Raw genomic sequence first — 115,343 nt, forward strand, 5'->3', positions numbered from 1 at the left:
TCTCAACCTACCGTTATTCCCCCGCTGGAGTCTCACACCTTGCACTTCAGTCTACAAGGGAAAGTCTATGGTAATTAAAGGTATTAATTTCCATATTAATTCATCAACCACTTTGATTGGAGTGGAAGGCGCGCAGACTTCCGCGGGAGGAAGGGACAGGGGATACCCCACAGGCTTGCCGAGGAGGCTCCCTGACCGCCCGCAGAAAAGCGAAGTGCCTGGAAAGGAAATCAACAGTTCAGAGTATCTACTAAACTACTTTCTCATACAAATCTTTCTTCTAATTATACCAGAAAAGCATGCCTGCGATGAGACATGCTTTTCGAAAATAGTGATTATTTTAGGTTATCCCATGTAGTTTGGAAGCGCTCAAGAACTGTGTCGTAGTCGATTCTTCCAGCAGCGTATTCTTGGATGGTTGCTGCAAACTCTTTGTTTGCTCCGTCCGGCCACATGAACCAAGTCCAAGGAACCGTTTTTTCCGCTGTAGAGTACTCAAGGATAGATTGACCAAGGTCACCAAGTCCAGCTGGCTCGATGTTATCGAATGCCGGGATGAACGCGAACTCTTCTGTGATGTAGCGTTGACCAGTTTCAGAGGACACCATCCAGTTTAAGAATGTTTTAGCCTCTTCGATATTTTCAGAGTTTTTGTTGATAGCCCAGTTGTTAGGAACCCCAACAGGTAGGCTGTCTGCACTTGCATCATCATTGATCGGGATCGGAAGGAAGCCCATGTTCATGTCTGGATCTATTTCATAGATCATGTTTTCCGTCCAGTTACCTTGTTGAAGCATGGCCGTTTTGCCGCTCGCAAATTGCGTAACTTGTGTGTTGTAGTCTGTTGTTAGTGGATTTTCGTTACCAAAGTTGATTTCTGCATCAAGAACTTCTTTGAAGTCTTCGAAATGTTTGTTGCCTACGATTTTCTCTGTTCCGTCATATAAACCAGCGATGAACGCTTCAGGGTCTTCTTGTTGAGCAAATGGAATGTTAAGTAAATGCTGCCCGATTACCCACCACTCTGCATATCCAGCAGAGAAAGGTGTGATGCCTGCCGCTTCTAATTTTTCAGCAGCAGCTTTCAATTCTGTAATATTAGTAGGAGGTTCTGTGATCCCAGCTTCCTCGAAAAGGTCTTTGTTATAGATGAATCCATATCCTTCAAGGTTTACAGGCATACCGTAAAGCTTGCCGTCTGCAGGATCTGTCATTGGTACTTTCCCGATTGGAAGAACGTGCTCTGCCCAAGGCTCTTCAGAAAGATCAGCTAAATGCTCTTTCCAAAGCTCAAGCTCTTTGAAACCACCGTTGTTAAAGATGTCTGGTTGTTCACCAGATGCGAATTTTGCTTTTAGTGCTGCACCGTAATCTGCTCCACCACCAACTGTTTCTAGTTTCACTTTGATGTTAGGATGTTCAGCTTCGAATTCTTTAATCATTTCCGCTAACTGGTCAGCGATTTCTACTTTAAATTGGAAAAGATTAAGTGTAACTTGGTCTCCATCCCCGGAGTTGTTGTTACTGTTGCCTGATGAATTATCGCTAGAGCAGCCTGCAAAAATACCTACAACCAACGACAATGATAATAAAAGAAGTACTAAGCGTTTCATTGAATTGCCCCCCTTGTTTTAAATGAAAAATTTTATAGTAACTTGGCAAAGGCCACATAAAGGATGCGGCCCATGCTAAGTTTACTTAACAGAACCTGCGGCAATCCCCTTGATGATGTGCCTTTGTAAAAATAAGAAGAAAATGATGATTGGCGCGATACCCAGCATTAACGCTGCAAGCCCCATATCCCACTGCTTTGTGTACTGCGCAAAGAACGAGCTTGTTGCAAGCGGAATCGTTCTAAGCTCTGCTGTCTGCAGAACAAGTAGCGGAAGAAGATAATCGTTCCAAATCCATAGTGTGTTCAGGATAACCACTGTAACTGTAATTGGCTTGAGTAGCGGGAATACAATCCTCCAAAATACCCCAAACTGACTGCAACCATCGATTCGCGCTGCTTCCTCAATTTCAACCGGTACAGTTTTCACAAATCCGTGGTAAAGGAAAAGTGAAAGCGGTACGCCGAAACCGAAATACATGATGACGATACCCGGGATGCTATTAATAAGATTGAGTGCGCCACCTAGTTTCATCAATGGGATCATAACCGTTTGGAACGGAATGACCATCGCAGAAACAATGATGACAAATAATATTTTACTAAACTTTCCGGGAGTGCGGACCATTTTCCACGCAGCCATCGAACTGATGACTACAATTCCGATGTTGCTAAGAACCGTGATGATCAGGGAGTTCCAGAAGGCCCGCGGGAATTGAATAATTTCCCACACTTTTGCATAGTTGCTAAAAAGAATTTCTGTCGGCAATGCTGCCGCGTCAATCAGTATCTCACTAAAACTTTTCACTGAATTTATGATGACAAAGTAAAAGGGAATGAGGAAGATAATCGCTATTAAGATGCCGATAATTTCAAGCACAAAGGTTCTTTTTGTATACTTTTGATCCATTATGCTTCAACCTCCCTTTTCTTTGTTGCCATTACTTGGAATGTCGTGAAGATCGCGACGACTACAAAGAAGATGATTGCTTTTGCCGTTCCAAGGCCGTATCGGTTATTCTGGAACGCTTCTTGATAAATATTGATGGCCACTGATTGTGTGGAGTTGAATGGCCCACCGCCCGTTAAGCTCAGGTTCAGGTCGAATATTTTGAATGCCATCGCGATTGTCAGGAAGAAACAAATCGTGAAGGCCGGTAAAATTAATGGAATAATGATTTTGGTGATGAGGGTGAAGTTGTTCGCCCCATCAATCCTTGCCGCTTCTAATAAAGAATTGTCAACCCCTTGTAAGGCTGCAATATAGATGATCATCATGTATCCGCTGATCTGCCAAGCGAACACGATGACGATTCCCCAAAATGCGGTGGTTTCATCTCCAAGCCATGGTAGCTTGAAGAAGGATAGACCCGTAAGTTCTCCAACTGAAGCAAATCCTCTGACGAAGATAAACTGCCAGATGAAACCGAGCAACAGTCCCCCGATAACGTTCGGGATGAAGAAGACCGTCCTAAGTATGTTTTTCGTTTTTAATGCTGCATTTAGTAACAGAGCAAGGCCGAAGCCTATCAAATTACTGATGATAACTGCCGCAAACATAAATTTCGTCGTGAACATGAAAGAGTTGAAGAATACTTCGTCATTCGTGAAAATCCGCTTGTAGTTTTCTAGCCCGACCCATTCAATGGCGGAACTGACACCATTCCAGGAAGTAAAAGAATAATAGATTCCCATGAGGAACGGGATGATTTGGATAACAAAGAAAAAGATAAGTGCAGGGCCAACAAACGCCGTGTACGTTAAAATACTCTTGAGTTTAGCTTTCCTTCTCGGATCGCCTTTCACATCATGCAACTTCGTTCTCCCTGAAGTGTTCGGCACAACAGGATCCACCTTAGATTCCGTTTTAGTCTCCATCGTTACAACTCACCGCCTATTTTGTAAACGCTTTCCTACATTATAAAACGCTCTCATTCTATTTCAGGATCACTCAATTGACAACATAGGGGTACTGGATTGACACATCCACGAGAGTTTATGTATGCACTTTTGAAATATAAGACCTATGGACTTTTCCCTTAATAAGAAATTAAATACAAAAATATCAAGTTTTTATTTTATACCTCTAGTAAAATATTTCATTTATATTACAATTAATAAGGATATGTTTTTTATTTTCATAAAATTTAAATTCTTGTAATTTTATATGTCATATGTAAATTAAATCCTTTAAGAATAGTAGGAATATCATGAGTATAAAAAAACAATTTTCATTATTTTTTGACCAAATGGACGATATGGTCTTTTTAGTAGAGTGGAAAAATAACCAATTATGGTACAAAAGCGTAAATCCATCTGCCCAACAGAAGCTTGGAATAGATATGGTAGGCAGAAGATTGGTCGATGTTCTTCCCGCTTCTGTCTATACCACACTCGACAAACATTATTTAAAGTGCATAGAGTCAAAACGCCCTGTTACCTATTCAGACTTAAACTTATTTGTAAGCGAACTTCCCGCCTCAGAAACAAATCTTACATATATAGAAGAGGATGGAAGGACATATGTGCTTGCGATTACCAAAAATATAAATGCGTTGAAAAAGAAAGCGGAGGATTACATTTTCCTAGAATCATTAGTGGCAAATACTGTGGATTCCATGCTTGTGATTGACACAGATGGCATAGTCTTGAAAGTAAATGAAGCCTTTGTCCAACAATTCGGCTGGAATGCTTCCGAACTAATTGGACAACCGTGGGAATCATTCTCCATTACCCCAAAAGAATTGAAAACGCAAACATTGGATACGTTAGCCCTTCTATTGAAAGGTCAATCCGTTCCTTCCCAAGAAACTGTCCGGCTTGCAAAAGAAGGGAATGCCATTCATACTTCCGTCAGCTATTCTCCCATCTTGAATGAAGAAAACCAAGTGGTTGCCATTTCCATGATTTATCGCAATATCCAGCATTTAAAAGAACTCGAGGAAAAGTTGGAAGAAAGCCATGATGCTTATAAATCATTATTCTCCTATCACAAAAATGCCGTTTGTATGGTAAATGAAGATGGGATTATTGAAAATATAAATGAGGCATGTATGACAATTACTGGCTTTCCTAGCGAAGTCCTCATCGGATTTAATATCTTGGAGTATGCAAAAGAGATTGTTCCAAATTTAGACCTTAATAAGACAAAACGCGGTGAGATCGCAAATTATGAGTTATTGATCCCAGATTCTAAGGGCCGTGACTTGTGCTTGTCCGTAACAAATGTACCTATAATTGTCAAAGGAGTCGTAAAAGGGACATATATTATTGCACAAGACATTACGGAAAAACGAATCATTGAAAAAGAAAGGGAAAAACTACAGGAACAGCTTACCTTTCAAGCCTATCATGATAGCCTGACAGAGCTCCCAAACAGAAGGCTACTAGAAGTAAAGCTAGAAGAATCGTTGGTAAACGTTCAAAAAAATGAAAGCATGCTTGCGTTGTTCTTCTTAGATTGTGATCATTTAAAGGAAGTGAACGACACTTTCGGACACGAAATAGGGGACGAGCTGCTCATTGCGTTCTCGAAAAGATTGGTGATGTCTGTTCGAGAAGGCGATATCGTTGCACGCTTAGGCGGAGATGAATTTGTCATCTTACTTCATGAAATAGAAGACATGACACAGGTGGATAAAGTTGCCTCTCGAATCCTCACAACTTTGGGGAGCCCATACAACATCCATGGTCACGAGATTCATGCCACCTCCTCCATCGGCATCTCCACCTACCCTGCCAACGGAACAACCGTCAAACAACTCTTCCGCCAAGCCGACCAAGCCCTCTACACCGTCAAAAACGCCGGCCGCAACGGCTACAGTATAAGCGGGTTTTAATAGAGTGTCGTGGTGAAGAGATAAAGAGGGGTCTGACCCGCCGTCTAGTAAAGCGCTAACGCAATAAAGAGCTCCCCGCTCCTTTCTTGTTCCCCCGAGTGAAGCCTTCTCGGGGGTTCTTCTTTTTGTTGTATGTTATACTTTTCAAATATACTGATAAATAGGAGTGGTAGTTATGGCTAGTCAGACGAGGAAGATTGTACAGGAGTCTTTGGATGCGTTGCTGGAGGATGCTGCTTTTTTGCCGGAGCTTGATGGGGTTTCCAGGAAGCAGGCTTTTACCTCCCTTGGTGCGATTCTTTCTACACCGAACCATCTACATAAATCATTTCTGCGAATTGCGCTCGAAAATGGAAGCGTTGTCAGAATTCCCGCGTTCCGGGTACAGCACAACAATGCTTTAGGGCCTTATAAAGGCGGGATACGCTTCCATGAAACCGTCAACGAGGAGGAAGTAATTAACCTTGCCTCCTTGATGACATTGAAAAACGCCTTACATGACGTGCCTTATGGTGGCGGTAAGGGTGGTATCGTGCTAGATCCCCGTTCTTTTTCGGTGAAGGAACTCCATCTGATTTGCAAAAAGTATGTTCAGTATTTTAGCGATATTCTCGGGCCGGATAAGGACATTCCAGCTCCGGACATGGGTTCGGGTGAACGAGAGATGGACTGGATGATGGCAGAGTACAAAAGCATTCGCCCGGGTCAACCGTATAAAGGTAGTTTTACAGGTAAAAGTGTAATAAACGGCGGGTCCCTTGGCCGCCGCGAAGCAACAGGGAAAGGCGTTTACTTTTCCTTCCGTTACCTACTGCATGATTTCCTAAAAGAACAACGTAAATTCCTTACCAACAACGAGAATGTTTTTGCAAAAACGGCATTAGAGTATGACGGAAGCCCGTTGACCATTGCGGTTCAAGGGTTCGGGAACGTTGGATCTGTAGCAGCACTCGAAGCTTATCAATGTCAGCATTTACAAAATAAAGTGGTAGCTGTGAGCGATCGGAATGTCACTTTGTACAACTCAGACGGTCTTGATATTCCTTCATTAGTGAAATTCGTCGCACTCAACGGTGGAGATCTTCCTACAACCGAGAGTCAATTAGAGGATGCTCAGATTAAGGCAACCATTCGCGACCGCGGGGACATCTTATATTTTGATGTGGACGTCTTGATTTTAGCTGCACTTGAAGACCAAATACATGATGACAAATAAAGAAAAGATAAAAGCGCGGATCATTGTCGAAGGCGCCAATGCGCCAGTAACAAGCGAAGCTGATGAATATTTAAGTGATAAAGGAGTCATTATTATACCAGATATCCTGGCTAATGCAGGCGGGGTCATCGTGTCATATTTTGAGTGGATGCAAGGTCGGGAAACCCAATTCTACACCGAAGAACAAGTCTTCAACCTCCTACTCGAAAAAATGAAAAACACCATGAACACCATACTGCCAGCCTTCTTCGGCGACCCCTCACCCACTCAGACAAAACTGCTACATCCACTCCGTCATGAAACTCTCCACCGTCCTTTACAGACAGGGGAAGCTTTATTGAGGTAGAGATGTAAAGAGGTGAAGAGGGGTCTGACCCGCTGTGCGTTAAACCCCCTAAAGAAAACACCAAAAAAGCCGAAAAGAGTTAGGGTTTTCCCTTGCTGTTTCGGCTTTTGGTTTTCCGCTTTAGTTTGCTTTGTTTTTCGTTTTTTAGTTTTGGTTTCTTGCCTGACCTATGGCTTATCCCAGCATACAGGACAATCCCTACCCAAAGCACCGATGCTATCCAGCAGCACATCACTTACCTGGCCGCTTCTGCCTGGAAACGAAAAGTTGATGAACCTCATCAGAGATGGCGTAAAGGACAGAAATAACAAATGCTAATCCCATGCTCAACCAGCCACGCCAACCACTTTCTTCTCACTGCATTCAATGTAAGAATCGCGAGCAGCATATAAGCAAAAAAGTGCGCATTTTTTCTGACGAAGAAACTGATCTCGTCCATCTTAAATTCTGCCTCTGGTGCTACTTGTTCTACAATCTGATTAACTAACTCTGTTATTCCCCCGCTCAAGTCTGCTGATTGCTCTCCTTGTTGAGCGGAAAGAAAGAATATCAAAGCCATCCAACCCGCAACAAGCCCCCAAGATATGACAGCCACTATTTTTTTCTGAAATTGCATCCTACTACTCCCTCAAAACTGTTAATATTTTACTAGTCATTAAGCTAGTATAGCACATCCCACCACCCTACTACACTAAGGAACGATACAGAAAAAAGAAGCAAAAAATGTAGATACCCTCTCTACATTTTCCGCTTCTATTGTATACTAGGCGGGTACTTGTCCACCTGATAATTTTTCTTTAGGTTTTGGTGTTTTTCTAATCTGCCCCACAATAAATTTGCCAAAAGGAGTCAGATTAAATATTCGAGCGATTAATACCGGTATAACTATTCCTGCAATGAACAAGATGATAATATACAGTCCCATGTTAATCTTCGGCAAGACGGAATGAATCAAGTCAAAACCTAGATAGTGCAACAGGTAGATTGGAAAAGAATATTTGCTGATAAGCATAACAATTTTCGGTACTTTTTTTGCAAAAGAGAAAAGATAATAAAACAAGAAAAATAGTGCGACTGTGTAGAACATGATGTCAAATCTAACAGATGTGAGCTGATCTAATTTGCCAGTCGTATAGTTATCCAGTAAATATACAAGACTGGCTAAAGATGCGATAATCGCAACAGGAAAGCCCCATTTTCTATGATCTCTCACTTGTTTTAAATATCTACCTACATAATACGCAACCGTAAAGTAAAATATCCAACCTAGAAATGGTACACGTACCAACGAATACCATTCATGCATAATTGGTGGCATCATATCAAAGTTGAAGTTGGCGGTATGCAGATATCTTGCATTAATAAAAAACGTTACTGTAAGCATAATCCACGCAGGCACATTTTTGAATACTTTTACAAAAAGCGCATGGATAATCACAAATTGCAAAATGATAATAATAAAATAACCATGCCAATACGCATATTGGATATTGGTTAAGGTACTATCCAATACTGTCATTGCACTTGAACTTGTAGTAGCAATTTCATAAAGTGCATAGATAAAAGGGATCGTTAAATATGGGAAAAATAAATATAGGAACCTTTTTTGAAAAAACTTTTTAGGTAATCGGTCCCAATACGTATGACCAAGTATAACTTCAAATATCAAAATAAACATTGGTGTAGCAAACAACAATGTAATTTGGACAATCTTCATTATATCTATTGTAGACTTCGGTAAGTCATTGTTTACATAAGTTCTAGTAACAGCATGTATGAATACAACACTCAAGCAAGCAAGGGCACGAATCCAATATAATTCGTTTATATGCTTCTTCATATGCCCCCTCCTTTTTATGACAATCTACTATAGGTTAACACGAATTCTGTCGAAAGCTAAAGGTAATAATTGTTTGTAATAGGATAGTAATAGTACAGACTTTTCATTTTTGCAGAAAAATTGTTTAAGTAATCATTTTCAATAAATTAACCCAAAAAATGAAACTACCTTAAAGATATGTTAAAATTGAAAAAAAATCTGTTTCTTAATGGGGGATCTTCAGATGGCAATTTTAGTTACCGGTGGGGCTGGATATATCGGAAGCCACACTTGTGTAGAATTATTAGATGCAGGGCATGAAATTGTAGTAATAGATAACTTTATGAATAGCAATATGGAGTCTCTACGTAGAGTAAAGGAGATTACAGGTAAAGATTTTACTTTTTATGAAATAAATCTTTTAGATAAAGATAGGGTAGCGCGTGTTTTTCAAGAGCACAACATAGAGGCTGTTATTCACTTCGCTGGTTTAAAAGCTGTAGGTGAATCGGTAGAAAAACCATTATTTTATTATCATAACAACATTTCAGGTACTCTTTTATTACTTGAAGTTATGCACCAATTTGGTGTCAAAAATATTGTTTTCAGTTCATCTGCCACTGTTTATGGCTTACCAGAAAGTGTACCAATTTCAGAAAGCTTTCCATTAAGTGCTACCAATCCATATGGGCAAACGAAATTGATGATTGAACAAATTTTGCGGGACTTGTTTGTCTCTGATCAGGAGTGGAGCATCTCCCTTTTACGTTACTTCAATCCAATTGGTGCTCATGAAAGTGGGCGTATTGGTGAAGACCCAAATGGTATTCCAAACAACTTGATGCCATTTATAACTCAAGTTGCTGTAGGAAAACTTCCACAATTGCAAGTGTTTGGTGATGATTACGATACAATTGACGGTACAGGCGTGCGTGATTATATCCATGTAGTGGACCTTGCAAGAGGGCATTTGAAGGCATTGGAAAACATCTTGGAAACTAGAGGTGTAGAAGCATATAATCTTGGTACAGGAACCGGCTACAGTGTTCTGCAAATGGTACAAGCTTTTGAGAAAGCGTCTGAGAAAGAAGTTCCTTACAAAGTAGTTGCAAGACGACCTGGTGATATTGGGGAGTGCTTTGCAGATCCTACTAAAGCAAAAGAGGATTTAGGCTGGGTAGCAGAAAAAGACTTGGGGCAAATGTGCCTTGATTCTTGGAGATGGCAAAAGAATAATCCAAACGGATACGAAGCTTAAAATAAATTTTAAATTGTCCAAAGGCATTGCAGCACCTTCTGCAGTGCCTTTTATCTTTTAACACCTCTAACTTTATACCAAATCTAAACAATTTATTACAAATTATCACAATTTTTTTAAAAAACACTAGGAAATATTACCCATAAACCTATATAATAAAACTTGTAGCGCTTATTACAAATTTTAGGCGTATGGGAGGGATCTAGGGAGCTATGGGTAAACAAATGAATGTGATTCAACAGTACCAAATTAGCCTTACGACGATGGCATTGCTGTCGAATAGGCATCCTCAGTATCAGACAAAGATAATAGATATTGAGGGAGATTTTTTAACAGATGAAACAGCGAGAGAAATCCTACACAGAGGCTGTTTGAATGATTGTTGTACGTATGAGGGGCGAAGGGTTGCTACCATATACTTCACCAATTATATTCAAAAAACTCCTATCCTTATTGATGAAGCTGAAGGGATAATAGCTATTCCAACGCACTCACCAGATCAGGATGCCTGCTGTTGGTTGTTCCTGCAACATTTAAAACATGTGGAAGCTGTTTCTCCAACAAAATGTATCGTGGTGTTCAACAACCTAGAAGAGTTGGTACTGGATGTATCTGCATCAACCATTTATGAACAAGTAAAAAAAGCTTCTGTAATCCTGACCCGATTTTGCTCAAGTAAACAGTTTAACTTTTCACTTAACCCTAAAGTTAAGCGTTCACGCAATAAAAGATAATGATAAGTTTACATCATGAATTAGTAAGATATTGCTGCAACCTATTGGGGAGTATGGTTACAACAATCTGTTACTAATATACTTGGAGCTGGACTCTCCTCCGCTATATTATGACGGAGAGTCCTGGTTAACAATTTAAAAGCTCTTTAACGTTAAAAGATCAGGAGGACTTGCCCCCCTGATCTTAACTGCTTAATTGCCGAAATAAACTTTCTTCCAACCATTTTCCTCATATTTGTCTATTGTCGTTATATGTACATGTACATCACCTGATGCTGCCCTGATGTTTCCATTGTATTTTTGCTTCAACCAAGTGTAAAAATTCACCATAGTTTTGTCGTGGAGTAATCGATCGGATTCGGCAATTAAATAGAAAGTATTAACCCCTTGGTTGCTTAGTAGCTCAAGGGTAGATTGCAACTCGCTTACTGTTCCACTATTTATTACCAGAACATGCCTTACTTCTTTCCCGAATTTAGCACCGTCAGCATTCATATACTGTTTTACAAAGAAATACTGATTATCCATCTCTACCTCTTGTATGTCTTTTGCAATTAAATCACGTACGGATAAAAGGAATTGGCTATTGTCTGATTGCTCCTCTTCTGTCTTTATTGCATTCGGGAGGATTATATCTCTTTCTTTAAGACTAATTTGCAATGTTTGTTCAAGTTCTTCCAAAGAAACGGTACTCATTCTTTGTTCACCAAGGTCTGTTAGCCTGTATATCACCTTATTTTTGTTTAAAACCCTTGTTTTTACCGTAAACGTTAAGGCTTTCTTTTTGAGGATATACAAGAACTTGTTGACCTTGGCTTGAGAAAGGTTCATACCAACCAGTTCAAGCGCTTCTATAATCCCTTTAAAAACAGTATCCTTCTTTGTTTGTATGATATATAAGAGCAATTTTTCGGTTGGAGATATAGTATAGTAGTCCATCGTGTCTTCATCATCTTGAAAAGGCTCAGTCATATCAATCCAACCCAGGATTTTATTTTCCGAAAGTGTTGCATGCTCGTAATTCCGAGCGTTTTCAAGACTTTCAGAAATCTCTTTGCTTTTTCTGTATAAAGCCAAAGCTTTTTCGTAGTCCCGCTTGCCCGCATATATGGAAGCACGTTCATAAATGACCTGGTTGTATTCTTCCTTCATATTGTTTTTAACTGATATTTCTTCCATCAACTTATTTAAGGCAAGAGATTCCTCTACTTTCCCGAAACGCAGTAGCATATAGGATTGAAAGCGATAGCTGTAGTACAGTCCTGTTTCATTTTGTATTTCTTTGCAGATTTCTGCCTGCTCTTTAGCGCATTCCAAAGCCTCTAGAACCTTGCCTTCTCTTTGGAGTAAATCGGATTTGTTTCCAAGTGCAATCTGAAGCCCCAATTTGTACTCGTGCCTTCTGCAGATTTTTTCTTGTTCTAATAGCAACTCTTTCGCTTTTTCAATTTTGTATTTATTTTTATAGATGGATACTTGTCTACCTAAGCATTCTTGCAAGGCAAGATTATTGTTAAGATCGCGACAAATGGATTCCTGACTTTTCAATTTGTTCAGCGCACTATCAAATTTTCTTCCTGACAGTAAGATTCTGGCATGAAGGGCGTAATTCATCTGTAATCCATCCCTGTGATTCAAACTTGTACAAATAACTTCCTGTTCCTTAAGCTTGGCAATCACAATATCGATGTTGTTGGTATTGTATTCATAAAGACATGCTGCTTGGTAGTTTAAGCACGACTGTAGACTATTCAGCTTTCCGATATTTCTACAGATTTCTTCTTGCAGGTTGAACATTTCTAATGCATTAACTAGCGATCCTTGCGATTTATAGATGCGTCCTTTTATGCCAAGACAATCCTGAAGACCAACTTTATCTCCTATTTCTGTGCAGATGCGCTCTTTTTCTCTTAATAGGTCCATTGCTTCGTCAATGCGATGCTTTCGTTGAAGAATAATAGCCTGATTTCCGTAGGACTGATGAAGCCCACCTTCTAAGCCAATGTTGTCAAGGCAAATAGACTCCTGCTGTTTCAACAGGATCATAGAATCCTCATACCTACCCCAATAGCTGAGCACTTCGGCCTGTATCCCAATAATCTCCTGAAGCATTGCCAGATCAGTAGTTCGAAGTTCTTGCTCCTTCAATAAAGACAGAGCTTCGTCCATTTCTCCTTTATTTTTCAGATGAATAGCCATGCGAATAATGCACTTATGCAGCCACTCAAATTCTTCTTTTTGTTCGAAGTGCTTTTTCATATACATTTGAAGCTTCAGTGCCTCATCTGGATGTTTCCCTTCTAATAAAGTGGCGATTAACTCCACATCTTTTATCTTATACGCTTCAGGGGTAGATATAATAGATTGATAACCTTTTAACATAGTTAAGTCTTTTGTTTTTGTTTTTTTCCACGGCTTTGTATTTTCCTCAATTTGCTCCCAATAATTCTGCGCTTCAAAGCGGTCATATTCCCATAACTTGTTTAGAAGATTAAGGTTTTGAAGAAGGCTATAGAGTCTCTCCCAATTTTTAGCTTTCATTAACTGCCAAGGGATTTCAGTAAAGTGACTGTCCATATCCGCCTTGGAGAAATGATCTACTATGCGCTGATGCACTTTCTCTTTTTTTCCTTTTTCCATAAAATACTTTTTTTCAACAGCATCCCGCAAATACTGGTGGAACAAGTAGATATGAGAGCCATTGTTGACAATATTTGATTCAATCGCAAGGAAAAGAGGAGACCAGACATGACTATAGAGCTTTTCCTCTCCTTTCCCTAAGATATCCTGAATGACTGATTCAGAAAACCCTGAACGGGAGCACCAAAGTATTGTCAGAAGGTCTTCCACCAAGTTCTCCTGCTCAGCAGTATTATAATCGCGTTCCAAACGATTAAGCTTCTTGATGAACAGATCGATTACCGTCTCGGCACCTAAATAAGAACGCAGTTCCCCTAAAGGATCCAATTCTCCATAAACTCGAATCTCATCTAATAACGTCCTTAGGAATATGGGGTTATTGCTCTGAGGATGCTCTGATATGAGCGAGACCCCTTCACTTTCTAGCGTTTTTCCATATGCGGATAAATAATTGACGATGACTTTCTCTTTTTCTTCATCTTTTAAAAGATCCACATGGACGATGTTCCATTCCCTATCCTTGAACTCCTTAATATGTTAATTATTAGTTGTGGAAAGAATCAACCTCATGTTGAATGGAATGCGATTTGGAAACCAAAATAAGCTGTTAACTTCCGACAACTCCCCAAGCTGGTCCAAGGCGTCTATAAGTAATATAACATCGTTTTTTTTAGCAGCTAGTTCCAAGCTTGTTGTAAATGATTCAATCAGCTCATTCAGATTGTTAGAAAGTGGCACCTTAATATCAAAGGTCCTGGAAAGTTCCAGAATTATTTTTTTCATTAACGTTACCGTGTCCACCATCTCTCGCCCTGAACCGACAAAATGCATGACAAGTGGCATTTTCTGTACTTCCTGCTTTTTATATTCTGTTGCCCAGTGGGACAAGATGGCCGATTTTCCAGAGCCCGACTGGCCACTTAAAACCATTGGCGCTCCACCATTTTGTATATAAGCGTCCAATTCTTTAAGGTAATCTTCTCTTCCCACGAAGTATTTAGCCCGATTCATTGCGAAAATCTCTTGGTCGTATTTGTTCTTCTCCACTTCGTCTTCTAGTTCATTTAGTGGAAAATATAGGTCGATCGCTCTCTTGAAATCTTGGAATACTAATTCTCCAAGCTGTTTGTAGTCATGATAGTTTTCATAGAGGGGAAATCCACTTTTCTTGATGCGACCCTTTAATTCTCTCAGTTTTTGCTTATCGGTTTCCTCTTGCGGGTCCTCATCATGATATACATAAGAGTTAGAATCTCGGAAATAAAAGAACGCGTTTACATCCTCTTTCCCTTTCATTAATGCTCCTTTAAGAATTTCAAGTTCAGTAACGGACCTGCCCTGGTAGTCTAAAAGCCAAGGCTCTCTCTTTACCATCTGTTCGTCCACATTCGGAACCCAGCCGTAACGATCACCCAATATCCCAATGAAGAATGGAAAGCAATTTTCAATTTCCGTCATACATATTGGTAAAACTTTCCCATCCGCGTTTTGTTCAGATGTAACACCCCAGCGTAAATCCACTTCACTCCACCTTACACCACGTTCTTCACATAACTTCCGAAGTTTAGGGAAAATATACTTGATTAGTTCTTCTCGTTCTCTCTGCATATCTTTAAACGTGGAGGAAACAAATACACGAATCTGTCGATGTTTTTTTATACTATATAGAATATCTTTTTTCTGATCCACACCTTGAATGTAATTCAACAAACTAATTCCCCCTTGGCGCAATGTTGGAGATGGATATCTCTCTTGTCGTCATGGTCTTCATTTTAGTCATTCTTTTTACAAGTCCAGATTTAGTTATTTTTCTTACTTTCATCTCTTTTGAATAGTCGCGACTCTGTAGCCTTCCTACGAGTTCTACATATTCATGAACTCTAACAGTAGAAGATTTAGGCTGAGATTCATCCTCCCACAAAAAAGCATTATTATGAAAAGCCCTTCCTTTTAAAATCTCGCTTTTAGTTTTAATCGAAAAGGTGGTTTTTACTTTATTAAAAGCACCGGAACTCACATTTTCATTTGTACTGCTTGATTTCTTTGTCACCCAACCTTCAAAATAAACTTTATTGATGTCCCCTTTTCTCTCATCTAACTTGCCTATCAATCTCTCATAATTTCCATCTACAATGACTTCATAGGTTGTATGTTGGGATTCCTTATAGACAATCTGATCCTTGTCAATACGATACGCATACTTATTTCTTCTGTCTTTGACTTTTTGGACCCCATCAATCAATAAGGAGTCTGCTGGGACGTCTGCAACTAATCCTACATTTACCATGCTAGAAAAATCTATGTACTCCTTACCTTTTACAGGTTTGTTCTTACATGGAAACTCCTCAAAAAGTTCCATATAGTTACTAACAGCCCGCTCAATTGCGGGTTCGACTTGAAAATTATCGATGATATAGTTTCTGCTTTGTAGTTCCCCTGTCAGCTTAACACGATCTCCGTTCTTATATTCTTTATGAAAGTTCTCATTATTTAATATGACTACACGGATAAGGTCATACTTAATTTCCCCATTAAATTTCTTCGGCTTCCTTCTTACTAATAAGTCAAAATGAATGGCTGGTATCGGGATATACTTACAGAAATTCGCCATATTGGTTATTTCACCTGTTAACACCACTTCATTACGATTAATCATTCCTTTCATCTCCCTTATTGCTTTTTAACTGAGGATCTTCACCTTTACAGATCACATATCCACATATCCTTAATACCTTATACATTTCTTTTACAGTGTTTCTATTATTCCATTTATAGATAACATCAACTTTATCTAGTTCTTCCCAATCTACCAGTGCCTCATGAAGTCGTTTTTTAGCAACTTTTTTCTTGCCATTCCTAACTACTTTCCACCCACGTAGCAGTAAGAACGCCTTCCAACGATTATGCTCAGATTTAGCGAGCTTCTCTAAATTAGGAGCCAGAATCTCCAGAAATTCTTCATTGTCTCTAACAGGTTGATCAGCCTCTGTGACCTCATCTTCTAGCACCTTGTATAGTCCTAAAGTATGTAACTTTATATCAAGATGGGCTGCTTGAGCACGATTTGATTCTTGCAAGAAATTAGGTAATTCTTCCCAAGATTTGACTGTCTTGTCACCTCTCTTATAGAAATCATGAAGCTTTTTGGCTATGACATCCAGGTCCTCTTTAATGATAACTTTCTCATTAGAAATATCCTCAAGTTTCCCGAAACTGAATAATTTTTCAAATCTCGAACCATTCTGATTTAACCAATATGCAAGTGATTTATCCTCCCTAATGTAGACGTATATAGGGGTATCATCCATCATTTCATTCAGTTGAATACCATTGATAATATCAAGATGATCGGTAGGCAAACAAATGACCGCAGTCGTAAAACAATTTTTCTGTGTATCAATCACGTTCTTCAATTTATTTTGTTGTTCCACTTTAAAAGCTTTGAATGTAATATCCACTAATTCTTCAAGCGCGGGATACCTGCCAAGAAACTCTTCTTTTTTTAGAACAGCGTCCTCATCCACAACAGTAACTTTCAATTTTACGCCTGTAATAAAATGTGATGTCTTGATTGCTTGAAGCAGAATATTCTGTCCTGTGTCACCAAAACCTATAATTAGAAGATTAGGTACAACGTTGTCATTATGTAAAATTTCTCTATTATATTTATAGATTGGGTTATTCTTGAAGAAAACGATAGAATTATTTTCGTATAGATTAAATGTTCTATAGGTTACTTTTTTAAGTTCAACGGAATCTTCACTTGAGGTGTTACATGTATCTTTAGTTTCGAGGTATGGCTGCAATTCGATTTCTTCAAAAACGGGGGTATACTTATTATCAGAAATATTTATCAGGCATTCTACTCGGTCAATATTCTTGCTTTTATTAATCAATTTTCTAATTTTCATGAAGAGATCAATATTATAGGATTCATCTGAGCGCATCAGAATGAAATATTTACAGTTATGAATGCATGCCTTTTTAAGGGTTGCCTCTGCCAGACTACTCCCAAAAATGAACACGACTCCTCTTTCTCTCAACTCGTCCACTACAGACTCATCGCGGTCTTCTTTATCTGCAATGATCACAACCATTTCTTTTTTCTGACGTATACGGAGGTCTAACGCTAAAACTTTCGAGGAGTCATTCAATCCACAAATGATATGATGGTTACCTCTAAATTTTATAATTAATAGTTTAATAAAGTCCGTCGATGTCTTGGACAAGTAGACAAAGACCGCTGAAATGATAAAAAAGATAGCAGACCAACGAGCAAATTCAATGGCGTGTGGATATAAGAAATGAGGGGATACATTCGCTCCGAATATTGGTTCAATAGTAAAAGAAAAGAGTTTTATCGTAAAATAAAGACTGTTAAGGAAATTATATTCTTCCATCTCCATAGTAAAGCCGAAAACACCGGAAACAATGGCAATAGAAAAAAACGTCCATTGCAGTGTAATAAAATTACTTAATGAAAGGAAATTTATAATATAATATGTAAAAATCACCAATGATATGTATAAAAAAGCAACTGACAGAACGTGCACCACAGTATCATACCCTTCAACGTATAAGAGTAAATATCCACCGATTAGCGCACATATTGTCATAATAAAAAAAGATATAGTCTTCATTCTTCCCTTTTTATCCCCTATCATTTTTTATTTATTTCATAACCCAGTGCCATTATTATTTTCAGGGATTCCATTGCTGTAGCACGGTCATAATCTTTCTCTGTTTCTGTTAGCTCGTTATAAGGAACAAGACCTGGATGTTCTTTTTTTATATCATTTCTCTCGGGACCATAAGTCCAACCCTCTTCCATTCTTCTCATTGCCCAAAGGTCATGAGTATTCTCTGCTAACACTTCCGTTAGGTCTTCCAAGTCTTCCGCTAATTTAATGCTAGAAGTGTCAATAGGTTTTGGTATATAAGTCATGATAAAACTCCTTTTCAACAGATTATATAATGTTAATTATATCCTTATGGACCAAGGTTTAGCAACAGGGATAAATGCAAGTTATATGGTGAGTAGCTTTGGTATTCCAATAGTTAATTTCGAGCCTTCTAGTACTAGAAAAAATAGAAAGCCAATATCCCTCATCACAATTGATCAGAGAATATTGGCTATGGTATTACTGTAACAAGTGGCTTTTTCTTTTGTCGGATTTATCTCCACCTTTTCCAGGCGGTGTTTTTCCATTCCCTTTTCCTTTACCAGGATTTTCTCCACCTTTTCCAGGAGGTGTTTTCCCATTGCCTTTCCCTTTGCCAGGGTTTTCTCCACCTTTACCAGGCGGTGTCCCAGGCTTATTACCGTTTCCGTCGTCAGGATCGCCGTCCCCATCACCAGGGTCCGTACCTTCCTGCTCGCCGACTCTCACAACAACCGTCGTCAGCGGCTCAAGCGTAATGCCTCCTGCAGTTAATTCAAAACCCCTCGGCTCCGAAACCTCAACCACTCCAGCCTCATCAGCATCAACCACTACCACACCTTCTGTTAAATCTTGCTCCAACGTTAGTGTTCTAGCAGAGGTGTCCGCATTAATGAATGTGTAGTACTCAACACCTGCAGTGGACACGCTCTTGAACGCAACAACTAAGTCTTGCTCCTTGATTTCAGGTGCTGTAACCATCGTTACATTGGAGTCTACCAACTCACGCTCGCCTAAACGGAATGCATCGGAAGATCGACGCAATTCGATTAATCCTGTTGTGAATTCACGTGTTACATTATTTACTGGATATTTCTCAGCATCTGTTGCCTTTTCCCAATCGATTCGGTTAATGATATCCGAAGAATCATAGGAATCGTGGATAAAATATGGATAGGTAAACGGGTTACCTTCAGCGTCTGTCATATAAGTAGACTTATATGGCGCTTCCGTTGCCTCCGCTCTCCATTGCTTTGTACGGCCAAACTCTTGTCCTGCATGCAAGAACGCTGTCCCTTGAGACGTCAGTACCATTGCATTACCAATACGAATTCGTTTATGAATTTCTAAACTGTTTTCCGGTTCTTCCGGGTCTTTTTTGATAGATTGCGCAATTACATCATGCAACGTTAAATTGTCATGTGCGGCAATGTATTGAACCACATCACCTGGGTCATCCGCTTCAAAGTTATACGGCTGGCCTTTGATGTTATCGAAAATTTGCTGCACGTTACGCGCGCCGCCTGTGATGAAGCGCGGCTGTCCTTCGCTTCCAAAACCGGATTTCAGCTCGTTACGGAATTCATCAGAGAAACTTCCAACTGCTTCCGTATCTTTCATCCATTGCTGGTCAGCCGCTTGAACCGGCTCCCCCTCGTCTCCGGCAAAAGTTACCCAACCTTCTCCGATCATCACGATATTCGGGTTCAATTTTTTCGCTTCATCAAAAGCAATCTGAATGCTTTCTGCATCATGGTCGCCCATCATATCAAAGCGGAATCCGTCCACTTTGTACTCGTCCACCCAATGCTTGATGGAATCCACCAACACACGGCGGGACATTTCATGTGTCGTACCAAGACGTCCGCCACCAAAACTTGTTCTAGGCGTTCCGTCCGCATCCATGAAGTGATAGTAGTTTGGTACTAGGTCTTCAAAAATGTGAACCTGTGCCGTATGGTTAAACACGACATCCAAAACCACACCCATGTCGCGCTTATGAATCTCGTTAATTAGATTCTTGAATTCTTTAATTCTCAGTTCCGGATCTTCCGGGTTCTCCGAATACATGCCGGATAAGGAGAAATAACCGTGAGGGTCGTACCCCCAGTTGTAGTTCGTATCAGTGGAAGCATAGTCTAGCATGCGTTCCGCCGACTCAAACTCGTTACTAAAATAGTAGCTCATGACAGGAAGCAGTTGAATGTGCGTCACACCAAGTTCCTGAATATAATCCAATTTTTCTACAAAAGAAGCAAATGTACCGAATTGTGCTTTTAAATCTTCCCCAATATTCGGGTCGGATGTGAAGTCACGGACATGCACTTCGTAGATGATGGTATCTTCGCGTTTTTCAAAGCCAGGGATGTCGGCATAATCAAGCTCAGGTCCGATGGAACCAACATCAACAATCGCCGCTTTGCCTACCTTCTCTCCTGCTTCATTGTTCCAAGCAGCCATAGATTTCGCATAAGGGTCCAGGGCAAGATTCGTTACATCACCATGTGTAATTTCATAGTGGTAATAGTAACCTCTCAAACTATCCAGACCTGTATTAACCTTAGATAGTTTTACAGACCAGACACCACGGTCCCCTTTAACCATTTCAACGGTATCAACAACTTCATTTTGATCATCCTTGTCATAAAGAACCACAGACACGTTGTCTGCTTTTGGCGACCACACTTTTAACGTGGCCGTTCCGTCCTCATGCAATTCCGCTCCTAGCTTGCCGTCATAAGCATACATTTCATCTATCAGTTTCCAGCCTGATTTGGCAGAAACCGTCACATCACCATAAGTGACATCATATGGAATCTTCTCTAAGTCAAATTCTCCGTGAACATGGACAGTTTTTTCGTCCTCAACTGTTACATCTGTAAATGAAACATCATTTCCATCTACATCCACAATTTTCAACTGTTCTTTCAGTTCTGCTAAGTCTAAGTCCTCAGTTTTTGAAAAAGTTAGAGTGATTAGTTTATCGGACAAAACCTCTCCGGACACAAGCGCTAATGGTACTGTTCCATATGGATTCGTGTAAACCTTGTCCTCGCCTTCTTTTACAAAAAGTTGGTTGTATTGTTGTAACATTTCAAACGTCATATCTCCTGTTTGTGCTCCTGATTGTTTGTTCACAAAAAGGAAGCCGATTTTATTTGCATCTTCTTTAAGCTTGATGTCATAGTAGGCACCGTATTTTCCAATGCCTGTAGCATCTGCGGCACCATTCGGCCAGCCGTCAGAGGGAGCCTCAACATCCTCCCAATTCCATAAACCCCAACCATCATAGTCGGCGTTTGTTCTTTCATAATGAATGCGGACTGTATTTTCAGGCAGGTCAGCCGGTTCATATAAAAATACTTCGTCAGAGCCTTGCTTGATCCAAACCTCATTCATGTCCGGACTAAAGAGTTCTACCCCTTTGTCGCCGCCGTCTTTATCACCATTTGTCGTGTTCAAGACAAGGAAGTTAACATTTTGTGCGCCTTCTGCAAGCTCAACATCAACATATGCACCATAGTCTGTTACATTTTCAGCTTCAAACGGTGTACCGCCTGATGGCCAGTTTTCAGAAGGTGCTGCCACATCTCCCCACAGCCATAGGCCAAGGTTTTCGTAGCTGTTGTCTGTGCGTTGGTAGTGAATGCGAAGCGTGTTTTCGCCGATTTCACCTGGTTCTGTTGGTTCTTCTTCCACTGGTGGTGCTTCGTTTTCCACTTCAAGCAGGACCGTTCCCCCGTCTTCCATCGCTGGAATCGTGAAAGTCACTTGTCCTTCTTCATTCGCTTCGTATTCCTGACCAGAGTAATGGTCCGTCACCATTGCTTCTGAGGAGCCGAAGTTCAAGGTTACGTCTTTAGAAGCTACTGCCGTGTTCAACCCTACATATACGGAGTTCTCCCCATATGTACGGGAGAATACCAAGTATTTGTCACTGTCAGATCCCGCTACCTTCTTGCGGTCTCCTTTCGCAAATGTGTTCGGATTTTCATTACGGAATGCCAGTACTTTTTGGTAATGCTCTAAAATTTCATTGCCTTCCACGTCATCCCATGGCATGTTTTGGCGGTTCGTATAATACGGATAATCGTTCTTGCCAGGCAACCCCAGCTCTTCTCCGTAATAGATAACAGGCTGACCTTTTGCCGTCAGCTGAAGGGATGCTGCTACTTGATACTTGCCAAGGTCTCCCCCAACAAGCTCATAGAAGCGGTCCTCATCATGGCTTCCTAAAAATTGACCGAGTGTTGCTGTGTTGTTCAGTGTGCTATTGCGGTCTTCAAGCTTATGCTGAACCGCATCTAGCTGTCCATTTGCAAAGTCTTTTGCATAATTTTTAAAATCAAAATCCAGTAAAGAGTCCATCATTCCACTGTTCAGGTAGCCTTGGTCGTCATTAACATTTGCTCCCCAGGCTTCCCCAATTAGCTTGTGCTCCGGCATCTCTTTCGTTAACGCATTTTTAAACGCCATCCAAGTGGTGTTTTCCACATGTTTAACCGTGTCGACACGGAAATAGTCGATGGTGTTGCCATTTGCCGTTCTGGGACTTTTCGATCCAGTCTGTCTGCCATTTTACAATTTGTTCACGTACTTCTGCGTTTTCAGTAAGAAAATCTGGAAGACCAGCAAGTTCCCCCCGAACTGTATCTGTTCCGCCGTCACGCAGCATTCCCTCAAAACGTGCACGGTCCTCATCTGTCGGGAAATTCGCCACACTGTTGCTGTCACCTGGTTTCAGTCCATAACCAGTGTGATTCACTACCACATCGACCATGATCTTAATTCCACGTTCATGGGCTTGATCAATTAGGTTGTGGAAATCCGCCACGGTGCCGAAATGTGGGTTCAATTCCCCAAAATCATCAGCCCAATAGCCGTGGTAAGCATAATATGGAGTTTCTCCGTCTTCGTTGTGTCTCACATCATATTTAATGTTATCAACAACCGGACTAATCCAGATTGTGTTGATTCCAAGCTCGTCCAAGTAATCAAGTTTTTGCGTAATTCCTTTAAAATCACCGCCCTGGTATGTACCAGACTTGCTTGTGTCATAGCCAATTCCATGCGGATCATTGTTAGATGAATCTCCATCAAAGAATCGATCTGTCAGCATAAAATAAACCACAGACTGATCCCAATCGAAATCTGCCTCTTCACCTGTAAAGGTACGCACCTGAACTTCTAATGTTGCAGACCCCTCGTGACGATTTCCAAACTCATCAATCGCAGTGATAGGCAGAGTTTTCACACCTGCTGTCACACTTTGCTTGACCGCAACTGTCAATTCATTCAGTGCAGGATCGATGGTTACTTTCTCGCTGCCACCAATTTCTGATAGATTAATAGACATTTCACGGATTTTCGTCTCCGTTTCTGATTCGATATCTACTTTCACCACAGCGTTCTGGTTATAATTAACCTTTGCCGGTGTAACTGACCCAGTTACTTTTAAATCAGACGCCAAGTACTCCACAACGGATTTCCCATCAGCTGTGTTGTAAGGGTCTGTTACTTCCTTTGTTTCTCCATCCACCGTTACCAAATAAGTATATTCATGCTCGCCTGTTGGAAGCTCTTTCACTGTAAAAGTAAAACGCTCATTTTCCGGCTCAGCATTCATTTCATATTTTTCACCTAAAATGGATAACTCAACTTTCTCGACCTTGTCCATTTCGTCTGCTGCATACAGGTCTTTATCGCGGAAAAAGAAGTCTGCGCTGCCATCCGCGACAACTGGTGCACTGCCGTCAGGGATCTGCGCGAATTCTTCTTGCTGACTAACTACATTTACCTTGGTGATGTCATCGATTTTATTGACCGGAATATAGCGGTCCTGTTCAAAATCTTTTTGATCCCAACCGTCACCCTTGCGAATAACAAATCCAACTCTTTCTGCTGTATCACTTACTGCGATATGAGCATACGCCTTTCCATTTTCGAATTCCGTAAAGTCTATCTGGTCATCTTTCACACCAGTCCCCCAGACCCACAGATTCCAGCCTTCATACTCCCCATCAGGCCTTTCATAGCTGAACACAATCCGTTTGTCCCCTGTTTCGGCTACCGCTTTAGTTGGTAGGTAACCTGCAAACATGGAAACAACAAGAAGAACGGAAAGTAATACAGCCATACCCCTTTGAAACCTTCTTTTCATATTCCCTGCCCCTTTCTATCTCAATCTCGACATCACTTACAATGATGACTGACTTGCTAATTTGTGGAAGCGTTTGCACATTTAGGTAAGTTTAACAGAGTTGAGAAACCGTTTGCACAATGTTGCACAAAAAGCAGCCTCCCAACTATAAACCTACACAATTATGCAAACGCTACCAATATTCTACTTATAAGATACTATGAATTCTGAAAATTTTCAATGTGTTTTTGGGGTGGGTTTTGGGTGGGTTTTGGGGACAGGCACGGCGATCCAGCTGGGTCACCGTGCTTGTGCCTCAGCCCTTCTCCGACAAAAAGCGACAAAACACTCCAAAAGTCCTATGTCATTACACCGTCTAAAAGACTACAATAGGAATGTACTTTTCATAAATCATGGAAAAAGGCAAAACTAGTGAAAGCTAGTGACGCAAAACTAAAGGGACTTAAGTTTGCTTTCAATCGAGCAGACCAGTTAGCCAGTTACCCGCACCAACCTCCGTTGATTTATGAGTGAAAAGGAGGTCCTGCTATGAAGTCGGTAAAAAACTTACAGTACTACTGGCACAATATGAGATCCCACTACTACACTCTTATTGCTGAAGATTGTCTGGACAAAGACATGAAAAAGCAATTGGTGGAAAAAGCGGATTCCCATAGGCTAGAAGCAATTCAATGCAGAACAAAAATTCAAGATTTAACTTATTAAATCTTGATAGACAGCTAGATAAACAAACAGACGAAAAGAAGAGGCCTCCAGTTGGGGGCCTCTTTGGTATTGAGGGGACAGGCACGGCGCCCCAAATGGGTCACGGTGCCTGTCCCTTCTGCTCTTTAAATATGTTGTTCTGTTACTTTTGGCTTTCTTGCAAATGCCATGATTCCTGCGATTAGGTAAAGGATTGCCGGAATGAATCCGAATCCGATTGTTCCGATTCCGATGACAAGTGCTGCTAGAATCAGCATGATTCCTGCAAGTACAGGTTTTTTGTTACCTTTAATGGCTATGATTCCGATTACTCCTAGAACTAGAGAAACAAGTCCGACAGTTATCATAGTCGGTCCTGCTAAAGCTATTATATCCATGAATGCTGTCATATCCATCTCACCCACCGCTGGGTCTGCTGCCATTTCTTCTTCCATAACCTCTGCAAATTCAGGATCGGACATCCCTAAATTCATCAATACCCCAAAAAGTGCTGTCAATCCGCTAATAATCACTGCGATGACTGTCATTACTATCTCTGCTGTACGTTTCATTTTCTTTTCCTCCTCTTTTATGTAACTAACTGTTGTCGCTTTTCCTTATATGAGTAATACGTAGATTAACTCCATAAGGTTTCAAACTTCACCAATTAATTTTATCACGACAAAATAAAGGATAAAATAGTAAAATATTATATTATTTTTCCATACCATACATTTCGGTCTGTCTCCTCATGCAAAAATTCGCTAAAAACCCCCTCAAACCGCGCATTCTCATGCGGAAAATGTAGGAATTTTTGTTGTTTATATCAAGTTAAAAAAAGGTATTTTTAGAGTATACAAGTATAGAAGAAAAAATACGAAAGCGGGGAAAATACAATGAAAATTAAAGTGAAAAGCTGGAGAATGTTAACTGCCCAAGATAAATTGTTCATACTTAAAGCGGTAAGCCGCCAATCGCAATCAAAGGTTAGCGCAATAAAAAAAGAGAACAGGTCTCTTCCCATTCCCTCATAATAAACATCAGAAAAAAATCAACTTTTACTTCTACAAGCAAAGCCTGCAATTTATAAATCGTGACCTGTTCTCATTTATGTAATAAAAGGACAGTTTTACCTGTCCTATTAATTAAAATTCCGCTGCCTCAAATCGTGTACTGAAAGAAGGAGCATTTTCAGTCAAGCGTCCAGGAGTCGTTGATGTAAACAAAAACCTCTACAAGGTCGCCAGCTTCTAATTGCAGAATAGTGTTTACGTTGACCGCATTTACGAACGGGCTGAATTCACCCCAATAATCGTTGTCGGCAGCAACGGATACGCCATTCACCCTGATTTCCACGCGAACACGGTATGCCAATTCCTGTGCATCTGGCACAAACGTAACCGTCCCTGCAACATAATAAACACCGCTGCGGCGAGGAACAAATGTGGAGTTATTGGCATTATAGATGTTGCCAAAATCAAACTGTTCTTCTTGAAACAAGACCTTATAAAAGGTATCTGCCTCATCAATACGCTGAATCTCGCTACTTACTGCGCGAAAGGCAGCTGTCTCTCGCTCTGGGCGTTCGCCACCACAATTTATTTTGATGGTTTTATTATCATCATGATGTTTATGGGAGTGTTGATCGGAGCTCATATCTTCACCTGCATAATAGTAGTGTTTCATCTTTTTTACCTCCTTCTATGATTGGCACTTCGCGTCTTAACAATGACCCTTTCCCCCAATGTTGATACTGATTCCGAAAATGTTCAGGTTAAAGTTGTTTCCGCACTTATTACAATGATGCTTCTCTTTGTGCTTTTTGGGTTTGCATTCTGCTTTGTGATCATGTTTTGAGCTAAGGTAGTAATAGCATTTCATATGTTGTCGCACCTCCTTTAAAAGGCTGGTATTGACGGACTCCAGATACTCTACCTTTTCTATCATTCTATGTAATTTATTGAACGATGCATGGACGAATGCCGTTAAGATGGAGTGGAATTTGATAGATTTAACTCGCCATGCTCGAACTATTTTTGGAGGTAAAAAGCAGAGAGAATCCCCCTCTGCTTTTATAAGATTACCTGAATCTTGCAGCTTCAAAGCGAGTGCTCAGTTCTGGGGTATTTGCTTCGATCGTACCTGGAGTAGTGCTTGTGATGAAAACCTCTACTAGATCGCCAGCTTCTAGTTCGAGAATGGTATTAACGTTAATTGCATTCACGTACAAGAATTGGTCATCGATCTCTGCCCAGTAATCGTTATCCGCTGCAACAGGAACACCATTAACACGAATCTCTACACGGACGCGGTAAGGGACAGTGCCATCGTTTGCAAGAAACGTTACCGTACCTGCCACATAATAGACACCTGATCTGCGAGGAACAAATGTGGAATTAGTAGAATTGTAGATACCGCCAATGTCAAACTGCTCATCTTGGAAAAAAACTTTAAAGAACGTGTTCACTTCTTCGATTGGCTGTGGCTCCGAGTTTACTGCACGAAAAGCATCTGTTTCACGGTTGCCATCATTGCCATCATGACAGTTCACTTTAATGTTGATATCCGTTTTACACTTTTGGACCTGGGTTGTTTGCTGGTTGGGACTGTATTTGTAATAGCATGCCATACATATTTCACCTCCTTTTAAACTGAAGGAAGGAAGACTAACCCTATTCCGTGACAGGGCATCTTGTCCTCTATTTTCTCTATTATTCTATGAGAAAAAGAAAGAATTGATTGGGTGGATGGAGGGAGGAAATCATATTTTTTTATTCATATTTTTTTTTGAATCACCATATATGTAGTCGTGAACTTTTTTACACGGAGGCTCTTATGTGGGTAATATTACTTGGGATACTATATTTATATTTTGTTTTTCAGGGGAATTTGTGGGGGATAATTGTGGTCATTTTGGCTACCGCAGTAATACTTCCTGGCTTTCGTAGGGGAACGCCAACTTCCGCAGAAACAGTTACGGCACCTCAGCTTCTTGAAAAATATAAACAAGGGGACATCTATGGCCATTACTCCCATCCCCTTGCCCTGCTTGAACAGAAAAAAGAACGTGAAAAACTAGAGTCAGAGGGGAGGAAGAGGATTTAGATTCATCACTTATTAAATCCCTATCATTACTACGATTTTCCCCTCTACCACCACATAGCTTTTTATTTTACCAACAGGGATCTTACGGACAATGTCCCAACCATTAAAATCAATCCTGATATGACCGCTCTTATAGGTAAGGTGCGGCGGCTTGTCGAAGATACGTTTATTGAGAATGCTGAGATTCAAAGGTTTCAGTTTCACAATCTTAAAGATTAGCTCTCTTCCTTCCATTTGTATTGGCTGCAACGTGATGGAAAAGGCGACATCCTTTTTCGCCAACTTGAGGTCCGCTTCCACTTTCCCGGAGACGATAAGTTCACCTTGTTTAATTTCCACCTTAACGTCTTGCAGTTTTTCGTTTCTTCGAAGGAGCTCTTGCAGCATGTAGGCTGTGATTGGGACCGGGATGCCTTTGCTGTCTTTAAGTTGATTGACGCCACTCTTTAATTTCTCATAAAAATCCATGGGGGATCTCCTGCTTTCTTGGTATTTTACCAGTGACTAATAAAGTTCTTTATTCGTCATCCCAGAATATTAGAAGACCCCATGCTCATTCGATGATTCTTCTGGAATTACCTGGCCAACATCCCACAATTCCACAATTTTCTCTCCCTCAAACCGGAAAATGTGTATGACTGCGGCTCCTAAGTCCTCAGGATTCTGTTTAATATGAGAGTGAACAGCAACGGTGTTTCCATCTTCTAATGCATGCTTCACTTCAAGCGTTTTGTTCGTACTTTGAACCGCATTATCTTCCATTGCCAGCATAAGTGATTCGGCATCACCGCGAAAATATGGATTGTGGTGACGAAAACCAGGGGCAATGTGACGTTCGAATGCCTCACGGATTTTTCCGGAAGCTACCATTTGGAGAAATGAGATGGCAGATTCTTTATTTTCGTTTTGGTTCATTACTATCATCCTTTCGAGTTTTTGATGAGGTGTTCAAGCTTTAACTTAAGTGAAAAATTTCCCCATCGAACACCTGAATCCACTAAACCTGTATTTATAAAGTCATTTCTCAGGTAATCTACTGTATCAATTTCCAAAGGTAGTTTATAGTTATTTCCAATAGAAAGAGTTCTACAAAAAAACTATTAAACCTTCTTTTTAACGGATTCTGCACTTCCTGTTGCTAGTTGAGCAACCGATTAAGACCTATGATTGTTTGGACTCCTATGGCCGTGGTCTTTATCACGCTAAAGACCTTCCAAACAGCTATCCTCCACCTTTGAGGTCTTTATTGCAAAAAACCAACCATCAAATCCCCTTACCAACCACAACCGCACGCTTCAACTTCCAACCCCTCATCAAGGTAAACGTATAAATCCCAAGCGCCCCCCATATACAAACAAACGCAACCAAATGCGCATTAGTAAACGGCTCATGGAACAAATAAACACCCATAATCAGCTTGATGGTTGGTGCAAAATACTGCAGTAAACCAACCATCGATAGCGGAATTCTCTTCGTGCCGCTTGCAAAAAGCAGCAATGGAACAGCCGTAACTACACCAGCAAGCAACAGAAGGAAAGTCACACCGAGATCGCCACCAAACGCTCCACCGCCACCGGAACCACCAGCGTGCACATACCCCAAAAACAGCAACGCAAATGGCGTAATAAGCAGAGTTTCAATCGCAAGACCTACCAGTGCACCTACCTGCACCATCTTTTTAATCAATCCGTAAAAGGCAAAACTCAGAGCAAGCATGATCGCAACCCACGGAAAGGTCCCGAAACTGAAAGTCAGCACGAGCACACCAGCACCTGCTAGAATAATAGAAATCGTCTGAAGAAAAGACAATTTTTCTTTTAACACAATGACGGCAAGTAGGATACTTACCAACGGATTAATATAGTAACCGAGGCTCGCTTCAATAATCCGGTCGGCGTTTACCGCCCAAATATAAAGCCCCCAATTGATGCTGATAAAAATGGAAGCCAGGCTGATTCCGATTAGCCGTTTCCGATTCCTCACAAGGGCCTTTAACTCTGAAGTAAAGGAGGAAATTTTCCGTAGACACGCTAAAATGACCAGCATAAATACGAGTGACCAGACAATTCGGTGTGCCAGTATCTCTCCTGCAGGTACCTCATCTACTAACTTCCAAAATAAGGGCAGAATTCCCCATAATATGTATGACAAGCCCGCAGAGACAATCCCAACGGCGAATTCTTTGTTTCCTGTTGTTTGGTTCATCGCAGTTCCTCATTTTCTGATTGTTTTTAATCAGTTTAGGGCCGTTCAGAAAAAATTGCAATACTAATATTTCGGGATTCGAATAAAACTCCAATCTGGTTTGCAACCCATTTTTGATTGTTTGTGTTTAACCAATACCCATTAAAGGTATTGCCAAATAAGTAGTTTTCCTCCTCTATTTTCACCTACTAATCAAGTACTTAATACCTAGCGATATTGCTTATTTCTTACTTAATTTTGTGATATAATCTATTAGGTTCTCAGATTACAAATAAAAGGAAGCTATTGAAAATGATACTATTGGAGAAAAACCTTGAAATTTTCATTTGTTGTTTGTAGGAGGAAAAGCTTTGCGTTTTGATATTATACATTTTCTCGAAAAAATTATTTATGTAATATATTTTGCTGTTATAGCTTTGCTTGTAGGCATCAACGTTTTTGTGAGTAAAGGGCATCAATCAATTGGTCAATTTACTCCCAGCTATTATGAAGCAGTTACGTTTATTATTGCTTTAATGTTCCTAGTGGGTATTTTTCGTTTTCGGTACCCTATTTTAAAGACTATTGCTAAAATGCCCGCTCCCATTTGGGTCGGCGGATTTTTAATAGGAAGTCTACTTTTACAGCTTACAATGTCAAAGCTCTTTGTGGTGCACCCTACTTGGGATTTCGGTTCATTGGTTAATGCAGCGAAAAAGTTTATTGATAGCGGTGAGGTTAGTAATTATTTTTCGATTTACCCGAATAATGTATTTTTGTTTTGCATACTTGTGATTGTTGGGAAGATATTTACTCCTGATCTCATAACTTATATGCTTTTTAATAGTTTCATTATTTTAGTTAGTCAATACTTAATTTACCGCATCGCATCAAAAGTAGCCGGGAAAACAGTTGGAATGATTAGTTTAGCTGTAAGTGTATTGTTTTTCCCATATATCTTTTTTGCGCCTATTGTTTATACAGATACTATTTCCCTTATTTTTTTATTACTTCCTTTAAATCTACTAATTGACCAGAATGGTAGATTTAAAAATAATATCTATATTATATTTGCATCATCAGTAGTATTTGCTTTTGGTATGCTACTTAAAGGTTCTCTAATTATTTTCGTTATTGCATTTGGAATTACTTTGTTACTTTCTATGAAAGGTTGGAAAAAGGTATATTTTATAATTCCTTTCATTGTTCTTTTCGTGGTTAAAATACTTTTTAATGCCTCTCTTTATCAGATGGATATTCTTGATAAGGAACAACAGAAGAAGACCAGTTTTCCTGTTTCTCATTGGCTTGTCATGGCTCAAAATGGGGATAGATTAGGAAAATTCTCAGAAAATGACGTAAACTGGACGCTGGGATTATTGGAGGAACACCCCCGGAGTGAAGTTTCAGCAGTTCATTTTGAAGAGTTAAAACAGCGTGTTGCTGAAAAAGGTGTCTATGGAAATTTAATATTTAATTTAGAGAAGATCAAGCATACATGGACAGATGGAACTTATTATTCTTTAAACAAATTAAGAAGACATCCACTTGAACCTGAGAATTTTCAGAGATTGGTTGATTATAAGTCTGGCGAATTGCTGCAAGGGTTTGCTAGGGTGCAGCACTTGATTCTTTTAATGGGGTTGCTCTTTGTTTTTCCTTTATTGAAGGAAAAACAGACATTCGTGACATTTTGTATGTTGGCGATTATCGGATACTTCTTTTTCTTTCTGTTATGGGAGACAAGATCTCGATACCTTGTAAGTGTCACTCCTCTAATAATTTTACTAAACAGTATGGCGTATTTCAGAGTAAAAGGGGATTCAATAGATGAAAAGACTCCTTAAATTTGGAACTGTTGGGGTATTCAATACCCTTATTACATTTGTCAGCTTCACCATCCTTTATTTCTTAGGATTTAATTATTTGGTGGCTAATGTTATTGGATATTGTTTGGGTGTCATGAACAGTTATTATTGGAATAAAAAATGGGTGTTTCAAGATAATAGGAAAACGGTCAGCATATTTTATAAATTTATTGCGGTAAATTTGCTGACCCTTGGAATTCAGACCTTATTTCTTTTCTTATTAGTTAATACAATGGGACTTCAACCCGTCTTGGCAAATTTAGGTGCTATTGGAGCAAGCTTATTTATTAATTACTTTTTAAATGCAAAATGGACGTTCTTTCAAGAACAGAAAGTCAGATAGTGGAGGTTACTATGCGAGAATTAAATTTCAATTGTTGTACCTATGTATTTTGAAGAAGAGGTAGCACAGGAGTGTTATAACAGGCTAAAAGGCGTTATGGATGCTGAAAATATTCGTTATGAATTCATTTTTCATCAATGATGGAAGCACAGATCGGACGCTAGACATATTAAGTGACATTGCGAGTAAGGATCCTCAGGCGAAAGTAGTCAATTTCGCGCGTAATTTCGGACATCAAACAGCGGTAACCGCGGGAATCGATTATGCAAATGGTGATGCTATCGTAATCATCGATGCTGATTTGCAGGATCCCCCTGAGGTTATCCCAACTCTTATTGAAAAATGGCGTGAAGGATTCGATGTTGTATATGCCAAACGGAAAAAACGTACTGGAGAAACGAAATTTAAACTACTAACAGCAAAATACTTCTATAAATTCTTGAATTATATGTCAGATATTGATATCCCTAAGGATACTGGAGACTTTCGGTTAATCGACCGAAAAGTTGCGGATGTATTTAAGCAGATGACCGAGAGAAATAGGTTCGTGCGTGGAATGTTTTCCTGGATTGGTTTTAAGCAAACATTTATCGAATATGAACGTGACGAGAGATTTGCCGGTGAAACAAAGTACCCATTAAAGAAGATGATCAAATTTGCGTCTGATGGGATCATTGCCTTCTCCACCAAGCCTTTGAAAATAGTCATGTCACTTGGCTTCTTTTCTGTCCTCGTATCCTTCGGGGTATTGGTATATGCCATTTTAGTTAAGCTTTTTGGTCAAGAGGTAGAATCAGGTTGGGCTTCCATCATGGTCGCAATCACCTTTTTTAGTGGCATTCAGCTTCTAGGCATGGGAATAGTGGGCGAATATATTGCAAGAATTTATGACGAAAGCAAAAATAGACCTATCTATATTGTTAGAGATACCGTGAATATCCTAGAAAATGATGCATCTAAAGTTAAACAAAGTTTTGAACTAGAATAAATGCAGAAGATAGCATTCGGAGTAGCCACTCCAAATGCTGTTTTTTTGCTCTAGAAAGTGAACTTTAAAAAAATTGCGTAATTATGGGTTGGTTTAACCATTAACTCTATATTTATAGCCGATATACCCCTTGCCAAAATACTATAAAACCCTCATATTTAAATGTAGGAGGTGCGATATGCGAAACGATATACAACCTAATGAACGGGCATATTCGACCAAGGAAGTTGCGGAAGAAGTGGGGATTGCCACCCCTACTGTACGGAAATATGGACAGATACTAGAGCGGAATGGATACGAGTTTTTAAAGGATGGGGACAGACGAATTTTTGTGGAATCGGATGTTAAAGCGCTTGTAGCGCTGCGCGATACGGACAAGCCTCTCGACAGCACGGCACGCGATATAGTAGAGCAACAAAAAGATCGCTTGGAAAACACATCGCAAACAGACATAGCGCTACCCGATACGAGCGAAACTTTACCAACCGATCCAAACCAGATTAAAGAAGCCTTTAAATACTTAGTGAATGAACTCGCTGCAGCACGGGAGATGAATATCCAGCTTAAGAATGATATGTCACATATCAAAACAACGGTCTCTCAGCTTCAACAGGATCATCATTTCATTAGTTCTAGCATTGGAAATACGGCACAAAAAACGAATAACAAGATTGAGAAATTAACAGAACAACAAAGAGAACATTATGAAACTCTTTTAGAGCAGGAAAGAAAAAGAACAGAACTCTTACAAGAAGAAATACAAAAAATGCGCGACGAACAGAAAAGAGAATGGGTATCTCAGAATGATTTTAATAAGCGTTTACAAGAAGAGATGCAAAAGCGGGATGGCGGCAACTGGGCTTGGCTGTTTTCTCTTTTTAAGAAATAAACACTCCAATAGAACGTTTGGTATCCTTTATAGCAGCGTATCGGTGGGCGATATGCCAGTAGTAGGAGTGACAAAGTTTTTACATATTGAACAAATTTTTCATATCGGTGCACGATACGATATGAAAATCCAATAAAAAAACCCGCCTATGACACAGTAAATGTTATCATAGGCGGTTTTTTTGATATTTTAGTATTTTTATGTCAAACCGTGATCTTTCCCGCTATTATAATTCTACAATTTCCCGAGAAATATCTTTAATTTTCGTATTTTCAACACCGTTTATCGACATTATTTCCTTTAGCACCCTTCTATTTCAGAGCATCAGGACAAACATGTCACCACAACATAATCTCCTTCTCCTTTTCAAACCATTTTGTAACACTTGTGATATCTAGTTGATAGTTAGTTATGCTATTAGGCATGTTTGTCTGAATAATGAAGGTCCCTTCATTGGTGACCGTTGTATTGATAACTTCTTTGGTAACCCATTCCTTATCGGTATTAACTTCCACTATAAAGCTTTCTAGATTACTAATGGTTGTTTTACCTATAATGGAAACCAACTTGGAGTTAGCGGTATCCTCCTCTATTGTTACTGATTCAACGGTCCACCCATTTTCATTCGTTTCCTCCATCCCCTCAGTCAAAGCAAACTGAGTATTTTCCGGTTCTTCTATTCGAAAACCTTTTAATTTTAAAGTCAATGCTTCACTTCGAGGCAGATTTTCCGTAACATTCATACCTTTTACTCGATTTGCAAACTCATACTCAAAGGTAAAAGACTCTCCCATATGGGATGCTACATTTACACCATCGATCAATAATTCCTCACCAGCACTATTCACAATGCTAAGCTCAGGCATAATCATGGGTGTTAACTCTTCATTATCTCGCGCTTTCATTATTTCTTTAAGCTGATCCCTTTTGTCCTTTGTATACTTCGCATAAAATTGCAATTTGTGCGCATTGGTGGAAAGCTCCCACTCTATTGGACCTGCATTAAAATCATCATACATAAAATCAATATTATATGAGTTGCTTTTAGTAAGTTTCTTTGCCTCTGTAACATCAATTGGAATTTCTAGCTTCCACTCTCCTTCTTGCATGAATAAATCTTTGAATTCAATCTGAGCTCGAAACGTATCAGGAAGAGGAAGTTCATCATTTTTAGCAGGCTTGATCACGACTGAGTTTTGCGTCCAACCATTGCTACCTAAAGAAACTTCACTTTGAGGCAACTCCTGTCCATTTAAATCCACTATCTTCCCGCTCGGCGGCAAGCTCTCATAGTCATCCCCTACCTGACTTAAATGATTGACATTAAGTTTCTTTAAAAAATCTTCTAACACCGCTTCCTTGGGTTTTAATCTATAAAAAACTTCTATTTTCAGTGGACTTGCTCTTACATCCGTCACTTCCAGCAGTACTCCTTCATCCTCTACTGAATACAGCTCTTCCTTTTCTTCTTGTACTACAGGAGTCTCCGAATTTCCTGTATCGCTTTTCTCCATGTCACTTAAAAAGGATGCACCTAAACCAAATGCGAGGACAATACTTGCCGCAGTCAGCAATTGATAGGGCCAGTTCCATTTTTTCTTTTTTGGCTGATAAGGTTCAAGTTTGCTTAACACTTCGTCGTCAAATTCAGAGGGCAGCACAGTTGATTGAATGGCTGCTTGTAAAAAAGCATCCTCTTTCTGGAGTGCGGTCACCACTTCGCGACACGATGGGCAAAACTCCAAGTGTTTTTCCACATGCTTCTTTTCCTCCTGAGACAGCACATCATCCACATAAGCAGCCAGCTGATTAAATTCGAAACATTTCATGAAAATAGCCACCTTCCTCGCGTTTCAACTTTTCCCTCAAGCGATTTTTTGCCCGGTGAATTCTGTTGGCAACTGTGTGTACGGGTATGTCCAGCACTTCTCCAATTTCCTCATAAATCAAGTCGTTCGTATATTTCAGAAGGACAATGAGGCGATCCTTCTTTTTTTAATGTGGCCAATAGGTTTTCCAACTGCCTGTATTTTTCTTTTTGAAGATAAACGACTTCCGGGGTTAGACTCCCGCCACCAGTTTCATCCGAGTACTCCACCGTTTCTACTTTCTTTTTGCGAAAAGTATCCATGCAATGATTGACCGAAACCCGGTACAGCCAGCTTGCAAAGGTCCCCCTTTCGGTCATATTTATCAAGCTGCCCATACACTTTGATAAAGCACTCCTGTACAAGATCCTTCGCGTCCTCCGGATTTTTTACCATCCGAAGCACTATCGCAAAAATCCTATTCTTATATCGATTTATAAATAAATGCAAACGCCTGCTTATTCCCGGCAAGCACCTGCTCCAACAAAATAAAGATCATCTTGTTGTTCCACAAGCTCATCCCCCTTACCTACTCAGTATAACGTAATGGAAGACGAGAAAATTTCAGGAAAAAGAAAAAGAATTCTGGGTTGTAGGGACAAAGATGCAACAAAAAAAGTAGCACGCGGTTAACTTGTTTAACCTCGGGCTACCTAAATCTACTATTTCTTTTCCATTATGTTCGTTAATGTATTCTTAAAACTATCATATACGTAGGTCCAAAGGATTTCCTCGCTCATATATCTCTCCCTTAAAGTAGCAATGATTTCCTTCTGCTTTTCTGCAAAAGTAGGATCTTCCTTTGGTGGCAACGCACCGCGGAGTTCATCCACGATTTGTTGTACTTCAGGGGCACGCGGTCCCCATTTCCCTAGAAGCTCTCCTTGTTCGTTCAAGATCAAAATCATCGGTATTGCTCGTCCTCCATTTGTTAGATGACGGTCAATCAGGGTCGTATCAGCATCTCTTAAAGCAACACGGAATTGAATATCTGCAGCCTCAGCCAGCTTACGAATCACTGGATTGATCATCATGGCCTCGCCGCACCAGTCTTCCGTAATGGTTAGGAAGTGCAGAGACTGAGTTTCCAGCTTTTCTACCAATCCATCATTGGGCAATCGGAAGTTTTCGTAAACAGTAAAGCTTTCTTCTTTTAATGTACTCATTTCATTCATGTATGTTTGAATGGATTTTCCTTCTTGGAAAAATTGTTGTTCGGTTTTCATAGTGAAACCCTCCTCAATATAAAGTAAGCTTCATATATATCATAATTAAAGTAAGTGGTAGTCCATTATAAATATTTTACTGCATTTGCTGTCATTCTTCTAATCTTCCGGTTCCCAAAAGGCAATATCATCCCCTGGCATGGCAACCACTAACCATCCTTCTCCATCATCATCTCCAGCTTGCCAGCACTCGTAATGATCATGATGTCCGTTAACGTACAAGGTTTTTTCGTCTTCAAAATGAATAAGAAGGTGTGGTTCCCTTTCCCCTAAGGACACATTGACCACTTTTTTTCTCCTCAGTTCGATAATATATTGGTACATTTCTTCTTCTGAAATTGTCGGGATATCCTGGTTGTACACCGGTTCCACTGTAAACACCGCCCACTTACTTTCCATATTTACCCAAAGAGTAAATGGTTGTTGTCCTAAAGGCTGTAGATGAATAAAGCGAATCTTTATTGATCCAGGGCCAATTCCAAATTCTAATCCATATAAACGACTACCAACACTGGTGATGAGTATTTTTGAAAAAACATTCTGCATTTGTTGCAAAGAAAGCGGGAAGCAAGAATGAAAAAGGATAGCCATATTGAGAATCATTTTGTGCAAGGGAGCTTTTGATTAGATAGTTGAGGGGAATTTTTAAGCGGAAATCGAACCTTTTTGTATACTTCAGAGGTTTTTGGTGTAGTTTCAGCGACCTTTTTGGATAATTCTCCTCACTACTTGATCACTTACTCCTTCCTTCATATATTTGGTTTCCTTCCTTTAAGGAAGGAGAATCATCAGAGTACGGGAACATTTATTCGGTTCGCTAAATACTTGAAGGGATACCTAGGTATCCCTTCATTCTCAGTGTTTCTTCCAAAATATATTCTCTTAACGAGACGAAACATGCTCTTCCAAACGATCCCAAGTTTCTTTAATGCCATGCTCCATTCCCATTTCCAACACCGTTTTCAAAGCTTCTGGAGATTCATACTCTGCGCGATTTACAAGCTTTGTCTTGCCGCCATGCTCCTCAAACGACAATGTGGATAATGTTGCAGGCATTTCCGAAGACTCATTGCCTTCTGCATCTGAAAAATAATCGATGTATTCGATTTTTTCATTTGGAACAATTTTTTTGTAAACTGCTTTTCCCCAAGATTCAAATCCAAAAAAGTCGCCTTGGCTCTCATCCACACATTTCATGCAATAATGCCAAACGCCACCTTCTCTAAAGTCCAAATCGCAAACTGTCAGCTCCCAGCCACGTGGTCCCCACCATTGCCTTAGATACTCTGCTTCTGAAAAAGCTTTAAATAATACGTCTTTAGGGACATTGAATTCACGCTCTAAAACAAGTACGTTTCCTTCCACTTTTGAGATCATTTTGGTTGTCATATAACGGTCCTCCATCAATTTTGGCATAACGCTACATGAAGAACGGCATATAAGAGGTGGTTTGTCCAAACCTTTCCCCCTCATATCGGCATTTCTTCTCCCTAACTATTCGGCACCGCTCTTTAATATCCTTCTTTTTCAAATGCATCCAAAAGCCAAATGGCAAGATCATAGCAATTCCCGGTCACACCAAACCGCTCTCTATCCTCCTTCATCTGAGATACAGAACGCTGTTTTGGCTTGTTTACTTGAGCATGATACACCCACAATTTCATCAAAGTTTCCATCTGAAAAGTCGAAAATTTGTCCCAGATGGAACGGATATAGATTGGTGGCTGCATAGGCTGTACACCTGTCCTTTCTTAAATCAGCTAAGTTCCATTACAATTAATTTAACAAAAACAAGCGCTCGAGGTAAATTATAGGAATAAGAAAAAAAACAGCCCAAAGTTTTGAACTGTTTTCTTCTGATCAATTTATTACTTCTTCTTCCTGTCTCTTTGAGAAAAACCAGCCTCCTGCTGCGATCAGAAGCAAGACAACGTAGAACGTTACTTTCCACTCTGTGGATTTTGGGAACGTTTCAGGTAAGATGCCTAATTGAGGATGCGCTAAAGTATACACTAGCAGCTTTACCCCAACCCAACCGACAATGAGGAATGCTGCAATTTCAAGACCTGGTCTAGACTTCAGTAAGGCAACGAATAAGTTAGCTGCAAAACGCATGATGATTAGTCCAATCAATCCTCCTGCAAATATCACCAGAAATTTTCCGCCGTCCAACCCACCAATGGCAGGAAGCGGGGTATCCGGAAGTGTTACAGCTAGTGCAACGGCGGCTAGAATCGAGTCTACAGCAAAAGCGATGTCTGCTAACTCCACCTTAATGACCGTCCCCCAGAAACCAGCCTTCTTTTCCTTTTCTTTTCTTACCTTTTGTTTCTTAAAGACATATTTTCGAAGGATATGGTTCAGTGAAATGAAAAGGAGATAAATGGCACCGATTGCCTGTACTTGCCAAACATCCACCAAAAATGAAATAGCAAACAAAGAACCAAATCGAAAAACAAACGCACCTGCTAGTCCGTAGAACAATGCTTTTTTGCGCTCTTTTTCCGGTAAGTGCTTTACCATGATTGCTAATACTAGTGCATTATCTGCTGCTAAAAGCCCTTCAAGTGCTATAAGCAACAGCAAAACCCATGTGTATTCTAATAAAATGGATACGTCCATCATTAATCCTCCTAAAAGCTGTTGGCTTATCACTAGCGTTTGCAACATGAGTAACTTTTAGTGATGGATGATATAGGTATCCGGCTATCCAACTAAAAAAATGGCGTTAACCTTCTCACTACTACTTACCAACAGCATTAGGAAAACCATGCTTACCGTTGTTTATTTTTTCTAACCTGCCTCTAAAAAAAGTATCTTTGAATTCCTCTATACGAAAAGGGATAATTGGTGTCAAGTATGGTACGCCAACGGAGCGAAGGAAGACCATATATAAAATTAAGATAGTCGTCCCAATAACTATTCCAGTAATTCCAATGAAATTTCCAATCCATAAAAATGCAAAACGCAGTGTATTTGTAGGGGCTGCCATCTGTTTAGAGGCAAGTAAAAGGCTGGTTAAGTATGTAATAGCCACTAGTATAAGGCTAAAAGGGTGTATTATTTTCGCAGATACTGCGGTTTCTCCAATTGCTATAGTAGCTAACAAAGAAACAAAAATAATCGCACTCTGAGGGATTCGAAAGATAGCATCAGCTAATACGGTTAGTAAAAAAAATAACACAATCATACTCCAAAATGGGGATAGTAGCTCATCCCCCTTAAATAAAGTTTCAGCTACATTCTTGGGTACTTGATCTGAATAGAATTTAGACACTACAACATAAGCACTTGGTATGTATATCGTCAAAATAAAGCTAATCAACCTTATTAAACGAATACTAAAACGTCCAAACTTTTGATTGTATTCATCTGGAGCTTGAAGGGATGATACAAACAAGCCTGGCAAAATGATTCCATATGGGGTCCCATCTACTAACAACACTACTTTGCTATCATATAAAGAGGAGACAACCACATCAGGACGTTCTGTGGTTTCAGACATATTAAACAAAAAATCCTTGGAAGGGTCCTCCATAGCTTCTTCAATCAATCTTGCCTCTAATACATAATTAACTTCCAGCTTATCTATGCGCCTTCTAACTTCCTTTAATACGTCTTGGTCCACGACACCTTGAATATAAAGGATCGATATCGCAGTTTTGGAAAGGCTCCCGATATTCTTCGTGTCTGTACATAAATTAGAAGTCTTTATCATCCCACGCAGTAAGCCAATATTAGTATCAAGTTTTTCTGTTAAACCTACCATAGCCCCCTTCGGAGAGCGTTCACTCACTACTTGTTCCAAACTTCTTTCTTTCATCTGAGGTGTTTTGGCAATGATACCACTAGCATAGCCATCTGTTAATAAGATGGTATGTCCATCTAGAATACCATCTGCTAATTCTTCTAATGTGCTGGCGACACTGATGCCTGCTATTTTAATGACTTTTTGAGCAATATTTTCCATGCAAAAATTTTCCCACTCTATTTTTCCCTCAATTTCTAAAAGAGGTTCAATTATCTGGGTCTCAATTTTATCCGTATTCACCATTTCATCTAAATACACAAGCGCCATATATAATGTATGTTCAGTACCAACTTGTAACTTTCGAATGGAAAGAGAAGTTGTTTGATTAAAACAATTTTGGAGAACTTTGATATTATTCTCGAGAGTAGAATGAATGGGCTTTTTCATATAGCAATCACCTTACAAATATTAGTATGTTGTGGGGGGTCGTTCCTAATATGCTCGTAGGAAGTGAAACTATACTAACTAAAGAAATTTGTTACTTTAAGTTAATTAACTAGCAGCCAGTAAGTTTTTTACTTTTCAGCCCTTTTCCCTTTCTCTTCTCAAAAAAGAAGCACATTCATATATATAGAAATAAAACGATTTTTGAGGAGCGAGGTATATGGCTATTAAACCACTTGCGCTTCAAAGGGGAGATACGATTGGTTTAGTTACTTTGGGGAGTCCCCTTGATGCGACGACGATAAATACGAGGGTGCAATACTTTAGGAACATGGGGTTTAACGTTGTTTTTGGAAAGTACGTGTATTCCATTGATGGGATTGTGTCCGCTCCTGCTGACAAAAGGGCTGAGGACCTCATGGAGATGTTCAAGAATCCGAATGTAAAGATGATCCTAGCGACTCGCGGCGGAACAGGTGTACAAGGGATTCTTCCCTATCTTGATTATGATTTCATCAGAGAAAATCCTAAGTTAGTTTCTGGTTACAGTGATATCACCGTCCTGTTGAACAGTCTGAATCAGTTTAGTGATCTCATTACTTTTCACAGTCTGATGCTTATTGATTTCCGGCCAGAAACTCCCGCTTATAATTTCAGTCAATTTTTTGCAGCTACCTCTACGTTTACCTCTCCGCGTGCTATTATTAATCCTCCGGAAGTTGTGCGAATGGGAATAAACCCTGGAAACGTGACCGGGCCGATTGTTGGAGGAAATATTACTTCCATTGTTAACACACTTGGCACGCCGTATGAAATCGATACAAAAGATAAAATTCTTTTCCTAGAGGACACGCATACACCAGCCAATATGATCCTTCGCTACTTCACCCAATTGTCGATGGCAGGCAAATTCAACGATTGCCTCGGCATCATCATGGGGGAATGCACCAATTGCCCAGTGGCATATAACACGTCCTATGCTGATTTAATAAATTCGGTTCTCGTTCCTACCGGAAAGCCATTGATCACCAACTTCGCCACCGGACATGGCAGATTTAAGGCAGCCATTCCTGTTGGGGCTAGGGTGAATATGAATGCTACGAATAATACGATAACGGTGATGGAGCCTGTGGTGTCGTGGGGACAGGCACCGTGATTGAGTTTCGGGTAGGCGTCGTGGGGACAGGCACGGTGACCCTGCTAGGACATTCAATAGAACTCAAGGATTTCATTGTAAATATATGGATTTTCGTTAATTTGAATCGTTTTATTGAATAATTGGGCGGTTTTATTGTATACTTTGAGTCTTTTATTGAATAATTCGACTCGTTTATTGTATAATTCAGTTCGGCTCATCTCGCCTGGAAATCCTAACCAACAAATTATTGCAACTCCTCTGTAAACTCACCATTATTTCAATATACCATGCCAAAATAGTCGATATTTGTCCCCTCTCCCCCATCCCTTGCCAGAAAAAGATAAAAATAAATTTATTCAAACGTTTGTTTTAATTTTTCTATTTTAAAATAGTGGCATCGTAGGGACAGGCACCGTAACCCACCCTTTATATTTCCTTACATAAACTAAAATCCTTACCTTTTGGACACGATAAGTGCTAACTGGAGGGATTATCGATGAAAAAAATTACCATTTTTTCATGTGTGGCATGTATCTCAGCCCTATTAATAGGGAATCAACCTATTCAAACAGCTGAGGCCATACAACTTTCAACTCAACAAGTCCCAAGTTACGCAAAGTGGGGACAGCTCGCAATGAAGCGAACGAAGGAAGCCTATCCAAAAGCGGAGATTGTGGACTATTCTCATCTGGGCAGACAGGAAGGACCGATATTAACAACGGAAAAGTTTAGATTGTGGTTAAAAGGTGCGGATAAAGAGTTCGGGGTCAATGTGACGATTAGTTTTTATAAAGAGACGGAGGTGGTTAAAGAAGTTAAGTTGGAAGAAATAAAGCGGAAAGCAAAGAGTAAAAGGCCTTAGATAGAGAAGCATTCAGAAGGCTTCGTTGAAAAAGGAATGCTTACAAAACAGCCTACTCACTTTTATAGGTGAAAAGGCTGTTTATTTAAGCTCAAACGTAATTAAAGGTAAAAACGGGTCGACTTGCCTGTCCCCTCATCACCCATTCGATACCTCCCCAACAAAATGCCATCTCTTAAAGATCTTTTGCTGAAGTGGAAATATGGAGCTTGGGTTATTTGAGTTATGGCAGCGATTGTTTCGATACCTGGAAGGATGATGTCTTTTCTTTTTTTTGAGAGTCCTGCTACTTTGGTTCGCTCATTATGTGATAGTAGGGCGAGCTCTCTGGCGATAGAGTTAATTTCTTCCACTTTCATCTCTTGCTCCAAGGTGCTGTATTTGGCTTGATACATTTTCCCTAAGTTACGAGCGGTTCCTCCAATTCCGATCACTGGATGCTTAGCATCTGTAATCCAAGATAGCGATTGGAAATTAGAAAAGAGAAATGCGCGAAGCTTCTTTAACTGTTTACTAGATACTTGTTTTGTCGAGGTAAATTCATTGTTTAATGATACAGCACCAAAGGAGAAGCTATGATATTGCACCATTTCTCGATTGTGAAACAAGGTGACTTCCGTGCTTCCCCCACCTATATCAATTGTCATCCCGTCCTTTATTGCAATGGAATCAATCACTCCCAGAAATCCGTAATACGCTTCCTCGTACTCACTCAGGACACTAAAAGAGTAACCTGTACTCATTTTAATGATCGATAAGATTTCTTCCTGATTGACTGCTTTTCGAATCACAGCTGTTGCAAACCCAATGACTTCTGAAACTCTTAAAGAATCTATTACCTGTTGAAATTGTTTCAGTGTGTTGATAATAATGTCAACACCCTCACTGTTTAAATGTGCATCCGTAGTTAAATGATTCATGAGCCGTGCCGCAACTTTATCTTTTTTTATTTCTTCATAATTTCCATCAGGATGTACTTTATAGATGGCTAACCTAATTGAGTTAGAGCCTAAGTCAATTAGTGCTACAATTTTTTCTTTCACTTCTGTTTGACACCGTCCTTATTGGGTAGGGATTTCACTATTATACAGAACTAATAGAATATATTAGAAAATTTTACATGAATTTCATACAACTTTAACATTGATATGATAGTTTAATTGGTAGCTGGAGAGAGAAGGAGATGCAGATTACGTGCAAACATCCACTGATAACTCAGAAACGATTCAATTAGACAATCCATCCTTTTACAATAATAGAGAGTTAAGTTGGCTTGACTTTAACTATCGGGTGTTACAAGAAGCAATGGATGATCGAAATGCATTATTGGAACGGTTTAAATTTCTGTCTATTTTCAGTTCTAATTTGGACGAGTTCTTTATGGTGCGTGTGGCTGGTTTACTTGATCAAGTGAAGGCGGGTTATAATAAACCAGAAAATAAGGCAGGTTTAACTCCAAAAGAACAATTACAAGCCGTTTCTAAAGTCACTCATGAACTTGTACAAGAGCAGGACCTTGTTTTTCTAGAACAATTAACCCCCTATTTACTAAAAGAAGATGTAAAGTTTGTGTCTTTAGAAGAGCTTTCTCCTAAACTATTATCCTTTTTAGAGAATTTCTTCGATGAACAAGTTTTCCCTGTACTAACTCCTATGGCGGTGGATGCCTACCGTCCTTTCCCTATGTTATTAAATAAATCCCTTAATCTAGCAGTGGTAATTGATGAAAATGTTAAAGATAAAAAGAGGCTTTTCCCATTTGAAGGTCATTTAGTAATTGTTCAGGTTCCATCTGTCATTGATCGCTTTATCGAATTACCGCAAGAAGGAAATCAACGGGTTTTCGTTCTATTAGAAGAAATAATATCCTCTTTCATCAGTAAACTTCTAGTAGGATACCGTGTAAAATCTGTCACTCCTTTTCGGATTACACGCAATGCAGATTTGAATTTCCATGAGGACGAAGCAGATGATCTGTTGTTTGAGATTGAAGAAGAGTTAAAAAAACGAAAAAGGGGTGCAGCTGTCCGGTTAGAAGTACAACATCAACAAAGTGATGAAGATGTGATTGCATATTTGAAGTCAGAACTAGAAATCCATAATAAAGACGTTTATAAAGTTAGGGCTCCACTAGATTTAACATTTTTATTTTCATTCTGTAAAACAATCCAAAAAACTCATGAACACATTGGGACAACAAACCATGTTCCTCACTTTCCTGTTGATTTGGAAGGGGAAGGAGACATTTTTGAAAGAATTCGTAGAAAAGATGTACTTTTGCATCATCCTTATGATTCCTTTGAACCAATCATTGACTTTATTTCACGCGCAGCAGATGACAAAGATGTATTAGCCATTAAACAAACCCTTTATAGAGTAAGCGGAGATTCTCCCGTTATTGGAAGCCTAAAGCGTGCTGCGGCAAATGGAAAACAAGTTACAGTACTTGTGGAATTGAAAGCTCGTTTTGATGAAGAAAACAATGTTCAGTGGGCAAAAGAGCTTGAAAGAGAAGGTTGTCATGTTATTTACGGTATGACTCATTTAAAAACACATAGTAAAATCACCCTGGTGGTACGACGTGAAGAAATGCGAATCCAAAGATATGTACATCTAGGGACCGGGAACTATAATGATGCAACAGCCAAGATCTATACTGACATGGGGCTTTTGACGGTTGATAAGAAAATTGGCATTGATGCGACTAACTTTTTCAATTATCTAAGTGGGTACATGGGAAAACCGACTTACCATCACTTTTCCGTATCACCATTTGGGATTAGAGATAGCTTTATTCGACTTATTAATGATGAGATTCGTTTTCAAAAGCAGTCGGGTAATGGACGGATTATATTAAAGATGAATTCATTGACCGACAAATCCATCATCAAAAAGCTATATGAGGCATCCATTGCAGGGGTCAAGATTGACTTAATAGTAAGGGGAATTTGCTGCTTACGACCAGGCATAAAAGGAGTAAGCGAAAATATAACTGTACGGAGCATCGTAGGTAGATTTTTAGAACACACAAGAATCTATTGTTTTCACCACAATGGCGAAGATAAAATTTTCCTATCATCCGCTGATTTGATGACCCGCAATATGGAAAATCGCGTGGAGATTTTATTTCCCATATTAAGAGTCCATCTAAAAAAACGAATTCATGAATCCCTGAACCTCATGCTAAAAGATAATTGTAAAGCACGAGAACAGGGAAGTAACGGAAAGTACCAATATGTTAAAAGAACAGAGGACGAAATAAAAATAGACAGTCAACAATATTTAAGTGGGGCACCGTGCCTTCCAACCACATAAAAAAGAGGCGCCCACCCCCGGACGCCTCTTTCCTCTATCTAATTCTCCTGCACTTCCCTACGATTCTTCTTAAACATCTTCGACAACACTTCATACACAATCGGCACAATAATCAGCGTCAACAGGGTTGAACTGGTCAGTCCACCTATAACAGTAACACCGAGTCCTTTGGAAATCAGGCCTCCGCCACCGTCGATTGCTAGTGGAATCAGTGCTCCAATGGTTGCGATAGCTGTCATCAAGATTGGGCGTAAACGGGTTGCGCCTGCTTCTAGGATCGCTTCGCGCATCGTCAATCCGTCACGTTCCATGTGGATGATCCGGTCAACAAGTACGATCGCGTTCGTTACGACGATACCAATGAGCATGAGTAGGCCCATCATAACTGGAACCGAAATTGTCTCCCCTGCCAGCAACAGGCCGACAAAGGCACCGATTACGGCAAATGGTAAGGAGAATAGGATCGCAAATGGTGCGACTCCTTCACCAAATGTCACAACTAAGATGAAGTAAACGATCGCAATCGCTGCAAGCATCGCAAGTCCGAGCTGTGTGAACGTTTCTTGCATGTCTGCTGTCACGCCGGCAACTTCCATTGTGACGCCGTTTGGAAGTTCCACGTCACTGATGGCGTCATCCACTTCTGCCGTAGCTTTGGAAACGTCATCGCCAATGACCGTTCCGCTGACAGACGCATAGTATTCACCTTTTGATCGAGCCAAGGTATTCAGCGTAGTACCTTCTTCTACTTCCACAAGCTCTGATAAAGGCATCGTTGTTCCCATGGCTGTCGGAACTTCTGTTTCTACTAACTCTTCAATTGATTTTGGCTGCTCTTGTTGTTCTTGTTTTACAATGACATCAAGGGTTTTGCCGTCTTTTTCGACATTCGTCAGTACTTCTTCAAATTGCGGGCTGAGCATCATCACGATTTGACCTGCTGTCAGACCGTATTGAAGCAACTCATCTTGACTTACTTTCAACGTATGCTCGACATAGGCTTCTTCAGCAGTGGACGAAACATTTTCGAGTGAATCTGTTCCGCTCATCGCGTCTTCTACCTTTTTCACGGCTTCATTCAAGTTTTCAAGGTTTTCACTTGAGAACGTATAACTGATCTCGTTAGATGCCATCGCTCCTCCAGTTGCGAAGTTTTGGCTTTTCCATTCTCCGGATTGACCGATATTGAACACATAGTCTTCCACTTCCGTTCTTGCTTCAGGGAAGTTTTCCATGTCTTTGTCAAAAATAAGGTACATCAACACACCATCAGAGCCGCCGCCCATCATCGCCATCTGCTCATTGGCTCCGTCTGTGACAGAAAGCTGGACAATATCAATATCGTCCCGTTCCATCATCGCTTTTTCGACTTCTTCTACATTTTCCAGGGTCTCTTCTTGAAGCTCCCCTGCTTCTGGTGTGTACGTTAAGTACATTACTTTTTCTTCTTCGCTTCCTAAAAAGCTGAATCCGATAAGCGGTGTCAGTCCAAGACTTCCTACCAATAAAACAACCGCAATGATAGAGGTAATGATTTTATGGTTCAAGGACCAGTTCAAGGCACCTTTGTACCAGTTTGCAAGCTTGCCAACTTCCTTATGGCCGCTTTCTGTCTTTTCGCTATAAAGCTTTTTCTTGAAAAGGAAGTGCGACATCGCAGGCACGATGGTTACTGCCACAATCAGGGAAGCACCAAGCGCGAAGGTCATCGTCAAGGCGAACGGCATAAATAGCTCTCCAACCATTCCGCCAACGAAAATTAACGGAGCAAATACAGCAACCGTAACAAGCGTCGACGAAAGAATAGGCTTGAACATTTCAAGCGTTGCTTCCCGAACTAGTTCGCGTCCAGTTAATTTTTCTTCCTTCAGATGCAATCTGCGGTATATATTTTCCACAACTACAATGGAGTCATCGATAACACGACCGATTGCGACCGTCACGGCTCCAAGTGTCATGATATTCAACGTAATATCCATCCAGTTTAAAAGTAAAAATGCCATGAAAATCGACACCGGAATGGACACGATGGAAATTAGGGTGGATTTGATATCCCTTAAGAATAGAAGGATGATCAATATTGCAATCGCACCACCAAACAAGGCTTTTTCTACCATCGTTGTAACGGATTTCTCGATCGGTTCCCCTTGATCAAGCGTTACATCGACCACTAAACCGTCAATACGTTTTTCTTCTTCTTCCATTAACGACTTAACATCGTTCACGACATCCACTGTGTTTGCTTGTGGATGCTTTAAAACTTGGATTGCGATAGCGTCTGCTCCGTTCGTTCTGGAGACAGATTCCACCTTCCCAATTACTTCGATTTCAGCTATATCACTTAATTTTACAAAAGGAACTTGAACCGTTTCGGACGGAGTAACAGGAATCAGCATTTCCTCCAGTTCCGCTGCGGTCATGAATTTGCCGTCAACAGAAACCGCTTCCTCTCCCTCTTCAAATTCGTAAAGGCCCAAGGAAACATCCATGTTGCTTGCTTGGATCATCTGTTTGACGTCGTCTTCTGTTAACCCAAATTCTGTCATGCTCTCTGTGTCATACCGAAGCTCGACTTCTTCTATATGCTGTCCAGCAATGGTCGCGGACGCAACGCCTTCAAGCTTTTGGATTTTCGGAAGCAAGGACTCTTCTACAGTTGCCGAAAGTTCCACGATATCCTCTGTTTCACTGCTTGCACTTAAGGCAACAACAGGCATCATATTCATGCTGATCGAGTTTACCATTGGTTCTTGGGCACCCTCAGGAAGTTCCACATCATCCAATGCTGAAGCTAACGCTCGCTTCGCCTCATCCATATCTGTTCCATATTCATATTCAATCTGTAAGTTTGCCATGTTGGAATACGAGTTGGAATAAACCGCTTTTACATTGTCTAATCCTTCCGCCACCTGTTCAAGCGGAATAGAGACATCCTCCATCACGGTTTCTGGTGTAGCTCCAGGATAAACATCCATCACCATCAAAAATGGGATTGAGATATCTGGAATCGTTTCCGTTTTCATCTTTGTACCGGAATAGATCCCTGCTACGGTAATAATAATAGTCAGTAACCATACTGCCAGCTTATTTCTAATTACAAAATTGACTAACCCTCTCACGGTTGCACCTACCCTTTTATTGACTTTATATACTCCATTTCATATACTAATGACTATCCGGTCATATGTCAACGAATTAGATAGGAGAAAACACATGTCTAAAAAACAGCAAATCATGGAGAAAGCCACAGAACTTTTTGCAAAACAGGGATTTGAAGCCACTTCCATTCAACAAATAACAGAGCAATGCGGCATATCCAAAGGGTCTTTCTACCTGTCTTTTAAATCAAAAGACGAATTGATCATGGAGATGCTTGACCACTTTTTTATGGAGGTCACAGCGGAAACTGACCAGTTAGTCAATTCCAGCAAAAATGATGCCAATCTACTTTTCAAATTCTATAAATTGATGTTTCATTTTTTCGCAAAACACGCCGATTTCGCAAAAGTTCTCATAAAAGAAATGCCCCACTCTTTGAACCAGGAATTACTGATAAAATCTCGGACCTATGATATTCAGACGTCGAAGAACATTTTGGACATGGTGGAGAGTATCTATGGGGACAAGGTTCAGGCAACCAAATTTGACCTTGTCTACTGTATAAAGGGATTTCTTCGAATTTATTCGGAGCTGTTTCTTTTTTACGAGGTGGAGTTGGACATGGATTTACTATGTCAGTCGCTCGTGGAAAAAACGGACAGTTTGGCGAAGCATTCTAACATTCCTTTTATTACGGAAGACCTGGAGTATTATTTGAAAAATGCTGATAAGATTGGGGATTCTGATTCTAAGGAGGACGTGCTTGCTTTGATGGATCGGTTTGCCGGGGATATGGAAGATGTGGTGGTTCGCGAATCGTTGCAAATGCTGCGGGAAGACATTATGGAACCTTCACTGCCGCTTGCAGTTCGAAAAGGCTTGATTGAGAATGTGCGGGTCCGCGCTGACGGGAAGTGGCTGGCGTTGGTGTTGGATCGGTGGTTCGAGGGTGGTTTTTAGAGACTAGGCACCGCGACCCGCTGGGGGTCGGTGTGCCCGTCCCCTTAGCCCAAAAGGAAATAGTTGTAAACTTACTTTTTCTTTTCTTTTATAATAAGTGATTTTTGGCCATCCTTATTGCAAGGAGGTGTATGGATGAAAAGGGAGGATAATCAACACATGCCAAACCAATCTCCACCCATTGATTCAGAAAAGGAACTTCCATTTGAGGAGCAACTTAAACTGTTATCAAAATCCATCAGTAATAATAATGCTATCACCAACTCAGACCAAATTTGTCGTGAAGTTAGAGGTAAAGAATAATGACATTCCACTATCTTGAGGATTATTGCATCTTTGGTAAAGATTATTCTGAGGATGCTTTTTTCTTAGACACTAATTATCTTCTAGCATTTACTACCCCTGCTCACCCACACCATCTGTCTACGATTATACATACAACTTTTTTACTCCAGCAAAAAGCCAAACTTTTTATCAACGAAACAGTTCTTTCAGAGGCATTAGATGTTTTAGCTCGAGGATATTATACTGAGGAACAATTTGAGCTTTGGAAAAGCAGCGAGGAGCACGCAAATTGGTTAAGACAGCATCGAGGTACTAAAAAGGAGTACAAAGATAAAAAAGATGAAATTCGAAGCACATTTATTGAAAAAATAGTGAAGAATCACGAGAATCCAGAACTTCTAAAGTATTATAATTGAAAATCTACTGAACACTTAGAAGGACTTATTCAGTCAAGGTTGTTCCATATCTCCAAAACTACTGTCTCCAAAATTGAGACCAGTTTTAAATTCGCTCAAACCATCCCATTACAGTCTAACGACGCTTTTATTGCTGCTGCCTACCACTCTGCTAATCTGCTAACTTTTGATAACGATTTTAAAAAAGTCACGTTAAGTGACAATACAAACGGGAAAGAGATAAAAGTATTCACTTTAAAGATGACAAATAACTTTTTGTACGGAAAGCGATCTCATAGACTAATGAATACGCTAGACCCTAGTCTCAAAGAGGTGGTTGTACAAGCCGTAGGAGGCCACGACCAATTTTCAAAAAAGTTTGGCTGGTCCAAAGGGACAGGCACCGCGACCCATTGACGAGTCGGCGTGCCTGTCCCGTCAGCCCCCAATCCCCTATCTCTTCCACTTTCTCACCCGATACACATACCCCAAATAAGGCAGGCCAGTAAATATTAGGCCGATTAGAGCTAGTATTTCTATAATCGTAAAGGTCAGCTTGATTGGTGTTTCATAGGTTTGATAGAAGGATGCTGAGGTGAATAGATAGAACAAGGCTGCAAGGGCAATATTCACAAACAGCATCAAGAGGGCCGCCTTCCCCATCGACTTTTTCTCGATTTGGTACTTTTCTAGAATGGAAGATTGATCGGTATAGATTGGCGCAATGTCCTTTGGCGCACTGAACAGATGAATGTATCCGCCTGATGTTCCTTCATGCTTCCATCCAGCCTCTTCAAAGTATGCAAAGTAATCTTCGTCTGCTTCCTTTCGATAATCCAATGCATACTGCAATTCCACAGGGGAAGTCTTTCTCAACTTATATCCCAGAAATGAAAACTTCTCAAAGACCCAGCCTTTTCTAGCAAGACCTGCCAGCTTTTTCATGTCTTTTTCTTCATCAAATGCCAACCCACCACTTGCTACATATTTCGTTTGTGTCATTACTCCTTCACTTCCCCGTTTAAAATTTGCTTTGCGTGACGAATCATCATTTCTCGCCTTTGGATGTCTTTTTTCAATAAATCCAAGCCTTGTTTCGTAGCAATATAGGTTTTGCGTTTGTCCGCTTCCTCCGCCAATTGCTCAATCATCCCTGCAGCCAAAAGCTTCTTTATTGTCGTGTACATAGATGCCGGACCAATGGAAAATTCGTTGTTTGTCAGCTCTTCAATGTTCTTCATGATCAAATAACCATGCCTCGCCTCCACTAAGGAAAGCAAGATATAAAAGGAAGTATCAGTCAACTCCCCTGTCTCCAATGCATCATTTCTCGCCATCATTTCACCCCTTTGTATCATTTAATGATATATCATTAAAAATAATATATCGTTTAATGATATAGTGTGTCAACTACTTTTTGAACTGAGGGGACAGGCAAGCCCACCCTTAAAAATATTTCTCTTGCAAAATAATTCAGAACATAATATTATAATCTTAATAGCACATGAGTTAGTGCTACGCTCAATTTGAGCCTATATACTCCAAAGGGGAGTAGCTGACAGTTATGTCGACAATACGTGGTAGCAATATCACCGGCTTAACTGGCAACGTTAATGTTGTTTGCGAGACCTTTGCCATTATGGTAAAGGGATATATTTGTGTATATTCAAACCTTTACCATTTAGTTGGTAAAGGTTTTTTTGTATTTTCTTAGGAGGGATTAGCGATCTAAACTACACGATCGATAGCAAAGACAATCAAGATAAAAAAATCATTTAAAAGGAGAAAAGCGAACTTAATTGAAACACCTTTCTGAAAAAAATCTATTAGTCTGGTTAACTTTTATTGTTACCTTGAAATTGTATGCAGTATCGATTTTAACCTTGGACCTTCACAACCCGCCAAGATCATTGGCATTACCGTCATCACCAGCCATTTAAATGAACCTTGTTTTACATGATGGACAAAAATAATAGATTAATGGAGCGGAGGAAGATTATAGTTGGATATTGGATTATTGCTTGAATATGGTTGGGTGTTGCTCATTCTGATTGGACTGGAAGGAATTCTTGCGGCGGATAATGCGCTTGTTATTGCAACAATGGTAAGGCATTTACCGGAAAATCAACGAAAAAAGGCTTTATTTTACGGATTAGCAGGGGCATTTGTGTTCCGATTCGGATCCTTGTTCCTTATCTCCTACCTTGTACACATATGGCAGGTTCAGGCTGTAGGGGCGTTATATTTGCTGGGGATCGCTGTATATCATCTTTTGAAAAAGCATGTATTAAAGCCTAAGCTCCTAAAGCATGCGGAGGAAAAGAAAGGCTCCGGCTTTTGGATGACTGTTATAAAAGTAGAGCTGGCTGATATCGCCTTTGCTGTTGATGCAATCCTTGCTGCAGTTGCACTTGCAGTCATGCTTCCGACAACAAACCTTCCAACAATCGGTGGGTTGGACGGTGGACATTTCGCCGTCATCTTAGCAGGCGGAATAATCGGATTGGTCATCATGCGCTTTGCAGCTGGTTACTTTGTTACCTTGCTTGAAAAACGTCCTGGACTAGAATCTGCTGCATTCTTCGTCGTCGGCTGGGTAGGGGTAAAACTTGGAGTGTACGCACTTTCCCACCCTGAACTGGCAATCCTTTCAGAAGGATTTGCTAAAGGGGCTCCTTGGAAAATTACATTCTGGACTGTACTTGTGCTAATTGGGGTGTTTGGGTGGATTCTTTCCAAAGAGAAACCAAAGGTACAACAGGCGGAAATTTAATGTGGTGGGTTGCAGGGACACAGAGTCCTGCAACCCTTTTCTTCTTCCCAAAAAACTATTTCACCATACTATGCGTAAATAGTCGATATTCCCCGATGCACTGTCACTCCATATTTACCAACATCAAGAACGAAATTAATCAAACGTTTGTTTGAAAATTATTTTACAACAAAAACATACTGAAAAAGGTCTGAGGAAATTCTCCTCAGACCTTACTTTTTCGCATTAAAGTATAAACGGGGCGTCGTGCCTGTCCCCTCAACCCTCCAGTTCTATATAATCAATCAAGTAGTTTCTCAGTAATGCATAGTAAATGCTATAGTCATTGTCCAGAATTCGTGCTGTGAAAACGACGATTAAATCTTCTTCTGGAACGATGAATATGGTTTGCCCTTTATCTCCTGCTCCAAAGAAATATTCCTTGCCTCCTTCATATTTTCCTATCCACCACTGGTATCCGTAGCCGTCTGTGTATAAATACCTGCCATCAGAATAGATTTCGGTACTTTCCTCCACCCAACCTTCTGGCAATACTCTTTCTTCCTTCCAAATGCCATCGTGTTGCATAAGATAACCTATTTTAGCCAAATCATATGGGGGAATATGGAGACCTCTACCACCTTCATAGTGTTCTCCGTGCATTTCCCACTGGTAATTACTTATTTTTAATCGACTAAATAGATTTTCCTCTGCAAAGTCCAGCAATGTTTGACCAGTTGCCCTTTCTAAAATAATGGCTATTATGTCCGTCGTCCCCGAGTTATAAGTGAATAATGTGTCAGGTTCTTGCACGAATGGTTTATTTAGGACATAATCAATTATGTCTTTTTGTCCAAACCTAGCAATTTCAAAATCTTTATTCCATCGAAGCCCCGATCTCATCGTCAATAAATCTTTTATGGTGAGTGTTTTTAGTGTTTCATAATTTTCCATATTACTAATTTCAGGTATAAAATCTTCAATAGGCTGATTAGCACTTTCAATATGTCCGTTATGTATGGCCATCCCCATAAGGATAGAAATAACACTTTTTGTTACCGAATTGACCGAATAAATAGTGTCATTTGAATTTAATCCATGCCCATAATCTACTACGACCTTTCCTTCTTTTATGACAAGCATGGTGTGGATTTCAGGGCGTTTTTCAAGCGCATGATACAGCCCATTTTCCCTCTCGGGTGGGAAAACCACTACTTCCTCATTTGCAACCTCCCATGTTTCTTCCGGATACGAGATTTCTTCGGTGGAGGATGCTTTATTAGCGAAAGAATAATAACTTACAATTAATATTAGACCGAGCAACAGGACGACTCCAAGCGCTTTTTTCATCGCTTAACTCCTAACAAATAAATTTGTGTAAATTATTTTAAAAAGAAGAACAATGACTTATTCTCCTTTTTTCTAGTTATTTTATGGGGTTGGTTCTGCCACCACCAGAACCTCCTCCGGTACCTGGATCAATATGTACAGGTGTTCCTTGTGGGGTTACCACTAAATCACTTGTAACTAATTCCATGTTTATCACCTTTCTTAACTTAATTATATTGAATATTCTTCCTTTTTTGTATTGAGAAAATAATAAACTTTTGTACTATTAATCACACCGAATCTTTTGCTTTTTTTCAAATTTTGAAATAGTTTGTGGGGTAATTTTACTAGATCCGCCTTTTATTTTGGTTTTTCCCAAATAATAAAGCAAATGGCTTGAAGATTTTAATCCTCAAGCCTTAAACACTCTACCAGTTACCAATCGCTTCTTGAAAGCTGTCCTCTAATTACTCATCAAAGGAATTATACCTATCAATTTCTTTTAGCTAAATTCACCCTCTTTTGCGTCCAATAACCTTGTGAGAAGAACTCATAGAAATTTTTTGTTGTGTAGCCTCCTACTCTGTTCCATGCGATAATCGGGCATTCACGATTCTCCATTTTTATTCCGTATGCTTCCCAATTCCAATCCCCACCTATAAGTAAATGTTAGGTTTATAATTAAGTGCTCTGTTAACAATCTCTTCTGCACTTAATTCCTCCTCATTCCAAAATATCAGGTCACTTACATTGGGATGAGGCACACTTGCTTCTACCTTATCTATCAAATTGTCTAATTCTTCTTCTGATCCATCAGCATTTAAAATTTTCTCTACGATACTAACTAATTCTTCTTTAGTTAATTTCAATTAAGTTCCACTCCATTCTTATCTATTTATTCCCAAAATGATAACTCTTACTTAGTATATCTTGATGGAGGCGGGGTGAAACAATTAATAAATTGTCTATATCATATACTCCTCCCCCATGATTAATCGGAGTAAGATGATGTAAAACATAGCTTTTCTGCTTCCCATAATGTTGGGATTTCGGGGCAATTGGCGCAAAGCCCTTTTCCATTCTCTTAATATTGGCACTACTAAATTCACCTGCGTATGAAGAAGTTGAAACTGTTTTCCAAAATTCACTTCTAAACGCATCAAAATTTTTAAAACTTTTTCCTTTTAATCTATCAGCAACTTCTTTAGGTACCACACCTGCATTCCCATCTGTACCCCTCATTATAACTTTTGCATTGGAAACTTTGTTAGTTGTAGCAACACCTGGTGTATGTCTTATATTTATATTATCAGCATTTTTTTCAACTTTGGATAAGGTTAAGTGATTCTGCGCTTCCACTCTATCACGTATTACCATACTATCCATCACATTGTGCGGCACTCCAGCAAACCCTGGTTGCAAATGATGAGCAGGCATTATTTGCCCCATCAACTCACGCACCCGCTCCAACCCAGCCACAGATGAACCCTTCACAGAACTCGTCACTTTCTCCCGCTGATTCTTCAGCTTAATATCAAGGTCTGTCTCCACCTTGGTACCTAGCTTCCCAGCAATACCACCTACTTTGGAAAGCCCTTTATCACCCACAACGGAAGTTCCGATGATGGTTGTCGCATAACCTAGCCATTCGCCTCGGCTAGTCGCATCGCCGTGGATGACAGATTCGTTGAAGGAGTTGTAGAGCTCGTGGCCGATTTCTAGCACCAGGCCCGGGTCAGATACTACTGCGTCTAAGAATTCTATTGTTTCTTTTAGCACTTGGTCCGGCTCTGTCGCTAAGCGTTTAATGCCATCCCAGGTGTCGGAAGCAGCGCTGATGATTCCTGCTCCAAAGCCATTGGTGAAGTCCCAGAATGCTTCCCCGGTGGTTTTCTTCTTCGGCTCCGGTCGTGCACAACTCGGATTTGCCCATTGATCAAACGATGCCGCATACCCTATCGGAAAAAACACGCCAAGCTCTGGAAAATGTTCGCTGTTCCATCGCTGCATGACAGTTTGGTTATACAGCTTTGTCTCCAGCTTTCCGTAATCCTCGAGATCCTGAAGTATGGCCGGTGAGAAGCTAGTTAACTTTATCTTACCAGAAGCGAACTGTTGGCTCATTTCTTCTATGTAATTCTGGAGGAGAGATAGGTCCTCGATTAACGCTGTGAACGACTGGGTTTGTTGGTGGTCAAACTGGTGCAGCTTGTCCACAGTTTGGTTTGACGATTGCTTGGCTTGTTGGATGCCCTCGTGGAATTGGTGATCCTGCAGCCTTGGGAGGTACATGATGTCACTAACCCGGCTCAGCTCGGAATTCGTCTCCCCTGTTAGTTCAGTCACCATTCGGTTAAGTTGATTCAATCTGTCCTCCAGCTCACTTGTCAGGAAACCCTCGTCAATAAACCCGCGCGAGTTGCTCTCCAACCCATCTAATTCATATTGCAGCTGTTGAAGCTTAGATTGTAAGTTTGCCAGGAACGTTTGAAAGAATTGTAAGAATGGGAGGTGCGCATATTCATAGAATCGCCTGATCGCACTGGCACCCTTGCCTCGGAAGGAATCCTTTGAGGAAACAAAAGAGCGAATTCCTCTCTCTACATGATTTAGTTGCTTATCGAGTTCCGACAGTTGCTGGCTCATTCCTTTGATTCCATCGTGCAGGGAGGATACGTCTAGAACTTTCATGGTTCGCCTCCTTTTTTCATGTTTTTACAGAAACTGTATATGTGTAAGTATGAGGGTTCGACATTAGGGGGGAGATTCCTGCATGGGATTAGTAATTAGGAAATTTTAACTATCAGAAATAGAAATAATGAGGCGAGCAGCGGCCGCCTCTAATTCTTATACTTAATTTTGTTAAATCATTAAGAAAACAAGCTAAATTATCTAAAGTGTAGACGGGTCAACATCACTGCCCCCTATAAATGTTAGAGGCGGCTAAATCTAGTTCTCTAAAACTAAAAATTAAACTTTAATTCCTCATAGGCAAATTTTTCTTTTAACAATAATTCCCTCATTTCAAGGGTGTAAACATAGTTTAGGTTTTTACTAGACAATTTATTTTTGGATATATATTCATTCTTAATTGCTATACTTTTTAGTATATGATTATTAGCTTCTTCTCTTTTGTCTAATAGAGCAAATGTTAATGCCATATTATGCATAATTTTCGATAATTCAAGGGAATCCTCACCTAAGTTCATTTTGAAAAGTTCATAGGAATCAATAAATAAGGCCATAGATTTCTCGAAATTACCTATGGAGGTTTCTACAATTGCTTCAACATTTTTTGCTCTAGCAATAATCACCTGATTAAGATCAATCTCTTTTTGTAACATATCATTAAGAGTAGCTGTTAAATTCTTAGCATTATCATATTCTTTTAATTCATGGTAACAGCTAATTAAATTCATAATTGTTATTGAAAGGTTTAAATTATCAGGATAATGGATATCATTATATACTTTTAATGATATCGCATAATATTTCTTTGCTTTTTTGTATTTCCTTAAATCTTGATAAAGTTTTCCTAACCCATTTGATGAAAAGGCTAGCGGAAGGCTTTCAGAAGAGTTTAAATGTTGTTTTCTTAACTCAAAAGACTTTAGATAAAGTTTCTCCGCCTCTATTAATTGACCTAATTGGTGATATAACGTGGCTAATCCAAAATATGACTTTGCTATATTCAACTTATCATCAGGTAAAAATTGTTCTCGTATTCTCAATGACTCCATTAATACTATTTCTGTATTTACAAAATCTCTAGATTCCATCATATATATAAATCCAATATCATAAAGGATTATCCCCAAATATTTTTTGTATTCCAAATCTGCATGTAATCTCAAGTGTCTTTCTAACTGCTTGAGTAAAGGCAGAGTTAGATGATTTTTTTTGATGTTGAAAAACTCTCTATCTAACTCCCTAAACCAATCTATAAAGTTGCAAACAGAAATTGCTTTATTCTCCATCAATAAAAATCCATGGAAGAAAGCTTGGTCAACCAATACAATAGCTGATTGAGGATTAACTTTTATGTAGTCTTTTGTAATTTGCGAACTGAAATACTTAAAGAGAAAGCTACGTCCAATTATAACTTTTTCAGGATATTGATAGTCAATTAGGGATTTTTTCATTAACTGATGCATTTCCCATTTACCATCTTCCAGCTCTGATATAAAGGAAAAACGAGTAAGTTTTATATAATCATCAATAGTCATTTGAATGTTGAAATGTTTTGTAAGCGCATTAAATGTTTCTAAATCCCAAGTGTTTGTCAAAGCCAATAACTCTAATGTTTCTTTCTCTTTGCTTAAAAGGTATTTTATAAAACGTTGAAATAAACGTATATCTGTTTTTTCCCAAATGAAATCATTTGCAACAGGGATACGGTCTTTTTTAATTTCCTTAAATAAATCTATTCCTAACCTAATAGAATACGGGTGACCATCAGAATTTAGAAATATCTCATCTTGAATAAGAACATCATTCACATCATTTTTAACTAATAGCTCACGAGTTTCACTCAATGAAAGTGCACCTAGTTCAACTTGCACTAATCTATTCTCCCACTCTTTATCATAGTATTCCCAACCGACCTTCTCCCGTCCAAAAATTACCCACAGTGCGTTAGGAAGTTGTGCTACTAAATCTCGAATCCACTGATCAACAAAATATTCGTAGGCATTCATTCGCTGATTTGTCCATAAAGCTTCATAAGTATCTATAAAAAATACGAAGACATTTATGGAATTAGAAATATGTTTATCTAATTCTTCCGCAAAAATTATCGGCAACATCTCTAACAGGTCATTTACTTCCATTTGTTCAAATGCTGCTATTTTTTCCTTGTCTTCTTGTGAGAAAAAACCTTTTGAACGGCTAGTTATTATATCAATCATCTTTGGTACTAAAGATAAATAGGGGATTTCCTCTGATATTGATATGAAGTCGGCAATCCAACTTCCTTCTGCTATAAAAGGAATTGTTTTTTTATTAAAACTTAGAGATGGATTAACCTTTCGCATATACAAAATATATGCGACATCGAACAATGTAAAGGGTATTCTATATTGGCTTCCAATTGCATTTCGCATGTGAACTAGTGCATTTTCAATGTGTTGATACTCTTTCGTTTCAAAATTTATATAAGTAAACTCTGCTGATGTATGTTTCTCAACTCTTCTCATCAATTCCTTTCTAAGTTCTGTTTTACCAATGCCACCGATTCCTGAAAATGATACTACTTTATATTGACTTCCTTTATTTAATTCTTCGAAAAATAAATCGATCTCCTTCTGTCTACCTGTGTACGTGTTAAGATGTTTACTTCTAATTAACTCTAACATGTTCTTCTTACGCATATAATCCTCTTTCCTTTTTTATTCTCCCTTTTACTAGGTCAAGTTCTCGATGGTTGTGGGGAAAAAACACGACCACATTTCATATTTTTGCATTTAAAAAAAGGGAAGAAAGAGATCTCCCTCTCCCTCTCCCTCTATTACATTTTCCCCTTAATTTCCTCCAATCGCTCTTTACCAAGCTTTAATAGTTCGACTGATTTTTGGGTAATTGCGCCGTCTTCGTCGAGTATTGGAGTGTCAATAATTCCTTTTAGCAGCTGGGCTGTCAGGAATGTTAGGTGAATGGATTTCTTCATCTCTACATCAAATACATTCCAATCTGTTCCGTTTTTAGTAATGATTTCTTGCATGGAATGAATACCTTTTATAAATACATCATTGATATTTGTTAGTAATTCTGTCACTTGTCTAGAGCGGTCTCGCACAGATTCTAGCACTACTTGTGCGCTTTTCATTTGATTTGCTACAACTCGTGCTTCACTTAGGTTTGCATAGGAGTTTTCCAATTTCTTTTTGGCTTGCGCTGACATGATAAGGCCGCCTACTGCGAGGGCAGGTCCAGCTACAATACCGCCTAGTACCATCGTGCCACCTGCCATGCCAAATCCACCTGCAGAAAGTGATCCTCCTCCAAGCCAGGCAAGTGTGGCGTTGGTGCCCGCAACGCCGCTTAGTCCACTAATGGCAGCACCAGTTGAGGCCGTTCCGAGTGCCATTGTTCCTGCGTACGCTCCATAGGCAGCTGCAACTCCCGCTCCTAATGACGCCATGCCCCCACTTGCTAGTTTGACAGCTTCATAGGAGTCTGTCTTTAATTCTCCCAGCAGGTTGTCGGTCGCTCCGAGAGCCTTTAACTCCTCGATACCAGCCGTACTGTCGTCGAATTCCACCTTTTTTAACAGCTCAAAATAGCGAAGGAAATCGCGTACGGAGGTGGATAACATATAAAGCTTTTCTTTCCCTAATTCCTCCAGGTTTTCGTTTGTATCTTGGCGTGCTCCATCTAATCTGATTTCTGCACTATTAATCAGCGACCGTGCCTCTGAGTTATTTCTGTTTGCCTCTTTTGTATTTTTCACAGCTTTAACACCACTACCTACTCCTGTTAGAGCAGATGCCACTACAATTCCAGCGGCGATGAATGGAATGGGCATGCTAGATTCTCCTATCTTTTTCTAAAATTTAAATGTCATTGTGTCATCTTGCATAAAGTCATCAAATTCCTCAAAATCTAAAAATTGTAGCGTAGTCCCGAAAGTGATAGCAATATTATTTAAGTTTTCCTTAAAAACAGAGTGGTCTCCGCTTATGATTGCTTCGTTTATCCCTTCAAAACAGACTTCAAAGGTTGTTTGTCGCTCAGCCAAATGCTCGTGAATAAGTCCCTGTAGCTCCTGTCGTTCTTTTTCCATGACAGCAATCGCATCTTTGGCCAATTGCTCGACTAGAATTCTTTTTTCAGCAGCTAATCGTTGTTCTTGTAATAAGTCCATTGCTGAAGCGTAAATGGCTGATCCAGTCATATAGCCTACCATTCCCCCAACCATGACCAAGCCACTAACCACAACTGCACCCGCTGTTCCTGCTGCTACTACCGGAAGTACAGCTGTTGCCAATGCTGCGCCAATACTGCCCGCGAGCATTCCCGTCCCTTTTTCTCCAAGTTCCTCTAGCAATTGTAGTTCATCAAAATCTTCCTCATTTAAGTACCTGCGAATAGATTTTGTTGTTTCTAACGTGGCAGTGGCAATCATAGCTGGCATGTTGGATTTGGACAGGTTTTGGAAAATAACTTTTCCGCTTCTCTCCATTAATGCTTTTATCGCTGCTCCAGAATAACCTGTGGCATAGCTCAACGCTGCGGCTTGTCCGGTATCTTTTAAAACATTTACAGTAGCATCTTTCAGGTTCGTCTCTTCCCCTTTTGCTACCATAACGATTTGCCGGGATAAACTAATGGCTCCACCAAGGATGGCACCTATTTTTGCCTGTTGCATTCCTGCTTGGTGTGAAACTTTGTGCACTTCTTTCACGGTGTATTTTAGTGAGTCCATTCGGGCATTCATGGCCTCTTTACTACTGACCGATTTACGCAGGCGTTTTTCTACAGATCTTACACGATTTAGTTCTTCCTGCTTTTGCACGACTTTGCTGTTGTCACCGTTTTCCTTAAGATGAGTAATCTGCTTCTTGAGCTCTTTTTGTTGTTCTTGCAGATATTTTCTGGCAGGTTCATATTGCTCTGTGGGAATGTCTAGATTGTTGGCATTCTTGAACTTTTCAAATTCCCCATTTACTAATTTTTTCACATTTTTAATAGAGCTGATTTCAATCAGCTTTTGTTGTGTCAAATCTTTTGGCGGTTCCCAATTAGGGTCTTTGAGCTTTCTCCGCTTTATGTATTCCTCAAGGTCATACTCCCCGCGAAGCTTCATCTGAGAAGTGCCTGTGTAGTTGCCGTTCTTATCCAAGATCGGGTTGCCATTGGCATCTGTTTTCACATGATCAAACTCTTGGTGGTTTTTTTTGCCTAGCGAATCTGTGCGCGATACTCGTTCTGTTTTTTGTTGGATAATATTCTCCGCATTCGTTTTACTTTCTAAAATCACCTCGCCTGCAAAGCCTGCTTGCTGCTTCGCATTGGCATAGGAATTATTTTTAGAACCTGCAATATCCCGCAGCCCTTTTACATAAATGCCAGATTTGATTTGATAGCCTGTGTATGCCTTGATATGCTGTGCATTTGCTGAGCCAAAGCGATTAACTACCTCTGAAGCTGCACCAGCTAGGCCAACATTGATCGCTGTCTTTTTCTTCTTGTCAGACACCGCTATTCCTCCATACCGGAAGGAAGGACAGGTCCCTCGTTCCACTTTATTTCGCTTTCAGTCCAGCCATCTTCCCTTTGAAGCTGTTGGCATGCTTTTATATTTATTTCATAATATTCTTCTTTAGAAAACTGTTCATAAAAAGCCTGCTCATACATTTCATCAATCCTACAAATCAGAGGTCTAGTATCATAGATTGTGCACATATTGTTTTCTAGATACATGCACGTTCCATCTCCACTATCAAAGGTCTTCAATTCCGCAATGTGACCAATGTTTTTACAGCATAAACCGCAACTATTGCACGGAAACGATGCTTTACACACCAACCATCTCGTTCGCTTGAATATGTAGCGCATTGACTTTGATAATCCAAGTCTTGAAATTCTCATAGTCTTCGAGGCTAATATCAAAAGCTTGACGCAGTTCAGCAATGAGGTTTTTCTGCTCCTCATGATAGATTCCATCTGCAAACGCAACTGAAATAGATTCAAGAAACGCAATTCGCTTGGAGCGATTATGGATAAAGCATTGAACTATCTCTTCTAGTTGTAAGTCCTTAAGCTCATACGAATCCCCTAGACCCATTTCTTTCTTATATGTATCTAGCATTATCTTCTCTTTCTCATCTATGATGCCATTCGACATCGCAACCAAATGGGCAAGCTCCAAAAAAGCAATTTTTTCACATTTGTTCAACTCGTGTAGTAGCATGTTAATTCCTCCTATTTGGACATTAGGATAGGTCCCTCGTCCCTCTTTTAAGTATAATTTTAACATTAGTGGATTTTAATAGATATATAAATCTGTATTTTCAGGGGACAATGTCAATCGGGGTTTTAGGGGATAGGTAAGCAGACCCGGAGTGCCTTTAGATTGCTAAAATATAGCTTATGCTAATAATTTTGCCATATCTACGTTCTCCATAACTATCTCACAATAACCTGCAAAAATAGTCGATAGAACTCGCATAATTTATCAAGACCAAATATAGGATTAAACAAATGCTTGAAAATAATTATTGTTGAACAACATAATATAAATAGGTCTGAGGAATACTCCTCAGACCTTACTTTTGTTCTTTAAAGGGAAGGTGGGTCAGCGTACCTGTCCCCTCTAACCGATTATGCTCGCACCAATATGTCTTCTAAAAGAATTTCGTTCAACAGGTTCTCATGTCTATTTTCTTTTGGTATTCTTGCAATTCGGAAGTCGGCATTTTTTATTGCTTTATTTACGATGTTTCTAACAAAACCAGCATTTCCGAATGTATGGTTGCGACGGCTATAGCATTCCTTGTAATAGTCGTGTAATTCTTCTTCTACTCCATCTGCTAAGGAATATCCTTTTTCACTAAGAATAAGTTTAGTTATTTTCATTAATTCCGATGGTGTGTAGTCTTCAAAAGTCAGTTGGTTGGCAAACCTTCTTCTTAATCCTGGGTTGCTATCTAAGAACTTTTCCATTTCCCGTTCGTAACCAGCTACAAGAACTAAGAACTTGCCTCGATCATCTTCCATTCTTTTAAGAAGAATTTCAATAACCTTGTGCCCGGGGTCCTCGGCACCGTACTGTGTTAACTGATAGGCTTCATCAATAAAGAGGGTCCCACCCATTGCTTGGTCGATATATTGAGTAATGAGTTTTTCACTTTCCCCAACATGGGTCCCAATTAATTTATCTCTATTAACTTCAATGAGGCTTCCACGCTCTAATACTCCAAGTGCTTTATAGATGTTGGAAATGATTCGGCTCACTTCCGTTTTACCCGTACCCGGATTACCGCGTAACACGGTATGAAGTGCAAGCTCTTGAATGTTTTTGTTCTCCTCTTTATAGTAACGAACAAGAGTAACGAGCTGTTCAATTTCCTCTTTGACGTTTGATAAACCAATCATTCTATTTAATTCCCCAAGAGCTTGGGACAACAATTCTTCATTAATTGGTACTTGAAACTGCTTGTTTTCGACTCGCTTTGTTGCAGCGAATACATCTTGTTCGTTTAACGTTTCTAGCAACTCTTTTGTCCACTGATCCCGTGGAATGCTTGAACATCGATTAGATTGTTTTTGTATAGTTTTATCAACTATATTTCGTACTGTCCTTCCATTAGAGAAGAAGCGGTCTCTCTTTCTCCATAAAAGGGTAAATTCATCAAATAGTGCTTTTTCACCTAGTTCGCTCAGGCAATGGTTTTTTTCCTGGATCATCTTTTTAGCTATCTCTACCATTTCTTCAGGCGTGTAGTCCTCCAGGTACTCTTTTTTCGTAATTCTACTATCTAATCCTGGATTTGATTCTAAAAATTGTTGCATTTCTTTCTCATAACCTGCAACAATAACCATAAATTCACCACGTCGGTTTTCCATCTCTTCTAATAAGACAGCTATAGCCTCTAAACCAAAGTCCTTACTTCCGCCTTTATTTGTTAGTTCATATGCTTCATCAATAAAAAGTACTCCACCGATAGCCTCGTCAATTTTCCCCTTTGTTTTAGGAGCAGTATGACCAATAAATTCTCCAACCAGTTTTTCTCGGTTTACCTGTACAACATGGCCCTTCTCCAACAGGCCCATTGCTTTATATAGCTTTCCAAACAACTTTGCTACGGTTGTTTTTCCAGTCCCCGGGTTCCCGTAGAGTACAGTATGCGGGGCAGCCGGCATTACTTGTTCCGGGCTACCGACTCCTAGAGATGCTTTTAGTTTATTTACCTCGATCAGGGTAATCATTTCTCTAATATCTTGCTTTAATGGTTCCATCCCTATTAGAGAATCTATTTCATCTAGAATAGTTTGTAATTCTGGGTTTGTTACGGAAGCAGATGGAGTGTGTTTAGTTGTCTCTTTACTAATTGAGTTTTCAGAAGAAGAAGGCTCCAACTCCAGTTCGTGCATCCCAATGTTGTAGAAAACTTTAATGTTATCTGTCTCTTCTATACTAAAATGTTCACTGAATGTTCCGAACATATCTATCTCGTCTTTACTGTGAAAATAGCCTTTCACTTGCTTTTCCTTTAACAGTTCTTTTACGTCGTAATTTGTCACTCTGCTGTGTTTTTCTAAAATAAACATATCAAAAGAATTATCCAACATTCCATCATTTGATGAAGGTATTTTGCAATCTCCCAAGAAGTAATCAATTTTTTTTATTTGACTAAATAGTTGTTGAAATTGAGTAACATCCATTGGAGATCCATTTCTTCCGAACCCTGCAAAAGTTACCCCTTCAATATGTAATATCTTACCATTCATATCAATAATATTAGTTTCCGAAAATAGTTCTTTATCTTCTTTTTCAAAATAATGGGTAATAGCTAATTTAGGAACGGTGTAATAATGATCTATTCTCCTAATGGCCTTTTTATCTAAACCACCTAATAGAATAACAAGGTCTGGTTGCTCAACCGGAAAGCGTATATCGCTGAACCCCAAGTTACTATACATAACAATTTTCAGCTTGCTTTCTCTACCATCCTTTCCATTACTTGCTGAAGTTACTTTTTCAGTCTTTTCATTTAAATTTAGATTACTTTGCTCACAGACATTATTATTTTTTACGTTATTACTTATAGAACACCCAAAAAAGGCACCTGTGCTTTTGGTAAGTGATACGCCAAAACCTGGACTATTTACAATTGTACAGTTACGGAATAAAGGGTTTTTCCCTTCTATAATCTCTATATTACAGTTTAAGTTATTGGAAATTTGACATTCATTAAAATACCCTATCCCATCCTTGTCGATGAATACGCCTGAATTGGCACAATCAATAATTTTGCATTGAATGAATTCAGGATAAGAATATTTTGAAATAACAACTCCATAACCAACTTCATTTGAGATGTGACAATCCTGAATTTTACCTTCTCCAAAATTATCGTTTCGAAAAAAGCCGTACAACTTACTGCTTCTTATAATGGGATTTCCACCATCAATACATATCGAGTGCGATTTATTGGTATGGACATGGCAATCTTCCATTACACCGTCTCCCAAAAATGTTACTCCACCCTCATCAGAGTTATGAATAGTACATTCTCTTATCAGTGGCTTAGCATACTCCTCCACCAATACGTTAACCTTTTTATTATGGTGAATTGCACAGTTCTCAAACGTTCCTGTTTTTTTCTTTATAATATGTATTCCATTGTTTTCTCCATTGTGAATATCACATTTCTGGAAAGATGGATTGTTTTCACTTTCTATTAAAACATTTACAGAGTTATTATTTATGTCGGTATTACTTACTTTTCCAGTAGAATTGTTTCCAAAATATATACCGGCAATTCCATTTTTGAAGAGGGTACTTTCATTTACCACTACTTCTTTATCCATTACATTAATGCCGTGCAATTTATTATCGTAAACTGTGCAACCTTCCAAAGTGGCTTTTGCGCCTGTCTCTATGAGTATTCCTGACAAACGACTATCATATATTTCTGATTGCTTCAACGTTATGGTAGCATCTTGGTGAACCCAGATATTATTTTCTTCATGGCTGTATATTGGGCAGTTCTCTATTAAAAGGTTGCTATTTCCTTCCACTAATACACCACTTTTACTTCCATTAAATATTTCACTGCCATTTATGTGACCGCTTGATTGATTGATAAGATGTAATCCGTTACTAGCGTTACTATAAACCTTGCTATCTACTATACTAATAAATGCAGAATCGGCAAGTATGGCATTGATGCTATTATGATGTAGTTTACAGCCAATAATCTTAGGAAAAGCTCCGTTTGAAACGTATACCCCACTAATATTACAAGTACTTATTTCGCAATTTTCTATTGTTGGTTTAGTAGAATCGCCATCAATAATAACTCCATTGCCTGCTTCTGAACTAATAGTACAATTGGCAATTATAGATGAGCCGCCTAAATAAACAGCATTCCCTTCTCCGATATGTTTAATTGAGAGATTCTCTAATCTAGCATTTGAATTATTTATACGTATGGCATAGTCATCATTAGATTGAATGACGACTGGGTCATCTTCGGAGTTCCCTACAATTTCTACAGCTGTATTTATGGTTAAGCTTTCTTTATACATACCAGGTTGTACGATAATTTTAGTACCATCTTTTGCTTTATTTAAAGCCTGCGAAATGGTTCTGCAGCCAAAAATTGAAGTCTTTGAGACTGTAATTTGATTTGAGTTAAACATGATATACCTCTCTCTGTTAGAATGATAATATGAGAAAAAAGAATAAAATAAAAGGTAAGAGTATATTAGAGTGTTAAAAACAGTGGAATTAACACAAGAGGAATGCTCATTGAGAAACAAAAACTAGAAATCTTACTTGGGATTTGTGTATCTCTATTCTTCTTACTCTGTAGAATAGTTGATAAAAGTACAGTTAAAATTCCTATTGGAAGAGAATAATAGATAAAATTTTCTCCACCATGAATTAGTAACAAAATAATGGTTAAAATTAATCCGACTAATAGACCTTTCATGTTGACCTCCAATCAACTTAACAGGAAACTATACACTATTTTACCAAAGTATTTATTGTAACAAAAGTAAAATAAATGTAACATTTGAAGAAACAGGAGAGTTTTACGCTCAGTTACATGACTATGTTCTAATCAGTTAAGTTTCCAAAGTTATGTTTTAAAGTTCACATTATGCTATTTCTTCCTTTTCATTTGGCTAGCCTAAAATACAGAAAAGAGACCTGTCCCGATGACAAGTCTCTTTTCTGTATACAGTATAGTTGTTTTTGATGGTATGGACTGTCCCTCAACGTTCTCTTCTTCTTAATCGATCAATCTCATCTTCCATTCCGCTAACTTTGCGTTCGAATGCTTCGTTTGCGTTTTGGAATTGCCACTCTACATCTTCCATTTGCTCTGTATAACGGTCTTCCATTTCTTGCATGGTATCGTGCATATACTGTTTTTGCTGCTGATGATTCTTTTCGAAATGAAAGAGATTCAAGGCTTCCTTTAATGAATCCGCTCTACCGGTTTCCAAATATCTTTTTAAAGTACGCAAAATACCCAATTGATGATATGTATGATTAATGTATCCAGTTCGCTGCATTTCTCTACGAATTTGAGCAATTAGTTTCCCTTGATTTTCGTTGAAACGTTTTTGTATATTGTCCCATTCTTTATTATATAGCTCACTATATTTCTCTTGCTGTTCTTTTATGTATTCATATTTTTTATTTTTATATTCAGCATCCATTCTTTCTTTCACCTTATCATTATAACTCCCTATCATTAGATAACCGAATATTGGCAAAGCATACATTGCAATCACGCCAACCATATAGTAGACAAGTAAATGACTAACTTGATCAGGGTAGAACAGTAGAAACAAACACAGTGTTACAACAAAGATAAAAATTGATCCCATACATCCTAAATATTTTCTTTCACCAGGTTGAGGAAATAGCTTGTAATATTGCTCTGTCAGCTTACCTTCGTTGTCAGTCATCCCTTTCAACGAAACCCGTGGTTTGGTTGCTTCTAGTTGTTGAATTTTTTCCGCTTGGGATAATAAACGGTTAATTTCTTGTAGAGATTGTATTTTATCCATATTTAACACTCCTTCTAAAAAAATACTTTAGTATCATATCACAAAGAGGTAAGAAAAAGGACCTATTTTTCTGCAATACTGACTGCTTAATTGTCTCCTTCAATGTCCGTGGCTTTCTCACTTATCTAAATTAGATTTACCTGTGGCCAGAATTTCCTTATCGACACAAACACTTTCTAGTTTTAATAAATTATGTATAGACGGGGCAGCGTGCCTGTTCCCTCAATCCTCTTCTTTCGAGATTTTAATATATTCGAAAAGATAATTTAATATAAACTTAATTAAAAATAAGCCTATATATTCTTAAATTGTTTAAAAATAAGTATTTTAGTATATTATTCCTTCATGTATAATAGGTGATTGTAACTATTAGACATAGGGGGAAAATACATAATGAGTGGTTTTGTAATAAACAAAACTTTGCGCGGAGCACAGCATACTGTGGATTCTGTGAAGGGTGAGATTCTTACATATTTAGAAGACAAGTACCAAACAGTTATTAAAAATGAGGATGATAAAGCTATTAAAGTAGCTCTGACTCCTCTTCATTCTGCAAAGTTTTCAAAAAGTGAAGGTAGCATTCTAATAAAGAAACAGGATGACAGAGTAAAAGTTTCTTTTAAAGGAAAACACAAAATGGCCGCTCGTACCATCGTTGGTTTTTGTTGCTCTGCCTTACTTGTTCCTGCTGGTGGTTTAGGAATTGCCTTATTAATCATGTGGATCTTCATTTATACGAAAAGTACTAAAACTAATGAAGGTCTAATTAAAGAAGTTTTCGAGGAAGCAGCGGAAGAGCTTAATCACAAGTAAGCATAAGTAAGAAGCAGGGGAGAATTTCCCTGCTTTTTGCGTTTTATTATTGTGGGAGGTTTAGATCCCCTCTATACGTAGCACCTTTAGGTTTTAAAATAATTATTTACATATTAAAGGGGAAAATTTAAAAAATGAAAAAAATAGTTTTATGGTTGTTAATTATAGCTGGGATATGCGGGGCCGGTTATGGAGGCTATTCTCTTTTTCTAAGTGATAAGACTGCTGCCAACAGTTTGATAGAGAAGAACGTTGAAAGTATAGACCCGGATAAAATAATAGATACAAAGTTTGATGTTCCTATTGATCACGTTTGGAAGATTTCATTTGGTGATGAATTAGAGTCTGATACGGTGACAAAGAAAAATGTAAGGGTATTAGATGAAGATGGTGGGGAGTTGGATGTTCCGGTTGTTTTAAATGACTCATTAAAAACAATTGAAATTTCTCCTCCTTCAGGAAATTATAAAAAAGGGACTTATTATGAATTACATATTTCAAGCGAAGTTGCTTATACAGATGGTTTTCAAGTAAGTAAACCGTTTGTGATGGCTTTTGTTACCGCACGTGACGAGGTAGAAGAAGCCTCTTTTAATGAAGCATTGATATACATAGAAGAAACAGATGTAGTAGAAGTTGGAGAGACTGTCATTACATTAAAAAACAATGAAGATACTGCTTTATTGGGTGAAGAAGATATTATTCTTATTCCTAAAGAAGAGTTAATAGCTGGTTATCATCAGGCTTATAAAATAGTTTCTTCCAAAGTAGAGAATGATTCGATTGTTCTAACAGTTGAGCTTCCAGCATTTCATGAGCTTTTTGAAAGTATAGATATTTATAAAGAGTATGAAGTGCTTACCGATCAAACGGTAATTATTCCTGCTGAAGGGGTGGATGTTGAGTTATCCACTGCTTATAGTCCAGATAATATGATTGGTTCAGACCGTTCTGAGACAGTCTCGAAAAAGGGAGAATATCAAGTAGATCCTCCTCCTAAAGAGATTAAAGCTAATATTGATAAGGAAAGCATCAGATTTTCCTTTAAAAATTTCAAGTTTGACATTGAAGATACAACAATACAATTGGATGCCTATTTGGATATGCATTATCCTACCTTTCTATTGGACTATCAGCTAGGTTTAGGCGGCCTAAAGCGATTAAATGCTCTCTATTCCAGTGAAATGGAAGCGGGCGTTGAGAATTCTATGGATGTTGAGCTTAGCGATTACATTAAAACGTTAAAAAGAGAGAAAAAGTACAATAGTATTCGCAAACGCGACGGTTGGCTAATTGAACGCGATATTCCTTTGGCGAGGATACTTGCTCCAACAGGGATTCCTCTGGTCTTCATTGAAAATAGGGTGAATTTGACGGCAGGAATTGACGGCAAAGGGAAGGTAGTGGCGCGCGCTTCCGTTAATAAAACGGTTCAACAGCAGTTTGGAATTGTAAAAGCAAAAGGTAAGTATAACGGTCATATGAAGGTGGATCGAGAAATCAGTACCAGTGTGATTGGCAGCGGAATGCTTTCCTTAAAGGCTGGCCCACTTGCTGCTATAGCCCTTAAAGGTGGAGACGCATTAGGTTTGGGTATTGAAGGTACTGCGAACGGTTATGCGGATGGAGAAGTAAAAGTTGGAGGTACAAATAGTAAACAATCCAACTTAACAGTTGATGAAACTGCTTTAACTTTAGAAAAGTTAAATGATACAGATTTTGTTTTTTGCTCCAATTTTGATGTCGGTTTCTTATTAGGTGCTAGTTTTGTCGTAGACACTGTAAAAGATCATATGCTATGGGAACTTGTGATTTCTCAAAAGAAATATCCGGCTTTCCAATACAATTCTTGTAAGGAGTTAGTTAGTTTGAAGGCTTCTGAAGAAAGTGTCAATACCAACTCCGGGAGCGAATTAAAGCTTGATATAGTTGGTGAATTTAAGGATGCAGGCTCTGGTAAAACTTCTGATTCTTCCCTGCTGACTGGGGATAAGGTCATGGATATGACAGTCACTACCTTAGATAAAAATATTGCAAAGGCAAAGTTTATCCAGATCAACAAAAAGGAAGAAAAGAATCCGAAAAGTAAAAAGGCTAAGTATAAACTTTCCATCACTACTTTGGCAGAGCCTGATGGGGAACAGACAGAGGTTATTGTTACCTATAATGACAGAAAGACAAGAGAGGAACATTCTGTTACCATTCCGATTGTTTTGGAAGATCAAAAAAAGCTTACGGATGATGAAATTCAGAGTATAATGAATCAATACTTAGAATGGTTTTTGTCAGCGAAGGAGTTTATGGCCGCACCCTCTCCAACAGATAATCTTACGGAGTATGTGGATGCTAATTTAAGCAGTTTTGAAGAGTCGGTATCCACTCTTGTGACGGAACGTTTTTCTAGAGATAATGAATCCTTTATTAGAAATAATATTTCTACTTTCGGAAAATTAGAAAATGCTCCAAAGTTTGATGTTAGGTTTGAGATACTAGAAAACACTCCTTCAAAAATCATGGTTAAATCAGTAATTATGCCGCAAGTCTATCCTGCTGCCTATATTGAATTCGGTTCTAACGTTATATTAACGGCTATTAAGGATGGAACTGAGTGGTATATCGATGAGATTACTTATTCTCAAGCTCCCGAGAATCCCGTTAATTTTAGCTGGTCAGAACTAGAATATTATGATTTGGAATATTTGGGTGAGATGAATTTACGAACCACCGTAGGCTATCAAGCGACAACCTTTGATTATGCTGAAGGAGAAACGAAAGTGTACCTTGTCCGGAATCCCTTTGGGGAAGGTATCGACGGGATAACGGCTGCCAGCGGGAATATTGTAACGATACCAGAAGAATCACTTCCAAAAAATTTAAGACCAAAACCAGCCATCACTGGCGATTCTGATACGATTGTATTGGAGTATTCCATGGAAGAAGACGGCACTGTATCTGCAAATTTTGAACAAGATTCTACAATAACCATTCAAGTTGGGCAACGCGTGGAGATTCAAAGGATAGACAACCTGGATAGAAATAAATTTTATGACAATATAATGGTTTCAGCAGGTCCTGTTGAATGGGAAGCGTCAGGAGGCAATTCTCCTGTACTTGTCGGCAAGAAGGCCGGGGTAACGGAGCTGTCGATTATTCCTTTTTCCTATGAACATGACTTAGCACATGTGATAAATATTGAAGTGGTAGAGTGAGTTGCTGAGTGCAATGAGCTTCTTTAGTAGTAAATTGGAGGTGCGAAGATGATACGTAAGGTAGAGCATACTCTTAGACCCTACTTATATGCTTTTGTTGCTTTTACAGGACTTTATATAGTGACCCAACAAGCATTAGAAGAGTTCCTAGTTATAAAACTGTTTTTTTATATTTTATTTGCGTTGATAAGTGTTCCTTTCGGGAAAAGCATGCACAAGTATGTGAACATTATTTTTGGCAGGATTAACTGGGACGAACAGTGCGTGATTAAGGAATATCGCATTTTAAAACGAATGATGCAAGGGGTTGGGGTCGTCCTACTTTACTTCTACCTTCAACTAGGAATCTTGTTTGTGTTCTTACCAAGACTTCTTTTTTTTTACGGTTTACGGAGGAATCCCTCTATTTATACCATTAATGTTAGCTAACTTGTATCCTATTTTCTTACTTCATAAGCGCTATATATGGAAGGAATTTAAAAAGAATGATATGGGGGTGTGACACTATGAAACGGATTGTAAATAAATTTGTGAGATTTCGTTGGACTTCTTGTGATAGCTGTGGGGAATTAACACATTACCTAAACGACTATTGTGATAGATGTGGAGCTTATATGAATAGATAGATTTAATTTTAGGGCAATGGGCGGGATATTATTCTGCTTATTGCCTTGCTTTGCAAAAAAGAGACTTAGTAGCGCTTAATTTACCCCAATACTCACTCACCTAATCCAATTCACTTAAACTCTTAATTTGTATATCATTTAACGGCATATTAACAATACTTTTTACAGAGAATTCACATGATGATTTCGTTGAAGTTTATATTCTCTTTCATTTAGAAGTTCTCCTTAGTATATTTGTAAAGCAAAAGTAACACCCCCACCCGCATCACTATCTCCTTAATTATATCGATAAAAACTAAAAATAATTTGCTGTTTTTGTATTTTCATGTAAAATATACTGGATTATTTATATACAGAGAAAAGAGGCACATGGGATTGTGCCTCTTTCACTATAATCTTTCAGTTTACCATCCACATTTTCGCTTTAAAGCAAAGACGGGTCGGCGTGCCTGTCCCTTCAGCTCCCTTTCAGCTCCTCCCCTACCTCCTCGTCGTCCCCCGTACTACAAGTTCCACATCCAACTTCAGTTCGGCTGTTTCATCTTCGACGTTTTCGATGAGACTTATTAGTGTGTTGGTTGCTTTGACTCCGATTTGGTAGATGGGTTGTTGGATTGTGGTGATTTCCGGTTCGACCATTTTGGTCAAGGTGATGCCGTCAAATCCGATAATGGCGATGTCTTCTGGCACTTCCTTTTTCATTTGCTTCAGTTGTTTTAAACAACCTAGGGCCATAAGATCATTGGCCAAAAAAATACCATCTATATCTGGGTTATTGTTTAACAGTTGCTTTGTCAGGTGCATGCCGCTTTCGAGGGTGAAATCACCTTCTAGAACGATGGGGCATTTGTTATAGGCAGGACTTTCAATTAATGTATCTACAAAACCTTTTGTTCTTTCAATTGCAGGCAAGAAGGTTTGAGGTCCAGCAATGTGAGCGACATTTTGGCAGTTTATATCTAACAAATGTCCTGTAGCCAGTCGTGCCCCTTTGTAATTATTGACCCCTATTGAGTTGTTCTTCTTATCGTCCGCAGCACGGTCTATCTTCACATAAGGGATATTCATTGCTTCAAGTTCTGTTAAAGTTCCTTTATTGAATTGATAAGATGCCAAAATTACTCCATCTACATAGCGATTTTTGAAGTTCTGCCAAAAACTGTTCTCTTGGAGATCGTCCTGCTCAGTGTTGACGAGAATCAAGTTATAACCTTTAGATTTTGCAACTTTTTCGATAGAAACGACTAATTCCGGAAAAAATGGGTTGGTGATGTCTGGAATGATAAGTGCTATGGTGTTCGTCTTCTTTTTGGCTAGACCACGAGCGATTTCGTTTGGCCGGTAGTCCAGTTGTTCCATGACAGATTTAATTTTCTCTTCTGTTTTTTTTCCGATATAGCCGCTCTTATTTAAGTATCTGGATATGGTAGCGACAGATAAACCTGCCTCTTTTGCCACTTCTCGGATGGTAACGGTGGATCGTTGCACGCTTTTCACCTACTTTATGTATTATTCTCTAGATAACAAAGCAGGCAAATCACTTTGCCTGCTGCTGCTTTTCTTCTATTATAAAGGAATTCAGGCTCCCTTTCCCCTTTGAAACGGTACCGAAGCCAAACATACCTCGGCTGTAACGGTTGTCCTTTGCTTTTAAGACCTCCACTCCATTCAGGAAAAACGAAATCTCTTCTCCAATACAACTTACTCTCATTTTGTAATCCTCACCGTATTTCCAATTATATGTGGCACTAGCCAACTCGGAATATCCAAAATCATTTTTTAGCAGCGATACGGTACCTTCTCCATTAAAGCCGACAAAGTAATGACGTCTGATTCCTTCAGCTCTAAAAATCACCCCATGACTTGTTCCACCTTCTGGCGTTACTGTTGTCTCTACTGTGTAATCACTAGAATAATAGTTCCCTGTGTACGAAGAGCAATCTGTGGAGGATTCATAAGTCATTGTTTCTCCATTGAGCTGCCATTCTCCCCTATGGTGAGAAAATGGGGTAATGCTTAGGAATTCGGTAGACTGTTTGGCAAGATCAATTTCATATTTACTATTTCCATGCACATGGAATTGGCCAAGGTATATTGCTCCAAGGGCACGATTAGATAAAGGAGACGGCGAGGAGATAATGAAACCTATTTCATCTATCATTGCTCCTTCTGTATCCGGCACCACAAAATTAACATCATTCCAAGCTTGATGATCAAGAGCAACCCGCGCGAGCCTGATTATTTCTTCCGTGTATGTATTGCGTACATATGGATAGACAAATATCTCCTCACCTTCCCATTTATCCAGGAAGAGCTTCATTGTTACCTGTTGGCCGCTATAGACGGTAGGTGCGAAGGTTGGTTTGTATTTTTCATCGCTAAATTCGTTTCTTCTGTAAAAGGGTTTATAGAAAACCTTGCTTTCATCACCCTCTATCATTCTATCCATCACAATTTTAAGCGATCCGTTACTCTCATATCCAAAATCATCACATGGATGCAGCAATGCTTTAAATGTATTATCTGTACGGAAGCCATGCGTACTTCCCGGAAGGGCAAAGTCAAAATAGAGTTCACCGTTTCTTACACTATTCTTGAATTCTTGTGGAGCCTGTTCACCAAACAGTTTGTAGCCAAATAACGCAACTTCCTTAGAAAAAGTGGGAATATCTAGTACGTTCAAATACCCAGAGACACTTGATGTACAGATAAAATCATTGATTGGTTTTCGGTAGTGCATGGGAATAGCCTCTATTCCACCCATGACACCGACAATGGTCCCGACATTACCAGCATTACAGTCGGTATCCCATCCACACATGGTGGCGATTTCAATAGTTCTAGCAAAATTACCCTCTCCATACAAAAGGGATAACACGCAAACACCTGCATTTGGAATGATATGACAGACACCTGTATATTTGTCATACCCCCACTCTTCTTCTAAGTACTGTCGACAAGCCCTGAAATCATTCGGATACTTTGCGTGAAAATCTACAACCGCTCGCACAAGTTGAGCGTAGGTAGAGTCTTTAGGAATTGTCCTCAATCCCGCATCCACTACATCACTAATAGAGCTTGTGTCAAAGGCTTTTGAGATACATGCAGCCATGAATCTAGCGCCATAAAGTCCATTTCCATCATGGGATACACTTGCCGCAATTTCTGCATAGTCTGCCGCTTTTTCCACATCTCCAGGAAGGACAAGTCCCCAAGTATCTATAAATATTTGCCCGCCAATCTGTTCTGCTTCTATGAGTCCGTTCATCTCAATAGATCCTGATTTCGGTCCAGGTATCCCTCTGGATAGATTCATATAGGCAGTATGCTCTGTACTTACTCCTTCTCCACCCCACCAAAACATTCCAATTCCTTCCCGTGAGTAGTTCAGCCAAGCTTTTCCTACATCATCAGGTGTCAATTCCCTGTCTTTTGCATCATCATATAAGGCACGGAGGAAAAATACTGGACCATTGGCATCGTCGTCAGCTGCAAATGTTTTGTAAGGTTTGGTGTAATCTGTGATGTCACCAAATACATCTCTTATTCTTTCATAAGTCCAGGAAGGAGCTTCGACTGGTGCTCCGAGTCGTATGCCTACATTCATTCCCAGAAATCCTGCATATACCTTTTCTACATAGTTGTTTGGAATCATGTAACTCTCCCCTTCCTTAACAGTGTTTTCCAAAGTACGCCAAGCGCCTCTCTTGAATACGTAAATCCTCATAGATAATTGTTGTGGCTACCTCACTAAATCGGTCAGCAATCTCATAAAGGTCCATTCTATTTGTTTCTTGAAGCAACGCTATGTCCTCTTTATTCACAACTTTTTCTCCATACATTGCTCCAAGAATAACTCCTATCATTACGCCAATAGAATCTGTGTCGCGGCCGGAGTTAATACCGTCGAAAATTGATTGATAGAATTCTCCATCATTCAACACCATGAAAGCCAGAGCCATCGGAAGCTCTTCAATGGAAAAGAGTCTGCTTGGTGTGTAGTGATTGGAAGGCTGGCCTATTTTCTCCAACTTGCGATGCACATCGTCTCCCATTGGAGAATATTTATACATGATAGTTTGGAAGACTTCTATCACCCGATCCATCTCGAACTTTTCAGAACGCAATTCCCTCGCAGCCTCCGACAGTTCAATAATTGCCTGTTTAGTGCCGTCCTTTGCTAGTTTGATAGCCACCTGAACAATTTCATCGACCGTGACGTCTTCTTCAAATGCTTTTGCCACACAAGCTGCAAGCACTCCTGCTGCCTCCAACCCGTAGCTACTTTGATGGCCCATCGCAAAAAGAATTGCTTCATCATAGGCCGCTTTTGGGTTGCACGCGTTCACGATTCCAATTGGGGCAATGTACATAGCTGCTCCACAATTAATCATGTTGCCAATACCGGCCTCGCGTGGGTCACAGTTTGCAAGCACATGACGCATAAATATATATTTCTCAGGATAGAAGAGGCGATCGATTATCATTGCTTCTTTCCCGAATTCAGGAATATAGGTTTTTTTATAGGCGATTTCTTTTACGAATTCATTACCGCAGTCAAACGCATCAAGATGCCTTTTTTCAGTTGCATAGACGTTCATCAGTGCAATAGTCATAAGGGTGTCGTCGGTGACAATGCCATTTCCGCGCTTTTTTCCCAGGGTTACTTCGTAAGGAGCATCGGCTTTGTACCAATCTGTTTTCAATGACTCGACTTTATTGTACTTCTCTTTAATTTGTTCATATGTCAGTTTTTCTATGGTCGCGCCGAGTGCGTCTCCAAGGGCTGTGGAGAACACAACCCCTCTGACGCGTTCTTTGAAAGATATCATAAGAAGAACTCCTTACTTAATGGTCTTGTTGGCGTATTCTGTGATATGTGTTCCGCCCGCTTCCATCCATGCATCTACAAATTTATCAAAATCATCAATTGGACGTTTGCCTGTGATGATGTCTGTTGTATATTCTCTATATAGGTTTTCCATTGCATCCCAGTTTGCCACATATTCTTCCGGTAAGATAAACGAGTTGTCTTCTTTAAAATACTCAATTGTCATTTCTTGTGATTCTGTAGCAGGTCCACTTAATAATGGAGTTTTTAATGGCTGATCAAAAGTAAGTTCAGTCGGCTCCCAGAACCTAGCGTACCATTCTCCATAATACTTTTCAGTTACTTCGATTTCACCGTCTTTCACATTATAATGTTCCCCTTCAAATCCTAAACGGTCCAGTTTTTGGCCTTCTGGGCTTGCCAGGTAGTCGAGAATATCAAACACAAGTTCCTTATTTACTGATTGAGAGGAGATTGCTACACCTCGAGATTCCTTTGTTACGTCCGTCACGCCAAATCCTTGATCGATTCCTTTTGCAGGTGGCAGGACTACAAGTTCCGCTTCATCTCCATTAACTTGTTTCATTTTACCGTTATAAATATCAATTACTTTACCTGCTGTTCCAGATACTACAGCCGCTTCCCCATCATAAAACGCTTTTTCTTTCGTATCCCACTGCTTTGTAACGAATTGTGGATCAAGTAAACCATCTTCATAGAGTTTCTGATAATAGGCAATTTTCTCTTTTTCATTTTTGGAAACTTTATAGTATTCATACGTTCCGTCACTCTTTTCCAACCAAGATTGACTGATTCCGAATGCCATATTAAATGTAAAGTTGATTTCCTCCAAGTCACCCGCTACTGTTACTGCATAATTCGGTGTGCTTCCACCTGGCTTCTTCTCTACCAGTTCTTTAAAAAATGCATGATAATTCTCTACAGTTGGGTCAGCCATCAATTTTTCGGAAGTTTCCATTTGTTCAAACCAGTCTTTCCTTATTACTGGCGTTTTAGCAGATAATGGTTTAATCCAAAGCAGATACGGATAATTTTCTAGACGCTTCTGGTTGTATGGGCTGAGTGCATCTTTTAGATACTCAGATTCTTCGATGTATGGGGTAAGGTCTTCAAGAAGTCCTTGTTGTGTAAGGGACTGATCCCCGCCTTGGAAGTAAATCATATCTGGGATGTCTCCTCCATATAGGAGCAATGTAAGCTTTTCGGCATAGTTTCCTTGTGGCAGATCTACAAGTTCAAAGTTCACCTTGATATCTTTGTCTTTTTCTAGCGCTTTTTCCAACTCGTCAAAATATTTCACAGATACTGGATTAGAGTTTGTTTCATCCTTATAGACGACACGGATGGTGGTGCCATCTCCTGAATTTTCCTTTTCCTTATCCGATGTTGTTTCATTTGAGCATGCAATCAATCCAAAGACAGTCACTGCAGTTATTAGCGTTAACAAAAACTTTTTCATTCCATTTCCCCCTTGTTTAATTGTTGTTTCCCCTTTGTTAAGTCGTGTAGTATGAAGATAAATTAAGTCCTCTTTAGTCCTTCACTCCGCCTTCCAATGCACCTTTGGCATAGAACTTGAGAATGAGAGGATATAAGATTAATAGCGGAATCATCGCGATGATGATGGTTCCAGCTTGTAAAGAAGTAAAGTCAAGACTTGCCACCTGCTCATATGACAACAGGTTTTGTGCACCAAGGATAGCCGTGTTATCTCGTTGGACGACAAATTGCCGCAGCACCACTTGTAACGGCCATTTTGCAGGGTCAGTGATATAGATAGTGGCACGGAAATATTCGTTCCAGTGATAGACTCCATAAAACAAGCCCATTGTTGCAAGTCCTGGCTTGGATAACGGAAGCATAATCTTTGTATAAATGCGGAAATGCCCTGCTCCATCAATCCTTGCCGCCTCTAGGATGCTGTCGGGAACTTCCTGGAAGAATCTCATCAAAATAAATAAGTAATAAATGTTGATAGCTTTATATAGAATGACGGATGCGTAAGTATTAAGTAATCCCAGGTCTTTAACAAGCAAGTATTCTGGGATCAATCCTGGTTCAAATACCATGATGACAATGAGGAAAATGACTACTAATCTTTTACCAACAAATGTTGTTTTGGCTAATATATACGCCATCATCGATGTAAGTAAAAGATTTAGAAGCGTTCCCACAGTTGTGATTAGAAATGTGTTAAAGATACTTTTTGTAACTAATGGATTGGATAATAAAACTTTATAATTGATCAGAGAAAAGCCGGCAGGGAAAATGCTCAGTCCGTTCAGCTCGTGTACTTTAAGTGGATCTGATAAGGACAATGCCAACAAATTCAATATTGGGATTAAAACTGCTAGTGTTAGTAAAAATAAGAAAGGATAGAGTATCCACTTTGTTGTATCAAAATTCTTCATACTTGCCCTCCTCCCCTACCATACGCCTTTACCTGTAAATCTCTTGGAGATAAAATGTGTGCCAAGAATCAGTACGACACCTATAAATCCTTTGAATAAACTTGCTGCTGTTGCATAAGAATACTGCCCGTTCACGATCCCGATTCTGTACACGTACGTATCAAGAATGTCCACAACGCTGATGACAGAAGCGTTCATCATGTTGAATACTTGGTCAAAACCAGCATTCATGAAGAATCCAAGATTTAAAATAAAGACAGTCACCACAGTCGTCATCATGGCCGGCAAGGTTATATACCTCATTTGTTGAAGGCTTGAAGCGCCATCGATTTTCGCTGCTTCATAGAGCGTCGGGCTAATTTTCATAATGGCCGCCAAATAGATGATAGAATCCCAGCCGGCGCTTCTCCACATTTCTGAAAATACTAAAACCCAACGGATATGCTCTTTGCTTGTCATGAAATCTAGAGATGGAAGTTGGAAAAAGTTTCGAATGATATTAATTCCTCCATCAGTCGGATTCAGTAGGCTTATCCAAATACCTGCAATGACAACCCATGATAAAAAATGGGGCAGATACACGACCGATTGGACATACTTCCGATACCTTCCACTTCTCACTTCATTAATAAGAAGTGATAGAATGATAGGGATCGGGAAGAAGAATACTATCTTCATCGTGCTTATAATAATGGTGTTCTGAAGCACATCCATAAAAGCCGGGGAGCTGAACAAAATCTTGAAGTGTTTAAGCCCTACCCATACATTGTCCCCGATAATCCGGTAGTCCTGAAATGCCAGTTTCATCCCAATCAAAGGGATGACATGGAATACAACAAAGTATAAGAGCCCAGGAAAGAGCATGGCATAGATAACCCAGTCTTTCTTAACCTGTTGTAAAGAGGCCTTTATTATCCTCATGGTTTCTCACCTCTTTGTTTAATAAAGCGTCGACATCTTTGCGATAAGGCATCCCACTCTGTGCCCCTTTTTGTGTTATGGAAATACCTGCTGCGACTGTACCAAACCGGATGCTTTCGGGTAGGGACATCCCTTCACTAATGGCAAGGGCAAATGCCCCTGAGAACGTATCACCAGCACCTGTTGTATCTACCGGAGTCACTTTAATAGAAGGGATGATAATCTCCTTTTTATCGTCCCAGTAGAGAATGCCTTTTTCACCTCTTGTGATGATGAGTTTGTTCGGATATTTCCTGATTACTTCGTGACAAGACATTGAGGTATCCAATACTAGTTGATATTCGTGTTCGTTTGGAGTCAAATAAGTAATCATGTCGATTATTTCCTGATTTAGTTTGAACGCTGGAGCTGGATTGACGATGATGGTTTTTCCCGCGTTATGTAGAATAGGAACTAGCTCCTCCAATAATTCCAGGGGTGTTTCAAATTGGAACAGGATACAATCGGCTTGTAGTAGTTGGTCTATTTTTGATTTCATGTAAGCATTATTCGTATAGTCATTGGCGCCAGATATAATGAGAATTCGGTTGTCTCCTTGGCATAATTCAATAAATGCTGCACCTGTAGGTATATCTGGGATATCATTTACATGTGTTACATCAATGCCTTCCTTTTCGAGGTTGCTCTTAAGGTAAGTTCCGTTTATGTCTGTCCCTACAGACCCGAACATAGTAACTTTTCCACCAAGCCTGGCAGCCGCTACTGCCTGATTGGCCCCCTTGCCGCCTGGGGAGCAGAAAAATGTCTTCCCTTTTATTGTTTCCCCAAGCTCAGGTAAACTGTCTGTTTCGATGACATAATCCAAATTGATACTGCCTACTACTGCTATTTTTGCCACAATGCTCCTCCATCCTACTTGATTATAATATTCATTAACGGTGCATGCTGCTGTGCTCCATATACGTCCCTATCTCCCACCGTTCCAGACGAAGTCTCCCTAGCAAATGTTATTTTAAACCCAAGTGCCTGGTCGAAAAAGACCAAATGGTGTATCTGCTGCTCCGATATATGGTAAAGGTCCGCTATCAAGCTTTTGGTAATAATACCTGCATCTTTTACTCTAAAGTAGTTTTCTTTGCTATTAAAAAGGACATCCAGAGTGATTTCAAACGGGCCTGAATTCTTGCTTCTTAATACCTTTGCCAGTTCAAACAATGTGGTCATTGCAAGACCTCCTCCAAAAACTCAATTCGGAACGGATTCTCCGTAATTTCCATCAGATGATAGATGGAAAATTCATAGACAGGTCCAAATTCCACATCACTAGGGGCAAAAGGAAAGGCAAGATTTCCTGCTGTGGATTTCCTGTTTTCATAGCCATAATGTAGAAAGGTTGAACGGACTGTTGCACAAATGCTTGTTGCAAGTTCTTGTGTTTTGGCAATCACTTCGAACATGACACCAATCTCATGGCCATGGAAGGCAGTTGATTCCTTGTTTCCAAGTACACCGTTTTTTCCATAGTTATAAAAATTTATTTGATAGTCTTCCTGAGAAATCTCTTTGTAATAGTCCTGTACTTGCTGGATGACGATGTCTTCTATGTCTTCGATGGATCCTAAAAGGATGGGGTCTCTTATTCCAGCTATGACAAATGTCCGATACGCTACCAACTTAGCAGCTTCCAATTTGATTCGATGTTGATCATTTTTGATATATTTACTGTTTTTCACACTGATAACACCTGGTAATGTCTCATTAAATTCACATTCACTAAGGTCGAGTGTGAATCCAGGTCCATGAAGTATGTATGGATGCTCTTTCTCATAAAAGGTGTGGGCAGCAAGACTTATTGTTGTGCATTTCCTTTTGGGGTTTAGCGACTCCACTGTAAAATAATCCTCGTGAATTGTTCCGAGTATACTGTCTTTTGTCGTTCCAGGCTCCGCACAGAGAGCACCGCATTCTAGAATTTTCCCTAAGTGATAGGAGAGGCCAAGGTCTTTCTGATGAAAAGCTCCGACCGCTGCAAAAGGTGATGGATCGTAAGCTCTTCCGCAGACGATAACATCAGCCCCTTGTTCAAGAGCTTCAACAATTGGTTCGTGTCCCATTTGTGCAACAATATTGAAGGAGTCTTCTATTTGACTAGTAGTTAGTTCAGGAATGTTACTGCTAAGTGGGTTAATCTTGTTAGCTTTGTTTGCTTGTAGAATTTCTTCTGTTGTAAAGTCAGCCCATATGACTGCTGTATTTGCTTTTAGGTTGTTCTCGTTCAAGATTTCCTTGATGATCTCCAATGTCCATTCTACATGCGGTTTTGCTCCGGCACCTCCTGCGGAACCGATGATAATGGGAATTTTCTTTGGCACACCGTTTTTAAGGAGTATTTCCAAATCTTTTTTTGCTGCCCGTCTGCTGACTATGGGTACTCCTGCGCCAAGCTTATGTGGACCTGCATCTGTGGAACCTGCATCCACTACAATTCCGTGTATCTCTTCTTTTAGTCCATTTAGAAAAGACGTTTCAGGAAAACCGTAACCTAGCATCCCGCAGGGGGAAAGTATTCTAATTGGTTTGCTCATATTGACACATCCTTTGGAGGATTGGCTTGTAAGTATTTTGTGTGTAACCGGTTACACATAAAACTAAAAAATATATGTAACCGGTTACATACTTTATATTCACTAAATTAAATGATAAATGAAAGAAAGTCAAGATGTTTTTGTAAATATTCTGAAAAGTGGGGTTTAGTTGGTATGGGTGGTGAACTTGTGCTATTTTATATAAATTCTATTACTCCCTCTCTTCAGCAGTTTAGTAAATAGGATTGCAGGGGCACATGTCCCTTCGGATTTGCATAGAATAATAGATTGGCAGGAATATGATAATACTGATGAGTTGGTGAAGGTGTCTCCAGGCAGGCGATTGGGAAGCAGCTTGACGGTTCTGTGCTTCCCTTTATACAATAATACGCTCTTCCTAATCGAAACTATACAAATATACCTCGCGGAAACAGTCGAGCGGCGGCGAATGGCATATACCTCTTAATTCATAACGAAAGAATTTCAGTTAAACAAACATTTTTTTGAAAATTACTATCGCGGGAAATTAACATCAAAGTAAACTTAAACAAAATATCATTTATCAAAAATTTGCGTTTAAATAGAAATCGAACTTATTCAACTTGGAGTAAGGATCATTGAAATGGCCCCTGCGCCAACGTACCTGTCTTCTCAACCCGCAGATGGGAAAGGAGGAAGCAGCGAACCTTCACGGTGCTTCCCTTACTTTTACTCATGAAATTTTTCCCCTTGCGCTTTTCCCCCCTCTTTTTGTATTCGACATTTAAATACAGCAAGATAAATCATCCTTCAAACAAAAAAATTTGTTTCTCCTAACCAACAAAATCCGATATACACCATAAAGCTTCGACATCTACATGATGTATAGAACCAAGATATTTTGTTAATGATAGTACCGAATTTAAATTAAGGCGGTGCTATTATGCTAACAAATAAACAAAAACAGATAAAAACCAAGTTATCGAATTACTATATAGAAAATGGAGTAATGCCAACTATTCAAATGCTGAGGAGTAATCCTGACCTACCGTCTGATTCTGTCATTCTTAGGGCCTTTGGATCTACATCCTATCCTCGTGTTATTGAATCTATGGGCTTCCCAAGCAACAAGAGCGCAGTATACACAAAAGAGGAAGTACTAAAATACATGAATGAATTCGTAAATGAATTCGGAGAGGAAAAGCTTACTCATCAAAACTTTGAGGATTGGATGTTTAATAATGGTCGGAGTACTAGCTTTAGAAAGAGATACGGGTGGAATAAGTTAAAAAAAGAATTCAAATTCTCCCTTTTAAAAGAGACAGGATATGATCCAAAAGATGTGTACGACAGGCTTATTGAGTTTGTACGGGATTATGAGTTAAAGAACGGTTATTATCCAATTATCAATGAAATTAACAAAGCATTATCACCTTTGCACATAAGTACAATTGAAAAATTGAATGGAAAGAAATACCGAGAAATTTTAGAGGAAAATGAGATTTACATTCCCGCTTATACATATACAAATGATTACTTATTAGAAGCTCTTCATAAAGAAAGAGAAGAAACAGGCGCGACCCCGTTATTTGAATCTTTTCGGAAGCGAAAGAATCAAACTGCAACTTTTAAAGATGGGAGCCAAAAGCCTGCTTGCGGTTGTTTTATTAGGGCTTTTGGAAGTTTTAGAGAAGCTTTGTCCCAGGCAGGATATGAACCAAACCTTCGTGGAGATGGGCACTGTTATTTAAGTAATCATAACCACCGTAACCCATCTCGCCTACAAGGCATGGTTGATGATCTCTTACAATTTGTTCCCCATGAAGAAGAAGACCATGGTCTGTTATATCAAAAAATACCAGGTTTTGAGCATTATAAGGGTGGTAAAGATGCGGACATTGTATTGTTAAATACCCCGGAATTAGACAAAAATTATATTATCGAGGTAACATCTTACCTTACAAGAGAACAATTTGAAGGAAAGCAACACATTTCACCAAATGGCCGGCAAATGCAATATTATAAGAATTTACATGAGAAATTAGAAATGGTGAAGAGTTCAAATTTCAAAGGTGAGTTTATTATTATTTTCAAAGACGATGATATCGAAGAACATTTAAAGCCGATTCTGTCTAAATTTGCAAGGCCAACTAAAGTTGGTAAGATCATAAAGAAGAGACCGGTTAATAGGGAAAGAAACCCTCAACTTTATACAGATAGGGAGTTACTAGAAAACCTAAGGAAAAGGGCTAAGGAAGTTGCGTCCAAAAAGAATGGCAGGCCCCCGTACCTCAAAGATATGGTACAACCTGAAAGAGGATGGGCTCACCCATCTAGATATTTCCAACGATTTGAAGTCAAAACTTGGGATGGAGTACTCTCTTATGCAGGATTAGAAAATCACCGACAGTACCGTGATAGAATCCTATTTTCGACTTTCAAAAAAATCGAAGATTCAATGGGAAGAATCCCAGTTTACTCAGAAATTGATAACGGTCTTTATAGGAAAGCACTCTATCGGTTTGGTACCTGGAAAGCATTCTTACAAAAGTATGAATTATTTAAGAATGATAAGGAATAAAAAAACTCGTCCAGTGGCGAGTTTCTTTATGAGCTCCCATCTAAGCTCAGTTTTAACGCACTAACGTATAGACGGGTCAGCGTACCTATTCCCTTGGCTCGAAATTACGCTTTGAAGATGAGGTTTGGGGATATGCCCAGGATTCTGGCGGCTTGCCTTTGGGAGATGCCTTTTGTTTTTTTTATTTTTCTGAGTAGTGGTAGTCTTTTTTCTCTAGGGAGGCTTTTTACTTGGGGGATGGAGATGTCTCCAAGGATTATTTGTATGGCTCTTCTTGCGTCATGGTCGTTTAGTCTTCTTTTTATTTGTTCTGGTTCTTCTAGACACTGGTCGTTATTTGTTTTTTCATTGAATTCTTTGTATCTTTCTCTTGCTATTAGGATGTCATTGGAGAAAAGCTTGAGAACATAACGTATGTGGAGCATTTTTCTATTGCGGGAAGCTCGGCCATAGTATCCTCTGCAGCTGCTCCATTGCCATTCTTCGGGTTTTTGGACCATCCCTGCTTTGGTAGGGTTTTGGTGTATATAGCGAGTAACGGTTAGGAGATAGGAGTCGTTTTCAACTTTTTCACTTCTAAAACGGTCTTGAAATAGGTGGCCGATGGTATAGTATTTTCTATTGTAGTAGAGGGCATAGCTTAAGCCTATTCGTTTCATGGTTAGGGATATGTCTTCTTTGCCTTCTTTTATTAATAGATGGATGTGGTTACTCATCAGGCACCAGCAGTATATTGTTATGTTGGTTTTTGTGTAATATTTCTCCAGTGTATCTTGGAATTTGATACGATCTTCGTCATCATGGAAGATGTCTTGTTTGTTTGCTCCTCTCCAGATGATGTGGTAGATGTTACTTGCGCTTTTTTCTCTGGCTTTTCTAGGCATGTTATTGGTTATCCTTTTGTTGGATTTGGCACGATTCGCCTATCATCGAAGGGATTTTTACAAAAATTGTGTTCGGCGTGATTTTTCTTAGGGACATAGCTTCTTCTAAAGCCTCGTTTGTTATGCTTTTCTCTCCAGCTAGATCGGATACAGTTCTGGCTAATCGGATGATTTTCATTTGGACTCGGTTGCTCAATCCTAGTTTTATTGAAATGGCTTGCAAGGTGTCTAGTTGAGTAGGGGAAATCGAATTTGTGAGTTCCTCCATGGAAGCACTTCCGTTACATCTTTCTTCCCCATATCGTTCGTATTGAAATCCCCTTGCTTTTTCGACTCTTTTTCTGACTGTGTCGGAAGTCTCAGATACTGTAGTTGTGTTCAAGCTGACAGGTTTCAATGTTAGCAAGATATCCATCCGATCAAGGATTGGGCCAGATATTCGAGTTTTATAATTTTTAATTTGTTTTTCAGAACAGGTGCAGTAATGACGATCAGAGCCTAAATAGCCACAGGGACATGGGTTCATGGCTGCAAGGAAGATAAACTTTGCGGGATAGGTTACGGTGGAATGGACTCTGCTGATGGTTACTTTTTCATTTTCTAAAGGTTGCCGGAGCATATCCAACGTTTTTTTGGAAAACTCGCCCAACTCGTCAAGGAACAGTATCCCATGATACTGATTAGATAAAAAACTATGTATAGAATTATACCTATCATAAGAACACTATATATTGTATCTACTTCATCTTTTTTATCTTTATATAATGATGTTTTTGCAACTTTGAACACTATGCGTGGTAGATAGATAAATAAGAAAAGCCCATCACGTATTTGGAGTGATGAGCTATGAAACGAGTTCTATTACTATTTTGTATCCTAGTAAGTGTATTATTACGTTAAAGAACTAAATATTTGCTAGATTTAAACTTTACTCATCATCATAACCAACTTCATCCTCATTTGTCTGATCCTGATGAAGAGCAATTGTGTCACTAATCGCATTTTCCAAATTCTCCAAAATCTCCTTATGTTCTTTAAAGTTATTGGGTAAATCCGCATGTAATTTAGACCATTTGTTTATGATTTGTTTTTTATAAGCCTCTACACTGGAACTTAGACTAGGTATACGATCAACTAATTCTTGTGGGTCATCTAATTGTGTTAACATGTCCTTTATTACAAATGGCCAAACCGAGTATATTTCAAGTTGTCTATATAAAAATAACCTTGCTTTCAAATACGAATCTATTAGATTATCATCATAATTATTATAAAACCTTTTATTCAACAAATTTTTTAGTTTCTTGTTCATTTGGCTTTAATCCCAAAAAGTGTCTTAATCCAATCACTTTATTATACTCGGCTTCAGATAGCGCCTTATCTACAACATGTACAGCAACCTCAATAGTGTACTTTTTTGTTGCATTTATTTTTCCTAATTGGTAGGATGTAAATTTAACATATGTAACTTTTGTTGAAGTATTATAAAACTTAGAACACTTATTTTGTTTAACGCATTCATCAATATCTTTTGCAGTTAGAAATACAAAGAAATTAGGGTCATCATTACGATATATAAAAACAAAAAATTCATCCTTGGTTTTGACTTCCTCACCGTCAACATAATAAATATAGCGGGCATCAATTGATACTGAGGTTTCCGAACCGACATTCTTTATCTGAACGAACGCTACAGGTGCACCAACAATATCAATTAAATCATTTAAAAGACTTGCTTTTTGTACAATTAAATCAGCACCATTTGCATCTACTTCTCTTTCTAAAACCCATAAGCCTTTTTGCAAGAGTAGGTACTTCGTTTTTGCTTCTCCAATTTTTCCACTCTCAACTGAATTTAACCACTTTTCCCTACTATCACGATTTATAACTGCTGACTTAGTTTTATTTATAAATTCCTCATTATTTGTAATTGATTGAATTTTTTTCACAGTCATTACCTCTGCTCCCTTTTTGCACATAATAAACCAAGTTTACGTTGTTTAATTCTAAGTAACTATAAAATTATTAAATACAATTCACTGTAAATGGATGACCCTCTTCTAAATTATTTTCGAGCCAGTCATTATCAAATAATCTAACGCTTTCAAAATCACCTGTGAAATTTTCTGTTATTTTATAATTATTAATATTAGGTTGAAGAGATAATGCCTGCTCAAATACCTTTTCTTCTGCATGCACTATCGAACGAATAGGAAAGTTATAGCCGCCCCACTTCTTATAAACCGTTTCGTGGATGTATCGTATCAGTATCGTGTTTTCTCCTGAATGAGTTACATCCCATTGAGATAAAGTATATTTTGGATAACTATGAGATGAGCCCTCTAATAGCTCTGGATCAAACCTAGTTGGCGTTTGGAGTGTTTCCATAGGGAATTTACCTCTCAAAGTCTGATGAACTTTCACCACCTGTCCTGATTTTTCGTCCTTAAGTATTACATCTCCGCTAGGCTGTCTTTCGTATGAATAAGACCATTGTTCTTGAACACCATTTCCAACTGATCCTCCCTCAATAGTTCGTCCTATTACTTTTAAGGCTGACTCAGAAATTAAGGTTAAATTCATTACTGGACTGATCCCAAGTTTTCTGTATACATCCGTACCTAACATCTTTAATCGTATCTCTACTTCGTTCTCAATTGCACTTCCAGCACTATACAGGTCATACCCTTTATCTAGGACCGTTCTAAAAATATCCTGTAAAGAAAAAACGTTTCTACCTGGGTAAAATGAAGAGTCGGCTACTACCGCTCCTGAACCGATTACTTGCCAATTAAAATCACGATCTGCCACTAAACTATATTGCCACTCACCATTCACATAAGTAGCATCAAATCTGAGCATTTTGAACATCTTTTTATTTTCATCTAACATTACACCAATAATTGAGGATGATCCTCCTTGTTTTGAATTAAAAACCGATACTAACTCTCCAACAAACGGCCCTTTCTCATTATCAAAATTTTCGAATGTAATTATATTGGTAATGGAGTTCATCTTGTTTGTGATATCGGTTAAATAAAAAACCGTACCTGCCATAAATAATGCAATTCTATTATCAATAAAAGCAAATTTCTGAGCTACATCGAATTGGTCACCTGTATCCATATTCGTTAACCGAAAGTCACTTATTATACAACCTTCATTGCCATACCGTACAGCTGCAATCATAGTCATTTTTACCCACCCCTAAATTATAAAATCTTCTATGTTGATACTTTCACTTTAATTCGCGATTACTATAAGCCTTCTTATTGCTCCTTCTCCATGTATTCCTCGCGTATTTGTGAAAGTGTCCTTCCCGTCTCTTTATGAACAGCAAACACATAAGTTTGAATACTAGACCAGCCAAAGAGATCCTTTAACCATCTCTGCATAGAAATCTCTTCGCCATTCACTTCTACATTTCCATTAGCCAACAGTGTGCCTTCGTCATCCCGTCCTTTAGCAACTATTACATCACCAGCTTTAACAACTCCCCATTCTAACATCTCATCAATTTTTGGAAGGGCACGTCTTGTAATTCCTTTTTTCTGTGTGCTGCTTTTTAAAGGACTCTCTAGGAAATTAACGTAGTAATCCTTATATGTACTTAAAGGTAATACTTTCTCAATGTTTATGTACACTTCTTCGTTGATTTTGTATGGTATCATTTTAAAACAACTGATATCAACATTATTACTATTCAGCCAAGCTACAGCTGATAAAGTTTGTTCATCATAGTCTGAAGCTACCAGTATGATTTTTTGATTCTTATTAAAGTTGTTCTCCGCACCATTTACCCGCAAAAATTCAGTTAGTTTTCTAGTCCCAAGCTCTGCACTAGTTAAGGAGCTATCTTCAAATTCTTTACGATATTTTTCAATGTATGGTGCATAAATTTTATTAACCAAATCCTCTGGATCCTCAATCGTTGCATAACTGGCTGCATATCGTATGGCCTGAAATTCAAAGGCCTCTCTTCGCCCCTCGATATCTCTACGATCTCTTTTAATCTCAACTAAAACAATATTCCCCTTATTATCAACAGCCGTCAGATCGCTAATTCCATGCTGGGCGTTTCTAACCTGCTTCCCAACAATCAGCATAGATTCTTCTTCATCACATATCATATCAATATTTTTTCTAAGTAATTCTTCTATATCACTTTCTTTGTAATTAAGCTCTGAAAAAGTAATGGTCCCTATTTTTATTGCCTTATCATTGGATATATTGTACATATTGATTGCCTCCCCAAAAGGACAAGTTTATTAGATAATTTTACCATATTAGGACCTTTGGAAATATTATTAACTCCAGACATTATTCGAAAATGCTCCATTTTATTCTACACATGCAGGTTCACACTCTTTTATTTTAATCAATATATTAATTAGCAATTACTCCATGCTGTAGCCTTGCCTCCTTATAAACAAAGAAAAACCCACCATAGTCTGCTTTACCAAAGATGAGGTGGGTTCTGTTACTTACAATAAATACTAGCATCCAATAGCCCTAAAGCTTAAGCCCCTGTTGTTTTGAATAAAATAAACTCTCCATCTCTAAGGACTCTTTCGTTTCGGTTTCAGAATGTAAAAATAATCTTCCCCGCTGTTCTACATATTGATTACTAATTACAGTATCAAACTCCATCTGGATTCGTTTGTCTTCAATTCCAGTTAAACAGAATAACTGAGTATTAGTTTTCCTCGCTAATATCACCATAGGCTTCACAACGTGATCAGCACTTGCTTCACCAAATGGATTATCGGCAATTAGAAATTTCCAGGAGTTCTCTTGGGAAAATCGCTTCTTTCGAATAAAGGTATTTAGGGTTATGAACATCGCCATTCGTGAAGCATGTTTTTCTCCATTACTCCAACCAGCAACCTCATCCCAGGTGAAGTACTCTTTCATCTCAGCAAGTTGGGCATTTCTTGGTTTCAACGCTTTTAAGACGCAGCGATCAATATCTGCATAACAGTTTAAGATATTGATCTCATTTACTTTGTCTTGGAAGAGTTGGTCTAGCAATTCTTGAGAGTCACCTTTTTCTTGACGTTCAGTCAATTCTGTTAACACTTCATCTACAAACATACGCAATTTATGTTTGCAATCTAGCACGTCATACTTCGGCCAACGAATGGTAAAGAGTGATATATTTAAACCCTGTTCTTCAATGTGTGAATACTTTGGTAATTCGCAAGTATTTTTATATAGCAACTCACCTCGTTCAAACATCATCTCTATCAGTTCATTTCGACCTTCTTCTGATTGCGCACGTTGGAATTCAAGGCTCTCCTTAAATTTATCCATTGCTTTTAACACAGAATAAAAGTTTTCAATCATAACCTCATAATTCCCTTTTGACGACTCTAGCACATTTGTGAAATCCCTACTCATTGCTAATAAATGAGGATTTCCTGTTTGTTCAATTTCTAGATGCATTGCTTGGATTTTTTCTCTTATTATCATATCTTGAGTTCGGAGGTCTTCTCTTTTTTCATCGAAAGTTTTTCTCACTCGATGAACATCTTTCATGGGATTATCTTTTATCCACTCCCCTTCTGCCAACAGCTTATTTTCTTCAGATACAGTGACAAAAAACTCTCTATAATTTTCTAGTTCCGTTAAAGTGTTATTATATTTAAAGGAAAGCTGTTGAGCAGTCTTTTCTTCCTCTTGTTTATCGGCTTCTCTCTTTAAGACATTATTTTTTTCTTGAATAAACAAATCATAATCATTTTGATGGTCATGAGAGAATCCGTATGGTTCTTCTCCGTATACTTCATCGATCTTTTCTTCTTCTGCCTTGTAGCGTTCTTGTTTTTTAATAAATGAATCACGTAACTTATCATATCTTGATTGAATATCTGTAAACCGTTCTTCTTCCTCACTAAGTTCTACTTCAAATTGTTCTAAAAGTGCAGGTTGAAAGCTTAAGTTCCCTTTTTTAAAGAAATAAATGGTATATGTCAACTTTTTAATTGATTCTTCGGAGTTTTGCTTTAACCGTTCATACTCGGTTTTAGTATTACGGAATAAGTCTAGTTGCTGCTTTTCAGCAGAATAGTTACCATTAAGTTCTTTCAACAAATATTTCTCTTTTTCGTACTCATCTAAATTAGTCTCAATTGATTCTACATTGCGTTCAAGTTCATATTCTATAAAATCACGTTTAAGATCTTGAATTTTCGATTCAATACTCCTATAAACATTATTTTCTTGCTCTTCCTCACCTTCATATTGTTCAATAGCATTTTGATGTTTAGCCTCAATATCTTCTAGCTGTTCTAATTCTTTACCAAGGGATAGATATTCATTTTTCTTCACATGAATATTTCTGTAGCGATTAATGAAATCTTGAACTCGATATAGGATTTTTTCAGTATCAGTTATATTGTCTTGTATAGCTGTACACTCTTTTTTTACTTTCTCTTTTTTCTTTCTCTTACATTCCATATTATCTGTTAACTTCTTTATTTCTTCTTGAAGATTTTCTAGCTCTTGGTCAAGAGCAGCAATTTCTAAAACATATGTTTGTCTTGTATCGGTGGAGTATGAGGACCAGAATTGTTTAAGTTTACTTTCAAACGCTGTTAAGTCTTGTTCTTTTATCTTCAATTCTTTCCTTTGTTCTTGATAAGCTGCACTCTCTTCTTCTAATTGAACTGCCCAATTTTCCCAATCCTCTTTTGAGAAACGTACATTGAATTGATGGAATACATATACATTTTGTTGTAATAATATAAAATTGCCTATATTCATTCCTTCCTCTAAACCCTGTTTGGTTAAGAAGAATAGGGGAACGTTCAATTCTTCTTTAAACGATGAAAGTAATCGTTTCGCTTCTTTAATTTTGTTCTCTTCAATTAATAGAGAGAAGAGTAGTAATGGGTTTTTCTTAACAAGCTCTTGTTTCTTTTCTTGAGAAGTCGTAGAATGTACTAGCCATTCAATTCCAGATAATACAAAGAGCTCTTTTGATGCTAAAAACTGTTTAATTGATTCAATCTCCGGATGTATGTGAAATCCTGTCTGGTCAATACTTTTTTTAATTTGGTCAACCTGCTCGATTTTTACAGATAACCTAGTAACTTCTTTATTTAATTCTTCTTTGTTTCGATGCAACTTATTAAGTATTATATCTTGTTGTTCAAATAGATTTTCTCTAGCATAGATGGACAAGAATCTGTTAAGGTCATTCTTCAATTGATGCTCTTCATTAGTGAAATTCTCAAATGCCCTCTCATTATCATCCCTTATCCTTTTCGTTTCAGTCATCTCATGATTTATATTTTGAATTTCAAGCTTCAGTAATGAATGTTGGTTTTCAAGTTCTTCTACGAGTAAATTTTTCTCTTGTAGTGTTGCTTTCTGTTTTGTTATTTTCTCCTCAACAACTTTTTTTGACTCTTCTATAGTGTCTTTCTTTAATTCTCCCAATACTTGATTAACATTGCTGCTCTCTTGATCATATTGCTCAATAAACTCATGTAATTTACCTTTTTTTACTTTAGTTTCTGTAATCACGCTTTGAGTTTCCTTCAATGCTTGCTTTTCATCTTTAATATTTTGTTTTAGTTGTTGCAGATTTTTAGTGACTGCACGTTCCAGTTCTCTATTTTGCTCCATAATGAAATGATAACCACCAGATACTCGTTCCCGTGTTTCATTTAATTCTTGCAACTTTTCTCCAACCTCTAAACTGGCTGCATGAAGCTTCCCATCTAGTTCTAAAACTTTTCTATCGTATTCTTTATATTCTTCATAATGTTTGGCCGCATTTTGGTCATTTACATTACGTTGTAGTGTTCCAATTATTTTTTTTGAGTCTTCCCTTTCAGAATCAACTTCATTATAACAACTAGTTGCCTCATTCAGTTCAAGTTTGGCAAGATGCACTTTATACGAGTCGATCTTCCAGCTTAAATTCTTTTTGAGAACCTCTATATCTGTAAGCTCTTTATTTAATTTAAGAATCAATTCTTGATTTTGCTTCTCTTCACTTTGTACGGTCTGAAACAACTGACTTAAATACATCTGTGTAGATTCAAGCTCTTTTTTTATTTTTATAAAACTTTCGGTTTCATCAATAATTTCATCTGCATTATTCATCACAACTTCAAAATCATTGAGATGTTTTTCTAACAAAGGCAATTCAAGTAGCCGGTCTTTATAAACTTTAAACGCATTGATAATAGCGTTCTTTTCCTCTTCACTTGAAAATAAGTTATCCAAAAATGCTGGAATTAATAATCGCTCTATTAGGGTTTGTGTTTTATCCGCTTTATCAAAAAATGCTGTTACACCAGCCTCAGCCCCATTAACTTTTGAAATATTTCGCCACTCGGATGCTAAAATGCCGTATTGCTCGAGTACATCTTGATATGTATGATTGCTTGAAAATACTTGAGTATTAACATCTTGCTTTAAGAACGAATGTAGGGTTGAGTATGGGGTGATTTTACCATCACTAACAAACGGGAGTGTTTCCAGTGACAATGTTTCCGTTGTATCACGCTCAACAATGTAATTAAAATAATCATATGTTGTATTCGACTTTCCTTGTTTTACACCATAATTATGAAAGCTAAATCCAGTAATAAACATTGGTTGGCTATCGTTATCAGGTATCCATTCCACTGCAACATTAATGGTATTGCCTTTGCCTACTATACTTTTCAATTTTCTTCCTTGAATGTCGTGGTTAGGGAGAATCACTTGGTGAAGGAGCTGAATAACACTCGTCTTTCCGCCTCCGTTTTCTAATAAGAAAAGAGTACTCAGTCCATTGGGCTCCCATATTTTATCCCCGATGATTTTCATCCCTTTATCTAATTTAATATTAGATACACGGAATCGATTAACTCTTGGCATTTCATTCTCCTCCTTCCTTTTTTGATACTAAATCTTCGACTTTATTTAATAGCTCTTTTATACGATTGATCCGTTCTTCGTGATGGTAATAATGAGCTGAAATATTCTTCATTTTTTCAGTCAACACAATCTCTTCATTGTTATGAATAATTAATAGTCTTTCATTCTCCCAAAAGCTTAGTACTTTTAATAAAAAACCATAATCACGCTTTGTTGCACGACGAACATCGGTCAAATCCTCAGTCATTGACCTGAGGCCATCCCAAACCTCAATCATTCCTTCTAAATCCATATCGTATAATGCGGATAAATCTGCTAGTTCTTCTTCATCGATCTCTTTAAACTGCTTTATATACTCTTCAACGTTTCTTAGAATTTCTTCTACTTTTACATAAGTTCTAGACTCGTTTGTATATTGAAATTGATCGCCATAAAACTCACTTAAAACATTTATCCATATAAATTGAGCCATATACAATTCTTTATTCGTACTAAGTTTCATTACATTTCGAAGCTCTTCGTTAGTGTAAGTTAACACTTCATTATCAATTTCAGGAACCATATATATAGTCTCATCTAGTTGAAAAATCCTTACTTTAGCATCCGGTTGTATAACATTTTGAATTACTTCTCTTACCTTTGGTGAAAAATACGTCCGATATAACTCATTATGCTTTTTCTTATCGATCTCTTTATATTTAATCAATGCCTGATATAAAACAAACGCTTCTCTGAATACTCCTTCTTCATAGTTCATCCTAGTTAACCTTCCTTTCTACGACGTAGTCCGTTACCACAACACCTTTATCAAATATTAGTTGTCGTTCTGTAGATATCACATTAAACCCCTCTAATTCTTCTAACTCTTGGTGTTGACGCCCAAGTGAAGCCATCATTCGATTTTCATCTGGTTCAAAGGGAAGTTCTTCAGGTGGAATCGGACCGAATGCCTTATAAGGACTTCTATGAACCTTTACGCTTATATTAAGAAAATGCTGTAGCAATTCTTCTTCCAGGCGTTTATATTGTTCAGGCTGATTTGTCTTTAGTTCATTTATTATGTCTGATAAAAAATAGCGTTTTTTTTCTTTTAACGGCAACAAGATAATCTCTAAAGCTTCCATTTCCTTTTTGTAAACCGCTTCTTTTTCTTGCTCTAACATCTCTCGATGGATAGCCAGGGTTAAGTTATCAAGTGTATCTTCAACTTGGTCCTCTTCATGACGTCTCTTTTTTACATATTGTGGATCATACGCTGAAAAAGGATTGTAAAACTTTTTTACTCTGATTGGCATAACTGGTTTTAATATATCTCTCGCTTTAGATTGGTTGATTTTTTTTGCCACCCAGGATTCGAGGATTTCTTGTTCAAAATGTAATTGTTTTGAAAATGCATTTTCGATTAACAGTTGTAATGAACTAGTCAAGGTTTTTAGTAATTCAAATTTTCTTGTAAACAAGATTTCATGTTTTGCGATACATGATGTTAATTCTTTTTCTATTTTCAACACTTGATCATATGCTTTTCTTTCCTTACGACTGAGTTGTCCAGCAATATAATTAGCTTTCACACCATCTACATTTAATCGTAAATCACTTAACTGACTCTTCTCTTGTTTTGTTTGCTCATATGAATCCCTATACTTCTTTTCTAATTCATTCCTTTTAAACATCGTTAAGGCATTAGAACGAATATCATTTTCATATTTAATAATTGTATTTATTTGTGTTTGGATTTGAAGCTTTAACTCTTCAACAGCTGTTAATGCTTGCGTGAACATCCCTTTGTCTAACTGTTGTTTAAAATAAAGCATTGTAATACTAATCTGCATTTCAGCAAACATCTCTTTTGTTTTAAACAATAATTCTATTCCTTCTTGAGTCAACTTAAGGTACATATTCTTTTCTCGCAGGTCTTTATACGAAAAGTCATCATATGTAATTAAATCAAATGAGTAAACCTTTTCTTCTCCTGTCGCAAGGTCTGTATAGTGATTGATAAATTTTCTACCACCATTTCTCAATTTGTCATCAATAATGTAGCTTCTAAACTCGTTAACTTCAGAGGAATTCATTTGAACACCATATCGTTCTTTTAGTAGCTGTTGTAAAAAATGATTTATATAGTCGGGAGATATTTTACTTTTACCTGTTAACATTTTTTCTAACATCATTAGTAGAACCGCAATTCCTATTTCCATAAGGTTAAGGTGATTGTATTTTGGATCTTTACTTTGTGACAGTTGGAAGATTGGTTGAAATAGAATTATATTTTTATAACGTTCTGAGAATCCCTCAAATAGCTTAGAAAGCTCCATCTGCTAACCTCCTTAACTCCTTCAAATTAACTCCTTCTTGTGGAACACACCCTTTGTCTTCTAGGAATGTTCTTACACTTTCTGACCAATTTGATGAAAAATAACTGAAAAAAGTAGTATAAGCATCTTCACTACAACGGTGGTTTTCCCATTTGCGAATCTGGTTCCTTCTTTCCCACAACGCTTCATAAAAGAAAGTAAATGGTTTTAAATCCCTTGTTACTCTTTTTTTAGTACGATAATAGATACTGATTCCCTCTGGATCTAGGTCACCGTAATAATAGATTGGAATATTGCGATTGATATCAAGTTCTTCCATAAATTCAATACTTTTGGTGATTTTCCCACCCTCTCCATAGATTAAAAGAGAAATATTCTTGCCGTCCCAAGCCGTAATACCTTCTAGCATTAATCGCTTCAAACTAAAAAAAGTATCCTTATTTTCAATAATTAAGATGTTTTCTACCTGTTTATTTGGTTTTCGATAATAAAAAAAAGGTTCATAAGTTTGAAATGAGCAGAGGTCTTCAGTGGTAATAGCAATGTCTTTCAATAGTTTTTGCCCATCGTTTGAGGCTAAAAACTTTTCATCGCCAAATAATTCATAAGAGCGCTCGTTTAAACTAATCCATTCAGTTCTTTCATTTTTGTTATTAAGAAAAGAACTGATCTGTTTTATGAGGGGAATATCCTCTTCTAACTTATTATTATTCTTGAAATAAATTGTAGTGTTAATACTCGGATGAAACTCTGTAAACAAAGTAGTGATTAACTCATTATCTATTTCTTCTTTTCTCTCAATAATCTGATATTTATTAAACAAGCTTGTATTAGCATTATACTTTTTTGAACTCTTTATTTTCTTTATTATCCCTTCGGACTCCAACTCTAGAATAGATTGACCAAAATTCCGATAAAAGAAAACCCCTCTATCTTCACCTAGTAATTGCTTTATTTCTTTTTCCAATTCAACTGTATTAAATCTTTTATTTTTCTTTGATTTTAGTACGTCTAAAATTAGCTTTTTCAACTCATACACCATCCAAGATTAATTTGTAATATTATTACTAATTATAGCATTTTTTGTATTTATATCGGATTCTCTTTCATATTGATAGACAAATAAAATAACCCACCTAGCAGCAATACGAAATACTCCATACGCTAACTAGGTGGGTCGCTTTATTTTCACCAATTCACTTTTTCTTCTTACGAGGCTTGCCTTTCTTCCTCAATCGCCACGCCATCCTTTCATTTCCAGTAGCGGTCAGCTGCATGCCAAACTTCAAATCGTAGACAATCCTTCCGTCTGAATGAATGACTCCTTTTTCAACAATTCGACTGAAAATATCAGGCCGGAACTCTATCCGCTCTTTGTCTGGCTTAAAATCCTGAATGCCTCCTAACTCTTCAAGAAACCACGCTAGGTCTTTTTCCGCTTCATGCCCCTTTTGTTCTCTGTCCTCAAATTCATAAATCTGATTTTGCAACTCCACAATCTGGTCCGTTATAGCCTTTATCTGGTTTGGATCGCCACCATGCGTTTCACCTTCCTCTACCGTATCGTAGAGCTGATAATATAATTGCTGCATCTCTCCCTTAACTTGTTCTATCCTATTGCGTTCGTTGTCATCAGGGGCATGGTCTTTGAGCGCTTGCCTAATATCATCCTTAAACCCTTCATCCTTTTTTATTTCCTGTAAGAGTACCATGAAAGTGTGTTCCATTGATATTTCTCTAAATCCACGGACTTCACACGTTTCTTCAACGTACTTTTTCTCGGCAGTTCTACATCGCCAGTAATGAATCCCACCTTTTGAACTTCTTACATGAATGACTGGTGCTCCACATTCAGAGCAATGAAATATGTTAAAGAACTCTTGGCGGTCGTGTGGCCTTTTTTTACTTCCTTTTCTATTCTCACTCCGATTGTTCATAATTTGTTGAGCCGCTTCCCAGTCTTCCCGACTCACGATTGCCGGATGGTGATCCCTTATTGTGTACTGAGGAAGTTCACCTCTGTTTTCAGTCATTTTCCCGGCTAACGTATCGGTGACATAATATCGCTGGTACACAAAGTCCCCCCTTGATGCGAAAAAGATAAAAAATCAAAATCTAGATTCTCGACAAATCCAAAACACTAAATCTTGCGTTGAATTACCGTTTTTTATCTTTTCGTCATCATCAAAATGCAGTTTTGATTACTATGCGGTGTAGATGTATTTTAAAATGAACAAAAAAAATAAGCCCATCACCTGTTTTAGGCAATGAGCTAATAATTTTCGAATTACTATTATTTTGTAAAATCCTTATTAGAACTTTCTATTTTTAGGACACTAAACTAAGTTAACTATACGAAAATGTTATAATGCTTTTTTTAACATTTCTTCTAGAATTTCTCCACGGATAGTCCTATTCTTTTTACTGCTAGCCCCTTGGTACATTGCTTTATAAAACTGAGCATATTTATTCCTATCTACTTTGTTTAACTCTCTGTTATCCATTACATTATCATTAAGCTTCATTAGAACTTCAATTATTTTATCCTTATCCCTTTCTATTGATATTAAATTGTTTATTTTGAGTAACTCTACTATTGAATCGTCTGGAATTTCAATAGAATCAATTAACCTGGACACATTTTCAAATGATTTTAATGTCTTGTTTCTTTCAGGATAATGGTCATTGTAAGTCCTTACATATTCTTCAATTTCCCGATACCCTGTAAAATATCCACCGGTGTCATTTGTAACCATTACTGCTAAAATGAACTCTAGGTCTTTCATTCGAGAAACCTCAGTATCTTTAAAAGTACGACACAAGTTATACCTCTCAATAATAACTTTTCCAGTTGATATATAATCTCCATCATATAAAGCATTGTTAATTTCCATAGCTTCCAAGGCATAATCAACTGAATTTATCCTTCTGAATATTTGCTTGATTTCTGCTAATGGAAGATGTCCTAGATCTCTTACAACAACTACATAGTAAAAGAAAGCTTTCTGTTCATCAGGAGATAAATCTTCAAACTTTTTGATCTTTTTATAAGAAATGGTATCAGCACTATTTATAAATTCATAAATGGTTGATAATCTTTGTTGACCATCAACTACTAATACTTCTGTTTTTCTCGTTTCAAGGTTTATATCGCCTACTGCAGTATAGACTTCTGGAAAGGGTAGACCTAGAAGTATTGTTTCAATAAAGCTTTCTTTATGATGTTTATTCCAAACCAACTTCCTTTGAAAATCGGGTTGTAGTTTAAGATCTCCTGCTTTTATTTCATTGTAAATATCAATTATTTTTTTATTACTTCAGATACCAATCATTTTTATATCCCCTCCTCTTTAAGTATCGTTCTAATGCCATTTAGATTTTTAGTGGTGTATAAGTTGAAGAAGTACTCTTCTTTATAAATTGCAGCTGTGACTTTCCTTGCCCAAACTCTTTTTTATAAGATATACTTCTAAAAAATTCAAACCATTCATCGGAACCTTCATATTTGTACGGGAATTTATCTGGCCTTAGCCATCCTTTGAAAAAGTATTCTAGAAACTTTACATGATTGCCATCACTATTACTTACAGGGATAGTATTTTCATTATATTCCAAAATTGATTTCCAATAGTAATCAAATACTTCATTTGAAATAACAACAATATCTATGTCTGAGTCTTTATTAGGATCACCATCTATATGTCTCCATAACTTTGATGGGGCTATGCTAAAACCTAATTTAGCAGAACCAGTCATAAATATATTCCTTTGGTTCACATTAAAAAATTCAGCAATCTGCTTTTTTTATTCGTAGTACATATCTTCTTGCTGAATATAGATATAAGGTGTTCCAAACACAATATACTTTTCTATTATATCTTGTATTGAATTGCTTTCATCTAAGAGTACATTCTTAAGTTCCTCAATTCGTTAGGAAATCTCAGCCACTATAGTCCTCCTTATTTTATAAGTAGTAGACTATTTTGTATTTCGACACCAAAATACATAATCCTTTATATAGTGGTGTATCTACTTGGAAATATTTAACTACTATTATTGTATAAAAGTAAAGACCCCACTGTCCCTGTGGTCCTGTGAAATAAAATTTTCGGGCAGTGTGCACGAACTCAGAACTCAAAAGTTCCTTCATTTAGGAAAGGAGATTATAGCCGAATTCAATAGTTTCAAAAGAATTACAATAATTAACAGATCCAAAAAACTAAAAAGAAAAGATTTAATTCCCAAAGGCCGGAGGCCACGACTTCATTCTTCTTGAAAATCAAAAATTTTGTGTTTAAATGTTTCGCATAAAAGCAAGCTGGTCACAACTAGTACTCATCACTAGTTGTGACTTTTTGAGTGCAAAACTTCTGCTTGCTCCCTACAAGAACCGTCACCATGTTTCACTTCCCACAACACTTCTTGTGTTTTTTGCCGCTTCCACAGTAGCAAGGGTCGTTTCTGCCGATTTGTTTTTTCTTTATTGAGTTAGTATTGGTTAATTCTTTTTTATAGTCGTTTAGGTTTATTTCTGTTACGACGGCATTAATATAATCACTCGGATAATAATTTTTGTAGTAATAGCTCATTTCTTCTAGTGTTTCAATTGTTTTTTCTAGCCAATCATCGGTGTATTCTTTGTATAATTGATGCTTTTGATAGTAAGCATGACTTAGATTTTCTAGGCTACTTAATCTTTCTTGGTCAGCTAATGCTAAGGCGTTTGTAGCTAATGCTCTTTTCTGATACAAAATGGCGTTGTCTAAGTCTTCTTCATCTAAATAAATGACACCTAATTTGTTCAAACACTGGAATGTAATATTATCTGTTAAACCCTCAGATTCCAGAATTGTATTTACGAGTATTTTTGCTTCTTTATTTTTTTTCAAAAAACGATAAGTCTCAGCTAAGTTTAATCGAAGTTCAGAAAGTAGTTTTAATTCAACACGCCCGCTACCTACTAGCTGATTGATAACCTGATTTTGAATCTGCTCCGCTTCAAGTAAAAGCTGTTCTTTATCTTTTTGATTCGGAACGAAACAAGCAAGCTTAAAAGTAGCAACACCTAAATTATTCTCCATACTAATGATTATTGGATGATCCTCATCAACTAGTTCTTTTGTATTTCTAATTAATATCTTAAAATCCTCTACTATTTCCATTAAGGCTTTTGGTTCAACAGTATTTTTCCTTTTTGAGACTAAATGATGGTTGATCAATTGAAGCTCTTCTAAATCTGTACTTTTATCAGGTCCTGTAGCTACCATAGCATTAAGCTTATTCGCTTCCTCGTAGTTTCCATTTTTAAAATAAGCGGCGACTAAATTAGAAGCGATTATTCTAGTGCTTTTTGTGAATCCTAAGGTTTCCGCTAGATCTTTTGCAGTTAATAGAGTTGGTATAGCATCATCCAGCCGATTATCACTTAGATACATGATTCCTAAAGCATTTATATTTGTTAAGTAGGAAACGCTCCCTGCTTTATCATTGGCTTCATATACTGATACAAGTTGTGTTTGAATCACAATGGCATCTTCATAAAGTTCATTTTTGTATAAGATTTGGGCAACATTTCCAAGTATAGTTAGCAAGTCATCTAACGCTTCTTGATAAAGTAAATGTATATACTGATCAATGAATTTCATAATAGTATTTGAGTATTGAAGAGCAATAAGATATTTTCCATTCTGCAAAAGGATTTTTGCTAAGTTATTTAGCATTAAGATTGTCAGAAAATCGTCCGATCCATTTTTCTCAAAAGCTAACTTATAAGCCTTTTCCGCATATTCCTCTGCTTGCGTAAAATTATATTGCTCCGTGTAGTGCTCTGCTATTTCGTAATAGTACCGAATTAGTCGTGAGTCAATCGAAGGATTTTCACTCTTCTCACCATGAGAAGCTGCTTTTAGTGCTAGAATAAATACAATCGATTCCGGAGCGTCTTCTTTTATTTCCTGAATATAGTGATCAATAACCTTATAAATTTTGAGATGGATATCTTGCTGTTTATGTATATCTTTATCCCTAATAAACCTTTGATAAAGATATTCTTTATAGATGGAATGACCGAATAAATGACTTAACAAACGGGAGTCATTCAAAGCATTTTTATCAGGCAAGTATTTAGTTATTAAACTATAAATGTGTTCTAGTTCCTCCACTCCTTGAATCATTTGGTTTGTCATGTCACTTTGGTAATTTAGCTTTGATAAAAGATTGAAGAATATTGGTTCTTCAAAAAACGAACTATACTCGATTAAATAACTTAAATCCCCAGTACCATTTTCAAACAAATGATTTTTTAATCGGTATAGCCTTTCTTCGATCACTGCAATCATACAAGGAGTGAATTTCTTATATAAAATGGATTGGGTCGTGACAATTTCTTTCTTTTCCCAGTTCTTAAGATAATACTCGATTCTTCTTGCAACTTCATGTACATTCTCACTAGCCCAAAACCACTTTTGACTAATCGGGTTTCTAATTAAGACCTCAAGACCGGGGTGATTTCCATCTGCAATTAGGTTAATTGCTTCTACTACAAAGAGAGGTTCAATTGTTAAATGATCGTTATCCCTCATAAACCATTTCCAGAGAAGATTGCCAACAGATGTAGCATGATCTGAGCTTTCAGGAACACCTTCTATAATTAAATCCCGTATATTATCTGAATTAAAGCCTTGTAAAGGATATAATAAATCCTTTGTTAATTCTGTTAACTTCTTTAATTCTCTTTCCTTCTCATTTGTTTTTCTGCTTTCTAAATCTGCATTTCGCGTTAGCAGTAACAAATAGACTGGAAGATTATTAATCTTAATAGCTTCAATGAGCCATTGTAGAAAAATGCAAGAATCCAAGTCAATCCATTGTAAGTCATCAATCATCCATACGACTGTTTTTGATTTTTGCTTCGCTCTTTGCAAAACGTTTATGTAACTTTCTAATAGCTCATTTATGATCTCTTCCATTGTCTTTTGTTCTTGTTCATCAAATGCTTGGAACACTTTTTCTTTTTTGTAAAATAGTCCTTTTTGATATTTTTTTAATTCCATTGAATCCTTTATACTGCCAAGTAAAGCCATCGTTTCTCCAATCACTCCAAGACTTTGGTCATAGAGCATTTTCATGATTGCTGTTATGATCACTTCAGCGTCGGTAGAAAAGTTTATAATTTGTCTTATCTGGTTTATTTTTTCTTCCTGTTTTAATTGAGTGTTCTTTAGTACTTTGATTACTCTTTCTTTTATTGAAGGATCTAATTCTAAGCGGATATGATCAAGGAAACTTCGGATTTCAGTTAAAGATTCAATAATATTAATATTTTCACTAGAAAAATTGGTTTGCATTGCAATTACATTACGATTATCCAATCCAAGAGCAAACCTTCGGGCCAAGGTGGATTTTCCCATTCCTGAGTTGCCTTCAACTCTTCTGATGATAGGGGCTTTATTTTTGCTAACAGTGTCTACATCACTTTCAAGGGTTTTTAATGTATCATCACGGCCAATAAAAACACTGCTATTAATGACTTGGTGTTTTAAGCTACTTTCTAAATTATCAAGCATATGATAGCGACTTAAAAACCATCGGAACTTGATCACTTCTTCCGTATTTTCTTCGTACTTTTCATTAAAATCAATTTCCATAGGATTAAGAGAATCCCAGCAAAAAATCGATAACAATTTACTTTTGACTGCTCCTTTTAGCAGGTGCTTTTTCTCAATACCATCCTGTAAAATTCCAATAGATTTATTATCTTGAAACAAACTATAGTATGCCTTTAAAAAGTGAATATCCGATAATTGTAGACTTTCAACATTTTCAATAAGCATAATAATTTGAGTGGTTTGTGATAAATCATACAAGAGACGAATAGCCGCAATAATACAAGTTTCAGCACTATTAAGATACTTCACCTCTTCCTTGAACTTATTCAATGCTTTAATTGCGATTTCATGATTATTCCTTTTTTCTACATTACTCTTAGCCTTATCATAAGCCATTTGGCCAAGGCTTACAGAAGTTGAAGGTGCTGTTACCCCACTTATGATTGAATGGGCAACACTATTTGCTGCGGCATAGCCAGCCACAAACTTTGAAGCAAGAATGAAGCTAGAAATCTTATACGCATTTAAAGTCAGCCTGCCTATGGTTTCATGAAGCTTCGGTAGCTCTTGTTGATAATGCTCATATACAACCTTAATCCAATGACTAAGAAGACTTTCAGTTGAATTAGCCTTGTACGAAATGATTAAATCCTTTTTATTAGCACATTTCTCCAAAAACACTGCCATTTCTTTATCATGAACTGCCTTTTCATTTCCTAGCAATTCATAAACAAATGGTCTATCTCCCTTTACATACTCTAACTCCTTTAACAACGACATTACGAACACCTCCGTTGGTAAACAAAGGGACTGTTCTTGTGTACCCGATAATAAAGAGCCAGAAGAATTCTTCCCTATATTTTCCTTGAATGAACTATATAATAGAAATCATTGAAAATGTATACCTGTATGCTTAGAGTGACCGATACCTCTACTAACAGTTATAGCATTGACTAATATAATGATGAGAGGTATACATGTCAAAGCTATTAATGCACCTCAGGAAACTTATTAATAGATTGAATACTTTTTACATCTCAATTCGACTTTATACAACTAAATTTTACCACAAAGTTACAAAGAGGTATTTTCCAATTGTCAGTTAATAAAATATCATCAATCTTGCTTTCACTTAAATAAAGCCAATAAAAATAAACCCACCAAGTATCCGTATAGAATCCCATACATAAACTCGGTGGGTTGCTTATTTACCTCTTTTTTTTCTTACTTCCATTCCTACTCGGTAATGCTTGATCTGTAGAGGAATTACAAGAAGAAACAGATCGTTTACGTATGGAGAATGCGTACTTAAAAAAGTTGAATGCCTTAGTTCAAAACAAGGAAAAATCACCAAACAAGACAAAGCGCAAGTAGTCTATGAACTAAGGAACGAATTTCCGGTGAAATCACTTATTAAATTGGCAGAGATACCTAGAAGTACCTATTATTACTGGGTGAAACAACTTGGACGTCCAGATAAAGATGCTGGACTAAAATCAGTCGTAAAAGAGATATATGATGAGCATCAAGGACGTTATGGCTACCGTCGTATTCGTGATGAACTTGCGAATCGCGAATACAAAGTTAATCATAAGAAAGTGCAGCGTATTATGAAGGAATTAGGCTTAAAAAGCCTTGTTAGAATAAAAAAATATCGTTTTTTTAAAGGTAAAGTAGGAAAGATTGCACCTAATATATTAGAACGTAATTTTAAGGCAGAAAAGCCTAACGAAAAATGGGTAACAGATATTCGAGAAACTCTATCTATCTCCTATTCTTGATTTATATAATGGCGAAATCATTACGTATACAATTGGTTCCAGACCAACATACTCGCTTGTTTCAGACATGTTAGATAAGTCATTAGAACGGTTAACAGGAGATGAGGATCTAATCATTCATTCTGACCAAGGATGGCATTATCAAATGAGACAGTATTGTAATGTCTTAAAAGAACAGGGAATTACACAAAGTATGTCTCGTAAGGGAAACTGTGTAACCGTCAAGTGAAATTGAACAGTTTTTGCTAAATAATTTTGAACACTTTTTGCTAAATATGCACTGTTTCGCCTACCTTTTTGGGCAGGCGTGATTATTAAGCTTTACTTCCTCGCATATTACTTTTTTACTTGTTTTTGCTTTGATTAAAATGAGTCTTCTCAATTAAAGATTATCGTTCTATTTTTCATTCTATAACTTGGTTCATCGATGTTTATTACTTCTACTCGATGAAGTAAGCGGTCTAATATTGCGGTGGTAATTCCCTGGTCACCTAATAGCTCTCCCCATTGATCTGGCCCTTTGTTGGAGGTAAGAATGATGGAGCTTTTATCATATAGCTCATTAATTAAATGAAAGAAAAGATTTGCCTCTTTCGAGTCCATTGCCATATACATCATGTCATCAATAATGACCATGTCCGAATCTACTATACGTTTATAAGAAGTCTGTGATTTCCTAGAGAACTCTTTCGTTTTCAAAAGATGGACCAATTCACCCATTGGAATAAAAGAGACTTGGTGGCCTTTATAAATTGCCTCTAAGCCTAGTCCAATCGCAAGATGTGTTTTACCTACCCCTGGTGGTCCTAAAAGGATAAGGTTATATTGCTCCTCCATCCATAGGAGCTCCCTTAGCTGCTTCAACTGTTTTGTGCTTAAAGAACGTTGTTCTTTAATATTGAATTCGTCTAACGTTTTCTGGAATGGGAACCTTGCCCACTTTAACAGCTTTGTTATCATCTTTTCTTCTCGACAAGCTTGTTCATACGTGAGTAATTCGTACAGAAGCTCATGGTAGGTCCATTGATGTGCCTCCGCCTTCCTAATAAGACTGGGAAGTTCTTTTGCTGTTTCTGCTAGACGAAGAGACCGGCTAAGGTCCTGTAATTGAGTCATTGGATGTGTCATGCTGATTGTCCTCCTTTTAAAATCTCAATATACGATTCTACCTTTCTGGTAGTCACGTGGATGTGAGAGTAAGGGGACTCAGACTGTACATCTTGATTTCTTTGTATAGGTTCCTCTTGTATCACAGAAACCAGAAGATCTCTCAAATCATTGGCACTTGTTAACCTCAACTCTAGTGCCTTATCTAATGCAGGGTTTACCTTCAATGGCTCTTGTTGTAGAAGATTCCAAAGTATTGTTAATTGGTCACCCATATGACGTGGATAACGCTCTTTCAGACTGCTAATGAATTGCTGAGCTTTTACTTGGTCTTCAAACAACGTTACTATTTCGGCTTCCCATTCTGCTAATTTAGTGGAACGTTTTCGTTTATGCGATTTATCCTGAACCAGTTTTCCTCTTCCAGAAACGAGCATGTGATTGGCAATAATCTTACCACCAGGATTCAGCCTAATAAGCAGCCTATTTTCTTCGGTTATTTCTAGATGTGCCACGTTACTTTTTTTCGGTCTGTATGTACCGGTTGGCACGCTATACCGGTTGGATTCATAAGAAATGACATTGTCCTTACGAATGTTCCTTGTTATACTACCTGTATGGTTATTCTCGAAAGAGAATTGCGTAGAGACTTTTTGTAAGTGTTGCTTTTCGAGGGCGTGCACTTCAAAGGGTCTCTTTTTTGTCGTATGATGCACGTTATAATTGCCTGTCCTTGCTAACCAGTTGATACTTTGTTCATTCCATACTTCTAACGAAGTAAGTACTCTGTTCTTACTGAAGTTATACTTCACAAATTTTACGACATTCTCTATTTTCCCCTTCGTTTCAGGGTCGCTCTTCCTACATAAGTAGATTCCAAACTTTCTTAGCTGTTGGTACGCTTGAAACTCTTTTGTTAGAATGATGTCTCCTGCATTTTCACTAACTGCTATTAAATGATCTTGATCATATACAAGCTCCTCAGGCATTCCTCCATAGTAATGAAAAGCAGCTTCGTGCGCTTGAATGACATCTCTAGTCGTAAAAGGTCTATCTAACCAACTAACAAATTTATATCTTGAAGTCGATAATACAAAAGCGATAAACCAAAGTTTTTGTCTAGAGCCGTTTGTTTTAAATGCGTATGTTTCTCCGAAATCAACTTGTGCTTGTTTTCCCATAGGAAGGTCCTCAACCGATTGATACTGTCTATAGGATGAACGTTTAGGGATAGAGTATTTTTCTCTCAACTCTTTGACGTATCCCCTAACAGTGCTTTCCCCTATGTCAAATTCTTCATGATGCTCCTTTAACCAATCGTGCACTTGTGCCCCAGACAAATCTTGATGCTCTTTAAGCCAAGCTAATATCTGGTCATGGTAAGTGTCCAATCTTTTTCTTCTTGTCATAGTTGTGTGAATCCAGTTATCAAATTCTTCAGGAGTCATCTTTATGTAACTGTAAACAGTGTTTCTACTAATACCTAACTTCTTTGAAATAGCAGAAATACTAAATCCTTTTTGTTTCAGTTTAAATATGTCCATATATCTCATCCACTTTTTCACTCCGTGATCCCCCTAGGTGTTCAATAAAACTAGTACATCGAAACAGTGTATTATTGTGTTCATTTTTATTGAACAAAAAGTGTTAAGTCTAGTTTAGCGTTTACAAACTGTTATGATAATGCTGTAATAGAGAACTTTTTTGGGATTATGAAGTCTGAATTTCTTTATTTAAACGAATTTGAAAATATAAATCACTTTAAACAAGAATTAGAGAAATATATGTATTACTATAATAACAAACGTATAAAGGCAAAATTAAAAGGCAAGAGTCCGATACAATATCGAACTCTTGCCCAACAAGCCGCTTAATAAATATAACCTGTCTAACTTCTTGGAGTCACTTCATAAAGCCCAGCGGGTAATATTACAAAACCACACTATTCCTTGAAATTCTTCTCAAAGCGCCAAGCATCTCGACACATTGCAATAATATCACGTTTAGCTGTCCAACCTAGCTCTCGTTCAGCTTTAGAAGCATCAGCATAACAGGCTGCGATATCCCCAGGTCTCCGTTCTACAATTTCAAAAGGGACTTCAATATCATTAGCTTCTTCAAAAGCTTTTACCAACTCTAGTACACTAGTACCTTTCCCGGTTCCTAAATTATAAACATGAACACCTTCAGTAAGGTTTTCCAATGCAGCAATATGGCCCTCAGCAAGATCCAATACATGAATATAATCGCGAACTCCAGTACCATCCACCGTAGGATAGTCATCCCCAAATACACGTAATTTCTTAAGCTTGCCTTTTGCTACTTGAGTTACATATGGCATTAAGTTATTAGGGATTCCGTTAGGTGCCTCACCTATTTGTCCGCTCTCATGAGCACCTACTGGATTAAAATATCGAAGTATCGAAACTGAAAATGCAAGGTTTGCATTTGCTATATCAGTAAGAATCCTCTCACTCATGGCTTTTGTTTCACCGTAAGGATTAGTCGTTGGTAAGAGATCCATTGTTTCTACAAAAGGTACTTTATTATCTCCATACACTGTTGCAGACGAGCTAAAGACAAATCGATGGACACCATATTTCTGACAAGCTTTTGTTAGAACCATCGTGCTCACGATATTATTGTAATAATACTCAAGTGGCTTTTCTACAGATTCGCCAACTGCTTTTAAACCAGCAAAATGAATAACTCCATCAATCTTGTAATTTCTGAAAATATTACCAACAGCAGATTCCATACCATCCTTCACATGCACTTCCACGCGAATCCGATATCCCTCCAATCCTTTTAAACCGATACTAGTGACATTTGTGGACATAAAAAAAGTCTCCTTTTGCAGTTTTTTGAATTGTTTGGTTGAGTTTAATAAATGTTTTGAGGTTAGTGTTCTTAACAATATTAATAGAATCATGGTGAGTAGAAAAATAGAGGAATTCAGAGATGGGTGTTCGAAGGTGAGTAAGCTATTGAATATTACTATACGCTAATTATAAAATAATTCAAACAATTTAACTTATATTTATGCTATCAGAATATAAGGATAAGGAAGCAGAGGTCCTCCCCATGCTTCAGAGGTAGACCAATTTAATGTCAGAAGTGGACCAAAAAGCTGGCAACGGTGTAACAATCGTACGGCTGTAGTCAATAAAGGGTCGAGGAAATTTTCTCGACCCTTTAAGAAGCAGAGAACCGTCCCCGTGCTTCCCGAGGTCCGTCCCCGTGTTTCACAAAAAGCCGCGATCATCTATTCTATCTTTTGTACAGAACAGAAGATCAGCTACAGCTTTATAACGGACGGGAAGAAGCGTCCGGTTCGATAAAGTGACATCACAAATAAAAAAGGATCGAGAGGAGTTTCTCTCGATCCTTTTTTTAGGGTTTTGAGGAAGCAGAGAACCGTCCCCCATGCTTCCAGTATATTAATTTTAGTTACCCCCTGTCAGTAAAATTCCTTTTAGGAAGTTCCAATATACTATTAGAGTCTCCAAAGAGTAATACCCTCTGGTAATTTAGTTTTATCAAGAGTACTCTTTATATCAATTATAATTCCCTTTCCATGTTTAAGAATTTGATTAAATTGCTCCCATCCTTTATCTAGATAAAATCTGTGTGGGACAGCAAAAACTACAGCTTCTGCTGGTTTTAACGCTTCATAATTCACTAATTCCACTCCGTACTCTTCTTCAGCCTCTCTTGGTATTGCATAAGGATCAGTCACTTGCACTTCTACTCCAAATTCTTGTAACTCATGTATTACATCAATTACTTTTGAGTTACGAAGATCTGGGACATTTTCTTTAAAAGTTAATCCAAGAACTGTTACTCTAGAACCTTGTATTGGCATATTTTTATGAATCATTTCTTTTATTAAACAAGTAGCAATATGTTTGCCCATACCATCATTAATTCGTCGACCAGCTAAAATAATTTGAGGGTGATAGCCAATTGATTCAGCCTTATGTGTTAAGTAATAAGGATCTACTCCAATACAGTGCCCCCCAACTAAACCTGGTGAGAAAGGAAGAAAGTTCCATTTTGTACCCGCTGCCTCTAAAACCTCTTTTGTATCAATATCTAGCCGATTAAAGATGATAGCTAGTTCATTCATCAATGCAATATTTAGATCGCGCTGTGTGTTTTCAATAACTTTGGCAGCCTCTGCTACTTTTATACTGCTTGCCTTATAAACTCCAGCATCAACAACACTTTCATATACTTTAGCAATAATATCTAAGACTTCAGGTGTTTGA

General features: G+C 38.3%; 87 protein-coding genes, 6 pseudogenes and 1 riboswitch (1 of these 94 running past the window's edge). Of the genes and pseudogenes, 24 read left to right on the top strand and 69 right to left on the bottom strand.

The features are described from left to right. Positions 1-358 (top strand): hypothetical protein (locus M313_RS26530; RefSeq protein WP_010200021.1); only part of this gene is annotated, 358 nt, incomplete at its 5' end. On the opposite strand, the gene M313_RS0121295 is transcribed toward M313_RS26530, so the two are convergent. The 3 genes from M313_RS0121295 to M313_RS0121305 all read right to left on the bottom strand — a co-directional run bounded on the left by M313_RS0121295 (position 336) and on the right by M313_RS0121305 (position 3,490). Continuing rightward, positions 336-1,613 (bottom strand): ABC transporter substrate-binding protein, encoded by a 1,278-nt coding sequence (locus M313_RS0121295; protein WP_010200024.1) that lies wholly within the window; start codon positions 1,611-1,613, stop codon positions 336-338. The two genes, M313_RS26530 and M313_RS0121295, sit on opposite strands and share 23 nt — an antisense overlap. Positions 1,614-1,694: 81 nt before the next feature. Further along, the gene (locus M313_RS0121300) at positions 1,695-2,522 is read right to left on the bottom strand and encodes a carbohydrate ABC transporter permease (protein ID WP_010200027.1); all 828 of its coding nucleotides are present in this window, start codon (positions 2,520-2,522) and stop codon (positions 1,695-1,697) included. Then, a complete protein-coding gene (locus M313_RS0121305) occupies positions 2,522-3,490 on the bottom strand; it encodes a carbohydrate ABC transporter permease (RefSeq protein WP_010200028.1) in 969 nt (322 codons plus the stop codon). Before M313_RS0121305 ends, M313_RS0121300 begins: the two co-directional genes overlap by 1 nt. A gap of 332 nt (positions 3,491-3,822) precedes the next feature. Between M313_RS0121305 and M313_RS0121310 the strand changes: the two genes are divergently transcribed. Both M313_RS0121310 and M313_RS24300 read left to right on the top strand, forming a co-directional pair. Continuing rightward, positions 3,823-5,451, top strand: coding sequence for a sensor domain-containing protein (locus M313_RS0121310; RefSeq protein WP_010200029.1), 1,629 nt, complete (start codon positions 3,823-3,825; stop codon positions 5,449-5,451). A 175-nt stretch (positions 5,452-5,626) separates the two neighbouring features. Continuing rightward, positions 5,627-7,008, top strand: a pseudogene (locus M313_RS24300) (Glu/Leu/Phe/Val family dehydrogenase). Positions 7,009-7,244: 236 nt separating this feature from the next. On the opposite strand, the pseudogene M313_RS26200 reads toward M313_RS24300, so the two are convergent. Continuing rightward, positions 7,245-7,629, bottom strand: a pseudogene (locus tag M313_RS26200) (VanZ family protein). A 147-nt stretch (positions 7,630-7,776) separates the two neighbouring features. Then, positions 7,777-8,853 carry an acyltransferase family protein gene (locus M313_RS0121325; protein WP_010200031.1) on the bottom strand — a complete coding sequence of 359 codons (1,077 nt, stop codon included), beginning with the start codon at positions 8,851-8,853 and terminating at the stop codon, positions 7,777-7,779. Between the two features lie 223 nt (positions 8,854-9,076). On the opposite strand from M313_RS0121325, the gene galE (M313_RS0121330) reads away from it, so the two are divergent. Together galE (M313_RS0121330) and M313_RS0121335 are read left to right on the top strand one after the other, a co-directional pair. Further along, on the top strand, positions 9,077-10,090 hold the full coding sequence (gene galE, locus M313_RS0121330) for a UDP-glucose 4-epimerase GalE (protein ID WP_010200034.1): 1,014 nt from the start codon (positions 9,077-9,079) through the stop codon (positions 10,088-10,090). Between the two features lie 212 nt (positions 10,091-10,302). Beyond that, positions 10,303-10,824, top strand: coding sequence for a competence protein ComK (locus M313_RS0121335; RefSeq protein WP_010200036.1), 522 nt, complete (start codon positions 10,303-10,305; stop codon positions 10,822-10,824). Positions 10,825-11,016: 192 nt separating this feature from the next. Here M313_RS0121335 and M313_RS0121340 read toward each other — a convergent pair whose 3' ends face one another. From M313_RS0121340 to M313_RS24795, 7 genes are all read right to left on the bottom strand, one after another. Next, complete coding sequence (locus M313_RS0121340; protein WP_010200038.1) at positions 11,017-13,959, bottom strand: hypothetical protein; 2,943 nt, start codon at positions 13,957-13,959, stop codon at positions 11,017-11,019. Between the two features lie 42 nt (positions 13,960-14,001). Beyond that, entirely contained in the window at positions 14,002-15,174 is a 1,173-nt protein-coding gene (locus M313_RS0121345) for a DUF4062 domain-containing protein (RefSeq protein WP_029326637.1), read from the bottom strand. A 1-nt stretch (position 15,175) separates the two neighbouring features. Continuing rightward, on the bottom strand, positions 15,176-16,120 hold the full coding sequence (locus tag M313_RS0121350) for a single stranded DNA-binding domain-containing protein (protein ID WP_010200040.1): 945 nt from the start codon (positions 16,118-16,120) through the stop codon (positions 15,176-15,178). Further along, entirely contained in the window at positions 16,113-18,104 is a 1,992-nt protein-coding gene (locus tag M313_RS0121355) for an NAD-binding protein (RefSeq protein WP_029326638.1), read from the bottom strand. The genes M313_RS0121350 and M313_RS0121355 overlap by 8 nt, the downstream gene beginning before the upstream one ends. A gap of 20 nt (positions 18,105-18,124) precedes the next feature. Further along, the gene (locus tag M313_RS0121360) at positions 18,125-18,409 is read right to left on the bottom strand and encodes a RyR domain-containing protein (RefSeq protein WP_010200044.1); all 285 of its coding nucleotides are present in this window, start codon (positions 18,407-18,409) and stop codon (positions 18,125-18,127) included. Positions 18,410-18,605: 196 nt separating this feature from the next. Next, entirely contained in the window at positions 18,606-22,601 is a 3,996-nt protein-coding gene (locus M313_RS24310; RefSeq protein ID WP_010200057.1) for a pullulanase, read from the bottom strand. A 22-nt stretch (positions 22,602-22,623) separates the two neighbouring features. After that, positions 22,624-24,285: an alpha-amylase family glycosyl hydrolase gene (locus tag M313_RS24795; RefSeq protein WP_010200058.1), complete on the bottom strand. Its 1,662-nt coding sequence runs from the start codon at positions 24,283-24,285 to the stop codon at positions 22,624-22,626. Between the two features lie 391 nt (positions 24,286-24,676). Next, positions 24,677-24,772: riboswitch (cyclic di-GMP riboswitch) on the top strand. A 41-nt stretch (positions 24,773-24,813) separates the two neighbouring features. Between M313_RS24795 and M313_RS26025 the strand changes: the two genes are divergently transcribed. Then, complete coding sequence (locus M313_RS26025; protein WP_010200061.1) at positions 24,814-24,990, top strand: hypothetical protein; 177 nt, start codon at positions 24,814-24,816, stop codon at positions 24,988-24,990. 125 nt (positions 24,991-25,115) lie between these two features. On the opposite strand, the gene M313_RS0121380 is transcribed toward M313_RS26025, so the two are convergent. The 3 genes from M313_RS0121380 to M313_RS0121400 all read right to left on the bottom strand — a co-directional run bounded on the left by M313_RS0121380 (position 25,116) and on the right by M313_RS0121400 (position 27,598). Then, positions 25,116-25,541 (bottom strand): DUF4064 domain-containing protein, encoded by a 426-nt coding sequence (locus M313_RS0121380; protein ID WP_010200063.1) that lies wholly within the window; start codon positions 25,539-25,541, stop codon positions 25,116-25,118. A 619-nt stretch (positions 25,542-26,160) separates the two neighbouring features. Then, positions 26,161-26,655 carry a hypothetical protein gene (locus M313_RS24315; RefSeq protein WP_010200065.1) on the bottom strand — a complete coding sequence of 165 codons (495 nt, stop codon included), beginning with the start codon at positions 26,653-26,655 and terminating at the stop codon, positions 26,161-26,163. 394 nt (positions 26,656-27,049) lie between these two features. Further along, entirely contained in the window at positions 27,050-27,598 is a 549-nt protein-coding gene (locus M313_RS0121400) for a hypothetical protein (protein WP_010200076.1), read from the bottom strand. A 206-nt stretch (positions 27,599-27,804) separates the two neighbouring features. Here M313_RS0121400 and M313_RS0121405 point away from each other — a divergent pair, with 206 nt between their 5' ends. Beyond that, complete coding sequence (locus M313_RS0121405) at positions 27,805-28,074, top strand: hypothetical protein (RefSeq protein ID WP_010200078.1); 270 nt, start codon at positions 27,805-27,807, stop codon at positions 28,072-28,074. Positions 28,075-28,086: 12 nt separating this feature from the next. Here M313_RS0121405 and M313_RS0121410 read toward each other — a convergent pair whose 3' ends face one another. The 3 genes from M313_RS0121410 to rarD all read right to left on the bottom strand — a co-directional run bounded on the left by M313_RS0121410 (position 28,087) and on the right by rarD (position 30,279). Beyond that, entirely contained in the window at positions 28,087-28,542 is a 456-nt protein-coding gene (locus M313_RS0121410) for a hypothetical protein (RefSeq protein ID WP_010200080.1), read from the bottom strand. Positions 28,543-28,611: 69 nt separating this feature from the next. Next, the gene (locus M313_RS0121415; protein ID WP_010200081.1) at positions 28,612-28,989 is read right to left on the bottom strand and encodes a nuclear transport factor 2 family protein; all 378 of its coding nucleotides are present in this window, start codon (positions 28,987-28,989) and stop codon (positions 28,612-28,614) included. Positions 28,990-29,337: 348 nt separating this feature from the next. Next, complete coding sequence (gene rarD, locus M313_RS0121420; RefSeq protein WP_010200082.1) at positions 29,338-30,279, bottom strand: EamA family transporter RarD; 942 nt, start codon at positions 30,277-30,279, stop codon at positions 29,338-29,340. A gap of 350 nt (positions 30,280-30,629) precedes the next feature. Between rarD and M313_RS0121425 the strand changes: the two genes are divergently transcribed. From M313_RS0121425 to M313_RS0121440, 4 genes and pseudogenes are all read left to right on the top strand, one after another. After that, positions 30,630-32,105 (top strand): glycosyltransferase-like membrane protein, encoded by a 1,476-nt coding sequence (locus tag M313_RS0121425; protein WP_010200085.1) that lies wholly within the window; start codon positions 30,630-30,632, stop codon positions 32,103-32,105. Beyond that, complete coding sequence (locus tag M313_RS0121430; protein ID WP_010200086.1) at positions 32,089-32,469, top strand: GtrA family protein; 381 nt, start codon at positions 32,089-32,091, stop codon at positions 32,467-32,469. The genes M313_RS0121425 and M313_RS0121430 overlap by 17 nt, the downstream gene beginning before the upstream one ends. A 42-nt stretch (positions 32,470-32,511) precedes the next feature. Then, positions 32,512-33,457: pseudogene (locus tag M313_RS24320) on the top strand (glycosyltransferase family 2 protein). Between the two features lie 178 nt (positions 33,458-33,635). After that, a complete protein-coding gene (locus M313_RS0121440; protein WP_010200090.1) occupies positions 33,636-34,346 on the top strand; it encodes a MerR family transcriptional regulator in 711 nt (236 codons plus the stop codon). Between the two features lie 338 nt (positions 34,347-34,684). Here the strand turns inward: M313_RS0121440 and M313_RS0121445 are convergent, their stop codons facing one another. The 9 genes from M313_RS0121445 to M313_RS0121485 form a co-directional block, all read right to left on the bottom strand. Beyond that, a complete protein-coding gene (locus M313_RS0121445) occupies positions 34,685-36,175 on the bottom strand; it encodes an anti-sigma factor (protein WP_010200092.1) in 1,491 nt (496 codons plus the stop codon). Next, complete coding sequence (locus M313_RS27100; RefSeq protein WP_157182537.1) at positions 36,156-36,296, bottom strand: RNA polymerase sigma factor; 141 nt, start codon at positions 36,294-36,296, stop codon at positions 36,156-36,158. The genes M313_RS0121445 and M313_RS27100 overlap by 20 nt, the downstream gene beginning before the upstream one ends. Further along, the gene (locus M313_RS26535) at positions 36,286-36,579 is read right to left on the bottom strand and encodes an RNA polymerase sigma factor (protein WP_234946593.1); all 294 of its coding nucleotides are present in this window, start codon (positions 36,577-36,579) and stop codon (positions 36,286-36,288) included. Before M313_RS26535 ends, M313_RS27100 begins: the two co-directional genes overlap by 11 nt. A 297-nt stretch (positions 36,580-36,876) precedes the next feature. Next, on the bottom strand, positions 36,877-37,440 hold the full coding sequence (locus M313_RS0121460; protein WP_010200096.1) for a thioredoxin family protein: 564 nt from the start codon (positions 37,438-37,440) through the stop codon (positions 36,877-36,879). 99 nt (positions 37,441-37,539) lie between these two features. Beyond that, positions 37,540-38,031, bottom strand: coding sequence for a hypothetical protein (locus M313_RS0121465; RefSeq protein ID WP_010200098.1), 492 nt, complete (start codon positions 38,029-38,031; stop codon positions 37,540-37,542). A gap of 291 nt (positions 38,032-38,322) precedes the next feature. Beyond that, positions 38,323-38,829 (bottom strand): SRPBCC domain-containing protein, encoded by a 507-nt coding sequence (locus M313_RS0121470; protein WP_010200107.1) that lies wholly within the window; start codon positions 38,827-38,829, stop codon positions 38,323-38,325. A gap of 122 nt (positions 38,830-38,951) precedes the next feature. After that, positions 38,952-39,170, bottom strand: coding sequence for a hypothetical protein (locus M313_RS0121475; protein WP_010200109.1), 219 nt, complete (start codon positions 39,168-39,170; stop codon positions 38,952-38,954). A 130-nt stretch (positions 39,171-39,300) separates the two neighbouring features. Further along, a complete protein-coding gene (locus M313_RS0121480; protein WP_010200110.1) occupies positions 39,301-40,062 on the bottom strand; it encodes a TerC family protein in 762 nt (253 codons plus the stop codon). Positions 40,063-40,183: 121 nt separating this feature from the next. Further along, positions 40,184-41,638: a spore germination protein gene (locus tag M313_RS0121485; protein ID WP_010200112.1), complete on the bottom strand. Its 1,455-nt coding sequence runs from the start codon at positions 41,636-41,638 to the stop codon at positions 40,184-40,186. A 217-nt stretch (positions 41,639-41,855) separates the two neighbouring features. Between M313_RS0121485 and M313_RS0121490 the strand changes: the two genes are divergently transcribed. Both M313_RS0121490 and M313_RS0121495 read left to right on the top strand, forming a co-directional pair. Next, positions 41,856-42,791 (top strand): S66 peptidase family protein, encoded by a 936-nt coding sequence (locus M313_RS0121490; RefSeq protein ID WP_010200113.1) that lies wholly within the window; start codon positions 41,856-41,858, stop codon positions 42,789-42,791. A 478-nt stretch (positions 42,792-43,269) separates the two neighbouring features. After that, positions 43,270-43,635 carry a DUF3889 domain-containing protein gene (locus M313_RS0121495; RefSeq protein WP_010200114.1) on the top strand — a complete coding sequence of 122 codons (366 nt, stop codon included), beginning with the start codon at positions 43,270-43,272 and terminating at the stop codon, positions 43,633-43,635. Positions 43,636-43,736: 101 nt separating this feature from the next. On the opposite strand, the gene M313_RS0121500 is transcribed toward M313_RS0121495, so the two are convergent. Then, positions 43,737-44,678, bottom strand: a complete 942-nt coding sequence (locus tag M313_RS0121500; RefSeq protein ID WP_010200116.1) for a Ppx/GppA phosphatase family protein — start codon at positions 44,676-44,678, stop codon at positions 43,737-43,739. A gap of 151 nt (positions 44,679-44,829) precedes the next feature. Here M313_RS0121500 and M313_RS0121505 point away from each other — a divergent pair, with 151 nt between their 5' ends. Beyond that, positions 44,830-46,950, top strand: coding sequence for an RNA degradosome polyphosphate kinase (locus M313_RS0121505; RefSeq protein ID WP_010200117.1), 2,121 nt, complete (start codon positions 44,830-44,832; stop codon positions 46,948-46,950). Positions 46,951-46,988: 38 nt separating this feature from the next. Here M313_RS0121505 and M313_RS0121510 read toward each other — a convergent pair whose 3' ends face one another. Continuing rightward, complete coding sequence (locus M313_RS0121510; RefSeq protein ID WP_010200118.1) at positions 46,989-50,069, bottom strand: efflux RND transporter permease subunit; 3,081 nt, start codon at positions 50,067-50,069, stop codon at positions 46,989-46,991. Positions 50,070-50,163: 94 nt separating this feature from the next. On the opposite strand from M313_RS0121510, the gene M313_RS0121515 reads away from it, so the two are divergent. The 3 genes from M313_RS0121515 to M313_RS0121525 all read left to right on the top strand — a co-directional run bounded on the left by M313_RS0121515 (position 50,164) and on the right by M313_RS0121525 (position 51,710). Beyond that, complete coding sequence (locus M313_RS0121515; RefSeq protein ID WP_010200119.1) at positions 50,164-51,009, top strand: TetR/AcrR family transcriptional regulator; 846 nt, start codon at positions 50,164-50,166, stop codon at positions 51,007-51,009. A gap of 135 nt (positions 51,010-51,144) precedes the next feature. After that, on the top strand, positions 51,145-51,312 hold the full coding sequence (locus M313_RS26030; protein WP_010200123.1) for a hypothetical protein: 168 nt from the start codon (positions 51,145-51,147) through the stop codon (positions 51,310-51,312). Next, positions 51,312-51,710, top strand: coding sequence for a type II toxin-antitoxin system VapC family toxin (locus tag M313_RS0121525; protein WP_010200126.1), 399 nt, complete (start codon positions 51,312-51,314; stop codon positions 51,708-51,710). The genes M313_RS26030 and M313_RS0121525 overlap by 1 nt, the downstream gene beginning before the upstream one ends. Positions 51,711-52,142: 432 nt before the next feature. Here M313_RS0121525 and M313_RS0121535 read toward each other — a convergent pair whose 3' ends face one another. Both M313_RS0121535 and M313_RS0121540 read right to left on the bottom strand, forming a co-directional pair. Then, positions 52,143-52,691: a DUF2812 domain-containing protein gene (locus M313_RS0121535; protein ID WP_010200132.1), complete on the bottom strand. Its 549-nt coding sequence runs from the start codon at positions 52,689-52,691 to the stop codon at positions 52,143-52,145. After that, positions 52,691-53,026 carry a PadR family transcriptional regulator gene (locus M313_RS0121540; protein ID WP_010200135.1) on the bottom strand — a complete coding sequence of 112 codons (336 nt, stop codon included), beginning with the start codon at positions 53,024-53,026 and terminating at the stop codon, positions 52,691-52,693. The genes M313_RS0121535 and M313_RS0121540 overlap by 1 nt, the downstream gene beginning before the upstream one ends. A gap of 665 nt (positions 53,027-53,691) precedes the next feature. On the opposite strand from M313_RS0121540, the gene M313_RS0121545 reads away from it, so the two are divergent. After that, the gene (locus M313_RS0121545) at positions 53,692-54,462 is read left to right on the top strand and encodes a TerC family protein (RefSeq protein ID WP_010200137.1); all 771 of its coding nucleotides are present in this window, start codon (positions 53,692-53,694) and stop codon (positions 54,460-54,462) included. Positions 54,463-54,720: 258 nt separating this feature from the next. Here the strand turns inward: M313_RS0121545 and M313_RS0121550 are convergent, their stop codons facing one another. The 10 genes from M313_RS0121550 to M313_RS0121605 form a co-directional block, all read right to left on the bottom strand. Continuing rightward, the gene (locus M313_RS0121550) at positions 54,721-55,791 is read right to left on the bottom strand and encodes a serine hydrolase domain-containing protein (protein WP_010200139.1); all 1,071 of its coding nucleotides are present in this window, start codon (positions 55,789-55,791) and stop codon (positions 54,721-54,723) included. 635 nt (positions 55,792-56,426) lie between these two features. Then, positions 56,427-56,639 carry a bacteriocin immunity protein gene (locus M313_RS0121560; RefSeq protein ID WP_010200143.1) on the bottom strand — a complete coding sequence of 71 codons (213 nt, stop codon included), beginning with the start codon at positions 56,637-56,639 and terminating at the stop codon, positions 56,427-56,429. 22 nt (positions 56,640-56,661) lie between these two features. Continuing rightward, entirely contained in the window at positions 56,662-58,461 is a 1,800-nt protein-coding gene (locus tag M313_RS0121565; protein ID WP_010200144.1) for an LXG domain-containing protein, read from the bottom strand. 272 nt (positions 58,462-58,733) lie between these two features. Then, complete coding sequence (locus M313_RS0121570) at positions 58,734-61,139, bottom strand: tetratricopeptide repeat protein (protein ID WP_010200145.1); 2,406 nt, start codon at positions 61,137-61,139, stop codon at positions 58,734-58,736. 137 nt (positions 61,140-61,276) lie between these two features. Then, positions 61,277-62,293 (bottom strand): hypothetical protein, encoded by a 1,017-nt coding sequence (locus M313_RS0121575; RefSeq protein WP_010200146.1) that lies wholly within the window; start codon positions 62,291-62,293, stop codon positions 61,277-61,279. A 21-nt stretch (positions 62,294-62,314) separates the two neighbouring features. Beyond that, complete coding sequence (locus tag M313_RS0121580; RefSeq protein WP_010200148.1) at positions 62,315-63,967, bottom strand: hypothetical protein; 1,653 nt, start codon at positions 63,965-63,967, stop codon at positions 62,315-62,317. Positions 63,968-63,969: 2 nt separating this feature from the next. Then, entirely contained in the window at positions 63,970-64,191 is a 222-nt protein-coding gene (locus tag M313_RS26205; RefSeq protein WP_010200149.1) for a hypothetical protein, read from the bottom strand. A 94-nt stretch (positions 64,192-64,285) separates the two neighbouring features. After that, positions 64,286-64,681 carry a tellurite resistance TerB family protein gene (locus M313_RS0121590; RefSeq protein ID WP_010200150.1) on the bottom strand — a complete coding sequence of 132 codons (396 nt, stop codon included), beginning with the start codon at positions 64,679-64,681 and terminating at the stop codon, positions 64,286-64,288. 410 nt (positions 64,682-65,091) lie between these two features. Then, positions 65,092-69,138, bottom strand: a complete 4,047-nt coding sequence (locus M313_RS24805) for a right-handed parallel beta-helix repeat-containing protein (protein ID WP_010200151.1) — start codon at positions 69,136-69,138, stop codon at positions 65,092-65,094. Positions 69,139-69,717: 579 nt separating this feature from the next. Beyond that, positions 69,718-70,521, bottom strand: coding sequence for a hypothetical protein (locus tag M313_RS0121605; RefSeq protein ID WP_010200152.1), 804 nt, complete (start codon positions 70,519-70,521; stop codon positions 69,718-69,720). Between the two features lie 393 nt (positions 70,522-70,914). On the opposite strand from M313_RS0121605, the gene M313_RS0121610 reads away from it, so the two are divergent. From M313_RS0121610 to M313_RS0121620, 3 genes are all read left to right on the top strand, one after another. Next, positions 70,915-71,334 (top strand): hypothetical protein, encoded by a 420-nt coding sequence (locus tag M313_RS0121610; protein WP_010200154.1) that lies wholly within the window; start codon positions 70,915-70,917, stop codon positions 71,332-71,334. A gap of 134 nt (positions 71,335-71,468) precedes the next feature. Continuing rightward, entirely contained in the window at positions 71,469-74,543 is a 3,075-nt protein-coding gene (locus tag M313_RS0121615) for a hypothetical protein (RefSeq protein ID WP_010200156.1), read from the top strand. 48 nt (positions 74,544-74,591) lie between these two features. Then, entirely contained in the window at positions 74,592-74,972 is a 381-nt protein-coding gene (locus tag M313_RS0121620) for a hypothetical protein (protein ID WP_010200159.1), read from the top strand. 677 nt (positions 74,973-75,649) lie between these two features. Here M313_RS0121620 and M313_RS0121625 read toward each other — a convergent pair. The 9 genes from M313_RS0121625 to M313_RS0121665 form a co-directional block, all read right to left on the bottom strand. Next, positions 75,650-76,657, bottom strand: a complete 1,008-nt coding sequence (locus M313_RS0121625; RefSeq protein ID WP_010200161.1) for a LacI family DNA-binding transcriptional regulator — start codon at positions 76,655-76,657, stop codon at positions 75,650-75,652. 49 nt (positions 76,658-76,706) lie between these two features. After that, positions 76,707-78,824, bottom strand: coding sequence for an ADP-ribosylglycohydrolase family protein (locus M313_RS0121630; RefSeq protein WP_029326642.1), 2,118 nt, complete (start codon positions 78,822-78,824; stop codon positions 76,707-76,709). Positions 78,825-78,840: 16 nt separating this feature from the next. Next, positions 78,841-80,001 (bottom strand): ADP-ribosylglycohydrolase family protein, encoded by a 1,161-nt coding sequence (locus tag M313_RS0121635; RefSeq protein WP_010200175.1) that lies wholly within the window; start codon positions 79,999-80,001, stop codon positions 78,841-78,843. A 12-nt stretch (positions 80,002-80,013) separates the two neighbouring features. Then, the gene (locus M313_RS0121640) at positions 80,014-81,480 is read right to left on the bottom strand and encodes an extracellular solute-binding protein (RefSeq protein ID WP_010200178.1); all 1,467 of its coding nucleotides are present in this window, start codon (positions 81,478-81,480) and stop codon (positions 80,014-80,016) included. Positions 81,481-81,553: 73 nt separating this feature from the next. Further along, entirely contained in the window at positions 81,554-82,432 is an 879-nt protein-coding gene (locus M313_RS0121645) for a carbohydrate ABC transporter permease (RefSeq protein ID WP_010200180.1), read from the bottom strand. A gap of 15 nt (positions 82,433-82,447) precedes the next feature. Next, positions 82,448-83,353, bottom strand: coding sequence for an ABC transporter permease (locus tag M313_RS0121650; protein ID WP_010200183.1), 906 nt, complete (start codon positions 83,351-83,353; stop codon positions 82,448-82,450). Further along, a complete protein-coding gene (rbsK, locus tag M313_RS0121655; RefSeq protein ID WP_010200185.1) occupies positions 83,319-84,251 on the bottom strand; it encodes a ribokinase in 933 nt (310 codons plus the stop codon). The genes M313_RS0121650 and rbsK overlap by 35 nt, the downstream gene beginning before the upstream one ends. Positions 84,252-84,265: 14 nt before the next feature. Continuing rightward, positions 84,266-84,577, bottom strand: coding sequence for a DUF4387 domain-containing protein (locus M313_RS0121660; protein WP_010200187.1), 312 nt, complete (start codon positions 84,575-84,577; stop codon positions 84,266-84,268). Then, positions 84,574-85,938: an acyclic terpene utilization AtuA family protein gene (locus M313_RS0121665; RefSeq protein ID WP_010200189.1), complete on the bottom strand. Its 1,365-nt coding sequence runs from the start codon at positions 85,936-85,938 to the stop codon at positions 84,574-84,576. Before M313_RS0121665 ends, M313_RS0121660 begins: the two co-directional genes overlap by 4 nt. Before the next feature lie 922 nt (positions 85,939-86,860). Here M313_RS0121665 and M313_RS0121675 point away from each other — a divergent pair. After that, entirely contained in the window at positions 86,861-88,498 is a 1,638-nt protein-coding gene (locus M313_RS0121675; RefSeq protein ID WP_010200194.1) for a homing endonuclease associated repeat-containing protein, read from the top strand. Between the two features lie 104 nt (positions 88,499-88,602). On the opposite strand, the gene M313_RS0121680 is transcribed toward M313_RS0121675, so the two are convergent. From M313_RS0121680 to M313_RS0121745, 15 genes and pseudogenes are all read right to left on the bottom strand, one after another. Further along, on the bottom strand, positions 88,603-89,382 hold the full coding sequence (locus tag M313_RS0121680) for a transposase (protein WP_010200198.1): 780 nt from the start codon (positions 89,380-89,382) through the stop codon (positions 88,603-88,605). 1 nt (position 89,383) lies between these two features. Continuing rightward, positions 89,384-89,788, bottom strand: coding sequence for a magnesium chelatase subunit ChlI family protein (locus M313_RS27105; protein ID WP_157182538.1), 405 nt, complete (start codon positions 89,786-89,788; stop codon positions 89,384-89,386). A 36-nt stretch (positions 89,789-89,824) separates the two neighbouring features. Beyond that, positions 89,825-90,031, bottom strand: a pseudogene (locus M313_RS27110) (ATP-binding protein); the annotation flags it as partial. Between the two features lie 279 nt (positions 90,032-90,310). Continuing rightward, on the bottom strand, positions 90,311-90,694 hold the full coding sequence (locus M313_RS0121690; RefSeq protein WP_010200203.1) for a hypothetical protein: 384 nt from the start codon (positions 90,692-90,694) through the stop codon (positions 90,311-90,313). Further along, positions 90,663-91,337 carry a hypothetical protein gene (locus tag M313_RS0121695; protein ID WP_010200205.1) on the bottom strand — a complete coding sequence of 225 codons (675 nt, stop codon included), beginning with the start codon at positions 91,335-91,337 and terminating at the stop codon, positions 90,663-90,665. Before M313_RS0121695 ends, M313_RS0121690 begins: the two co-directional genes overlap by 32 nt. Positions 91,338-91,407: 70 nt before the next feature. Further along, positions 91,408-92,577 carry a hypothetical protein gene (locus tag M313_RS0121700; protein WP_010200208.1) on the bottom strand — a complete coding sequence of 390 codons (1,170 nt, stop codon included), beginning with the start codon at positions 92,575-92,577 and terminating at the stop codon, positions 91,408-91,410. A gap of 74 nt (positions 92,578-92,651) precedes the next feature. Further along, positions 92,652-93,620, bottom strand: a complete 969-nt coding sequence (locus M313_RS0121705; RefSeq protein WP_010200212.1) for a hypothetical protein — start codon at positions 93,618-93,620, stop codon at positions 92,652-92,654. Positions 93,621-93,894: 274 nt separating this feature from the next. Then, on the bottom strand, positions 93,895-98,259 hold the full coding sequence (locus M313_RS0121710; protein WP_010200215.1) for a coiled-coil domain-containing protein: 4,365 nt from the start codon (positions 98,257-98,259) through the stop codon (positions 93,895-93,897). Between the two features lies 1 nt (position 98,260). After that, entirely contained in the window at positions 98,261-99,016 is a 756-nt protein-coding gene (locus M313_RS0121715) for a DUF6063 family protein (RefSeq protein WP_010200216.1), read from the bottom strand. A 1-nt stretch (position 99,017) separates the two neighbouring features. Continuing rightward, positions 99,018-100,577, bottom strand: coding sequence for a hypothetical protein (locus tag M313_RS0121720; protein WP_010200217.1), 1,560 nt, complete (start codon positions 100,575-100,577; stop codon positions 99,018-99,020). Further along, on the bottom strand, positions 100,564-101,607 hold the full coding sequence (locus M313_RS24810; RefSeq protein ID WP_010200219.1) for a Wadjet anti-phage system protein JetD domain-containing protein: 1,044 nt from the start codon (positions 101,605-101,607) through the stop codon (positions 100,564-100,566). The genes M313_RS0121720 and M313_RS24810 overlap by 14 nt, the downstream gene beginning before the upstream one ends. Before the next feature lie 166 nt (positions 101,608-101,773). Further along, the gene (locus M313_RS0121730) at positions 101,774-102,652 is read right to left on the bottom strand and encodes a recombinase zinc beta ribbon domain-containing protein (protein ID WP_010200220.1); all 879 of its coding nucleotides are present in this window, start codon (positions 102,650-102,652) and stop codon (positions 101,774-101,776) included. A gap of 288 nt (positions 102,653-102,940) precedes the next feature. Next, positions 102,941-103,882 carry a DUF262 domain-containing protein gene (locus tag M313_RS24350; RefSeq protein WP_157182545.1) on the bottom strand — a complete coding sequence of 314 codons (942 nt, stop codon included), beginning with the start codon at positions 103,880-103,882 and terminating at the stop codon, positions 102,941-102,943. Positions 103,883-103,949: 67 nt separating this feature from the next. Then, the gene (locus M313_RS0121740; RefSeq protein ID WP_010200224.1) at positions 103,950-104,333 is read right to left on the bottom strand and encodes a hypothetical protein; all 384 of its coding nucleotides are present in this window, start codon (positions 104,331-104,333) and stop codon (positions 103,950-103,952) included. Between the two features lie 647 nt (positions 104,334-104,980). Next, positions 104,981-108,964 (bottom strand): AAA family ATPase, encoded by a 3,984-nt coding sequence (locus M313_RS0121745; RefSeq protein ID WP_010200226.1) that lies wholly within the window; start codon positions 108,962-108,964, stop codon positions 104,981-104,983. 474 nt (positions 108,965-109,438) lie between these two features. Here M313_RS0121745 and M313_RS24355 point away from each other — a divergent pair. After that, positions 109,439-110,179, top strand: a pseudogene (locus M313_RS24355) (IS3 family transposase); the annotation flags it as partial. 164 nt (positions 110,180-110,343) lie between these two features. On the opposite strand, the gene istB reads toward M313_RS24355, so the two are convergent. Both istB and istA read right to left on the bottom strand, forming a co-directional pair. After that, on the bottom strand, positions 110,344-111,093 hold the full coding sequence (gene istB, locus M313_RS0121755) for an IS21-like element helper ATPase IstB (protein ID WP_010200229.1): 750 nt from the start codon (positions 111,091-111,093) through the stop codon (positions 110,344-110,346). After that, positions 111,090-112,637, bottom strand: coding sequence for an IS21 family transposase (gene istA, locus M313_RS0121760; protein WP_010200231.1), 1,548 nt, complete (start codon positions 112,635-112,637; stop codon positions 111,090-111,092). The genes istB and istA overlap by 4 nt, the downstream gene beginning before the upstream one ends. A gap of 105 nt (positions 112,638-112,742) precedes the next feature. Here istA and M313_RS25520 point away from each other — a divergent pair. Continuing rightward, positions 112,743-112,946, top strand: a pseudogene (locus M313_RS25520) (IS3 family transposase); the annotation flags it as partial. A 68-nt stretch (positions 112,947-113,014) separates the two neighbouring features. Here the strand turns inward: M313_RS25520 and galE (M313_RS0121770) are convergent. Next, the gene (gene galE, locus M313_RS0121770) at positions 113,015-113,911 is read right to left on the bottom strand and encodes a UDP-glucose 4-epimerase GalE (protein ID WP_010200233.1); all 897 of its coding nucleotides are present in this window, start codon (positions 113,909-113,911) and stop codon (positions 113,015-113,017) included. Between the two features lie 657 nt (positions 113,912-114,568). After that, positions 114,569-115,343, bottom strand: partial view of a nucleotide sugar dehydrogenase gene (locus tag M313_RS0121775; protein WP_010200234.1) — the 3' portion only. 506 nt of this gene lie beyond the right edge of the window; the window shows 775 of its 1,281 coding nt (coding positions 507-1,281); its start codon lies off the right edge, out of view; the stop codon is at positions 114,569-114,571.

The organism is Bacillus sp. m3-13, assembly GCF_000175075.1.
Taxonomy (GTDB): domain Bacteria; phylum Bacillota; class Bacilli; order Bacillales; family Bacillaceae_I; genus Sutcliffiella_A; species Sutcliffiella_A horikoshii_C.

Excerpts from the sequence above, each read along its gene's own strand:
- M313_RS0121295 (WP_010200024.1), bottom strand. The coding sequence starts at position 1,613 with ATGAAACGCTTAGTACTTCTTTTATTATCATTGTCGTTGGTTGTAGGT.
- M313_RS0121300 (WP_010200027.1), bottom strand. The coding sequence starts at position 2,522 with ATGGATCAAAAGTATACAAAAAGAACCTTTGTGCTTGAAATTATCGGC.
- M313_RS0121305 (WP_010200028.1), bottom strand. The coding sequence starts at position 3,490 with ATGGAGACTAAAACGGAATCTAAGGTGGATCCTGTTGTGCCGAACACT.
- M313_RS0121310 (WP_010200029.1), top strand. The coding sequence starts at position 3,823 with ATGAGTATAAAAAAACAATTTTCATTATTTTTTGACCAAATGGACGAT.
- M313_RS0121325 (WP_010200031.1), bottom strand. The coding sequence starts at position 8,853 with ATGAAGAAGCATATAAACGAATTATATTGGATTCGTGCCCTTGCTTGC.
- galE (WP_010200034.1), top strand. The coding sequence starts at position 9,077 with ATGGCAATTTTAGTTACCGGTGGGGCTGGATATATCGGAAGCCACACT.
- M313_RS0121335 (WP_010200036.1), top strand. The coding sequence starts at position 10,303 with ATGGGTAAACAAATGAATGTGATTCAACAGTACCAAATTAGCCTTACG.
- M313_RS0121350 (WP_010200040.1), bottom strand. The coding sequence starts at position 16,120 with ATGATTAATCGTAATGAAGTGGTGTTAACAGGTGAAATAACCAATATG.
- M313_RS0121355 (WP_029326638.1), bottom strand. The coding sequence starts at position 18,104 with ATGAAGACTATATCTTTTTTTATTATGACAATATGTGCGCTAATCGGT.
- M313_RS0121360 (WP_010200044.1), bottom strand. The coding sequence starts at position 18,409 with ATGACTTATATACCAAAACCTATTGACACTTCTAGCATTAAATTAGCG.
- M313_RS24310 (WP_010200057.1), bottom strand. The coding sequence starts at position 22,601 with ATGGCGTTTAAAAATGCGTTAACGAAAGAGATGCCGGAGCACAAGCTA.
- M313_RS24795 (WP_010200058.1), bottom strand. The coding sequence starts at position 24,285 with ATGAAAAGAAGGTTTCAAAGGGGTATGGCTGTATTACTTTCCGTTCTT.
- M313_RS26025 (WP_010200061.1), top strand. The coding sequence starts at position 24,814 with ATGAAGTCGGTAAAAAACTTACAGTACTACTGGCACAATATGAGATCC.
- M313_RS0121380 (WP_010200063.1), bottom strand. The coding sequence starts at position 25,541 with ATGAAACGTACAGCAGAGATAGTAATGACAGTCATCGCAGTGATTATT.
- M313_RS24315 (WP_010200065.1), bottom strand. The coding sequence starts at position 26,655 with ATGAAACACTACTATTATGCAGGTGAAGATATGAGCTCCGATCAACAC.
- M313_RS0121400 (WP_010200076.1), bottom strand. The coding sequence starts at position 27,598 with ATGGCATGCTATTACAAATACAGTCCCAACCAGCAAACAACCCAGGTC.
- M313_RS0121405 (WP_010200078.1), top strand. The coding sequence starts at position 27,805 with ATGTGGGTAATATTACTTGGGATACTATATTTATATTTTGTTTTTCAG.
- M313_RS0121410 (WP_010200080.1), bottom strand. The coding sequence starts at position 28,542 with ATGGATTTTTATGAGAAATTAAAGAGTGGCGTCAATCAACTTAAAGAC.
- M313_RS0121415 (WP_010200081.1), bottom strand. The coding sequence starts at position 28,989 with ATGAACCAAAACGAAAATAAAGAATCTGCCATCTCATTTCTCCAAATG.
- rarD (WP_010200082.1), bottom strand. The coding sequence starts at position 30,279 with ATGAACCAAACAACAGGAAACAAAGAATTCGCCGTTGGGATTGTCTCT.
- M313_RS0121430 (WP_010200086.1), top strand. The coding sequence starts at position 32,089 with ATGAAAAGACTCCTTAAATTTGGAACTGTTGGGGTATTCAATACCCTT.
- M313_RS0121440 (WP_010200090.1), top strand. The coding sequence starts at position 33,636 with ATGCGAAACGATATACAACCTAATGAACGGGCATATTCGACCAAGGAA.
- M313_RS0121445 (WP_010200092.1), bottom strand. The coding sequence starts at position 36,175 with ATGAAATGTTTCGAATTTAATCAGCTGGCTGCTTATGTGGATGATGTG.
- M313_RS0121460 (WP_010200096.1), bottom strand. The coding sequence starts at position 37,440 with ATGAAAACCGAACAACAATTTTTCCAAGAAGGAAAATCCATTCAAACA.
- M313_RS0121465 (WP_010200098.1), bottom strand. The coding sequence starts at position 38,031 with ATGGCTATCCTTTTTCATTCTTGCTTCCCGCTTTCTTTGCAACAAATG.
- M313_RS0121470 (WP_010200107.1), bottom strand. The coding sequence starts at position 38,829 with ATGACAACCAAAATGATCTCAAAAGTGGAAGGAAACGTACTTGTTTTA.
- M313_RS0121475 (WP_010200109.1), bottom strand. The coding sequence starts at position 39,170 with ATGCAGCCACCAATCTATATCCGTTCCATCTGGGACAAATTTTCGACT.
- M313_RS0121480 (WP_010200110.1), bottom strand. The coding sequence starts at position 40,062 with ATGGACGTATCCATTTTATTAGAATACACATGGGTTTTGCTGTTGCTT.
- M313_RS0121485 (WP_010200112.1), bottom strand. The coding sequence starts at position 41,638 with ATGAAAAAGCCCATTCATTCTACTCTCGAGAATAATATCAAAGTTCTC.
- M313_RS0121490 (WP_010200113.1), top strand. The coding sequence starts at position 41,856 with ATGGCTATTAAACCACTTGCGCTTCAAAGGGGAGATACGATTGGTTTA.
- M313_RS0121495 (WP_010200114.1), top strand. The coding sequence starts at position 43,270 with ATGAAAAAAATTACCATTTTTTCATGTGTGGCATGTATCTCAGCCCTA.
- M313_RS0121515 (WP_010200119.1), top strand. The coding sequence starts at position 50,164 with ATGTCTAAAAAACAGCAAATCATGGAGAAAGCCACAGAACTTTTTGCA.
- M313_RS26030 (WP_010200123.1), top strand. The coding sequence starts at position 51,145 with ATGAAAAGGGAGGATAATCAACACATGCCAAACCAATCTCCACCCATT.
- M313_RS0121525 (WP_010200126.1), top strand. The coding sequence starts at position 51,312 with ATGACATTCCACTATCTTGAGGATTATTGCATCTTTGGTAAAGATTAT.
- M313_RS0121535 (WP_010200132.1), bottom strand. The coding sequence starts at position 52,691 with ATGACACAAACGAAATATGTAGCAAGTGGTGGGTTGGCATTTGATGAA.
- M313_RS0121540 (WP_010200135.1), bottom strand. The coding sequence starts at position 53,026 with ATGGCGAGAAATGATGCATTGGAGACAGGGGAGTTGACTGATACTTCC.
- M313_RS0121550 (WP_010200139.1), bottom strand. The coding sequence starts at position 55,791 with ATGAAAAAAGCGCTTGGAGTCGTCCTGTTGCTCGGTCTAATATTAATT.
- M313_RS0121565 (WP_010200144.1), bottom strand. The coding sequence starts at position 58,461 with ATGAAAGTTCTAGACGTATCCTCCCTGCACGATGGAATCAAAGGAATG.
- M313_RS0121570 (WP_010200145.1), bottom strand. The coding sequence starts at position 61,139 with ATGCGTAAGAAGAACATGTTAGAGTTAATTAGAAGTAAACATCTTAAC.
- M313_RS0121575 (WP_010200146.1), bottom strand. The coding sequence starts at position 62,293 with ATGCCCATTCCATTCATCGCCGCTGGAATTGTAGTGGCATCTGCTCTA.
- M313_RS26205 (WP_010200149.1), bottom strand. The coding sequence starts at position 64,191 with ATGTATCTAGAAAACAATATGTGCACAATCTATGATACTAGACCTCTG.
- M313_RS0121590 (WP_010200150.1), bottom strand. The coding sequence starts at position 64,681 with ATGCTACTACACGAGTTGAACAAATGTGAAAAAATTGCTTTTTTGGAG.
- M313_RS24805 (WP_010200151.1), bottom strand. The coding sequence starts at position 69,138 with ATGTTTAACTCAAATCAAATTACAGTCTCAAAGACTTCAATTTTTGGC.
- M313_RS0121605 (WP_010200152.1), bottom strand. The coding sequence starts at position 70,521 with ATGGATAAAATACAATCTCTACAAGAAATTAACCGTTTATTATCCCAA.
- M313_RS0121610 (WP_010200154.1), top strand. The coding sequence starts at position 70,915 with ATGAGTGGTTTTGTAATAAACAAAACTTTGCGCGGAGCACAGCATACT.
- M313_RS0121615 (WP_010200156.1), top strand. The coding sequence starts at position 71,469 with ATGAAAAAAATAGTTTTATGGTTGTTAATTATAGCTGGGATATGCGGG.
- M313_RS0121620 (WP_010200159.1), top strand. The coding sequence starts at position 74,592 with ATGATACGTAAGGTAGAGCATACTCTTAGACCCTACTTATATGCTTTT.
- M313_RS0121630 (WP_029326642.1), bottom strand. The coding sequence starts at position 78,824 with ATGATTCCAAACAACTATGTAGAAAAGGTATATGCAGGATTTCTGGGA.
- M313_RS0121635 (WP_010200175.1), bottom strand. The coding sequence starts at position 80,001 with ATGATATCTTTCAAAGAACGCGTCAGAGGGGTTGTGTTCTCCACAGCC.
- M313_RS0121640 (WP_010200178.1), bottom strand. The coding sequence starts at position 81,480 with ATGAAAAAGTTTTTGTTAACGCTAATAACTGCAGTGACTGTCTTTGGA.
- M313_RS0121645 (WP_010200180.1), bottom strand. The coding sequence starts at position 82,432 with ATGAAGAATTTTGATACAACAAAGTGGATACTCTATCCTTTCTTATTT.
- M313_RS0121650 (WP_010200183.1), bottom strand. The coding sequence starts at position 83,353 with ATGAGGATAATAAAGGCCTCTTTACAACAGGTTAAGAAAGACTGGGTT.
- M313_RS0121660 (WP_010200187.1), bottom strand. The coding sequence starts at position 84,577 with ATGACCACATTGTTTGAACTGGCAAAGGTATTAAGAAGCAAGAATTCA.
- M313_RS0121665 (WP_010200189.1), bottom strand. The coding sequence starts at position 85,938 with ATGAGCAAACCAATTAGAATACTTTCCCCCTGCGGGATGCTAGGTTAC.
- M313_RS0121675 (WP_010200194.1), top strand. The coding sequence starts at position 86,861 with ATGCTAACAAATAAACAAAAACAGATAAAAACCAAGTTATCGAATTAC.
- M313_RS0121680 (WP_010200198.1), bottom strand. The coding sequence starts at position 89,382 with ATGCCTAGAAAAGCCAGAGAAAAAAGCGCAAGTAACATCTACCACATC.
- M313_RS0121690 (WP_010200203.1), bottom strand. The coding sequence starts at position 90,694 with ATGAACAAGAAACTAAAAAATTTGTTGAATAAAAGGTTTTATAATAAT.
- M313_RS0121695 (WP_010200205.1), bottom strand. The coding sequence starts at position 91,337 with ATGACTGTGAAAAAAATTCAATCAATTACAAATAATGAGGAATTTATA.
- M313_RS0121700 (WP_010200208.1), bottom strand. The coding sequence starts at position 92,577 with ATGACTATGATTGCAGCTGTACGGTATGGCAATGAAGGTTGTATAATA.
- M313_RS0121705 (WP_010200212.1), bottom strand. The coding sequence starts at position 93,620 with ATGTACAATATATCCAATGATAAGGCAATAAAAATAGGGACCATTACT.
- M313_RS0121710 (WP_010200215.1), bottom strand. The coding sequence starts at position 98,259 with ATGCCAAGAGTTAATCGATTCCGTGTATCTAATATTAAATTAGATAAA.
- M313_RS0121715 (WP_010200216.1), bottom strand. The coding sequence starts at position 99,016 with ATGAACTATGAAGAAGGAGTATTCAGAGAAGCGTTTGTTTTATATCAG.
- M313_RS0121720 (WP_010200217.1), bottom strand. The coding sequence starts at position 100,577 with ATGGAGCTTTCTAAGCTATTTGAGGGATTCTCAGAACGTTATAAAAAT.
- M313_RS0121740 (WP_010200224.1), bottom strand. The coding sequence starts at position 104,333 with ATGACTGGTTCTGCTAAATTAGGTTTTAGCATAGCCCCATCAAAGTTA.
- M313_RS0121745 (WP_010200226.1), bottom strand. The coding sequence starts at position 108,964 with ATGTCGTTGTTAAAGGAGTTAGAGTATGTAAAGGGAGATAGACCATTT.
- istB (WP_010200229.1), bottom strand. The coding sequence starts at position 111,093 with ATGACACATCCAATGACTCAATTACAGGACCTTAGCCGGTCTCTTCGT.
- galE (WP_010200233.1), bottom strand. The coding sequence starts at position 113,911 with ATGTCCACAAATGTCACTAGTATCGGTTTAAAAGGATTGGAGGGATAT.